Origin of the sequence: Streptomyces sp. NPDC017448, assembly GCF_044330565.1 — a bacterium.
Lineage (GTDB): Bacteria > Actinomycetota > Actinomycetes > Streptomycetales > Streptomycetaceae > Streptomyces.
The window spans coordinates 288,719-388,020 of record NZ_JBIRLM010000004.1 but is presented as its reverse complement, the minus strand read 5'-3'; the positions used below and the strand labels follow the sequence as shown (position 1 = coordinate 388,020).

The 99,302-nt window shown below is 72.5% G+C and carries 81 protein-coding genes and 1 tRNA gene; 35 read left to right on the top strand and 47 right to left on the bottom strand.

Going from position 1 to position 99,302, the window contains the following annotated elements:
* Window positions 1-112: 112 nt before the first annotated feature.
* The 5 genes from tal (at window position 113) to ACH4K1_RS10685 (ending at window position 5,029) form a co-directional block, all read left to right on the top strand.
* Window positions 113-1,231, top strand: coding sequence for a transaldolase (tal, locus tag ACH4K1_RS10705; RefSeq protein ID WP_398088400.1), 1,119 nt, complete (start codon window positions 113-115; stop codon window positions 1,229-1,231).
* 5 nt (window positions 1,232-1,236) lie between these two features.
* Window positions 1,237-2,769, top strand: a complete 1,533-nt coding sequence (gene zwf, locus ACH4K1_RS10700; protein ID WP_228993128.1) for a glucose-6-phosphate dehydrogenase — start codon at window positions 1,237-1,239, stop codon at window positions 2,767-2,769.
* Entirely contained in the window at window positions 2,766-3,806 is a 1,041-nt protein-coding gene (gene opcA, locus ACH4K1_RS10695) for a glucose-6-phosphate dehydrogenase assembly protein OpcA (protein ID WP_398088398.1), read from the top strand. The genes zwf and opcA overlap by 4 nt, the downstream gene beginning before the upstream one ends.
* Window positions 3,803-4,585 (top strand): 6-phosphogluconolactonase, encoded by a 783-nt coding sequence (gene pgl, locus ACH4K1_RS10690; protein WP_398088397.1) that lies wholly within the window; start codon window positions 3,803-3,805, stop codon window positions 4,583-4,585. The genes opcA and pgl overlap by 4 nt, the downstream gene beginning before the upstream one ends.
* A gap of 81 nt (window positions 4,586-4,666) precedes the next feature.
* Window positions 4,667-5,029, top strand: a complete 363-nt coding sequence (locus ACH4K1_RS10685) for a VOC family protein (RefSeq protein WP_398088395.1) — start codon at window positions 4,667-4,669, stop codon at window positions 5,027-5,029.
* 178 nt (window positions 5,030-5,207) lie between these two features.
* Here the strand turns inward: ACH4K1_RS10685 and ACH4K1_RS10680 are convergent, their stop codons facing one another.
* The 15 genes from ACH4K1_RS10680 to ACH4K1_RS10610 all read right to left on the bottom strand — a co-directional run bounded on the left by ACH4K1_RS10680 (window position 5,208) and on the right by ACH4K1_RS10610 (window position 20,951).
* Window positions 5,208-6,047, bottom strand: coding sequence for a poly-gamma-glutamate hydrolase family protein (locus ACH4K1_RS10680; protein ID WP_398088393.1), 840 nt, complete (start codon window positions 6,045-6,047; stop codon window positions 5,208-5,210).
* Between the two features lie 57 nt (window positions 6,048-6,104).
* Window positions 6,105-7,625: a PH domain-containing protein gene (locus ACH4K1_RS10675; protein WP_398088391.1), complete on the bottom strand. Its 1,521-nt coding sequence runs from the start codon at window positions 7,623-7,625 to the stop codon at window positions 6,105-6,107.
* Window positions 7,622-8,128, bottom strand: a complete 507-nt coding sequence (locus ACH4K1_RS10670) for a PH domain-containing protein (protein ID WP_398088390.1) — start codon at window positions 8,126-8,128, stop codon at window positions 7,622-7,624. Before ACH4K1_RS10670 ends, ACH4K1_RS10675 begins: the two co-directional genes overlap by 4 nt.
* A gap of 4 nt (window positions 8,129-8,132) precedes the next feature.
* Entirely contained in the window at window positions 8,133-9,794 is a 1,662-nt protein-coding gene (gene pgi, locus ACH4K1_RS10665; protein WP_398088389.1) for a glucose-6-phosphate isomerase, read from the bottom strand.
* A gap of 213 nt (window positions 9,795-10,007) precedes the next feature.
* Window positions 10,008-10,343 (bottom strand): RNA polymerase-binding protein RbpA, encoded by a 336-nt coding sequence (locus ACH4K1_RS10660; RefSeq protein WP_073217477.1) that lies wholly within the window; start codon window positions 10,341-10,343, stop codon window positions 10,008-10,010.
* A gap of 109 nt (window positions 10,344-10,452) precedes the next feature.
* Entirely contained in the window at window positions 10,453-10,689 is a 237-nt protein-coding gene (gene secG, locus ACH4K1_RS10655) for a preprotein translocase subunit SecG (protein ID WP_030118084.1), read from the bottom strand.
* Between the two features lie 115 nt (window positions 10,690-10,804).
* Window positions 10,805-11,581: a triose-phosphate isomerase gene (tpiA, locus tag ACH4K1_RS10650; RefSeq protein ID WP_228993136.1), complete on the bottom strand. Its 777-nt coding sequence runs from the start codon at window positions 11,579-11,581 to the stop codon at window positions 10,805-10,807.
* 6 nt (window positions 11,582-11,587) lie between these two features.
* Window positions 11,588-12,799 carry a phosphoglycerate kinase gene (locus ACH4K1_RS10645; RefSeq protein WP_398088387.1) on the bottom strand — a complete coding sequence of 404 codons (1,212 nt, stop codon included), beginning with the start codon at window positions 12,797-12,799 and terminating at the stop codon, window positions 11,588-11,590.
* 114 nt (window positions 12,800-12,913) lie between these two features.
* A complete protein-coding gene (gene gap / locus ACH4K1_RS10640) occupies window positions 12,914-13,924 on the bottom strand; it encodes a type I glyceraldehyde-3-phosphate dehydrogenase (protein WP_228993138.1) in 1,011 nt (336 codons plus the stop codon).
* A gap of 291 nt (window positions 13,925-14,215) precedes the next feature.
* Complete coding sequence (gene whiA, locus ACH4K1_RS10635) at window positions 14,216-15,205, bottom strand: DNA-binding protein WhiA (protein ID WP_073769164.1); 990 nt, start codon at window positions 15,203-15,205, stop codon at window positions 14,216-14,218.
* Window positions 15,196-16,230, bottom strand: coding sequence for a uridine diphosphate-N-acetylglucosamine-binding protein YvcK (gene yvcK, locus ACH4K1_RS10630; protein ID WP_398088384.1), 1,035 nt, complete (start codon window positions 16,228-16,230; stop codon window positions 15,196-15,198). Before yvcK ends, whiA begins: the two co-directional genes overlap by 10 nt.
* Entirely contained in the window at window positions 16,227-17,186 is a 960-nt protein-coding gene (rapZ, locus tag ACH4K1_RS10625; protein ID WP_398088383.1) for an RNase adapter RapZ, read from the bottom strand. Before rapZ ends, yvcK begins: the two co-directional genes overlap by 4 nt.
* Window positions 17,183-19,255, bottom strand: coding sequence for an excinuclease ABC subunit UvrC (gene uvrC / locus ACH4K1_RS10620; protein ID WP_398088382.1), 2,073 nt, complete (start codon window positions 19,253-19,255; stop codon window positions 17,183-17,185). Before uvrC ends, rapZ begins: the two co-directional genes overlap by 4 nt.
* Before the next feature lie 126 nt (window positions 19,256-19,381).
* Window positions 19,382-20,338 carry a hypothetical protein gene (locus ACH4K1_RS10615; protein WP_398088380.1) on the bottom strand — a complete coding sequence of 319 codons (957 nt, stop codon included), beginning with the start codon at window positions 20,336-20,338 and terminating at the stop codon, window positions 19,382-19,384.
* Window positions 20,339-20,342: 4 nt separating this feature from the next.
* Entirely contained in the window at window positions 20,343-20,951 is a 609-nt protein-coding gene (locus tag ACH4K1_RS10610) for a papain-like cysteine protease family protein (RefSeq protein WP_398088379.1), read from the bottom strand.
* A 226-nt stretch (window positions 20,952-21,177) separates the two neighbouring features.
* Between ACH4K1_RS10610 and ACH4K1_RS10605 the strand changes: the two genes are divergently transcribed.
* Window positions 21,178-22,104 carry a hypothetical protein gene (locus ACH4K1_RS10605; RefSeq protein WP_398088378.1) on the top strand — a complete coding sequence of 309 codons (927 nt, stop codon included), beginning with the start codon at window positions 21,178-21,180 and terminating at the stop codon, window positions 22,102-22,104.
* A gap of 128 nt (window positions 22,105-22,232) precedes the next feature.
* Here ACH4K1_RS10605 and ACH4K1_RS10600 read toward each other — a convergent pair whose 3' ends face one another.
* Both ACH4K1_RS10600 and uvrA read right to left on the bottom strand, forming a co-directional pair.
* The gene (locus tag ACH4K1_RS10600) at window positions 22,233-22,661 is read right to left on the bottom strand and encodes a Rieske (2Fe-2S) protein (RefSeq protein WP_398088377.1); all 429 of its coding nucleotides are present in this window, start codon (window positions 22,659-22,661) and stop codon (window positions 22,233-22,235) included.
* Window positions 22,662-22,873: 212 nt separating this feature from the next.
* Entirely contained in the window at window positions 22,874-25,885 is a 3,012-nt protein-coding gene (uvrA, locus tag ACH4K1_RS10595) for an excinuclease ABC subunit UvrA (protein WP_398088376.1), read from the bottom strand.
* Window positions 25,886-26,060: 175 nt separating this feature from the next.
* Here uvrA and ACH4K1_RS10590 point away from each other — a divergent pair, with 175 nt between their 5' ends.
* Together ACH4K1_RS10590 and ACH4K1_RS10585 are read left to right on the top strand one after the other, a co-directional pair.
* Window positions 26,061-26,750, top strand: a complete 690-nt coding sequence (locus ACH4K1_RS10590) for a maleylpyruvate isomerase family mycothiol-dependent enzyme (RefSeq protein ID WP_398088375.1) — start codon at window positions 26,061-26,063, stop codon at window positions 26,748-26,750.
* Window positions 26,751-26,760: 10 nt separating this feature from the next.
* Window positions 26,761-27,417 (top strand): MBL fold metallo-hydrolase, encoded by a 657-nt coding sequence (locus ACH4K1_RS10585; protein WP_398088373.1) that lies wholly within the window; start codon window positions 26,761-26,763, stop codon window positions 27,415-27,417.
* A gap of 176 nt (window positions 27,418-27,593) precedes the next feature.
* On the opposite strand, the gene ACH4K1_RS10580 is transcribed toward ACH4K1_RS10585, so the two are convergent.
* The 5 genes from ACH4K1_RS10580 to ACH4K1_RS10560 form a co-directional block, all read right to left on the bottom strand.
* Window positions 27,594-28,610 (bottom strand): TerC family protein, encoded by a 1,017-nt coding sequence (locus ACH4K1_RS10580; RefSeq protein ID WP_398088372.1) that lies wholly within the window; start codon window positions 28,608-28,610, stop codon window positions 27,594-27,596.
* Window positions 28,611-28,851: 241 nt separating this feature from the next.
* On the bottom strand, window positions 28,852-30,840 hold the full coding sequence (locus tag ACH4K1_RS10575) for a TerD family protein (protein WP_398088370.1): 1,989 nt from the start codon (window positions 30,838-30,840) through the stop codon (window positions 28,852-28,854).
* Between the two features lie 129 nt (window positions 30,841-30,969).
* Window positions 30,970-31,548 (bottom strand): TerD family protein, encoded by a 579-nt coding sequence (locus ACH4K1_RS10570; protein WP_015607863.1) that lies wholly within the window; start codon window positions 31,546-31,548, stop codon window positions 30,970-30,972.
* Between the two features lie 217 nt (window positions 31,549-31,765).
* Window positions 31,766-33,901, bottom strand: a complete 2,136-nt coding sequence (gene uvrB, locus ACH4K1_RS10565) for an excinuclease ABC subunit UvrB (RefSeq protein WP_398088368.1) — start codon at window positions 33,899-33,901, stop codon at window positions 31,766-31,768.
* Window positions 33,902-33,940: 39 nt separating this feature from the next.
* Window positions 33,941-34,870, bottom strand: coding sequence for an MHYT domain-containing protein (locus tag ACH4K1_RS10560; protein ID WP_398088366.1), 930 nt, complete (start codon window positions 34,868-34,870; stop codon window positions 33,941-33,943).
* 231 nt (window positions 34,871-35,101) lie between these two features.
* Between ACH4K1_RS10560 and ACH4K1_RS10555 the strand changes: the two genes are divergently transcribed.
* The 3 genes from ACH4K1_RS10555 (at window position 35,102) to ACH4K1_RS10545 (ending at window position 38,224) form a co-directional block, all read left to right on the top strand.
* Complete coding sequence (locus ACH4K1_RS10555; protein WP_398088365.1) at window positions 35,102-35,989, top strand: glycerophosphodiester phosphodiesterase; 888 nt, start codon at window positions 35,102-35,104, stop codon at window positions 35,987-35,989.
* A 69-nt stretch (window positions 35,990-36,058) separates the two neighbouring features.
* Window positions 36,059-36,616, top strand: coding sequence for a methylated-DNA--[protein]-cysteine S-methyltransferase (locus tag ACH4K1_RS10550; RefSeq protein ID WP_398088363.1), 558 nt, complete (start codon window positions 36,059-36,061; stop codon window positions 36,614-36,616).
* Window positions 36,617-36,949: 333 nt separating this feature from the next.
* Window positions 36,950-38,224, top strand: a complete 1,275-nt coding sequence (locus ACH4K1_RS10545) for an MFS transporter (RefSeq protein ID WP_398088361.1) — start codon at window positions 36,950-36,952, stop codon at window positions 38,222-38,224.
* Window positions 38,225-38,419: 195 nt separating this feature from the next.
* Here ACH4K1_RS10545 and ACH4K1_RS10540 read toward each other — a convergent pair whose 3' ends face one another.
* The gene (locus ACH4K1_RS10540; RefSeq protein ID WP_398088360.1) at window positions 38,420-38,782 is read right to left on the bottom strand and encodes a cupin domain-containing protein; all 363 of its coding nucleotides are present in this window, start codon (window positions 38,780-38,782) and stop codon (window positions 38,420-38,422) included.
* Between the two features lie 104 nt (window positions 38,783-38,886).
* Here ACH4K1_RS10540 and ACH4K1_RS10535 point away from each other — a divergent pair, with 104 nt between their 5' ends.
* Window positions 38,887-39,822, top strand: a complete 936-nt coding sequence (locus ACH4K1_RS10535) for a pseudouridine-5'-phosphate glycosidase (protein ID WP_398088359.1) — start codon at window positions 38,887-38,889, stop codon at window positions 39,820-39,822.
* 74 nt (window positions 39,823-39,896) lie between these two features.
* A complete protein-coding gene (locus ACH4K1_RS10530) occupies window positions 39,897-40,835 on the top strand; it encodes a carbohydrate kinase family protein (protein WP_398088415.1) in 939 nt (312 codons plus the stop codon).
* Between the two features lie 77 nt (window positions 40,836-40,912).
* Here the strand turns inward: ACH4K1_RS10530 and ACH4K1_RS10525 are convergent, their stop codons facing one another.
* Both ACH4K1_RS10525 and ACH4K1_RS10520 read right to left on the bottom strand, forming a co-directional pair.
* The gene (locus ACH4K1_RS10525; protein WP_398088357.1) at window positions 40,913-41,560 is read right to left on the bottom strand and encodes a uridine kinase; all 648 of its coding nucleotides are present in this window, start codon (window positions 41,558-41,560) and stop codon (window positions 40,913-40,915) included.
* Window positions 41,561-41,650: 90 nt separating this feature from the next.
* On the bottom strand, window positions 41,651-42,343 hold the full coding sequence (locus ACH4K1_RS10520) for a winged helix-turn-helix transcriptional regulator (RefSeq protein ID WP_398088355.1): 693 nt from the start codon (window positions 42,341-42,343) through the stop codon (window positions 41,651-41,653).
* 86 nt (window positions 42,344-42,429) lie between these two features.
* Here ACH4K1_RS10520 and ACH4K1_RS10515 point away from each other — a divergent pair, with 86 nt between their 5' ends.
* Window positions 42,430-43,641 (top strand): pyridoxal phosphate-dependent aminotransferase, encoded by a 1,212-nt coding sequence (locus ACH4K1_RS10515; RefSeq protein WP_398088354.1) that lies wholly within the window; start codon window positions 42,430-42,432, stop codon window positions 43,639-43,641.
* A 465-nt stretch (window positions 43,642-44,106) separates the two neighbouring features.
* Here ACH4K1_RS10515 and ACH4K1_RS10510 read toward each other — a convergent pair whose 3' ends face one another.
* Genes ACH4K1_RS10510 through ACH4K1_RS10500 form a run of 3 tightly spaced genes read right to left on the bottom strand, consistent with a single transcriptional unit; the run spans window position 44,107 to window position 49,215 of the window.
* Entirely contained in the window at window positions 44,107-44,838 is a 732-nt protein-coding gene (locus ACH4K1_RS10510; protein WP_398088352.1) for a hypothetical protein, read from the bottom strand.
* A 43-nt stretch (window positions 44,839-44,881) separates the two neighbouring features.
* The gene (locus ACH4K1_RS10505) at window positions 44,882-46,237 is read right to left on the bottom strand and encodes an SWIM zinc finger family protein (RefSeq protein WP_398088350.1); all 1,356 of its coding nucleotides are present in this window, start codon (window positions 46,235-46,237) and stop codon (window positions 44,882-44,884) included.
* Window positions 46,234-49,215: an SNF2-related protein gene (locus ACH4K1_RS10500; RefSeq protein ID WP_398088348.1), complete on the bottom strand. Its 2,982-nt coding sequence runs from the start codon at window positions 49,213-49,215 to the stop codon at window positions 46,234-46,236. The genes ACH4K1_RS10505 and ACH4K1_RS10500 overlap by 4 nt, the downstream gene beginning before the upstream one ends.
* A 344-nt stretch (window positions 49,216-49,559) precedes the next feature.
* On the opposite strand from ACH4K1_RS10500, the gene ACH4K1_RS10495 reads away from it, so the two are divergent.
* Complete coding sequence (locus ACH4K1_RS10495) at window positions 49,560-49,916, top strand: hypothetical protein (RefSeq protein WP_398088346.1); 357 nt, start codon at window positions 49,560-49,562, stop codon at window positions 49,914-49,916.
* 94 nt (window positions 49,917-50,010) lie between these two features.
* Here ACH4K1_RS10495 and ACH4K1_RS10490 read toward each other — a convergent pair whose 3' ends face one another.
* The gene (locus tag ACH4K1_RS10490; RefSeq protein ID WP_398088344.1) at window positions 50,011-50,709 is read right to left on the bottom strand and encodes a class I SAM-dependent methyltransferase; all 699 of its coding nucleotides are present in this window, start codon (window positions 50,707-50,709) and stop codon (window positions 50,011-50,013) included.
* A 153-nt stretch (window positions 50,710-50,862) separates the two neighbouring features.
* On the opposite strand from ACH4K1_RS10490, the gene ACH4K1_RS10485 reads away from it, so the two are divergent.
* Complete coding sequence (locus ACH4K1_RS10485; protein ID WP_398088342.1) at window positions 50,863-51,168, top strand: DUF6343 family protein; 306 nt, start codon at window positions 50,863-50,865, stop codon at window positions 51,166-51,168.
* A gap of 82 nt (window positions 51,169-51,250) precedes the next feature.
* On the opposite strand, the gene ACH4K1_RS10480 is transcribed toward ACH4K1_RS10485, so the two are convergent.
* From ACH4K1_RS10480 to ACH4K1_RS10470, 3 genes are all read right to left on the bottom strand, one after another.
* A complete protein-coding gene (locus tag ACH4K1_RS10480; RefSeq protein ID WP_398088340.1) occupies window positions 51,251-51,619 on the bottom strand; it encodes a tetratricopeptide repeat protein in 369 nt (122 codons plus the stop codon).
* A 210-nt stretch (window positions 51,620-51,829) separates the two neighbouring features.
* Entirely contained in the window at window positions 51,830-52,435 is a 606-nt protein-coding gene (gene coaE / locus ACH4K1_RS10475; RefSeq protein WP_398088338.1) for a dephospho-CoA kinase, read from the bottom strand.
* Window positions 52,436-52,517: 82 nt separating this feature from the next.
* The gene (locus ACH4K1_RS10470) at window positions 52,518-53,456 is read right to left on the bottom strand and encodes a PAC2 family protein (RefSeq protein ID WP_398088336.1); all 939 of its coding nucleotides are present in this window, start codon (window positions 53,454-53,456) and stop codon (window positions 52,518-52,520) included.
* Window positions 53,457-53,747: 291 nt separating this feature from the next.
* On the opposite strand from ACH4K1_RS10470, the gene ACH4K1_RS10465 reads away from it, so the two are divergent.
* Complete coding sequence (locus tag ACH4K1_RS10465; protein WP_398088335.1) at window positions 53,748-54,707, top strand: right-handed parallel beta-helix repeat-containing protein; 960 nt, start codon at window positions 53,748-53,750, stop codon at window positions 54,705-54,707.
* A gap of 97 nt (window positions 54,708-54,804) precedes the next feature.
* Here ACH4K1_RS10465 and rpsA read toward each other — a convergent pair whose 3' ends face one another.
* Window positions 54,805-56,322, bottom strand: a complete 1,518-nt coding sequence (rpsA, locus tag ACH4K1_RS10460; protein ID WP_073217562.1) for a 30S ribosomal protein S1 — start codon at window positions 56,320-56,322, stop codon at window positions 54,805-54,807.
* Window positions 56,323-56,730: 408 nt separating this feature from the next.
* Here rpsA and ACH4K1_RS10455 point away from each other — a divergent pair, with 408 nt between their 5' ends.
* Window positions 56,731-57,570 carry a class I SAM-dependent methyltransferase gene (locus ACH4K1_RS10455; RefSeq protein WP_398088334.1) on the top strand — a complete coding sequence of 280 codons (840 nt, stop codon included), beginning with the start codon at window positions 56,731-56,733 and terminating at the stop codon, window positions 57,568-57,570.
* Window positions 57,571-57,664: 94 nt separating this feature from the next.
* Window positions 57,665-60,235 carry an ATP-dependent helicase HrpB gene (gene hrpB, locus ACH4K1_RS10450; protein ID WP_398088332.1) on the top strand — a complete coding sequence of 857 codons (2,571 nt, stop codon included), beginning with the start codon at window positions 57,665-57,667 and terminating at the stop codon, window positions 60,233-60,235.
* 141 nt (window positions 60,236-60,376) lie between these two features.
* Here the strand turns inward: hrpB and ACH4K1_RS10445 are convergent, their stop codons facing one another.
* Window positions 60,377-62,164, bottom strand: coding sequence for a lytic murein transglycosylase (locus ACH4K1_RS10445; protein ID WP_398088330.1), 1,788 nt, complete (start codon window positions 62,162-62,164; stop codon window positions 60,377-60,379).
* A 188-nt stretch (window positions 62,165-62,352) separates the two neighbouring features.
* Between ACH4K1_RS10445 and ACH4K1_RS10440 the strand changes: the two genes are divergently transcribed.
* The gene (locus ACH4K1_RS10440; RefSeq protein ID WP_398088328.1) at window positions 62,353-63,315 is read left to right on the top strand and encodes a DUF4184 family protein; all 963 of its coding nucleotides are present in this window, start codon (window positions 62,353-62,355) and stop codon (window positions 63,313-63,315) included.
* A gap of 86 nt (window positions 63,316-63,401) precedes the next feature.
* Here the strand turns inward: ACH4K1_RS10440 and polA are convergent, their stop codons facing one another.
* A complete protein-coding gene (polA, locus tag ACH4K1_RS10435; protein WP_398088327.1) occupies window positions 63,402-66,113 on the bottom strand; it encodes a DNA polymerase I in 2,712 nt (903 codons plus the stop codon).
* Between the two features lie 119 nt (window positions 66,114-66,232).
* On the opposite strand from polA, the gene ACH4K1_RS10430 reads away from it, so the two are divergent.
* The 8 genes from ACH4K1_RS10430 to ACH4K1_RS10395 all read left to right on the top strand — a co-directional run bounded on the left by ACH4K1_RS10430 (window position 66,233) and on the right by ACH4K1_RS10395 (window position 75,969).
* Entirely contained in the window at window positions 66,233-68,506 is a 2,274-nt protein-coding gene (locus ACH4K1_RS10430; protein WP_398088325.1) for an FdhF/YdeP family oxidoreductase, read from the top strand.
* 1 nt (window position 68,507) lies between these two features.
* Window positions 68,508-69,038 (top strand): DinB family protein, encoded by a 531-nt coding sequence (locus ACH4K1_RS10425; RefSeq protein WP_398088324.1) that lies wholly within the window; start codon window positions 68,508-68,510, stop codon window positions 69,036-69,038.
* 127 nt (window positions 69,039-69,165) lie between these two features.
* Window positions 69,166-69,636, top strand: coding sequence for a PaaI family thioesterase (locus tag ACH4K1_RS10420; RefSeq protein WP_398088322.1), 471 nt, complete (start codon window positions 69,166-69,168; stop codon window positions 69,634-69,636).
* A 627-nt stretch (window positions 69,637-70,263) separates the two neighbouring features.
* Entirely contained in the window at window positions 70,264-71,478 is a 1,215-nt protein-coding gene (locus tag ACH4K1_RS10415; protein ID WP_398088413.1) for a branched-chain amino acid ABC transporter substrate-binding protein, read from the top strand.
* A gap of 115 nt (window positions 71,479-71,593) precedes the next feature.
* Window positions 71,594-72,523 (top strand): branched-chain amino acid ABC transporter permease, encoded by a 930-nt coding sequence (locus ACH4K1_RS10410; protein WP_398088321.1) that lies wholly within the window; start codon window positions 71,594-71,596, stop codon window positions 72,521-72,523.
* Window positions 72,523-74,316 carry a branched-chain amino acid ABC transporter permease gene (locus ACH4K1_RS10405; RefSeq protein WP_398088319.1) on the top strand — a complete coding sequence of 598 codons (1,794 nt, stop codon included), beginning with the start codon at window positions 72,523-72,525 and terminating at the stop codon, window positions 74,314-74,316. Before ACH4K1_RS10410 ends, ACH4K1_RS10405 begins: the two co-directional genes overlap by 1 nt.
* A gap of 4 nt (window positions 74,317-74,320) precedes the next feature.
* Window positions 74,321-75,256 carry an ABC transporter ATP-binding protein gene (locus ACH4K1_RS10400; protein WP_398088317.1) on the top strand — a complete coding sequence of 312 codons (936 nt, stop codon included), beginning with the start codon at window positions 74,321-74,323 and terminating at the stop codon, window positions 75,254-75,256.
* On the top strand, window positions 75,253-75,969 hold the full coding sequence (locus ACH4K1_RS10395) for an ABC transporter ATP-binding protein (protein WP_228993181.1): 717 nt from the start codon (window positions 75,253-75,255) through the stop codon (window positions 75,967-75,969). Before ACH4K1_RS10400 ends, ACH4K1_RS10395 begins: the two co-directional genes overlap by 4 nt.
* A 72-nt stretch (window positions 75,970-76,041) precedes the next feature.
* Here the strand turns inward: ACH4K1_RS10395 and ACH4K1_RS10390 are convergent, their stop codons facing one another.
* The gene (locus tag ACH4K1_RS10390; RefSeq protein ID WP_398088315.1) at window positions 76,042-76,698 is read right to left on the bottom strand and encodes an ANTAR domain-containing response regulator; all 657 of its coding nucleotides are present in this window, start codon (window positions 76,696-76,698) and stop codon (window positions 76,042-76,044) included.
* 94 nt (window positions 76,699-76,792) lie between these two features.
* Between ACH4K1_RS10390 and ACH4K1_RS10385 the strand changes: the two genes are divergently transcribed.
* Window positions 76,793-76,878 (top strand) — tRNA-Leu (locus ACH4K1_RS10385).
* Window positions 76,879-76,956: 78 nt separating this feature from the next.
* Window positions 76,957-77,742, top strand: coding sequence for a helix-turn-helix domain-containing protein (locus tag ACH4K1_RS10380; protein WP_398088314.1), 786 nt, complete (start codon window positions 76,957-76,959; stop codon window positions 77,740-77,742).
* 6 nt (window positions 77,743-77,748) lie between these two features.
* Here ACH4K1_RS10380 and pyk read toward each other — a convergent pair whose 3' ends face one another.
* Together pyk and ACH4K1_RS10370 are read right to left on the bottom strand one after the other, a co-directional pair.
* Window positions 77,749-79,188, bottom strand: a complete 1,440-nt coding sequence (gene pyk, locus ACH4K1_RS10375) for a pyruvate kinase (protein ID WP_398088313.1) — start codon at window positions 79,186-79,188, stop codon at window positions 77,749-77,751.
* A gap of 120 nt (window positions 79,189-79,308) precedes the next feature.
* On the bottom strand, window positions 79,309-80,025 hold the full coding sequence (locus ACH4K1_RS10370) for an SIMPL domain-containing protein (protein WP_398088311.1): 717 nt from the start codon (window positions 80,023-80,025) through the stop codon (window positions 79,309-79,311).
* Window positions 80,026-80,164: 139 nt separating this feature from the next.
* On the opposite strand from ACH4K1_RS10370, the gene ACH4K1_RS10365 reads away from it, so the two are divergent.
* A complete protein-coding gene (locus ACH4K1_RS10365) occupies window positions 80,165-81,985 on the top strand; it encodes a bifunctional metallophosphatase/5'-nucleotidase (protein ID WP_398088309.1) in 1,821 nt (606 codons plus the stop codon).
* A gap of 76 nt (window positions 81,986-82,061) precedes the next feature.
* On the opposite strand, the gene ACH4K1_RS10360 is transcribed toward ACH4K1_RS10365, so the two are convergent.
* From ACH4K1_RS10360 to pepN, 3 genes are all read right to left on the bottom strand, one after another.
* Window positions 82,062-83,489, bottom strand: a complete 1,428-nt coding sequence (locus ACH4K1_RS10360) for a lysine N(6)-hydroxylase/L-ornithine N(5)-oxygenase family protein (RefSeq protein ID WP_398088307.1) — start codon at window positions 83,487-83,489, stop codon at window positions 82,062-82,064.
* Window positions 83,486-84,925, bottom strand: a complete 1,440-nt coding sequence (locus ACH4K1_RS10355; protein WP_398088306.1) for a pyridoxal phosphate-dependent decarboxylase family protein — start codon at window positions 84,923-84,925, stop codon at window positions 83,486-83,488. Before ACH4K1_RS10355 ends, ACH4K1_RS10360 begins: the two co-directional genes overlap by 4 nt.
* Before the next feature lie 1,009 nt (window positions 84,926-85,934).
* Window positions 85,935-88,487, bottom strand: a complete 2,553-nt coding sequence (gene pepN, locus ACH4K1_RS10350) for an aminopeptidase N (RefSeq protein ID WP_398088304.1) — start codon at window positions 88,485-88,487, stop codon at window positions 85,935-85,937.
* A 365-nt stretch (window positions 88,488-88,852) separates the two neighbouring features.
* On the opposite strand from pepN, the gene ACH4K1_RS10345 reads away from it, so the two are divergent.
* Window positions 88,853-89,872, top strand: a complete 1,020-nt coding sequence (locus ACH4K1_RS10345; RefSeq protein WP_398088303.1) for an MHYT domain-containing protein — start codon at window positions 88,853-88,855, stop codon at window positions 89,870-89,872.
* Between the two features lie 42 nt (window positions 89,873-89,914).
* On the opposite strand, the gene ACH4K1_RS10340 is transcribed toward ACH4K1_RS10345, so the two are convergent.
* Both ACH4K1_RS10340 and ACH4K1_RS10335 read right to left on the bottom strand, forming a co-directional pair.
* Entirely contained in the window at window positions 89,915-90,241 is a 327-nt protein-coding gene (locus tag ACH4K1_RS10340; RefSeq protein WP_398088301.1) for a chorismate mutase, read from the bottom strand.
* Between the two features lie 25 nt (window positions 90,242-90,266).
* Window positions 90,267-91,145, bottom strand: a complete 879-nt coding sequence (locus ACH4K1_RS10335) for a helix-turn-helix domain-containing protein (protein ID WP_398088300.1) — start codon at window positions 91,143-91,145, stop codon at window positions 90,267-90,269.
* 197 nt (window positions 91,146-91,342) lie between these two features.
* Between ACH4K1_RS10335 and ACH4K1_RS10330 the strand changes: the two genes are divergently transcribed.
* On the top strand, window positions 91,343-93,148 hold the full coding sequence (locus tag ACH4K1_RS10330) for a beta-galactosidase family protein (RefSeq protein ID WP_398088298.1): 1,806 nt from the start codon (window positions 91,343-91,345) through the stop codon (window positions 93,146-93,148).
* 76 nt (window positions 93,149-93,224) lie between these two features.
* Here ACH4K1_RS10330 and ACH4K1_RS10325 read toward each other — a convergent pair whose 3' ends face one another.
* Entirely contained in the window at window positions 93,225-93,992 is a 768-nt protein-coding gene (locus ACH4K1_RS10325; RefSeq protein ID WP_398088297.1) for a S1 family peptidase, read from the bottom strand.
* Window positions 93,993-94,507: 515 nt separating this feature from the next.
* On the opposite strand from ACH4K1_RS10325, the gene ACH4K1_RS10320 reads away from it, so the two are divergent.
* Both ACH4K1_RS10320 and ACH4K1_RS10315 read left to right on the top strand, forming a co-directional pair.
* Window positions 94,508-95,410, top strand: coding sequence for a hypothetical protein (locus tag ACH4K1_RS10320; RefSeq protein WP_398088295.1), 903 nt, complete (start codon window positions 94,508-94,510; stop codon window positions 95,408-95,410).
* 38 nt (window positions 95,411-95,448) lie between these two features.
* Window positions 95,449-96,306: an ankyrin repeat domain-containing protein gene (locus ACH4K1_RS10315; RefSeq protein WP_398088294.1), complete on the top strand. Its 858-nt coding sequence runs from the start codon at window positions 95,449-95,451 to the stop codon at window positions 96,304-96,306.
* Here ACH4K1_RS10315 and ACH4K1_RS10310 read toward each other — a convergent pair.
* From ACH4K1_RS10310 to ACH4K1_RS10300, 3 genes are all read right to left on the bottom strand, one after another.
* Window positions 96,263-96,835, bottom strand: coding sequence for a GNAT family N-acetyltransferase (locus ACH4K1_RS10310; protein ID WP_398088293.1), 573 nt, complete (start codon window positions 96,833-96,835; stop codon window positions 96,263-96,265). The two genes, ACH4K1_RS10315 and ACH4K1_RS10310, sit on opposite strands and share 44 nt — an antisense overlap.
* Before the next feature lie 236 nt (window positions 96,836-97,071).
* Window positions 97,072-98,724: a DEAD/DEAH box helicase gene (locus ACH4K1_RS10305; RefSeq protein WP_398088291.1), complete on the bottom strand. Its 1,653-nt coding sequence runs from the start codon at window positions 98,722-98,724 to the stop codon at window positions 97,072-97,074.
* A gap of 200 nt (window positions 98,725-98,924) precedes the next feature.
* Window positions 98,925-99,128, bottom strand: coding sequence for a cold-shock protein (locus tag ACH4K1_RS10300; protein ID WP_228993197.1), 204 nt, complete (start codon window positions 99,126-99,128; stop codon window positions 98,925-98,927).
* Window positions 99,129-99,302 lie beyond the last annotated feature (174 nt).

Sequence of the window (99,302 nt, the reverse complement as noted above, 5' to 3'; positions counted from 1 at the left end):
CTGTTCCGCGAGTTCGGCTTCACCCCCGAGCACGTGGCCACCGCCGCCCGGGAATCTCTCGAAGCCGCCGCACGCTGACGCCGGTAGACACCACTAGTAGGAGATGCAACTCATGACAGACGCACTCAAGCGCCTCTCCGACGAGGGCGTGGCGATCTGGCTCGACGACCTGTCGCGCAAGCGGATCACCTCCGGCAACCTGGCCGAGCTGATCGACCAGAGCCACGTCGTCGGCGTCACCACCAACCCGTCGATCTTCCAGAAGGCGATCTCCTCGGGCGACGGTTACGAGCAGCAGCTCACCGACCTCGCCGCCCGCAAGGTCACCGTCGAGGAAGCCCTGCGCATGATCACGACGGCGGACGTCCGCGACGCCGCCGACATCCTGCGCCCGGTCTTCGACGCCACCGACGGCCAGGACGGCCGGGTCTCCATCGAGGTGGACCCGCGCCTGGCCCACAACACCCTGGCCACCGTGGCCGAGGCCAAGCAGCTGGCCTGGCTGGTCGACCGGCCGAACACGCTCATCAAGATCCCGGCGACGAAGGCGGGCCTCCCGGCGATCACGGAGACGATCGGCCGGGGCATCAGCGTCAACGTGACGCTGATCTTCTCGCTGGAGCGCTACCGCGCGGTCATGGACGCCTACCTGGCGGGCCTGGAGAAGGCGAAGGCCGCGGGCCTGGACCTCTCCAAGATCCACTCGGTGGCCTCGTTCTTCGTGTCCCGTGTGGACACCGAGATCGACAAGCGTCTCGACGCGATCGGCTCGGACGAGGCGAAGGCCGCCAAGGGCAAGTCCGCCCTGGCCAACGCCCGCCTCGCCTACGAGGCGTACGAGGAGGTCTTCTCCTCCGACCGCTGGGCGGCCCTGGACAAGGCGCACGCCAACAAGCAGCGTCCGCTCTGGGCCTCGACCGGCGTCAAGGACCCGTCGCTGAAGGACACCCTGTACGTCGACGACCTGGTGGCGCCGAACACGGTCAACACCATGCCGGAGGCGACGCTGGAAGCGGTGGCCGACCACGGCGAGATCACCGGCAACACCGTCGCCGGCGGTTACGACCGGGCACGCGCCGACCTCGACGCCATCAAGAAGCTCGGCGTCTCGTACGACGAGGTCGTACAGCTGCTGGAGGACGAGGGCGTCGAGAAGTTCGAGGCGGCCTGGAACGACCTGCTCAAGTCGACCGAGGCGGAGCTTTCGCGCCTCGCCCCCTCGGAGGGCTGACCACTTTGTCTGCTGTTCCCGGAGCCAACCCGCTCCGTGACGCACAGGACCGACGGCTCCCGCGCATCGCGGGGCCGTCGGGCCTGGTCATCTTTGGCGTCACGGGCGATTTGTCCCGTAAAAAGCTGATGCCTGCCGTCTACGATCTGGCCAATCGCGGCCTGCTGCCGCCGGGCTTCTCGCTCATCGGTTTCGCGCGCCGCGACTGGGAGGACGAGGACTTCGCCCAGGTCGTCCACGACGCCGTCAAGGAGCACGCCCGCACCCCGTTCCGCGAGGAGGTCTGGCAGCAGCTCATCCAGGGGATGCGCTTCGTCCAGGGCAACTTCGACGACGACGAGGCGTTCGAGACGCTCAAGGACACCATCCAGGAGCTGGACCAGGCGCAGGGCACCGGAGGCAACTACGCCTTCTACCTGTCGGTGCCGCCGAAGTTCTTCCCCAAGGTCGTCCAGCAGCTCAAGAAGCACGGCCTGGCGGACCAGAAGGAGGGCTCCTGGCGGCGTGCCGTCATCGAGAAGCCCTTCGGCCACGACCTGGCCAGCGCGCAGGAGCTCAACCAGCTCGTGCACGACGTCTTCCCGCCCCACGAGGTCTTCCGGATCGACCACTACCTGGGCAAGGAGACGGTCCAGAACATCCTGGCGCTGCGGTTCGCCAACACGATGTTCGAGCCGGTCTGGAACCGGTCCTACGTCGACCACGTACAGATCACGATGGCCGAGGACATCGGCATCGGCGGCCGGGCCGGCTACTACGACGGCATCGGCGCCGCCCGCGACGTCATCCAGAACCACCTGCTCCAGCTGCTGGCGCTGACCGCGATGGAGGAGCCCGGCTCCTTCCACCCGAAGGCCCTGGTCGCGGAGAAGCTCAAGGTGCTCACCGCCGTCGAGCTGCCCGAGGACCTGGGGCTGCACACCGTGCGCGCCCAGTACGAGCACGCCTGGCAGGGCGGCCAGGAGGTCCTCGGCTACTGCGAGGAGGAGGGCATCGACCCCAAGTCGACGACCGACACCTACGCGGCGATCAAGCTGACGATCAACAACCGCCGCTGGGCGGGCGTGCCGTTCTACCTGCGTACCGGCAAGCGGCTCGGCCGCCGGGTCACGGAGATCGCGGTCGTCTTCAAGCGCGCCCCCTACCTGCCCTTCGAGTCGGGCGCGACCGAGGAGCTGGGCGGCAACGCCCTGGTCATCCGGGTCCAGCCGGACGAGGGCGTCACCGTGCGCTTCGGCTCCAAGGTGCCCGGCACCTCGATGGAGGTCCGGGACGTCACGATGGACTTCGCGTACGGCGAGTCGTTCACGGAGTCCAGCCCCGAGGCGTACGAGCGGCTCCTCCTGGACGTCCTGCTCGGGGACGCCAACCTCTTCCCGCGCCACCAGGAGGTCGAACTCTCCTGGACCATCCTCGACCCGATCGAGGAGTACTGGGCCAAACACGGCAAGCCGGCGAAGTACCCGGCCGGCACCTGGGGCCCGGCCGAGGCCGACGAGATGCTCGCACGTGACGGACGGAGCTGGAGGCGGCCATGAAGATCGATCTCACGGAAACCACGTCCAGCAAGATCAATCAGGCGCTGGTCTCGGCCCGCCGCGCGATCGGCACCCCGGCCATCGGCATGGTGCTCACGCTGGTCGTCGTCACCGACGAGGAGAACGCGTACGACGCGCTCAAGTCGGCCGGTGACGCCTCCCGCGAGCACCCTTCCCGGATCATCGCGGTGATCAAGCGGGTCAGCCGCTCGCCGCGGGCCCGCCGGGACGCCCGGCTCGACGCCGAGGTCCGGGTCGGTTCCGACGCAGGCACCGGGGAGACCGTGGTGCTGCGGCTCCACGGCGAGCTGGCCAACCACGCCCAGTCGGTGGTCCTGCCGCTGCTGCTGCCGGACGCCCCGGTCGTGGTGTGGTGGCCCGAGGGCGCCCCCGCCGACCCGGCGAAGGACCCGCTCGGGGCGCTGGCCCAGCGCCGGATCACCGACACCTACTCGGCCGAGCGTCCGCTCGACGAGCTGGCGGTGCGGGCCGCGACCTACAGCCCCGGCGACACGGATCTGGCCTGGACCCGGATCACCCCGTGGCGCTCGATGCTGGCCGCCGCGCTGGACCAGCAGCCGGCCGAGGTGATCGGCGCGACCGTCGAGGGCGAGAGCGACAACCCGAGCTGTGAGCTGCTCGCGATGTGGCTCGCCGACCGGCTCGACGTGCCGGTGGAGCGTACGCTCTCCGAGGGCCCCGGGCTGACGGCGGTCCGGATGGAGACGAAGAACGGCGTCATCGTCCTGGACCGGGCCGACGGTTCGCTGGCCACGCTCTCCATGCAGAACCAGCCGGACCGCGCGGTGGCGCTCAAGCGCCGGGAGACCGCCGAACTGCTGGCGGAGGAGCTGCGCCGGCTCGACCCGGACAACACCTACGCTTCGGCGGTGAAGTTCGGTGTGGACCGGCTGCACGCGGGCGGCGAGGTCAAGGCCACGCCGGTCGAGGGGCCGGTGGAGAAGGCGGACAAGGCCGCCGACGCCAAGGCTCCGGCCGCGAAGAAGGCCCCGGCCAAGAAGGCGGCGTCGAAGTGACCCCGCCCCAACTGGTCGTCCACCGCGACAAGGAGCTGATGGCGCAGGCCGCGGCGGCCCGGCTGATCACGAAGGTCGTGGACGCCCAGGCGTCCCGGGGCCACGCCTCGGTGGTGCTCACCGGCGGGCGCAACGGCAACGGCCTGCTGGCCGCGCTCGCCGCCGCGCCCGCCCGGGACGCGATCGACTGGGCGCGCCTGGACCTGTGGTGGGGCGACGAGCGGTTCCTGCCCGAGGGCGACCCGGAGCGCAACGCCACCCAGGCCCGGAAGGCGCTGCTCGACGCGGTGGGACTGGACCCGGCCCGGGTGCACGCGATGCCCGCGTCCGACGGCCCGTACGGCGACGACGTGGACGCCGCGGCGGCCGGTTACGCCGACGAGCTGGCCGCGGCGGCGAGTCCCGAGGACCACGGTCCGGTGCCCGCGTTCGACGTGCTGATGCTGGGCGTCGGCCCGGACACGCACGTGGCCTCGCTCTTCCCGGAGTCGCCCGCGGTACGGGAGACCGAGCGCACCGTCGTCGGTGTGCGCGGGGCCCCCAAGCCGCCGCCGGTCCGCGTCTCGCTCACCCTGCCCGCGATCCGCGCGGCGCGTGAGGTGTGGCTGCTGGCGGCGGGCGAGGACAAGGCGGAGGCCGCGGCGATCGCGCTGTCCGGGGCCGGGGAGATCCAGGCTCCGGCGGCGGGCGCGTACGGCCGCAGCCGTACCCTGTGGCTGCTGGACGCGGCGGCGGCCTCGCGGCTGCCGCGCGCGCTCTACCCCCCGGCGTCCGCCTGAGCGCTGACGCCTCGTGAGGCCCGGCCCGCCTTTCCCGGCGGTCCGGGCCTCACGCGCGTCCCGGCGTGAAAGGCTCGCCCCATGGTGCATATCGGAACCGTGGTGATGGGTGCGGCCGACGTGGCGCGGGCCGCCGCCTTCTGGAAGGCGGCGCTCACCTACACCGAGCGCGAGCCGGGAACGGACGACTGGGTGGTGCTGGTCCCGGCCGAAGGGCCCGGCGTCGGCGTGGCGCTCGGGCGCTCCGCCTCCCCCGTGCAGGAGGTCCCCCGCGTCCACCTCGACCTCTACTCCGACACCCAGGAGGCCGAGGTCGAGCGGCTGATCGGGCTCGGTGCGACGAGGGTCGCGTGGGACCTGTACCCGCCGGACCCGGACTTCGTGGTGCTCGCCGACCCCGAGGGCAACCGCTTCTGCGTCATCGACACGACGCACGGCGGCTGAGCGGTCCGGTCCCGCGGCGGGAAGGCTCGCCGCTCGGAGCCGCCCTCGGCGAGGAGGTCGGGGGCGGCGACCGGTGGTCGTCGCCCCGGCCCGGGTACAGGCACTCGGACAGACCCGGACGTGATGCTCCCGAGCGGCCCGGGGCCGGGGTCCCGGACGCGGTGATCACGCCCCGGGATCAGAGGATGATCTGGTCCGTCCCCTGTTCCAGCTTGGTGATCGCGGCCCGGCAGGCGCCGACGAAGCGGTCGAAGACCGGGGTCGTGCTGCCGGCCCGCCCCGCACGGGTGTTGACGGTGAACATGGCGGCGCGCAGCTCCGTGGTCAGCTCCAGCTGACCGCCCTTGGCGAGCATGGTGCGGTTGACCGGGTTGGCGGGGTTGACCCCGGCCAGGTCGGGCACCTCGTTGCCGTCGCGCCAGGCGACGCCGACCGCGTCGAACTCGGCCTTGAGCAGGGTCTTGAAGCGGGTGTTCAGCCCTCCGACGACCACGGCCTGCGGGACGGTGCCCGCCTGCGCCGCCGTACAGCCGTGCAGGCTGAGGACGTTGAGGCTGCTCGCCGCCATGGAGACGGCGACGTGGTCGTCGCAGTTCTTCGCCGTGACGTGCAGGTCGCGGTTGCCGGAGGAGCGCAGCCCCTCGAACATCCAGTAGTCGAACACCCCGTGGCCGTCCGTCAGCGGGGCGAGCGTGGCCGGGTGGTAGCCGGCGATGGCGAGGCACAGTTCGGAGGTGCCGGTCTCGATGCCGCCGCCGTGCAGGGCCATGACCGTGGTCCGGTTGTACGGGTATCCCTGCGGGAGGGAGTGGTCGGCGTACTCGTGTCTCCGGTAGCGACGGGCGAACTCGACGCCCTCCTGCCCGGCGAGTTTCCTGTAGAGGTCCGTGTTGGAGGTGTAGATGTCCAGATCACCGGTGGCGTGGGCGTCGGTCGCGGTGAGCGAGCCCAGCAGCGGACCACTGACGGCTGCGGTGGCGAGAGCGGTGAGGACCGTACGACGGCTGGTGGGAGTCATGATCGGCATCGTCGTCGACAACGGTCCGGTTGCCCAGGGCGCCTTCTGTGTCATCGGTCACGGGCTGAGGGGCCCTGGGCGCTCCAGGAAGGGTTCCAGCAGCCCCGGTACGGCCTCGGCCGCGAAGGCGAGACCCTCGCCCGCGTCGGCGTCGTACACCGTGTACGCGCCTCCCCCGGCGGCCGTGGTGGCCGTGACGTCCAGCAGCCCGGCCCGGCGCTGGAACACCGACTGCCTGACCGTCCAGCCGATCACCCCGGCCCGCTCCAGGGCGGCCGTCGAGCGGCGTACCGTCCCGGAGCGGGTGACCAGGTAGCGCCCGGTGAGCGCGTGTCCGAGCCCCCGGTACGCGTCCAGGGCGAGCGCCACCGCCAGGGGGAGGGCCACCACCGCGCAGCCGAGCGCGATCCACAGCAGCACCGGCGTGAGCAGCGCCCCGAGGACGGTCAGGACGAGGACCGGGCCGAGGGCCGCGGCGAGCGACCGGCGCAGTCGGCGCCCCCGGGCGGCGGGGGGATGGGGGGTGAGCGCCGCACCGGTCGGGGCGGCCGCCTCGCGCAGGACGTCGGCGGCGGCGGCGTCGGCGCGGGCCCGGGGCGCGACGGGGAGCAGGGTGTGGTGGTCGGCGTTCCGGGTCTCGGGGTCCTTGGCCAGGCCGGTGGTGATGGCGTCCAGGCGGGCCGCGCCGAACAGCCGTACGCCCAGCGGTTCGACCAGGTCGACGCCGCGCAGCCGGGCCTCCTCGACGGAGAGGGACCGGGAGGTGAACAGACCGCGCCGCACCCGCAGCGTGCCGCCCGGCTCGCGCTCCAGGCGGTAGTTCCACCACATCTCGATCCAGAGGCCGAGCGCTCCGACGACGCCGGCGACCAGGGTGGCGAGGGCCAGGACGGCGATCGTCCAGAGCAAGGGGACCTCCCGGAGGAGGCCGCCGACCCACGCGATGACCTCGCCCTGGGCCCCGACCCAGTCGCTGACCTGCAGCACCGCCCCGGCGGCGGCCCCGCCGAGCATGGGAGCGACGAAGGAGACCGGGGCGTAGCGGATCCAGCGGGGGTCGAGGACGGCCAGTTCGCCCTCGCGGTGGACTCCCTCGTGCGGGGCGGTGACGGCACGCTCCAGGAGGAGGAGGCGCAGCCGTTCGCCCTCGGCGCGGGAGACGGGGTCCAGTTCGAGGGTGGACTCGGAGCCCTGTTCGCCGGTGCCGATCCTGACCGTGACCAGGCCGAGGAGGCGCAGCAGCAGGTTGGCGGTGAGGTCGACCGTGCGGATGCGGCCCCGGGCCAGGGAGCGGCGCTTGACGGTCAGGAGGCCGGTGTGGAGGTCGACGCGCTCCGCACCGATCCGGTAGCGGGTGCGGTGCCAGCGGACCCGGTCGGCCCCCGCCGCGCCCCCGATGACCAGGACGGCGGCGGCGAGCACCCAGAGCACGGCGGCCGGGAGGCCGAGCCGGGAGGCGAGGCCGAGCGTCGCGGGGACGGCCGCGCCCGCGACGACCCCGGCCACGACGAGGGCGGTGACCAGGACCGTACGGGGGTCGAGGCGGCGCCAGTCGGCGGGCGGGGCGGCGGTGCTCATGTGGCGTCGCCGGGGGTCTCGCGGGTGATGCGGGTGAGCTGCCGGGCGAGGCCGGCGGCGACCTCGTGGTCCAGCCCCGCGATCCGTACCGCGCCCTTGGCGGAGGCGGTGGTGACGGTGACCGTGGCCAGCCGGAAGATCTGCTCCAGCGGGCCCCGTACGGTGTCCACGGTCTGGATCCGGGACATGGGGGCGATCCGCCACTCCTGCCGGAAGAACCCGGTGCGGACGTACACCGCGTCCTCGGTGATCTCCCAGCGGTGCGTACGGAACCACCACAGGGGGAGGAGGGCGGCGGCCGCCGTGCCCGCCGCGGCCAGGACCGCGGCGGGCAGCAGCAGCCAGAAGCGGGCCGGCTCGATCAGCGTGCCCAGCACCGCGAGCGGCACGACGGGCGCGGCCGTCAGCAGCAGCCACTGGGCCCGCCACCAGCCGACGGCGCGCTCGTCCAGCGTGTTGCGCGGCGGCCGCAACCGTACCGCCGCCCCCTCCCCCCGGACCATCGGGTCAGCGCCCGCGCAACGTGCGGTAGGCGTCGACCAGGGCCGCGGTGGAGCTGTCGAGCTGTTCGGCGTCGGCCGCGGCGCCCTCCTCCGTCAGCAGCGGTTCGATCCTCTTGGCGAGGACCTTGCCGAGTTCGACGCCCCACTGGTCGAAGGAGTCGATGTTCCAGATCGCGCCCTGGACGAAGACCTTGTGCTCGTACAGCGCGATGAGCTGGCCGAGGACCGAGGGGGTCAGCTTGTCGGCGAGGACCGTCGTCGTGGGGTGGTTGCCCCGGAACGTCTTGTGCGGGACCAGCTCCTCGGGCACGCCTTCCGCGCGGACCTCGTCGGGCGTCTTGCCGAAGGCGAGGGCCTGGGTCTGCGCGAAGAAGTTGGCCATGAGCAGGTCGTGCTGGGCGATCAGACCGGGCAGCAGGTCGTGGACGGGTGCGGCGAAGCCGATGAAGTCCGCCGGGACCAGCTTGGTGCCCTGGTGGATCAACTGGTAGTACGCGTGCTGCCCGTTGGTGCCGGGGGTGCCCCAGACGACCGGTCCGGTCTGCCACTCCACCGGGTCGCCCTCGCGGTCGACGGACTTGCCGTTGGACTCCATGTCGAGCTGCTGGAGGTAGGCGGTGAACTTGGACAGGTAGTGGCTGTACGGCAGCACGGCGTGCGACTGGGCGTCGAAGAAGTTGCCGTACCAGACGCCGAGGAGGCCCATCAGGAGCGGGGCGTTCTCCTCGGCGGGGGCGGTGCGGAAGTGCTCGTCGACGAGGTGGAAGCCGTCGAGCATCTCGCGGAAGCGCTTCGGGCCGATGGCGACCATCAGCGAGAGGCCGATCGCGGAGTCGTAGCTGTAGCGTCCGCCGACCCAGTCCCAGAACTCGAACATGTTGGCCGTGTCGATGCCGAACTCCTCGACCTTCTCGGCGTTGGTCGACAGGGCCACGAAGTGGCGGGCGACGGCGTCCTGACCGGCCCTCAGCTCGGTCAGCAGCCAGTCCCGGGCGGAGGTGGCGTTGGTGATGGTCTCGATCGTCGTGAACGTCTTCGAGGCGATGACGAACAGCGTCTCGGCCGGGTCGAGGTCGCGGACGGCCTCGTGGAGGTCGGCGCCGTCGACGTTGGAGACGAAGCGGAGGGTGAGATCGCGGTCGGTGAAGGAGCGCAGCACCTCGTACGCCATGGCGGGGCCGAGGTCGGAGCCGCCGATGCCGATGTTGACGATGTTCTTGACCGGCTTGCCGGTGTGGCCGGTCCACTGCCCGGAGCGGACCTTGTCGGCGAAGGCGGCCATCTTGTCCAGGACGGCGTGCACGGCCGGGACGACGTTCTCGCCGTCGACCTCGACGACGGCGGAGCGCGGGGCGCGGAGCGCGGTGTGCAGGACCGCCCGGTCCTCGGTGGTGTTGATCTTCTCGCCGCGGAACATGGCGTCCCGCAGCTCCGCGACCCCGGTGGCGGCGGCGAGGTCGCGCAGCAGGCGCAGCGTCTCGTCGGTGACCAGGTGCTTGGAGTAGTCGAGGTGGAGGTCGCCGACCCGCAGGGAGTAGGCGGTGCCCCGGTCCGGCTGCCGCGCGAACAGCTCGCGCAGCTGGGGCGCGCCGAGCTCCTCACGGTGCTGGGCGAGAGCCGTCCACTCGGGCGTCTGGTTGAGCTTGGTTCGGCTTGCTGCGTTCATCCCGGATATCAGCCCGTTTCTTCTCGTTGCTCGGCATCCCCGCCGCCCTTCCAACCTAATTGATCGAGGCGGCGGGCGGCGGAGGCGGAGGGCCGGTGGCGCGGGAAGACGACACGGCCGGACACCCGTGGGGTGTCCGGCCGGTGAAGGGCTGGAGGGGCGGTGGCGGAGGGGCGGGCGTCGTGGGACCGGTGGGGGTCCGCCGGGCGCGTCCTAGATCTCGCCGCGGAGCTTGGCCAGGGCCTCGGCGAGGATCGCCTCGCCGTCCTCGTCGCTGCGCCGCTCCCGTACGTACGCCAGGTGCGTCTTGTACGGCTCGGTGCGGGGCGGGTCGGGCGGGCTGTCCTTGTCCTGTCCGGCCGGGAAGCCGCAGCGTGGGCAGTCCCAGGTGTCCGGCACCTGCGCGTCATGGGCGAAGCTCGGCTGCGTCTCGTGCCCGTTCGAGCACCAGAAGGAGATGCGGAGGCGCGGTGCGGACTCGCCCCGCTCGGCCTCCCCCATCGGCCCCGCTCCGACCCGGCTTCCCCGGATCGCGTTGCCACTTGCCACGGTCGTAACTCCCTGCGTGATGGTGCTCGAGCGATGCCCCAGTCTACGTAAGGCCCAACGCGCGTCCAGTGAAAGGAGTTACATGCTCACCGGATGCGCCGGCGTGGCGTCAGCCGTCCAGCTTGATGAGCAGGCCGAGGACCACGATGCACGCGAACCAGATCAGGCCGACCACGACGGTGATCCGGTCGAGGTTGCGCTCGGCGACCGAGGAGCCGCCGACGGAGGACTGCATTCCGCCGCCGAACATGTCGGAGAGGCCGCCGCCCTTGCCCTTGTGCATGAGCACCAGCAGCATCAGCAGCAGGCTGAAGACGATCAGAGCGATCTGGAACGCCAAAACCACGGCTGGTCCCTACTTTCCGGAATTCTCGACTACTGCGTGTACGTACACCGGGGGCCGAAGGGCATTGGCCCCTTCGGCCCCCGCAAGGGTACGACGGATCCGCGCTACCGCATACTCACTGGTCGCGGAAGCGGACGATCTTGACGAACTCGTCGGCGTCCAGCGCCGCGCCGCCGACCAGGGCGCCGTCCACGTCGGGCTGCGCCATGATGGCCGCGACGTTGCCGGACTTCACCGAACCGCCGTACTGGATGCGGACGGCGTCGGCCAGCTCCTGCGAGTACAGCTCGGCCAGCCGGCGGCGGATCGCACCGCAGACCTCCTGGGCGTCCTCGGGGGTGGCGACCTCGCCGGTCCCGATGGCCCAGACCGGCTCGTAGGCGATGACGATCGTCTCGGCCTGCTCGGCGGGGACGTCCTTCAGACCGCCGTCGAGCTGCGCGAGGGTGTACGCGACCTGGTTCCCGGCCTTGCGGACGTCCAGGCCCTCGCCGACGCAGAGGATCGGGGTCAGGCCGTGCTGGTAGGCGGCCTTCACCTTGGCGTTGCAGATCTCGTCGGTCTCGCCGTGGTACTGGCGGCGCTCGCTGTGGCCGACGGCCACGTAGGCGCAGCGCAGCTTGGCGAGCATGGAGCCGGAGATCTCACCGGTGTAGGCGCCGGACTCGTGCGCGGAGACGTCCTGGGCCCCGTACTTGATCCTCAGCTTGTCGCCGTCGACCAGGGTCTGCACGGAGCGCAGGTCGGTGAAGGGCGGGAGGACGGCGACCTCGACGTCCTCGTAGTCCTTCTCGGTCAGCGCGAAGGCGAGCTTCTGGACGTGGGCGATGGCCTCCAGGTGGTTGAGGTTCATCTTCCAGTTGCCCGCCATCAGCGGGGTGCGGGTGGTCATGAAAGGTCAGTCCTCCAGTGCGGCGAGCCCGGGAAGCGTCTTGCCCTCGAGGTATTCGAGGCTCGCGCCGCCACCGGTCGAAATGTGTCCGAAAGCATTCTCGTCGAAGCCCAGGATGCGGACGGCCGCGGCGGAGTCGCCGCCGCCAACGACGCTGAAGGCCGGGGAGTCGACGAGCGCCTGGGCGACCGCGCGGGTGCCGTCGGCGAAGTCGGGGTGCTCGAAGACGCCCATCGGGCCGTTCCAGAAGACGGTGGCCGCGTCGGCGAGCTTCGATGCGTAGAGCTTGTTGGTCTCGGGTCCGTTGTCCAGCCCCATCTGGCCGGCCGGCATGGCGTCGGCGGCGACGGTGGTGGGATGGGCCGGGGCCTTGGTCTTCAAGTCCGGGAAGGAGGGGGCGACCACGACGTCGACAGGGAGGACGAACTCCACGCCCTTCTCCTCGGCGCGCCGCAGGTACTCCTGGACGGCCGGGATCTGGTCCTCCTGGAGCAGCGAACTGCCGACCTCGTACCCCTGGGCCTTGAGGAAGGTGTACGCCATGCCGCCGCCGATGAGGATGCGGTCGGCCCGCTCCAGCAGGTGGTCGATCACGCCGAGCTTGTCGGAGACCTTGGCGCCGCCGAGTACGACGGCGTAGGGCCGCTCGACGTCGGTGGTGAGCTTCTTGAGGACGCCGACCTCGGTGGCGATCAGGTAGCCCGCGTAGTGCGGGAGCCGGGCCGGGAGGTCGTAGACCGAGGCGTGCTTGCGGTGCACCGCGCCGAAGCCGTCGCCCACGTAGACGTCGGCGAGCTCGGCCAGCCGGGCGGCGAAGGCGCCGCGCTCGGCGTCGTCCTTGGACGTCTCACCGGGGTTGAAGCGGAGGTTCTCGACGAGCGCGACCTGGCCGTCCGCGAGGCCGGCGACCGCGGCGCGGGCGGACTCGCCGACCGTGTCGGTGGCGAAGGCGACGTCGGCGCCGAGGAGTTCGCCCAGACGGGCGGCGACGGGCGCCAGCGAGAAGGCCGGGTCCGGGGCGCCCTTGGGGCGGCCGAGGTGGGAGGCGACGACGACGCGCGCGCCGGCCTCGGCGAGCTTGGCGATCGTCGGGACGACGGCGCGGATACGGCCGTCGTCGGTGATCCTGGTGCCGTCCAACGGCACATTGAGGTCGGCGCGGACGAATACCCGCTTGCCCGCGACCCCTTCGGCGAGAAGTTCGTCGATCGTCTTCATCTGGTCTTCCGTTACTCCTTGCAAGGACGGATGAACATGCTAAGAGGCTCGACCGGCGCGTCGTTGCGCCGGTCGAGCCCCTTACTCACATCGTGGTGCCGCCGACCCCGAGGATCAGAGCTGCTCGCCGACGAAGACCGTGAGGTCGACGAGGCGGTTGGAGTAGCCCCACTCGTTGTCGTACCAGCCGAGGATCTTCACCGACGTCCCCTCCTGGACCATGGTCATGGCGGAGTCGAAGGTGCAGGACGACGGGTCTCCGACGATGTCCGAGGAGACGATCGGGTCCTCGGTGTACGTCAGGAAGCCCTTGAGCGCGCCGTCGTCGGCCGCCTTCTTGAACGCGGCGTTGACCTCGTCCTTGGTGACCTCGCGCGACAGGGTCACGACGAGGTCGGTGGCGGAGCCGGTCGGGACCGGGACGCGCATCGCCATGCCGTCGAGCTTGCCCTTGAGCTGCGGGAGGACCAGGGCGGTGGCCTTCGCGGCGCCGGTGGTGGTCGGGATGATGTTCTCGGCCGCGGCGCGGGCGCGACGCAGGTCCTTGTGCGGGAAGTCCAGGATGCGCTGGTCGTTCGTGTACGCGTGGACCGTCGTCATCAGACCCTTGACGATCCCGAAGTTCTCGTCGAGGACCTTGGCCATCGGCGCCACGCAGTTGGTGGTGCAGGAGGCGTTGGAGATGACGTTGTGCTGGGCCGCGTCGTACTCGTCCTGGTTGACGCCCATGACGATGGTGATGTCCTCGTCCTTGGCCGGAGCCGAGATGAGGACCTTCTTGGCGCCGCCCGCGATGTGCTTCTCGGCGTCGGCCTTCTTGGTGAAGATGCCGGTCGACTCGATGACGATGTCGACGCCCAGCTCACCCCAGGGGATGTCGGCCGGGTTGCGCTCGGAGAGCACCTTGATGGTGTGACCATCGACGGTGATGGTGTCGGCGGTGTGGCTGACCTCTGCCTTGAGACGACCCAGGATGGTGTCGTACTTCAGCAGGTGGGCCGTGGTCGCAGTGTCACCCAGGTCGTTGACAGCCACGATCTCGATGTCCGCACCCTGCTCGAGCAGCGCGCGGAAGTAGTTGCGACCGATGCGGCCGAAGCCGTTGATGCCTACGCGGATCGTCACGAACCGATCTCCTCGTTAGGTACGCCGGTTTTCGACGCCGGCGAGTTGTATAGGGATGTCCCCGACCGCTTCCGACCCTACCTCTCCAGGGGCCGGGAGGTGACATCGAGAGGGCCCCTCCGCGCCACCGGATACGGCCGGAGGTCCGTACTCGCCGGTAGGATCACGCGCCTCCGTTTCACCGGGCGGGGGTCCGGGTCGCGCCGGGTCCGGGACCTCGGTCACGACCGGCCGGGACCGACGTCCCCCGCCCGCCCCGGAGTCGGCGGACGGCCGCCGGGGGACGTCCGCTCAGCCGACCAGCCCGTCGGCCATCTCCTCGCTGAGGGTCGACTCGGTCCCCGGGATGCCGAGGTCCTGGGCCCGCTTGTCGGCCATCGCCAGCAGCCGGCGGATCCGGCCGGCCACGGCGTCCTTGGTCAGCGGCGGGTCGGCGAGGGCGCCCAGCTCCTCCAGGGACGCCTGCTTGTGCTCCATGCGCAGCCGTCCCGCGGCGGCGAGGTGCTCGGGCACTTCCTCGCCGAGGATCTCCAGCGCACGGCCCACCCGGGCCCCGGCGGCGACCGCGGCGCGGGCCGAGCGGCGCAGGTTGGCGTCGTCGAAGTTGGCGAGCCGGTTGGCCGTGGCGCGGACCTCGCGCCGCATCCGCCGCTCCTCCCAGGCGAGCACCGCGTCGTGTGCGCCCAGCCGGGTCAGCAGGGCGCCGATCGCGTCGCCGTCGCGGACCACGACGCGGTCCACGCCGCGCACCTCGCGCGCCTTGGCGGCGATGGAGAGCCGGCGGGCCGCTCCGACCAGGGCGAGGGCCGCCTCGGGCCCCGGGCAGGTGACCTCCAGGGAGGAGGAACGGCCGGGCTCGGTGAGCGAGCCGTGGGCGAGGAACGCGCCGCGCCAGGCCGCCTCGGCATCGCAGGTGGCCCCCGAGACCACCTGCGGGGGCAGACCCCGGATCGGGCGGCCGCGGCCGTCGACCAGTCCGGTCTGGCGGGCCAGCTGGTCGCCGCCCGCCACCACCCGTACGACGTACCGCGAGCCGCGCCGCAGGCCGCCGGGGGCCATCACGATCAGCTCCGAGCTGTGCCCGAAGATCTCCAGGATGTCGCGCTTGAGGCGGCGGGCGGCGTTGCCGGTGTCCAGCTCCGCCTCGATCACAATCCGGCCGCTCACCAGGTGCAGCCCGCCCGCGAACCGAAGAATCGCCGAGACCTCCGCCTTCCTGCAGCAGGTCCGGGTGACGGGAAGATGAGAGATTTCGTTCTTCACCGCTGGCGTCATCGCCATGGGCCGATCCTTCCATGCATCCGAAAAATACGGTCGTACGCGGCGGCCAACAGCTCCTGATCATGGACCGGAACGCCGTCGGGCGATGCCACCGGCGCCAGCTCGACCGCGGCGCCGAGCCGCTGGGCGGCGTCCGCCAGGGAGCCGCGATCGGGCACGGCGGCCTCGTCGGCCAGCACCACGTCCAAGGCGAGTTTAGGGGCGTGTCGCCCCAAAACCTCCACATGACGCTGCGGTGAGAAGCCTTCTGTTTCACCGGGCTGGGGGGCGAGGTTCAGCGAGAGGACCTTGCGGGCCTTGGTGGTCACCAGGGCGTCGAGCAGTTCGGGCACGAGGAGGTGCGGGATCACGGAGGAGAACCAGGAGCCGGGGCCGAGCACCACCCAGTCGGCGTCCAGGACCGCTTCCACCGCCTCCGGGACGGCCGGCGGGTCGGGCGGGACCACGTGCACGGACTGCACCTCGCCGGGGGTGAGCGCCACGGTCGCCTGGCCCCGCACGGTGACGATCGCGTCGGGCAGCTCCGGGTCGTGGCCCTTGACCAGCGCCTGGAGCTCCAGCGGGACCGCCGACATCGGCAGCACCCGGCCGTGCGCGCCGAGCAGCCTGCCCACCAGGTCGAGCGCCTGGACGGGATCCCCGAGCTGCTCCCAGAGGGCGACGATCAGCAGGTTGCCGACGGCGTGCCCGTGCAGTTCGCCCTGGGACTCGAAGCGGTGCTGGACGACCCGGGACCAGGTGCGGCCCCAGTCGTCGTCGCCGCACAGCGCCGCCAGCGCCTTGCGCAGGTCGCCGGGGGGCAGCACCCCCAGCTCCTCGCGCAGCCGGCCGCTGGAGCCGCCGTCGTCGGCGACGGTGACCACGGCCGTGAGATCGCCGGTGATCCGGCGCAGCGCCGTCAGGGACGCCGAGAGGCCCATGCCGCCGCCGAGCGCGACGACCTTGGGCTGAGCACCGCGTTTGCGGCCGGAGAGCGCCGAACCGGCGCGGCTCAGGCGCCGCATCCGCAGATTGCGTCCGGTCACTCTCGCCCCATGTCACGGTGGACGAGGACGGTCTCGATGCCTTCGGCGGCCAGCCGGGCGGAGAGCTTCTCCGACATGGCGACGGAGCGGTGCTTGCCACCGGTGCAGCCGACCGCGATGGTCACGTACCGCTTGCCCTCGCGGCGGTAGCCCGCGGCGATCAGCTGGAGCAGCTCCGTGTACTGGTTGAGGAACTCCTTGGCGCCCGGCTGGTCGAAGACGTAGTCCGACACCTCCGCGTTGACCCCGGTGAAGGGGCGCAGCTCGGGAACCCAGTGCGGGTTGGGCAGGAAACGGCAGTCGACGACGAGGTCGGCGTCGACGGGCAGGCCGTACTTGTAGCCGAAGGACATCACCGTGGCCCGCAGCTCCGGCTCCGACTCGCCCGCGAACTGGGCGTCCATCTTGGCCCGCAGCTCGTGCACGTTGAGGCTGGAGGTGTCGATGACCAGGTCGGCGTCGCCGCGCAGCTCGCGCAGGAGGTCGCGTTCGGCCGCGATGCCGTCGACGATGCGCCCGTCGCCCTGGAGGGGGTGCGGGCGGCGGACGGACTCGAAGCGGCGGACCAGGGCGTCGTCGGAGGACTCCAGGAAGACGATCCGCCGGGTGACGTGCTTGGCCTCCAGGTCCGCGAGCGATTCGCGGAGGTTGTCGAAGAAGCGGCGGCCGCGCACGTCGACGACGACGGCGATCCGGGCCACGTTGCCCTGCGAGCGGGCGCCGAGCTCCACCATGGTGGGGATCAGGGCGGGCGGCAGGTTGTCGACGACGAACCAGCCGAGGTCCTCCAGGCACTTGGCGGCGGTGCTGCGGCCGGCGCCCGACATCCCGGAGATGATCACCAGCTCGGGGATGGCCGCCTCGCCGGTCTCGTTCGGGATGTTCGTACTCACGTCTGGTGCTCCGTCTGCTCGTTCTGCGGCGTTCTGGGCGGTCGTGCGGCTGTTCTCGGTCATGAGCTGCCCCCGTCGTCCTCTTCGATGATCTCTCCTGTGGCCGTGTTCACGGCAGGCCCCGCGGGCGCGGTGGCGGCGAGGGCGACGGCCACCGATTCCGCCGTCCTGCGCCCTACCCCGGGGACCTCGCAGATCTCGTCGATTGTCGCCTGCCGGAGCTTCTTCACCGAGCCGAAATGCTTGATCAGCGCCTGCTTCCGGGTCTCGCCGAGGCCGGCCACGTCGTCGAGGGGGCTGGAGCGGATGCGCTTGGCGCGCTTGGCGCGCTGGTAGGTGATGGCGAAGCGGTGGGCCTCGTCCCGGATGCGCTGGAGGAGGTAGAGGCCCTCGCTGGAGCGGGGCAGGACGACGGGATCGTCGTCGTCGGGGAGCCAGACCTCTTCGAGCCGCTTGGCGAGGCCGCAGACGGCGATGTCGTCGATGCCCAGCTCGTCCAGGGCGCGCTGGGCGGCGGCGACCTGGGGCTGCCCGCCGTCGACGACGACGAGCTGCGGCGGGTAGGCGAACCGCCTGGGCCGGCCGTCGTCCTCCCGGGGCTCGGTCGCGTCGTCCGGGGCGGGGACGGGGCCGCTCGGCGCGGGGCCGGAACCGGCGGGTCCGGTGGCAGCGGGTCCGGTGGCGGCCGGGCCGGAGCCGGACGGGGGCTGCTCCTCCCACTCCCCCGTGCGCTCCTTCTCCTGGAGGTAGCGCTTGAAGCGGCGGCCGATCACCTCGTGCATCGAGCGGACGTCGTCCTGGCCCTCGAAGCCCTTGATCTGGAAGCGGCGGTACTCGCTCTTGCGGGCGAGCCCGTCCTCGAAGACCACCATGGAGGCCACCACGTCGTCGCCCTGGAGGTGGGAGACGTCGTAGCACTCGATGCGCAGCGGGGCGGCGTCCAGGCCCAGCGCCTCGGCGATCTCCTCCAGGGCGCGGGAGCGGGTGGTCAGGTCGGAGGCGCGCTTGGTCTTGTGCAGTCCGAGCGCCTGCTGGGCGTTGCGCTGGACCGTGGCCATCAGGTCCTTCTTGTCGCCGCGCTGCGGGATGCGCAGGCTGACCTGGGAGCCCCGGCGCTCGGCGAGCCACTGGGAGACCGCTTCGGGGTCCTCCGGCAGGGCGGGGACCAGGACCTCCTTGGGGACGGCGTCGCCGCGCTCCTCCCCGTACAACTGCTGGAGGGCGTGTTCGACGAGGCCGGAGGTGTCGACCGCCTCGACCTTGTCGGTGACCCAGCCGCGCTGGCCGCGCACCCGGCCGCCGCGCACGTGGAAGATCTGGAGGGCGGCCTCCAGCTCGTCCTCGGCGACGGCGATCAGGTCGGCGTCGGTGGCGTCGGCGAGGACGACGGCGCTCTTCTCCATGGCCCGCTTGAGCGCCCCGACGTCGTCGCGGAGGCGGGCGGCCCGCTCGTACTCCATCTCCTCGGCCGCCCGCGTCATCTCCTTCTCCAGGCGGCGGATGTAGGCGCCGGTGCGGCCCGCCATGAAGTCGCAGAAGTCCTCGGCCAGCTCGCGGTGCTCCTCGGGGGTCACCCGGCCGACGCAGGGGGCCGAGCACTTGCCGATATAGCCCAGCAGGCAGGGGCGGCCGGTGCGCTCGGCGTTCTTGAAGACCCCGGCGGAGCAGGTGCGGACGGGGAAGACCCGCAGCATCAGGTCGACCGTCTCGCGGATGGCCCAGGCGTGGCCGTAGGGGCCGAAGTAGCGCACCCCCTTCTTCTTCGCGCCGCGCATGACCTGGACGCGGGGGAACTCCTCGTCGAGCGTGACCGCGAGGTACGGATAGCTCTTGTCGTCCCGGTACTTGACGTTGAACCGCGGGTCGAACTCCTTGATCCAGGAGTACTCCAGCTGGAGCGCCTCGACCTCGGTGGAGACGACCGTCCACTCGACGGAGGCGGCGGTGGTCACCATCGTGCGCGTACGCGGATGGAGGTTGGCCAGGTCCTGGAAGTAGTTGGCCACGCGCTGGCGCAGGTTCTTGGCCTTCCCGACGTAGATCACCCGGCGGTGCTCGTCGCGGAATTTGTAGACCCCCGGGGAGTCGGGGATCTGTCCCGGCTTGGGGCGGTAGCTGGAGGGGTCTGCCATGTCTCACACCCTACTTGCGGGCGGTGACAGCGCCTCGTCCTCATGTGTCGCCGGGGGCGGTGCCGCGCTCCGGGGCGCCGGGGAGGGGTGTGCGCACCCCGGAGCGCGGTCCTGCGGGGCCTCGGCTCAGCCGTCCGCGGCCGGGGACCGCCCGGTACGGCGGCGCCGGCGGAGCGCGGCGGCCCCGGTCAGCGCCAGGGCGAGCGCCGCCCCGGCCCCGGCGGTGGCCGAGACGGCGGTGAGGGCCGTGTCCGGGGAGCCGGCGGCCGTACCGGCGCGCACGGGGCGCGCGGCGTGGTCGGCGGTGTCCGGGGCGGCCGGGGCGGTGTCCGGGGCCGGGGCGGGGGCCCGGTCCTCGGCGGCGGCCCGGTCCGGCGAGGCGGGCGCTTCGGGACCGTAGCCGCCCGCCTTGCCGGACCGGGCGTAGCCGGAGCCGGGCAGCTTGTCGCCGTACGCCTTCCCGACCCGGTCCCGGTAGGCGTCGAGCGTGGCACCCTCCACCCCCACGGCGGTCTTCGCGTCCTCGTCCAGCGGCAGGACCCGGGAGCCGTCGTGGACGTACCAGGCGTCGATCTGCGGTTCACGGAAGACGGTGCCGCCGGGCAGCACGCGGGCCCCCTGGGCGACGTAGCGTGCCTCGTCGTCGCCGGTGGCGATGTTCACCACCTGCCAGTCGCCGCCGTCCGCCCCGGGGACCGTCCACAGGGACGCCTTCCGGCCGTCCGCGGAGACGGCGGTGCTGGCGAGGTGGTCCAGGGTGCTCGGGGCCGCCCCGGGCCTGCCGGCCACGAAGGCGGCGGAGAGGGTGCGGACGGGGACGGCCTTCCCCTCGATCCGGGGGGTGCTCGCCTTCGCGCTCGCGGCGCCCTCGCGGGCGAAGAACCGGGAGAGGGTGTGGAGGACCGCGGGCGTGGTGGCCGCGTCGTGGGCGGCTTCGAGGGTGGTGGCGGTCAGCTTCACCGGGGCGGGGCGGCCGTCGTCGGCGAGGGCGGGAGCGGCGGCGGCGAGCAGGGCCGCGCCGGTCAGCGCGGTGGCGGCGGCAACGCGGCGCGTGGTGCCGGTGCGGCGGGTGGTGGAGTTCATGTCCTCACGCCCCGATCCGGTAGAGCGAGTGGGTCCAGGAGAACTCGTTGTTGTTCACGTACCAGGCGTGCGAGGCCCAGTTGTAGCGGTTGCTGGAGGGCCACGGGTCGCCCCAGTGGACCCAGCTGCCGGCGTCGTCGTACCCGTGGACGACGTGCATGTGGCCGCCGCCGGACGACCACTGGATACGGGTCTCGATCGGCCGCCGGGCGGAGATCTCGGTCTGCACGGTCGGGTAGCGCAGCCAGCCGGTGACGTAGCTGCCGGGCCTGACTCCGGCCCAGGACAGACCGGTCTGGACGTTGCCGAGGGTGGCCTGCGCGTTGGGGCACTGCGTGTTCTGGCTCCGGTTGAAGGCGGCGTTGCAGAACTGGTTCTGGCTGTGGGCGCGGCCGAACCAGGCGGCGATGGTGTTGCCGCCGGCCGCCCAGCACCAGTTGGTCTGCTGCTGCGCCTGCATGGTGATGTCGAGCCGCTGGGCGGCGGCGACGGTGGACTCCGCTGCGTCCGGGGACTGGGCCGCGGTGGCGGTGCCCGCGGGGACGGCGAGCAGGACGGCGGCCAGGAGGGCGGTGAACGAGGACCTTCCGGGCTTGACTCTTCGGGTGCGCATGGCGTTCCTCCCAATGCGGGGGTGGGGATCGGAGGAGCGCGTCCGGACGCTGACGATGAGCATCCGGCGTTGTCCGGAGCAGGTCAACACGCTTCAATGCGAGGTGACATCACGGTGTGAACGGCGCGGCGTCCGTGTGAACGGCCCGGTCCCGGTCACCTGCTCCCCCGCGTCCCCGGCGGGCGGTGTCGCCGCTCCCCACGTGAACGTTCACCGGAGGCCCGCCGTGCGGCAGACCGAGACCGAACTGGCGCAAGTGCTGCGGACGGGCCCGTTCCACCTGGCGTTGCGCACGGCTCTGTCGGTGCGCGGGCTCCCGCTCCAGCGGGTGCAGCACCATCTGGCGCACCGGGGCGTCAAGCTCGGGGTGACCAGTCTCAGCTACTGGCAGCAGGGTGCGCGGCGCCCCCGGCGGCCCGAGTCGCTGCGGGCCGTGCGGGCGCTGGAGGAAGTGCTGTCGCTGCCGGCCGACTCGCTGCTGCGGCTGCTGCGCGACGGCGGCGTTCCGGCGGAGGGGGACCGCCCGGCGGGGCGTTCGTACCGGTCGCTGGTGGAGGCGTCCGGGTCGGTGGAGCGGCTTCTCGCGGCCATGGAGTCACCGGTGGACGGCGGTCTGCACACGGTGGGGCACCAGGAACGGGTACGGATCGGGGCCCGCCGGGAGCTGGCGGGCCGCACCTCCCGGCACGTGGTGCGCGCGCACCGCGACGGCGTGGACCGCTATCTCGCCGTGCACCGGGGCGACCCGGGGTGCGAGCCGTCGCGGGTCGTGGTGCGGGCCCTGGAGAACTGCCGGACGGGGCGGGTCCGCTGGGACCGGGAGGCGGGGGTGGTGGTGGCGGAGCTGTTGTTCGACACCCGGCTGCGGTCGGGCGAGACGTACCTCTTCGGCTACGGCTTCGAGGACGGCACGGGCGGGGCCGGCGACGAGTACGTGCGCGGCTTCACCTTCGGGGGCGGCCAGTACGTGCTCCAGGTCGGCTTCGACGAGGCGGCGCTCCCGGTACGGTGCCGCCGCTTCGCCCAGGCGTCGGCGGGGTCGGCGCGCGGCTCGCGCGAGGACCTCACCCTGACCGGCCGGCACCGGACCGTGCACCTGGTGGAGGAGGGCGTACGGCCGGGGCTGATCGGGATCGACTGGGACTGGGAGTGAGGGGCCGGGGCGCGGCCCCTCACCGCTCGGACACGCGCGGACACCGTCGGGCCGGCCGCCGGGTGCGGCGGGGTCGGGCCGGACCGGGTGGGGCGGGACCGGGGCTCTCGGGGTCCGATGAGCCCTGGTCAGGCGCCGGGGCCCGCGACGAGCTTTCCGCCCTCGGCGGTGACCGGCACGGCGGGCAGCGGCACGGTGGCCGGGCCCTTCACCGGCTTGCCGGTGGTCATGTCGAAGCGGCTGCCGTGGCAGGGGCAGTGGCCCTCGGTGCCTTCGACCTTGTCCAGGACACAGCCGCCGTGGGTGCACTGGGCGCTGAACGCCTTGTACTCGCCCTTGGCCGGGCAGACGACGACGAGGCGCTGCTCGCGGTAGAGCCTGGCCCCGCCGACGGGCACCTCGGAGGCCGCCCCGAGCTCCACGGGGGCGGTGGGGGTGGGGTTCTCGGCGTGGCCGAGCTTGGAATCGGTGGAGCAGGCGGCCGCTCCCAGCCCGGCGGCGCCGGCGAGCGCGGCGCCCTTCAGCACGGTACGGCGGGCGGCGGGCAGACCGGGCATGGGGACTCCACGGGTCGTTGTTCGGGGTGGATCACGAGAGATCGCGACCGGGGCGGGCCGGCCGCCGGACGGCAGGGGCGGCGGGGGCGAACCCGTGGCCCGGTGACGGAACCGACGATACCGGCGGGGCTCGGCGGCCCCGCGACCGGGCCGCCCCGCCCGCCCCGCCGGCGTATGCGATCCGGGGAGGGGCGGGCGGGGCGGCGCCGCGCTCAGGACGTGCGGGCGCGGGTGGTCTTCTTCGCGGCGGCCGCCTTGCCGGTCGCCGCCTTGGACGTCGCGGTCTTCTTCGCGGCCGCCTTCTTCGCCGGGGCGGTCTTGCGGGCGGCCGCCTTGCGGGGCGCCGCGCGGCCCGAGGGCACCGCGGCCTCCGCGATCCGGTCCGGGTCCAGGATGGACTGGAGGAACTTCCCGGTGTGGCTGGCGGGAACCGAGGCGACCTGCTCCGGCGTCCCCTCCGCGACCACCAGGCCGCCGCCGCTGCCGCCCTCGGGGCCCATGTCGACGACCCAGTCGGCGGTCTTGACGACGTCGAGGTTGTGCTCGATGACGATCACCGTGTTGCCCTTGTCCACCAGGCCGGAGAGCACGGTGATCAGCTTGCTGATGTCCTCGAAGTGCAGACCGGTGGTCGGCTCGTCCAGGACGTAGACCGTGCGGCCGGTGGAGCGCTTCTGGAGCTCGCTCGCCAGCTTGACGCGCTGCGCCTCGCCGCCGGAGAGGGTCGGCGCGGACTGGCCCAGCCGGACGTAGCCGAGGCCGACGTCGTTGAGGGTGCGCAGATGGCGGGCGATGGCCGGGACGGCCTCGAAGAACTCCAGGCCCTCCTCGATCGGCATGTCCAGCACCTCGGCGATGGACTTGCCCTTGTAGTGCACCTCCAGCGTCTCCCGGTTGTAGCGCGCTCCGTGGCAGACCTCGCACGGGACGTACACGTCGGGCAGGAAGTTCATCTCGATCTTGATCGTGCCGTCGCCGGAGCAGTTCTCGCAGCGGCCTCCCTTGACGTTGAAGGAGAAGCGGCCCGGCAGATAGCCGCGTACCTTCGCCTCCATCGTCTCCGCGAACAGCTTGCGGACGTGGTCGAAGACCCCGGTGTACGTCGCCGGGTTGGACCGGGGGGTCCGGCCGATCGGGGACTGGTCGACGTGCACCACCTTGTCGACCAGGTCGTCGCCGTCGACCCGCGTGTGGCGGCCGGGGACCGACTTGGCGCCGTTCAGCTCGCGGGCCAGGTGGGTGTAGAGGATGTCGTTGACCAGGGTCGACTTCCCGGACCCGGAGACGCCCGTGACGGCGGTGAGGACGCCGAGCGGGAAGGAGACGTCGATGTCCCGGAGGTTGTTCTCCCGGGCGCCGTGCACCGTGAGGCTGCGGGCCGGATCGACCGGGCGGCGGACGTCCGGCATCGGGATCGACCGCTTGCCGGACAGGTACTGGCCGGTGACCGACTGCTTGTTGGCCAGCAGCTCCTTGAGCGAGCCCGAGTGGACGACCTCGCCGCCGTGCTCGCCCGCGCCGGGGCCGATGTCGACGACCCAGTCGGCGACCTTGATGGTGTCCTCGTCGTGCTCGACGACGATGAGCGTGTTGCCCATGTCGCGGAGACGGACCAGGGTCTCGATGAGCCGGTGGTTGTCGCGCTGGTGCAGGCCGATGGAGGGCTCGTCCAGGACGTACAGCACGCCGACCAGGCCGGAGCCGATCTGGGTGGCCAGCCGGATGCGCTGGGCCTCGCCGCCGGACAGGGTGCCGGCCGCGCGGTTCAGCGAGAGGTAGTCCAGGCCGACGTCGACGAGGAACTTCAGCCGTTCGTTGACCTCCTTGAGCACCCGCTCGGCGATCTTCTTGTCGCGGGCGTTCAGCTTGAGGCGGCCGAGGAACTCGGCGCACTCGCTGATCGACATCGCGGAGACCTCGGCGATGGACTTCTCCATCACCGTCACCGCGAGCACGATCGGCTTGAGGCGGGTGCCCTCACAGGTGGGGCAGGGCACCTCGCGCATGTAGCCCTCGAACCGCTCCCGGCTGGAGTCGCTCTCGGCCTCGGTGTGGCGCCGCTTGACGAACTGCACCGCGCCTTCGAAGGCGGGGGTGGTGTAGGCGCGCTCGCGCCCGTACCGGTTGCGGTAGCGGACCTCGGTCTGGATCTTGTGGCCGTACAGCAGGGCCTTCTTGGCGCGCTGCGGCAGCCCGGCCCAGGGGATGTCCGTACGGAAGCCGAGCGCTTCGGAGAGGGCGCCGATCAGGCGGCCGAAGTACTCCTTGGTGTGGCCGTGGGACCAGGGGTGGATCGCGCCCTCGTCGAGGGACTTCTCCTCGTCCGGGACGATCAGCTCCGGGTCGACCTCCATGCGGGTGCCGATGCCGGTGCAGTCCGGGCAGGCGCCGAAGGGCGAGTTGAAGGAGAAGGAGCGCGGCTCCAGCTCCTCGAAGGAGAGGTCGTCGTACGGGCAGTAGAGGTGCTCGGAGTACATCCGCTCGCGCTCGGGGTCGTCCTCGGGGAGGTCGACGAAGTCGAGCACCACCATGCCGCCGGAGAGGCCGAGCGCGGTCTCGACCGAGTCGGTCAGCCGGCGCTTGGCGCTCTCCTTGACGGTGAGGCGGTCGACGACCACCTCGATGGTGTGCTTCTCCTGCTTCTTCAGCGTGGGCGGCTCGGCGAGCTGGATGGTGGCGCCGTCGACCCGGGCCCGGCTGTAGCCCTTGGTCTGGAGGTCGGCGAAGAGGTCCACGAACTCGCCCTTGCGCTCGCGCACCAGCGGCGAGAGGACCTGGAAGCGGCTGCCCTCGGGCAGGCCGAGGACCTTGTCGACGATGGCCTGCGGCGACTGCCGCGAGATCGGGCGGTGGCACTGGGGGCAGTGCGGCTTGCCGATCCGGGCGAAGAGGAGCCGGAGGTAGTCGTAGACCTCGGTGATCGTGCCGACCGTCGAGCGCGGATTGCGCGAGGTCGACTTCTGGTCGATGGAGACGGCCGGGGAGAGGCCTTCGATGAAGTCCACGTCCGGCTTGTCCATCTGCCCGAGGAACTGCCGGGCGTACGAGGAGAGCGACTCGACGTAGCGGCGCTGCCCCTCGGCGAAGATCGTGTCGAACGCGAGGGAGGACTTGCCCGACCCGGAGAGCCCGGTGAAGACGATGAGGGAGTCGCGGGGCAGGTCGAGCGAGACGTTCTTCAGGTTGTGCTCGCGCGCGCCACGGACGATGAGACGGTCGGCCACGCCGGTCCGCACCTTTCTAGAGAGAAGCGGGGGAACTGAGCCCCTCTCCCAGGGTATGGGGGGCGCCACAGCGGTGTCAGAGGCTTTCGACTCCGAGCGTATAGCACGCACATTCGATTTACGGCTACCCTCGGGCTCCTTCACCCGAACGGGTGGCGGAGCTAGGCTCGGCCGCATGACGGATCATGCGCATGACCTGGGAGCTGTACGCGGGGCGACCGAACGGCTGCTCGTCGCAGCCGGTCGTCTGGACAACGCCTCGATCGGTGAGGCGTCACGGTTGCCCGGATGGAGTCGGGGCCATGTCCTGACCCACCTCTCCCGTAACGCCGACGCGCTCGGAAATGTTCTCCGGGGCCTCCCGATGTACGCGAGCAGCGAAACCCGCGACGCCGACATCGCCGCCGGCGCCGGCCGTCCGGCGGCCGAGCAGCTGAAGGACCTGCGGGAGAGTGCGGAGGGCTTCCTCGCCGTCGCGGCCGAACCCGCCGACTGGACCCGTACCGTCACCCTGCGCAACGGGGTCACGGACTCCGCGGCCCGGGTGCCCTTCCGGCGCTGGATCGAGGTGGAGCTGCACCACGTCGACCTCGGCGTCGGCTACGAGCTGGAGGACCTGCCCGCCGCGTTCGTGGAGCGGGAGATCGCCTTTCTGGCCGACCGGTTCCTCGGCGACGAGAATGTGCCCGCCACCGCCCTCACCGACCGGGACGGCCGCACCTGGAGCACGGGCGGCGGCCCCCCGAGCGCGCTGGTGACCGTGCAGGGGCCCGCCGTCGAGCTGCTGGGCTGGCTCAGCGGGCGCCGTGACGGCTCCGCCCTGACCGCCGCCGGGGGCCCGCTGCCCTCGCTGCCCCCGCTATAGGCTGAGCCGCATGACGTACAGCGGAGCGGTGAAGGTCGGCGGACCGGCGAGCGTGCACGAACTGACGGACCTGATGATCTCCAAGGTCGCCGTCGGCGCGATGGACAACAACGCGTACCTGCTGCGCTGCCGGGCCACCGGCGAGCAGCTGCTGATCGACGCGGCCGCCGAGCCGGAGACCCTGCTCACGCTGATCGGTGACGACGGCATCGCGTCCGTCGTCACCACCCACCGGCACGGGGACCACTGGCAGGCGCTGGCCGAGGTGGTCGGGGCGACCGGCGCCCGGACGTACGCGGGCCGCCACGACGCCGAGGGCATCCCCGTGCCGACCGACGTCCTGGTCGAGGACGGCGACACGATCAGCGTCGGCCGGGTCGAGCTGACCGCCCGCCACCTGGTCGGGCACACCCCGGGCTCCATCGCCCTGGTCTACGACGACCCCTACGGCGCCCCGCACCTGTTCACCGGGGACTGCCTCTTCCCCGGCGGGATCGGGAACACGCACGAGGACCCCGAGGCGTTCGCGAGCCTGCTGGACGACGTGGAGACGAAGCTGTTCGACCGGCTGCCCGACGAGACGTGGGTCTACCCCGGCCACGGCGACGACACGACGCTCGGCGACGAGCGCCCGCACCTTCCGGAGTGGCGCGCCCGCGGCTGGTAGCCCGCGCCCCACGGCCTTCCGCGCGCGTCCGCCGCGTACGGGCTCGCGGCGCACGCGCTTCTCCCGCACACCTCCGGAACGCCGCGCACACGAAAGCGGCCGGGGCGGGAACGGCTTCGCCGTCACCGCCCCGGCCGCTGCCGGTGCGTCCCTGTGCCGCCCGGGGCGGCCCCGGGTCAGCTGAGGGTCTTGCTCTCCTCGTCGGCCGGACCGGCGGTCTCCGCCTTCCGGCCCTCCTCCGCCTCCGCCGCCGCCTGCTTCTTGCTGGCGATGAGGCTGGTGATCGTGGTGATCACCAGGACACCGCAGATGACGGCGAGCGAGAACGGGATGGAGATCTCGGGCACGTGCACCCCGGACTCGTGCAGGGCGTGCAGCACCAGCTTGACGCCGATGAAGCCGAGGATCACCGACAGGCCGTAGCTGAGGTGGACCAGCTTCTTCAGCAGACCGCCGATGAGGAAGTACAGCTGGCGCAGGCCCATCAGCGCGAACGCGTTGGCCGTGAAGACGATGTACGGGTCCTGGGTCAGACCGAAGATCGCCGGGATCGAGTCCAGCGCGAACAGCACGTCGGTCATCCCGATGGCGAGCATGACCACCATCAGCGGGGTCAGGACGCGCTTGCCGTTCTCGCGGATGAAGAGCTTGGTGCCGTGGTACCGGTCGGCGACGCCGAAGCGGTGCTCGATCGACTTCAGGAGGCGGTTCTCCTCGAACTCCTCGTCCTCCTCGTCGGCCCGCGCCTCCTGGATGAGCTTCCAGGCGGTGTAGATCAGGAACGCGCCGAAGATGTAGAACACCCACGAGAAGTTCGCGATCACGGCGGCGCCGGCGGCGATGAAGATCGCGCGGAGCACCAGGGCGATCAGCACACCGATCAGCAGCACCCGCTGCTGGAGGTGGGAGGGTACCGAGAACTTCGCCATGATCAGCACGAAGACGAAGAGGTTGTCGACGCTCAGCGACTTCTCGGTGATGAACCCGGCGAAGAACTCGCCGGACGCCTTGCTCTCGCCGAACACCATGAGGCCGAGTCCGAAGAGGATGGCCAGAGCGATCCAGACGACCGTCCAGATCCCGGCTTCCTTGGTCGACACGTCATGGGGCTTGCGCCCGATGAAGAAGTCGACGGCGATGAGGGCCGACAGACCAAAGATGGTCAGGGCCCATACGGTCCATGAAACGTCCACTGCGCCTCCGGCAGTTCGCTACGGCTACTTGATCAGCGTCGTCGCTGCCGGAGGTCTCTTCCACCCCCGCACACGATGTGTACGGGGACCGGCGCCCCGGGACCGAATAACGGGCCGTATTGACGGGACGTCGCGTAAGGAGTACTCCCCTCCGTTCGTCGAAGAGTACAGGCATCACCAAGGGTTGGTAAAGAAAAGAGTAAAGAGCTCACCAAAACCGCAGGTGAGGGTTGGTGGTGCGTCAGCGCCCAGCGGCTCGGCGGGCGGCCGCGACCGCCGCTAGGACCTCTTCCAGGACACGGCTGCCCGGCGGGACCGCCGGGGGTTCGTAGGTCCAGGCGTGCCCGACCCAGGGATCGGCGAGGTGGCTGTCGGCGACCGGGGTGATCCTCAGCAGCGACCGCCACAGCGGGTCGAGCACCGGCCCGTACGCGCTCGCCTCCTCCCGGTCCGCGACCATCATGAGGTGCACGCCGACCGAGGGGCCCTCGTCCGCGAGGTAGCGGAGCTGGGTGACGGCCCGGTCGTCGAAGCCGTGCGGGAAGTCGTTGACCACCAGGAGCTGCTCGCCGGTGTCCAGGTCGGGCGGGAGCGAGTCGGCCGCGCGGGCCCGCACCGCCATCTGCACCAGGTCCACCCGCCGGGTGAGACGGGCGAGCACCTCGGCCACCCCCCGGGCCCCGGAGGCGGGCGGGCCGGCGAGGACGCCCGCCTCGACCAGCGGCGCCAGCGGACCGGCCGCCGAACCCGCCGGGTCGATGACGTGCACCGAGAACTCCCCGGCGGGGTGGACCGCCAGCAGCCGCGCCGCGTGGGCTACGGCGGCCTCCATGGCGAGCCGGCGCAGGCGGGCGGCGTCCACCGACGCCGCCGCCTCGGACGCCGTCCGGCCGCTGTCCACCCAGATCCCGCGCTCCAGCGGCAGCCGGACCAGCAGGGGGATGCGCAGGTCGGTGCGCTCGGGAAGGTGGAGATCGCCGATACGCAGGGCCATCGGTATCTCCATGGGCACGCGGTGGGCGTGCCAGACGGGGTTGCCCCACCCGGCGTACGCGGCCGGGAGCGCGGGCTCGACGACGGCCGCCTCGGCGGCCAGCTGGGCCAGGTCGCGGTCGAGGGCCTCCCGGGCCCGTGAGGCCAGCTCGTCACGGTTGGCACGGGCCTGTTCGCGGGCGCGGTCGCCGGCGCCGCCGATCCGGTTGCGGGGGTCGGACAGGGCGCGGTCGAGCTCCTGGTCCATCCGGGACTCGGCGAAGTCCACGGCGCTGCGGTAGGCGGCGACGGCACGGGCCAGGTCCTCGAACATGCCCCAGACCTGGTTGTAGAGGCGCTCGTCCATCGACCAGCCGCCGGCGTCGCCCGCGACCGGCTGGGCGGGCTGCCCGGGCGGGGCGGGCGGCGCGGTGGGGGCGGGCGGCGGGGGCGCGGCGGGCTGCCGTCGCGGGTGCGCGTAGGTGATGGGGCCGCCGGTGGCGGACCCCGGGCCGTCCTGCCCCGGCGCGGTGCGCGGCGGCGGGGTGTGCGGCTGGGCCGTGGTGGCGGTCGGCGGCTCGGGGGCCTCCGGGGCCGGGGCGGCCGGGGCGGCGGGGAGGGGGCCGGGGACCTCCGGGGCCGGGGCGGCCGTGTGCCGTACGCGGTCGCCGTCCGTGGTCCGGGGCGGCGGGGCCACGGAGCGGGCCAGGCCCCGGACCACGGCTTCCTGGATGGAGCCGGCCAGCCCTGCGGCGTCGCTCACGCCCTGGTCGGCGAGCATCTCCGCGAGCCCGCCGGCATACCCCTGCCCCACCGCGCGGACCTTCCAGACGTCCTGGCGGCGGTAGAGCTCCAGGGCGCTGACGGCGGACTCGGCGTCCAGGCCGGTGAGCGTGAAGGTGGCGATCTCCTCGCCGTCGAGGCCGGTGACGGCGACGAAGGGGGCGGGGACGGCGCCGAACCGCGTCGGGCCCCCCGCCACCGCGGGCAGTGCGAGGAGCACGGTGACGCGGTGGACGTCCGCGGGCAGGGCCTCCAGGTCGACGGCGAGCCGGTGGTCGGCCGCCGCCTGCCGGGAGGCTTCGAGGCCGGGGAGGTGGGGTGAGCCGGGGTGGGCGATCCGCTCGGCGCCGCCCACCGTGCCCCGCGCGTCGCCGAGGGTGGCCCCGGCCACGACGGGCGTGCCGGCCGATACCCGGATCTCCAGACGGGTCCGGGGCAGGGGGTGGTTCTGCCCCCGGACCAGTTCGGCCGTCATTGCGCTGTCCCCCTCGACGATGGCCCGCGCGGGTGGCCGCGGTGCCGTGCTGGTGCTGTGCCGTGCGCGGGCGGCCCCGGGGGCCGTGCCCCCGGGAACCGGCCCGCCCGTCCGTCCCGGCGCCGGGACCTACAGGTGCGGCAGGATCGACGGCATCAGGTCCTGGAAGGTGCGGCCGTTGGCCGGGTTCCCGAGGGCCGTCATCTGCCAGCCGCTGCCCGCGCGGTGCACCTTCGCCATGATCTGGGCGGTGTACTGGCCGCCGCCGTCGAGCGTGTACCGGGCGAGCTCCTGGCCGTTGGTCTCGTCGACGATGCGGCAGAAGGCGTGTCGCACCTCCTGGAACGTCTGCCCGGTGAAGGAGTTCACCGTGAAGACGATCTGGTCGATGTGGACCGGCACGCGCTGGAGGTCGACGAGGATCGCCTCGTCGTCGCCGCCGGAGCCCGCACCGCCGACCAGGTTGTCGCCGGTGTGCTTGACCGAGCCGTCGTCGCTGACGAGATGCCGGAAGAAGACGACGTCGACCGGCTGCTTGTCGGCGAAGAGCACCGCCGAGGCGTCCAGGTCGATCTCACGGGTGCGCGAACCGAACAGGCCGCGGCGCGGAGCCGCCTGCCAGCCGAGCCCCATCCGCACCGCGGTCAGGGTTCCCCCGTCGCTCTTCTGCAGGCTGATGGCCTGACCCTTGGTCATGTTGACCGTCACGCGCTGTCCCCTCTCGGCGTTGCCCCGCAACCATCCGTGTGCGGTTTCCCGAACCCTACGCATTCCACCCCGGGCGGCAGCAGGTTCGGTCTGTTTTCGTGTCGGTCTTGCAACACATCCGGCATGTGTTCCGGGCGGGGCGGAAGCGGGGCCGCCCACCGGCGCCGGGAGCGGCGCGGCGCCGGTGGACGGCCCCTGCGGACCGGACCGGACCGGATCAGGCCAGGCCCGCTTCCTTCATCTGACGCAGTTCCTTCTTCAGTTCACCGACCTCGTCGCGGAGCCGGGCGGCCACCTCGAACTGCAGGTCGGCGGCGGCGGCCCGCATCCGGTCGGTCATCTCCTCGATGATCCCGGCCAGCTCGGTCGCGGGCCGGTCGCCGCGCACCTCGCCGGTCTTGGCCGCCCTGCCCTTCGCCGCGCCCTTGGCGGCCTTGCCGCCGAGAGCGGGAACCGGGGCCTTGGCCTCGGCCTCCTTGCCCTGCCGGTAGCCGGTGCCGAGCAGTTGCTCGGTGTCGATCTCCTCGCGGGCGATGGTCGCGACGATGTCGTTGATCTTCTTGCGCAGCGGCTGCGGGTCGATGCCCCGCTCGGTGTTGTAGGCGATCTGCTTCTCGCGGCGGCGGTTCGTCTCGTCGATCGCCTGCTCCATGGCCGGGGTGACCTTGTCCGCGTACATGTGGACCTGGCCGGAGACGTTGCGGGCGGCGCGGCCGATGGTCTGGATGAGCGAGGTGCCGGAGCGCAGGAAGCCCTGCTTGTCCGCGTCGAGGATGGCCACGAGGGACACCTCGGGAAGGTCCAGGCCCTCGCGCAGGAGGTTGATGCCGACGAGCACGTCGTACTCGCCGGACCGCAGCTCGCGCAGGAGCTCGATGCGGCGCAGGGTGTCGACGTCGCTGTGCAGGTAGCGGACCTGGATGCCGAGTTCCAGGAAGTAGTCGGTGAGGTCCTCCGCCATCTTCTTGGTGAGCGTGGTGACCAGGACCCTCTCGTCCCGCTCGGTGCGCTTGCGGATCTCGTGGACCAGGTCGTCGATCTGGCCCTCGGTGGGCTTGACCACGACCTCGGGGTCGACGAGGCCCGTGGGGCGGATGATCTGCTCGACGAACCCGTCGCCGCGCGAGAGCTCGTACTTCCCCGGGGTGGCGGAGAGGTACACCGTCTGGTCGATCCGCTTCAGGAACTCCTCCCACTTCAGCGGCCGGTTGTCCATGGCGGACGGCAGCCGGAAGCCGTGGTCGACGAGGGTCCGCTTGCGGGAGGCGTCCCCCTCGTACATGGCGCCGATCTGCGGGACCGTGACGTGGGACTCGTCCAGGACGAGCATGAAGTCGTCCGGGAAGTAGTCGAGGAGGGTGTTGGGCGCGGTGCCGGGGGCGCGGTCGTCGAAGTGCATCGAATAGTTCTCCACGCCGGAGCAGGTGCCGATCTGGCGGAGCATCTCGATGTCGTACGTGGTGCGCATGCGCAGCCGCTGGGCCTCCAGCATCTTGCCCTGCTTCTCCAGCTCGGCCAGACGCTGCTCCAGCTCCCGTTCGATGCCGCCGACGGCCTTCTCCAGGCGTTCGGGACCGGCGACGTAGTGGCTGGCGGGGAAGACGTGGACCATGGGGTCCTCGCTGATGATCTCTCCCGTCAGCGGGTGGAGCGTGGACAGGGCCTCGATCTCGTCGCCGAACATCTCGATGCGGACGGCGAGCTCCTCGTAGACCGGGAAGATCTCGATGGTGTCGCCGCGGACCCGGAAGGTGCCGCGGGTGAACGCCAGGTCGTTGCGGGTGTACTGCATCTCGACGAAGCGGCGCAGCAGCCGGTCCCGGTCGATCTCCTCGCCGACGTCGAGCCGGACCATGCGGTCCACGTACTCCTGGGGCGTGCCGAGGCCGTAGATGCAGGAGACGGAGGCGACCACGACGACGTCGCGCCGGGTGAGCAGGGAGTTCGTCGCGGAGTGGCGCAGCCGCTCGACCTCCTCGTTGATGGAGGAGTCCTTCTCGATGTAGGTGTCCGACTGCGGGACGTACGCCTCGGGCTGGTAGTAGTCGTAGTACGAGACGAAATACTCCACCGCGTTGTTCGGAAGGAGCTCGCGGAACTCGTTGGCGAGCTGGGCGGCGAGGGTCTTGTTCGGCGCCATCACCAGGGTGGGGCGCTGCAGCTTCTCGATCATCCAGGCGGTGGTCGCCGACTTGCCGGTGCCGGTCGCGCCGAGCAGGACGACGTCCTTCTCGCCCGCGCGGATGCGCCGCTCCAGGTCGGCGATGGCCGCGGGCTGGTCGCCGCTGGGCTGGTAGGGACTGACGACCTCGAAAGGCCGCACCGAACGTTCGATCTTGGAAACGGGCCGCATGCAACCACCGTACGGCGCGCCACTGACAACGGCCTCGGATCAGCGGTAGCGGGGGCCGCCGGTCTCCTCCCGGAGGGCGCGCCCCGCCTTCTCCCGGGCAGGGCTCCGTACGGCCTTCCACGCCCCGGGGGCCGGGCGGCGCGCCGGGCGGCGTCCTTCCGAGGGGGCCGGGACAGGGTCCGGGTACCGGCCCGTCCGCGGGCCCGGGCCGCTCGGTCCGCCCGTCACGGCCCCGGGGTCGAACAGGAGCGCCACGGCCGCCAGGAGCAGGAAGCAGCCGGGGCCGACCAGCATCGGGCCGATCATCTCGACCGGCCGGTCGCCGGGCAGGACGTCGGCCAGGTCGGACGGCAGGGTCGGCGGCAGGTGGAGGTGCACGTCGAGTGCGGCCATCCCGGTGTAGTGCATCCCGGTCACCGCGACGGCCATCAGGATGCTCGCGCCGAGGCCGGAGAGGGCCCCCCGGAGGGTGACGGCCGCCCACAGCGCGCCCGTGGCGGCGCACCCGGCGATCAGCACCGACAGGGCGACGAGCGGGGTGTCGTAAGCGAGGCGGGCGGCCATGCGCATGCCCGCCATGCCGAGGTAGTGCATCGAGGCGATGCCGAGGCCCGTGATGGTGCCCCCGGTGATCAACGCCATGCGGGTCGCGCCCCGGTACCCGACAATGAAGATGCCGATGCCGATCATCACCACGGCCAGGGCCAGGCCGGCGAAGGTGAGGGGCTTGTCGTAGGAGATCGGGGCCTCCCGCACGGTGAAGCCCGTCATCGCCACGAAGTGCATGGTCCAGACGCCGGAACCGATGGACAGCGAGCCCAACGCCAGCCATCCGGCCCGGCAGCTACGTGTCGTACGGAGGGACCGGGTGGTGCAGCGGAGCCCGAGGGCGGCTCCCAGGGCGGCCATGAGGAACGCCGCGACCGGGGTCACCAGGCCGTAGGTGAATCCGTCGACCGTTCCTTGCATGCGCGTGCGCCCTTCGAGAAAGCCCGGGGTCGAGGAGGATCCCCAAGGGGCGAGTCCCGGCAGACAGACAAAGAACCCCCCACTTTACCGGTACGCCTCCGTGCCGGGCTCCACGGTGGTCCCCCGGGACCGAAGGTTCCGTTCATGTCGCGGCCACCACCGCCCCGCCGGGTGTTGGCGGGCCGCTGTCACTCTCTGCGTGTCCGCACACTCCCGACGTGAGGAGTCCCCGTGTTCGTCCGCACCGCAACCGCCTCCGCCACGGCCGCCGCCCTGTTCGGCGCCGGCGCCCTGCTGCTCCCCGCCGACCGGCCCCAGGCGCCGGCCCAGCTCTCCGCGCAGCGGGCGGACCCGGTCGTCGTGGCCCACCGGGGAGCGTCCGGTTACGCGCCGGAGAACACCCTCGCCGCCGTCGACGCCGCCGAAGCGCTCGGCATCGACTGGGTCGAGAACGACGTCCACCGCACCCGCGACGGCGTGCTCGTCGTGCTGCACGACACCGGCCTGAAGCGCACGACCGACGTGGAGCAGGTCTTCCCCGACCGGGCTCCCTGGGCGGTCAAGGACTTCACCGCGGCGGAGCTGGCGAAACTCGACGCGGGCAGCTGGTTCGGCACGCAGTTCACCGGGGCGCGGATCCCGACGCTCACCCAGTTCCTGCACCGTCTGGAGCGCAATCGGCAGAAGCTCCTGCTGGAGATCAAGAGCCCGGCGACCTACCCGGGCATCGAAAGCGACATCATCCAGACGCTGGGCCGTACGGGGTGGCTGGACCGCTCCCACGTCCGGAGCCGGCTGGTCGTCCAGAGCTTCGGCGCGGACAGCATCAAGAAGGTCCACAGCCTGCGCCCGGACGTCACGACCGGCTTCCTGGGCACCCCGGCGGTGGCCGACCTGCCCTCGTACGCCGCGTTCACCGATCAGATCAACCCCTCGTACGCGACGATCGACGCCGACTACGTGGCAGCCGTGCAGCGGCTCAAGGGCGCGCACGGCAAGCGGCTGCGGGTGAACACGTGGACGGTCAACAAGGCGGCGGACGCGGTGCGCGCCCGGGACCTGGGCGTCGACGGGATCATCACCAACTTCCCCGACGTGGTGCGCGACGCGACGAGCTGAACGGCGGGGCCGTCGCGGTCGGCCGGCGTACGGCCCGCTGCTGTCGGTGGCGGGTCGTACGGTGGCGGCATGAACAGCTACGGGACCGGCGGGGGTCCGACCGTCGAGTGGGCCGTCGTGGACAGCGTGATCGGTCCGCTGCTGCTCGCGGCGACCGGGGCCGGGCTGGTGAACGTGTCCTTCCACGCCCACCCCGCCGTACGCGCCGCGGTCCTCGACCGGTTGCGGACCCGGTTCGGCACGGAGCCGGTGGAGGCCCCCGGTTCGGCGCGGCTCATGGAGCCCGTACGCGAGTTCGCGGCGTACTTCGCGGGCGGCCGGCGGGACTTCGACCTCGCCCTGGACTGGTCGTTGACCAGCGGGTTCCACCGCGAGGTGCTCCGCGAGCTGGCGTCCGGGGTGCCCTACGGAACGGTCGTCGGGTACGGGGAGCTGGCCGCCCGGGTCGGCCGGCCGGAGGGGGCGCAGGCGGTGGGCGCGGCCATGGGGGCCAATCCGCTGCCGGTGGTGGTGCCCTGCCACCGGGTCGTGGAGAGCGGCGGGGGCCTCGGCGGGTTCGGCGGCGGGCTGGAGACCAAGCGGCAGCTGCTGGCGCTGGAGGGGGTCCTGCCGCAGCCGCTGTTCTGAGCCGTTCCCCGCTGCGGGGACGGCTGAGGGGCGCGCGCGGCGGGAAGCCCCGGACGGCTTCCTCGGACCGTTTCCCGGGGGTCATGGGGTTCCCGGAGTTCATCGGGTTCCCGGGATTCATCGGGTTCCCGGGGTTCATGGGATTTCAGAATGCTTCCCTTTTTTTTCGGCGCATTTATAAGCAATTCGGTACGTTTCCTTGCGTCCGGGTCGGGCGTAGAGCCGCGTCGTAGGCGCCCGGCCCTGCGGAGGGGGTGCTGAAAGTCGGCCTCGCGGGCATTTGTTCACCCGGCCGGGTGAACGGCGGTGGTCGAGTGGTGGCACACTGCGCCGGTGACGCGACCCCTTCCCCTCCCCCCGGCCACCGCCGCCGGGCTGCCCGCTCTCCAGCGCCGGACCTCGGCCGTGCTCGTCGTCAGCCAGATACTCGGCGGCCTCGGCGTCGCCATCGGCATCGCCCTGGCCCCGATGCTGGCCGCCGAGGTGAGCGGATCGGAGGCGCTGTCCGGGCTTGCGCCGACCGCGTCCGTGGTCGGCACCGCCCTGCTCTCGCTGCCGCTGGCCGCGCTGATGACCTCCCGGGGCCGCCGGGCCGGCCTGGTCCTCGCCTATCTGATCGGCGCGCTCGGCGGGGGGCTGGTGGTCCTCGCCACGATGCTGCCCAGCTTCCCGCTGCTGCTGCTGGGCATGGCCGCGTTCGGCGCGGGGTCGCTGGCCGGTCTCCAGGCCCGCTTCGCGGCAGCCGATCTGGTGGGGCCGGAGCGGCGGGGACGGGCGATCTCCACCGTCGTCTGGGCCACCACGATCGGCTCGGTGCTGGGCCCCAACATCTCGGCCCCGGCCAGTCGGCTGTTCCGCGGCACGCCGGTGCCGGAGGCCGCGGGACCGTATCTGTGCTCGGGCGCCGTGTTCCTCGTCGCCGCGCTCGTCGTGGCGCTGGCGATGCGCCCGGACCCGCTGCTCACCGCCCGCGCCCTGGCCCAGGAGGGGCCGTCGGATCCGCCGAAGCGCTCCCTGGCCGCGGGGGTCGCGGCGGTCAGGGAGTCGCCGATGGCGCGCCTCGCCCTGGTGACGGTCGCCGTGTCGCACACCGCCATGGTGTCGATCATGGTCATGACCCCGGTCGACCTCGGCCGGCACGGAGCCGGCCTCCAGTTGATCGGCCTGGTCATCAGCGGGCACATCGCGGGCATGTACGCGTTCTCGCCGGTGATGGGGTGGCTGGCCGACCGGTTCGGCCGACTGGCCGTGATCGGGCTGGCCGTAGGACTGCTGAGCTGCGCGGCGCTCCTCGCCGGTACCGCCGGGCCCCGGCACGGGCAGACCGCCGCGGGCCTGTTCGTCCTGGGACTCGGCTGGTCGGCGGGCATGATCGCCGGTTCGGCGCTGCTCACCGACGCCGTGCCCCGGTCCGCCCAGGCGGCGGTGCAGGGGCTGTCGGACCTGACCATGAACGCGGCGGCGGGCATCGGCGGAGCGACGGCCGGGGTGATCGTCGCCCAGTGGGGGTACGGCCCCCTCAACGCGATCGGCGCCGCCCTGCTCCTGCCGGTCGCCGCGCTCACCTTGCGCCGGAGCCTGCGGCGGCCGGACGCGGCCATCGGCTGACGCGCGGCCGGACGCGGCCGACGCGCCACCGGCCCGCGTCCCCTCACCCGGCCCCGGCCGCGCCCGCCGCCCCGGTCCCCGCTCCCCGGCGAAGCCCCCGCACCGCGCACCGCCCGAACCGCACGCCGTCAGCCGCCAGTGGGCAGTCGCCAGTGGTCAGCCGTCAGGCGCCAGTAGTCAGCCGCATCAGAGCCCTCAGAGGCTGATGTGGTACGCCTTGCGCAGCGTCTCGTGCACGGTCCAGGTCGTCCGGTCGCCCTCGCGCAGGACGCAGGCGTCCCCCGGGCCGATCTCCAGCGTCGCCCCGCCCTCGACCGCGACGGTCGCCCGTCCGCTCACGACCACGAACAGCTCGTTCGCCTCGGTGTCGGTGACCACGCCGGGCGTGATCTGCCAGATGCCCCGGATCTGCTTGCCGTCGGGCGATTCCCCCAGCACCTTGCCGGTCACCACGGGATCGCCCGAGACGATCTGCGACGGATCGAGCGGTTCCGGAACGAGTTCGGCATCCGCGATGTGCACGGCGAAGGAGGCGGGGGCCTGGTCGTATGGCGTCATGGCCGGTCACCTTAGCGACCACTTCCGGCCACCCCGCGACCAGGACCCGCCGCAAGGCGTCCGCCCGTGGTTTGCACCCCCTCCGTCCGCGACAGGGATGGGGCATGCCTCAGAACTCACCCGAACCCTACGAGCCGGTGCTCTCGGCGGAGGTGCGCGCCGCTCTGAGCGCGGGGCTGCCCGTCGTGGCACTGGAGTCGACGATCATCGCGCACGGTCTGCCGCGCCCCCGCAACCTGTCCGTGGCGCTGGAGCTGGAAGGGCTCGTCCGGTCCGCCGGCGCCGCCCCCGCCACCGTGGCCGTACTGGACGGGCGGGCCCATGTCGGTCTGGGCACGGACCAGTTGGAGCGGGTCGCCGGCGACCCGACGGTACGCAAGCTGGGGCACCGCGATCTCGCACCGGCACTGGCCTCCGGGGCGAGCGGGGCGACGACGGTGTCCGCGACGGCGTTCCTGGCGGCGCGGGCGGGCATCGGTGTCTTCGCCACGGGCGGCCTCGGCGGCGTGCACCGGGAATGGGCCGTGGACCAGGACGAGTCGGCCGATCTGCGGCTCCTCGCCCGCACCGGCATCACCGTGGTCTGCGCGGGGGTGAAGTCGATCCTCGACGTCCCGGCGACCCTCCAGCGCCTGGAGACCCTCGGGGTCGGCGTCGTCGGGTACGGCACCGGGCACTTCCCCGGCTTCTACCTGAGCAGTTCCGGCGAACCCGTCGACTGGACGGCGCACAGCCCCGAGGAGGTGGTGGAGATCATGCGGGCGAAGGAGGCGCTGGGCGGGCCGGACGCCGCGCTGATCGTCGCCAACCCGGTGCCGGAGGCTGAGCAGTTGGACCCGGCGCTGCACGACCGGGTGCTGGCGGAGGCGCTGGCCGCGTGCCGGGAGCGGTCCGTCTCGGGGCAGGGCGTCACGCCGTTCCTGCTGGACCAGCTGGCGCGGCGGACCGAAGGCGCGTCGCTGGAGGCGAACCTCGCGGCCGTGCGGGGGAACGTGACGCTCGCGGCGCGGATCGCGGTGGCGGCGGCGGAACGGCGGTGACCCGGCCGACGGCGGACGGCGGACGCCCGGAGCCCCGGCCGGCGGCGGGCAGCGGGCCGCCGCCGGACCGGGCCGTGGGGCACCGCGGAGGACCGCCGCCCCGATCAGCGGCTCGCGGTGGGCTGCTGGTGGTGGGGGAGGTGGTGACGGACGTCGTGGCGCGGCCGGCGTCCCCCCTCGCGCACGGTACGGACACGAAGGCCCTCATCCGCACGCTGCCGGGCGGCGCGGGGGCCAACGTCGCCTGCTGGGCCGTGCGTTCGGGCTGTGCGGAGGTCCGGCTGCTCGCCCGGGCGGGGGCGGAATCCGCCGCCTGGCACCGGGAGGCGCTGGAGCGGGCGGGGGTGCGGGCGTCCCTCGCCGTGGACCGGGAGGCGGTGACGGCGACCGTCATCGCCCTGGTCGACGCGGGCGCCGAGCGCACGTTCCTGACCGACGGCGGGGCGGCGCTGCGGCTCGCCGCCGAGGACTTCACCCCCTCGATGCTGGACGGCGTCGGGCGGTTGCACCTCTCGGGCTACCTGCTGTTCGCCCCCGTGAGCAGGGGCGCGGCGCTGCTCGCCCTGCGGACCGCCGCGGAACGGGGTGTCGCGGTGAGCGTGGACCCGGCGTCGGCCGGGTTCCTCGGCGAGCTGGGCCCGCAGCGGTTCCTGGAGTACGCGGAGGGGGCGGAACTGCTCCTGCCGAACGCGGACGAGGCGCGGCTGCTCACCGGGACGCCCGAACCGGCGGACGCGGCGGCCGAGTTGAGCCGACGGTTCCCGCGGGTCGTGGTCACCCTGGGCGCGGGCGGGGCCGTGGTGGCGGCCGGGGGCGAGGTCGTCTGCCGCGTTCCCGCCCCGCGCGTGCGGGAGCCGGTCGACTCCACGGGGGCGGGCGACGCGTTCACCGGCGGGTTCCTCGCGGCCCTGCTGGCCGGTGCGGACGACCTGGCGGCGGCGGCCGAGGGGTGCCGGGCGGGGGCGGCGGCCGTCGCCACGGTCGGCGGCCGTCCGCCCCCGGCGGCCCGCTGAGGGAGACGGGCGGCCCGCTGAGGGAGGCCAGCGGCCCGCTGAGGGAGGCCGGCGGCCCGGCGGCCGGGACGCCGGGTTCACCCCCCTCCGGGCAGCCCCGACCAGGCCGGGTGCGACGGGTCGTCCGCGCGCACCACCACGTCCGCACGCTCCGTGGGCGCGGTCTCGTCCTCGTACCGGGCGAAGGCGGGCAGGGTCCAGTGGTCCGACTCCGGTGTGCGCCGTCGCAACGCGCCCGGGGACAGCCGCAGATGGACGGTGAGCGCGAACGGGAACCAGTGCCCCAGCAGGAACGGGCCGTGCACGATCACGACCCCGCCCTCGGGCACCTCCCGGTACGGGGTGCGGGTGGCCCGGTCCGTCGCGGGATCCCACAGGTCGGGCAGGACCCGCCCGGAGCCGCCCGCCTCCAGCGGCCCGAACACCTCGCGCCACAGCGCCCCGGTGTCGTACCAGCCGTCGAGGTACGCGTCCGGATCCCGCTTCCCGTACTCGTAGCGCAGGCTCGCCGGGCGCAGGAACCCCTCGGTGGAGACCACGAGGACCGAGCGGCCGAGCAGCCGCATCTCCTCCGCCAGGCGTTCGGCCGTCCCACCGGTGCGGGCGGCCGGCGCGCCGTCGACGCCGAACGCGAGCCGGGTCCCGCCGTCGGCGGCGGACAGCCCGTCGCCGTACCGGGCCAGTTGGCGGGCCAGCCGTTCCCAGGTGATCGCTTCGAGTCGCACGCCACCATCATCGCCGCACCGGCGCGCGGGCGCCCGGTCCGGGAGCCCCCGGCTCAGTCCCCGGACGGCCCGGCAGGCAGGAGCGGCGGGTCACTCCCCGCGCAGTTCCGCGGCGAGCGGGCCCTCCCCGGCCACCTCCACGCGCCCGTCCTTCACCGCCTCGGCGAAGGTCCTCGTGCCCTGTGCCAGCTCCCGGCAGACCTCCGTGTCCAGGGCGATCCGGGCGTCGGGGCGGTCGGCGGGGCCGTACCCGTACACCGTTCCGGGCGCCTCCGCCCCCGGGGACGCGGCCTCCTCTCCCCCGCCCACCCGGAGGTGGAACTCGCCCTCGTCGAGCCGGACCTCCAGGACGCCCTGCCGGGTGAGTCCGGCGAGGGCGCCGAGCAGGGGCAGGGCGAACCAGTGGGCGCGCACCGCGTCGGTGGGGCGGCGCTCGTCGAGGGCGGGGGCGCCCCACGCGGCGAGGGCGGTGAGGACGGGCAGCAGGCCGTGGCCGCGCCCGGTCAGCTCGTAGACCGACGCGCCCGACGGGGGCGGCAGCTTGCGGCGCACGGCCAGTCCGCCCTGCTCCAGGTCCTTGAGCCGGGAGGCCAGGACGTCCGTGCTGACGCCGGGCAGATCGGCGTGCAGGTCGGTGTACCTGCGGGGTCCGCCCAGCAGTTCACGGACGATCAGCAGCGTCCACCGGTCGCCCACGGAGTCGAGGGCGCGGGCGGCGGCGCAGAACTGGTCGTAGCTCCGGCGGCGGGCGGGGCGTGCTGGCGGCTGCTGCTGACGTGGCATGCGACGCAGTCTAGACATGTTGTTGGACTTTCCAAGCTCAAGCTTGGTAAAACCAAGTACCGCACATTCGGCTCGGGAGGCAGCGCATGGAGTTCCGGCAGTCCAGCAAGCTCAACGAGGTCTGCTACGAGATCCGGGGCCCGGTCATCGAGCACGCCAACGCCCTGGAGGAGGCGGGTCACAGCGTGCTGAGGCTCAACACGGGCAACCCCGCGCTCTTCGGTTTCGAGGCGCCCGAGGAGATCGTCCAGGACATGATCCGGATGCTGCCGCAGGCGCACGGCTACACCGACTCGCGCGGCGTCCTGTCGGCCCGGCGGGCGGTGGTCCAGCGCTACCAGGCGATGGGGCTGACCGAGGTCGGCGTGGACGACGTGTTCCTCGGCAACGGGGTCTCCGAGCTGATCTCCATGGCCGTGCAGGCGTTGCTGGAGGACGGCGACGAGGTGCTGATCCCGGCCCCGGACTTCCCGTTGTGGACGGCGGTGACCACGCTCGCGGGCGGCAAGGCGGTGCACTACGTCTGCGACGAGGAGTCCGACTGGAACCCGGACCTCGCCGACATGGCCGCCAAGATCACCGATCGGACCAGGGCCGTCGTGATCATCAACCCGAACAACCCCACCGGCGCGGTCTATCCCCGCGAGATCCTGGAGGGCATCCTCGATCTGGCCAGGCGCCACGGGCTGATGGTGTTCGCGGACGAGATCTACGACCAGATCCTGTACGACGGGGCCGAGCACCACAGCGCGGCGGTCCTCGCCCCGGACCTGGTCTGCCTCACCTTCAGCGGGCTGTCGAAGACGTACCGGGTGGCGGGCTTCCGGTCCGGCTGGCTGGTGGTGTCCGGTCCCCGGCAGCACGCCCGCGACTACCTGGAGGGGCTGACCATGCTGGCCTCCATGCGGCTGTGCCCCAACGCCCCGGCGCAGTACGCCATTCAGGCCGCGCTCGGGGGCCGGCAGTCCATCCGGGAGCTGGTCGCGCCGGGCGGCAGGCTGCACGAGCAGCGCGACCGGGCCTGGGAGCGGCTGAACGAGATCCCCGGCGTCTCCTGCGTCAAGCCGAAGGGCGCCCTGTACGCCTTCCCGCGCATCGACCCGAAGGTGCACCCCATCGTCGACGACGAGAAGTTCGTGCTGGACCTGCTGCTGCGGGAGAAGATCCAGGTGGTCCAGGGCACCGGCTTCAGCTGGCCGCGCCCGGACCACTTCCGCATCCTGACCCTCCCGTACGCCGACGACCTCGACGCGGCGATCAGCCGCATCGGCCGCTTCCTGAGCGGATACCGCCAGTAGCCCGTCCCCACCCCGGCACGGGGCCGGCAGCCCGTCCCGCCCGGCACGCGGGCCCGCCCCGGAGACGGGAGCGGGCCCGGAGGCGTAGCCGGCCTCCGGGCCCTGTGGTTGCCGCCCATCTCGCACGCCGGCACGTTTAAGGGTTCGGGTCAGTCATGATGTCGTCGCGTCCTGCCTTTGGACCACCGCAGATCGGAGCTCTGCGGGCCGGACTTGAACCGGCATCTCGACGCGCGCGGGCCCGAGCCCGTTCGATCCGGCGATCGGCGGCGCATGCTGAGTCTGGAGCAAGAGTCTGAGATTGACGGCGGTCTGCCTCTGCCTGACTTGGGCTACCCCGGCCCGTGCCGGAGGGAGGATTCGAACCTCCACGGGAACCGCGCCTTCACGACAAGCCTCAGTTTCAGCTTGCGCTCCTCGCGCACCCCGGCCCCCGCAGAAGGCGGCCGGGGAATCCATGGTCGGTCACCCGAAGAGGTAACCGAACACCGCATCACCCACCCGCTGGTCGGTGACCTCCGCGCCGTTGGCCTCCTCGCGGGCGAACTTCACGGCCTGCTGGAGCTTCTCGATCCGGTCCAGCAGTTCGTTGACGCGCCGCGCGGGCAGCGCCCCGGAGAACTTCACGGTCGTCCAGTACCCGACCGGGACGTCCTCGTAGTACACCTCGACCTGCGCCGGGTGCTTCTCGGTGGCCTCCGCCTTCACGTGGTTGCGGGGCACCTTCCTGGTACGGAGCGTACGGACCGGCTCGGTCTTCCAGGAGTCGGTCGACGGGTCCTGCACCCACGCCTCGGCCGCGTCCAGCACCGGCAGCTTGCGGACGAAGGTGTTGAGGTCGGTCAACTGCTTCTCCAGGAAGAGCAGGTAGGACACCGGCACCTGGCTCACCAGCACCCGGCCGTCCACCGTCACATCGGCGCGGGCCGCGCAGTTCGCCCAGTCCTTGGTGGCGGTCACATCGAAGAGGCGGGTCAGCGTGGCCGCGGTCTGCCGCAGCACGTCCTCCGCCTTGACCTGGACCAGCGTCGACTCGGGCGGAAGCTGCTCGCCCTCCTCGTCCTTGGGCTGGTAGGTACGGGAGATCCCGGCCAGCAGCGCGGCCTTCTGGAGACCGTGGTGCGCTGCCGTCAGCTCCTGGTGCGCCTTGGTCTTGACGCCCTTCTCCACTGCGATGATCTGATTGAGTTTCGCCACGTCGAGGACGCTAACAGGATCAACTTCCCGACGGCCAAGGGTTTTACCGCACGTAGTGGGGGTCGTCGTCCCCGGCGGCCTCCGGGACGGAGTCACCGGCCAGCAGGGCCTCCAGGACGGTCACCGGGTCGGCGCCCGGTGCGGCGCGCGGCCACCAGTCCTCGGCGCCGGGGTCGGACTCGTAGCCGTACCAGCGCATGTCCCGGCCGAACCGGAGCTGGAGCGAACCGGCCGGGTGGGTCAGGTGGTTGCACCGGGGCGTGAAGCGTGGGTGGCCGGCGGCGGCGAGCGCGGGCCTGGCCCGGTCGAAGGGGCCGGCCGGCGGATCCCAGGGCGTCTCCAGGACCGCCAGGCCCTCCGCCTCGCCCTGCCGCCAGGCGGCGACCGCGCGGGCCAGGTCGGTGGTGGTGCGGCCGGTGGCGTACGCCAGCTCCCGGTAGAGGGCGCGGGTGGTGGCGGTGAGCCCGGCGGTCGGGCGGGACGCGGCGAGGCGGACGGCGTCCTGCCACGCGGTGAGCCCCGCCAGCGGATCGCGCCCGGTGGCCAGCAGGGCGTGCGCGCGGGCGGCGGCGTCGGCGGCGAGGTGGTCCAGGCCCAGCGGATCCCGGGCCCCGGGCAGGTCCGGGTACGACGGCGGCTGGCCGGGGTGCGGCGGCACGGGCAGGGGTGCGGGGAGCGGGGGCAGAAAGCGGACGGCGAAGGCGTCCCGCGCGTCGACCGACGGGACCTCCGGGGCGGCGGGGCGCTCACGGGCGGAGTGCTCGGCGTTGCGTCGCCCCAGCTCGTCCAGCAGCTCGCGCTCGCCCCGCCCCCGCATCAGCAGCAGGACGAACGGGTCGCTGTCGAGCAGCAGGGCCGTCTGGAAGCAGAGGGCGGCGACGTGCTTGCAGGGCCGCCCGTGGTCGGGGCAGGTGCAGCTGGGGTCGAGGTCGTCGGCGGCGGGCAGCAGCCGGACCCCGGCCTCCTCGGCCGTACGGGCGAGGGAGTGCGGCATCTCCTTGGCCAGCAGCGCCGACAGGTGGCCGGGGCGTGCGGCGACCGCGTCGAGCAGGGCCTCCCAGCCGGGGTCGGCGAAGGTGCGCAGCCGCAGTTCGGCACGGTAGGGGCGGGCCCGGCTGCCGTGCACGTAGGCGACGACCCGGCCGGGGGTGACGGTGATCGCCGCGACCTGCCCGTCGTCGGCGTACGCACGGCCCCGGGCGAGGCGGGCCTCGTCCATCGACAGGGACTCCAGGGCCTCCAGCCAGGCCCGGCCCCACCAGCTGTCCGCGAAGGGCTCGCCCTCGGCGGAGGTGCGGGCGGGCACCGCCTCGAAGGTGCGCCGCAGATCGTCCGGGCCGATCCTCGCGCGGGGCGCGGACCTGCGAGCGGCCGGGCCGCTGGTCGGGCGGGGGCTCACGCGGGCCTCCGCAGGGCCACGAGGTCCGCGAGGTCGCGGTCGCTCAGCTCGGTCAGGGCGCTCTCCCCGGCGCCCAGCACCGCGTCCGCCAGGGCCCGCTTGGACTCCAGCAGCTCACCGATCCGGTCCTCCACCGTGCCTTCGGCGATGATCCGGTGGACCTGGACGGGCTGGGTCTGGCCGATGCGGTAGGCCCGGTCGGTGGCCTGCTCCTCGACGGCGGGGTTCCACCAGCGGTCGAAATGGACGACGTGGGCGGCGCGGGTGAGGTTCAGCCCGGTGCCGGCCGCCTTGAGGGAGAGCAGGAAGACGGGGACCTCGGCGGACTGGAAGCGGTCCACCATCCGCTCCCGCTCGGCCACCGGCGTACCACCGTGCAGGAGCTGGGAGGGGATCGCACGGGAGGCCAGGTGCGCCGAGAGGAGCCGCGCCATCGACACGTACTGGGTGAAGATCAGGACCGAACCGTCCTCGGCCAGGATCGTGTCGAGCAGTTCGTCCAGGAGGGCCAGCTTGCCGGAGCGGCCGACGAGGCGGGTGGGCTCCTCCTTCAGATACTGCGCGGGGTGGTTGCAGATCTGCTTGAGCGAGGTCAGCAGCTTCATGACCAGGCCCCGGCGGGCGATGCCCTCCGCCGCCTCGATCCGCCCCATCGTCTCGCGGACGGCCGCCTCGTAGAGCGTGGCCTGCTCACGGGTGAGGGAGACGGGGTGGTCGGTCTCGGTCTTGGGCGGCAGCTCGGGCGCGATGCCCGGGTCGGACTTCCGGCGCCGCAGGAGGAAGGGGCGCACCAGCCGGGACAACCGCTCCACGGCCTCCTCGTTGCCGAGGCCGGCGGCGGTGCCCGTGTTCTCCACGATCCGGGCGTGCCGGGCGCGGAACGCCTTGAGCGGGCCGAGCAGCCCCGGGGTGGTCCAGTCGAGGAGCGCCCACAGCTCGGAGAGGTTGTTCTCGACGGGGGTGCCGGTGAGGGCGACCCGGGCCGGGGCGGGGATGGTCCGCAGCGCCTTGGCCGTGGAGGAGTGCGGGTTCTTGACGTGCTGCGCCTCGTCCGCGACGACCAGGCCCCAGCTCTGCCGGGCCAGCTCGGCGGCGCTGGAGCGCATGGTGCCGTAGGTGGTGAGGACGAAGCCGCCGTCCGGGTCGCTCAGGGTCCGGTCCGTGCCGTGGAAGCGGCGCACCGGGACGCCGGGGGCGAAGCGGTTGATCTCGCGGTGCCAGTTGCCGAGGAGGGAGGCGGGGCAGACCACCAGGGTCGGCGAGGGATGCGCCCGGCGCAGGTGGAGGGCGATGAGGGTGATCGTCTTGCCGAGGCCCATGTCGTCGGCGAGGCAGCCGCCGAGCCCGAGCGAGGTCATCCGGTCCAGCCAGGCCAGACCGCGCAGCTGGTAGTCGCGCAGGGTCGCGTCGAGGCCGGGCGGCGGTTCGACGGCCGTGTCCTGGTCGAGGATGCGCGTGCGGAGGGCGGCCAGCGCCCCGGCGGGGACGGCGTCCACCCGCTCGCCGTCCACCTCGGCGCTGCCGGTGAGGGCGACGGCCAGCGCCTCCACCGGGTCCAGCAGCCCCAGCTCCCGCTTGCGCGCCTTGCGCACGAGGGCGGGGTCGACGACCACCCACTGGTCGCGGAGGCGCACCACCGGGCGGTGCGCCTCGGCCAGAGCGTCCATCTCGGCCTCGGTCAGCCGCTCCTCCCCCAGGGAGAGCTGCCAGTCGAAGGCGAAGAGGTGCTCGGCGTCGAAGAAGGACGTGCCGTCGGTGGCCGACCCGGGCGCGGGCCGCACCACGGCGGTGGCGGTGAGCGACCGGGCCAGCTCGCGCGGCCAGTGCACCGCGACCCCGGCGGCGGCCAGCCGGGATCCGGCGTCGCTCAGCAGCTCGTACAGCTCGTCCTCGGTGAGCGCGAGAACGTCGGGGACCGGCTGCCCCAGGAGCCGTTCCAGCGGGGCCCAGAGGCGGGCGGCGCGGCGGATCGCCAGCACCGCGTCGACCTGGGCGCGCGGCCCGAACGGCTCGCCCGCGACGCCGCCCCACAGGGCCGCCGCGTCCACCACGTAGGTCGGGTCGGCGAGGCTGTGGACCTGCACGACGGCCGCCGCGGCACGGCGGGCCCCCGCGTCCTCGCCGGCGTCGGTGGACGCGTGGGCGTCGCCGGTGTCGAACAGCTCGTACGCGGAGAGGTCCAGGCGCAGCGAGACGCGCACGCCCGCGTCCAGCCCCGAGGCCACTTCGACGGCCCAGGCGGCGGCGTGCGGCAGGTGCTGGGCCTCACGGGCGGCGAACGGGGCGCCCATCGCGAACGCGGCGGCGGGCGTACGCGGCAGCGTGTCCGCGACCGCGTCCAGGAACGCCCCGACGAGCGCCTCGGGGTCGGGCAGCCGGGGCGGGCCGGCCCCGGGGACCGGGACCGCGTGCCCCTCGGGCGGCAGGGCGGCGGCGACCGCCCGCAGCCGCGCGACGTCCTCGGCCTCCCTCGGGCCCGCCCGCCAGGCGTCGTGGCCGTCCGCGGTGAGTCCGGGCAGGAGCCTGCCGCGGGCGACGAGGTGCAGGGCGTGCTGCGCGGCCGCGCCCCAGCAGCGGGTGGCGGGGTGGGCGGCCGCCTGGCCCGGGGCCCGTACGAGCAGGGGCAGCGCCGCCTCCACGGTCAGCAGCGCCACGGCCGACTCGGCGGCGCGCACACCCCCGGGGCCCGCCGCCGGATCCGGCCGGACGACCGTGAGCCGGCCGGGGGTGTACGGAACGGGGTCGAGGCGCGCCGTGGCGTCGGCGGGCCCGATGGGCGTCCCGGCCGCTGTCCGCGCCCCCTCGTCCGGCCACGGCTCGGCGTCCTCCGCTTCCGGGTTCCAGAAGGCGACCCGTCCGTCCCGGGGCACCGCGCCGGGCAGGAAGACCGCCGCGCGGCGCAGCAGACGGGCGGCGTCGGCGGTCCGGGACACGCCCTCGCCACCCTCCGCCACGCCCTCATGGGGCCGTGCCGTCATCTCCGCCCCCCTTCCGCCCGCTCCCAGGTCGTTCCCCGGTCGTCTCCAGCACGGAATGTGCTGATGCCGCGAGTCTAGGCGGGAGGTCTGACACCGTGGACTCCCCCCTCATCGCCCCAGGTCAGCGACGGAGGAGAGCGGGCAGCAACCGGCCCGTCCCCGCCGAGGGCCCGGCCACGCTCGGTGACGGCGGGGAGGGCTCTCCGCCGCGCCCCGGCTCGCCCGGTCGGCCGCGCACGGGATGCCGGTCCCGCCCCGGGCGGGCAGGGTGGCCAGCGCCAGCACGTCTTCCCGACGTACCGATTCGCCGGACGAGCACCGGACGAGCAGACGAGGACCCGCCCATGTCCGTGACCGCTACCGCTCCCCGCCGCCGACGCCGGATCGGCGTCGCCGCCGGGGTCTCGCTCCTCGCCCTCGCCGCCACCGGCTGCTCCGGACTCGGCCGCACCGCCGTGGGGCCGGTGACGTACACGACGGAGCACGAAGCGGTGGTGCAGGTGAACAGCCCCTCGGTACGCGGCTGCCACCGGATCACCCCGGCCGGGGCCCACGAGGTGGAGAACGGGACGCTGGTCGACGTGATCCTCTACCCCACCCGTGACTGCACGGGGGACGGGACGACGTACGTGCCGACCCGGGCCGGCGATGTGACCGCGCCGGGCAGCGGCCCGTGGCGCAGCTACAGCTTCGTGCACTGACACGCGGCGGGCCGGGGAGCGCCGACGACGGCCGGAGCCCGGGGAGCGGCCCCGGCGGGGCCCGGGCCCGGGGGCGGCCGGGCGCCGTCGCCCGTCAGAGGACGGGGCGCGCGAGCAGCCAGGTGCCGTCGTCGGTGAGCGTGCGCTCCACCGCGAGCCCGGCCGCCGCGAGATGCCCGGCCAGCTCCTCGTCGGACAGCTCGCGCGAGAGGAAGGTCTGCGTCCACCGCGCGTCGTCGAAACGGTATTCCGCGCGCACCGAGCGCACGCCGTCGCCCACCGGGTCGGCGGAGACGATCCGGATCAGGCAGCCCGACGCGTCGGTCCGCTCCCACGGCAGCGCCGAGCGGTGCGCCACCCCTTCGCGCTGGACGAGGACGATCCCGTCGTCCCGTACATGGGTGCGGCAGACGCGCAGCATCCCGTCGCGCACGCGGTGCTCCCCGGCGTGGACCAGGAAGGAGCCGAGCAGCACCACGTCGAACCGCTCGTCGCCCAGGTCCAGCGACTCGATGGGGCTCCGCACCGTGCGCGCCCCGGTGATCTGCTCCAGCATCTCCGGCGACTCGTCCACCGCCGTCACCCGGAAACCGCGCTCCACCAGCGGATGCGTCACCCGGCCCGCGCCGCAGCCCAGTTCGAGCAGGTCGGCCCCGGCCGGGGCCACGCCCGCGATCACGTCCGGCTCGTCGCCCACGGCCAGCCGGCGGTACAGCTCGACCGCGCACCCGTCCGGAGTGATGGCTCCGGGACCGGTCCCCGCGTACCCCTCGCGTACCAGTGATCGGCTCATGGGGAAGGAACGCACCGCCGGCGGGCACGGTTCCCCCCCCACTGGCCGCCCGTTCCCCCTCCGTCCGTCACACCGCGTCGTCGCGGCCGTTCGCAGCGCAGCGGACCCGGCCCCGGGCGCCGTTCCGTCCCGCGTCCGCCGCCGGGCGGGTCCATGCTGGGAAGTGAGGTGATCGCCATGCGTACCGGAAATGAGCCCACGACCGCCCGCAGCCCGCTGCGGATGCGGCTCTGGCTGAGCCTGTGGGGGACGGCCTGGGCCCTCTTCGGCCTGGTGGCCTTCGCGCTGAACGGACGACCGGGATGGGCCGCGGTCTGCGGCGCGGTGCTGCTGCTCGCGGTGGTGGACCTCTGCCTGGTCATGTACCGGATGCGCCAGGGCGCGCGCTACCAGCCGGGCCGCGACGTCCCGCCGTACGAGCCGGACCGCGGCGGCCGGCCGCCCAGGCCCCCCGGCTGACCGGCCGGGAACGGCCCCGAGGGAGCGCCCGCACGGGGGCCGCCCGCACGGGAGGGCGGTCCGGCACGGGAGGGCGGTCCGATCAGGGCCGCTCGTCGAAGTTCGCGGCGCGCAGGTACTCCGGCTTCGGGTCCAGCGCCGCCGCCAGACGGAAGTGCCGGGTCGCCCGCTCCGGGTTGCCGGACCGTTCGAAGGTGCGGGCCAGCGCGAAGTGGGCGAACGCGTTGTCCGGCTCGCGCTCCAGCACCAGCTCGAACTCCAGCTCCGCAGGGCGGAGTTGGGCGGCGGCGAAGAAGGCGCGGGCCCGCAGCAGCCGGGCGGCGGTGTTCTCCGGGTGCGCGGCGATCACCGAGTCGAGGAGCTTGACGGCGCCCCGGGGGTCCCGGGCGTCGAGCAGACGCTCGGCCGCGCGGAAGTCGATGACGTCGGTCTCCGGGTTCCTCTCGGGCACGATCGCGTCCTTCCCTCTCCTGGTCCTCGCGAACCTTGCACGTCTTCGCCTGCGCGTCCGACGGCATCCGTGTCCGCACCCCGCGCCGACCGCGTACGCACCCTTCGCGCACACGTCCTCGCCGCACGCGGGCCCTCGCGCGCTGTCAACGCCCGGACCTCCTCCGGTATTCCCGGTCCGGCCACGGGGCGAGCCGTTCCGTGGCCGGACTCAGCGGGCGGCGGCCGCCCTGCGGACCAGTTCGTCCCAGACCGCGTCGACCCGGGACACCAGCGCCTCGTGCGACCCGTCGTTGTCCACGAGCAGGTCGGCGACGGCGCGACGCTCCTCGCGGGTCGCCTGGGCGGCCATCCTGGCGCGGGCGTCGGACTCCGTCATTCCGCGCAGCCGTACGAGCCGGTCGAGCTGGGTCTCGGCGGAGGCGTCGACGACCACGACGAGGTCGTAGAAGGGGGCGAGCCCGTTCTCGGTGAGGAGCGGCACGTCGTGGACGACGACGGCGTCCTCGGGAGCCGCCCGTTCCAGCTCGGCCGCGCGGGCGCCGACCAGGGGGTGGACGATCGCGTTCAGCGCGGCCCGCCGCTCGGCGTCGGCGAAGACGAGCGCGCCGAGCGCCGGCCGGTCCAGGGCGCCTTCGGGGGTCAGGACGCCCGGCCCGAACTCCTCGACGACGGCGGCGAGTCCGGGCGTCCCGGGCTCGACGACCTCGCGGGAGATCCGGTCGGAGTCGATCAGCACGGCACCGTGCTCGACGAGCAGTCGCGACACTTCGCTCTTGCCGGCGCCGATGCCACCGGTCAGGCCCACTTTCAGCATGGGCCGCAGCCTACGTGCTCCGTCCCGGCCCCGGTCCACGGGTTCGGCGCCGGCCGTGCGCCCGCGGTCCGGGCGGGGGCGCTCAGCCCTCGCCCTCCCGTTCGGCGAGGAAACGCTCGAACTCCCTGCCGAGCTCGTCGGCGGACGGCAGGTCGGCCGGCTCGGCGACGAGGTTGCCACGGGTCTCGGAACCGGCGACGGCGTCGTACTGGTGCTCCAGCCCCTCGACCAGGGAGACCAGCTCCTCGTCGCCCTGACGGATCTGCCGGTCGATCTCGGTCTGGGTGCGGTGCGCCTCGGTGCGCAGGCTGTGCGCGAGGGCGGGCAGCACCAGGCCGGTCGCGGCGGTGATCGCCTCCAGCACGGTGAGCGCCGCGTCCGGGTAGGCGGAGCGGGCCACGTAGTGAGGGACGTGGGCGGCGACCCCGAGGACGTCGTGGCCCGCCTCCATCAGCCGGTACTCCACGAGCGCCTCGGCCGAGCCGGGCACCTGGGCCTCGTCGAAGGGGCTGCGGTGGCCCGGCATCAGGTCGGTGCGGTTGCCGTGCGGGGTGACGCCGACGGGGCGGGTGTGCGGGACGCCCATCGGGATGCCGTGGAAGTTCACCGCGAGCCGGACGCCGAGGCGCTCGACGATCTCCTCGACGGCGGCGGCGAACCGCTCCCACTCCACGTCCGGCTCCGGGCCCGACAGCAGCAGGAAGGGCGCCCCGGTGGCGTCCTGGACCACCCGGACCTCCAGGGTCGGGGCCTCGAAGGACGTCCAGCGGTCGCGCCGGAAGGTGAGCAGGGGGCGCCGTGCGCGGTAGTCGACGAGCCGGTCGTGGTCGAAGCGGGCGACGACCTGGTGCGGCAGCGTCTCCAGCAGGCCGTCGACGATCTGCTCGCCGGTCTCGCCCGCGTCGATGTAGCCGTCGAAGTGGTAGAGCATGACCAGGCCGGCCGACTCCTGCGCCAGCGCCATGTCGACGACGGCCAGGCCCTCCGGCTCCCATTCGTACAAACTCTGCGGATCAGGCACGGTTACCGCTCCTCCTCGTGTTCCTAGGGGAGAACGCGGACGGCCGCACGAGCATTCCCCGCGGCGGGCCTTTCCCCGGCGGAGGCGGGTTCACATCCTGTCAGTCGCCCTCCCCGGACGGATGTTTCGCCCGGACCGGCCCTCCGCCCCCGATCCTGGTCCAGACCTTGACGGGTCCATGGTCCGTCCCTACCGTCACGGGGCATCTCCTGCGGAACCACTCCGCCTGCAGGTACGCGAAGACCCGCACCCCCATGTTCCGGACGCGATTCCCCGACGGGAAGGCCCCCCATGCGCACCCGCTCCCCCCTCACCCTCCTGCTCGCCGCCGCCCTGGCCGCCGGGCCCCTCACCCTGGCCGGCGCCGGGCCCGCCAACGCCGCCGTCATCGACGTGAGCACCGCGGCCCAGCTCAAGGCGGCGCTCACCGCCGCCTCCCCCGGCTCCACGATCCGGCTCGCCGACGGCGCCTACACCGGGAACTTCAAGGCCACCCGGCCCGGCTCCGCCGACGCGCGGATCACTCTCACCGGCTCCAGCAGGGCGGTCCTGACCGCGGGCGGGGGGTACGGGCTGCATCTGAACGGCGCCTCGTACTGGACCGTGCGAGGGGTCACGGTCAAGGGCGGCCAGAAGGGCATCATGGCCGACGCGGCGGACGGGGTCGTGATCGACTCGGTGACCGTGCACGACCTGGACATGGAGGGCGTCCACTTCCGCAGCTCCAGCAGGAACGGCGTCCTGAAGAACTCGCGGATCTACGACACCGGGCAGAACGGGCGCGGCATGGGCGAGGGCGTCTACGTCGGTTCGGCGGGCGACCTCACCGACCGCAGCGACAACGCGCAGATCCTGAACAACACCATCGGGCCCCGCGTCGGTGGCGAGTCCGTCGACATCAAGGAGGGCACGACCGGGGCGCGGATCATCGGCAACACCTTCGACGGCGACGGGCTGACCGGCGCCAACTACGACGACTCCTGGGTCGACGTGAAGGGCAACAACGTCCTGGTCGAGGGCAACAGGGGCTCCCGCACCACCAACAACGGCTACGAGACCCACACGCAGCAGAGCGGCTGGGGCTGCGGCACCGTCTTCCGGAACAACTCCTCGGACCTCTCCGGGGCCACCGGAGACAAGCGGCTCGCCATCAACGTCACCAACCACGGTTCCGGCTGCCGGACCACCGTGTACGCGAGCAACACCGTCACGGGCGGCAGGGGCCTGACCAACATCGCCGTCACCCCGTAGCCCCCCGAGACGCGAGTGAGGCCCGCCCCCCGAGGGGAGCGGGCCTCACTTACCGCTGTACAGCTACCGCAGCCGATCGGCCGCCGGGGTCAGAGCGTCAGCTCTGGCCGCCCGCGAGCTTCTCGCGCAGCGCGGCAAGGGCCTCGTCCGACGCCAGGGCGCCGGAGTTGTCCGCCGACTCCGAGGAGTAGGAGCCGCCGCCGCCACCGCTGCCGCCGGAGGCGGCCGGAGCAGCGCCGGCCGGGGCGGCAGCGCCCTCGGCCGCAGCAGCCTCGTCGGCCTCGCGGGACTTGATGACCTGGGCCTGGTGCTGCTCGAAGCGCTGCTGCGCCTCGGCGTACTGGGTCTCCCAGATCTCGCGCTGCGCCTCGAAGCCCTCGAGCCAGTCGTTGGTCTCGGGGTCGAAGCCCTCGGGGTAGATGTAGTTGCCCTGGTCGTCGTAGGACGCCGCCATGCCGTACAGCGTCGGGTCGAACTCGACCGAGGCCGGGTCGCCACCGAAGGACTCGTTGGCCTGCTTCAGCGAGAGGCTGATGCGACGGCGCTCGAGGTCGATGTCGATGACCTTGACGAAGATCTCGTCGTTGACCTGGACGACCTGCTCCGGGATCTCCACGTGGCGCTCGGCCAGCTCGGAGATGTGGACCAGGCCCTCGATGCCCTCGTCGACGCGGACGAACGCACCGAACGGAACGAGCTTGGTGACCTTACCCGGGACGACCTGACCGATCTGGTGCGTCCGGGCGAACTGCTGCCACGGGTCTTCCTGCGTCGCCTTGAGCGACAGGGAGACGCGCTCGCGGTCCATGTCGACGTCGAGGACCTCGACGGTGACTTCCTGACCGACCTCGACGACCTCGGAGGGGTGGTCGATGTGCTTCCAGGACAGCTCGGAGACGTGCACGAGACCGTCGACGCCGCCCAGGTCCACGAAGGCACCGAAGTTGACGATCGAGGAGACGACGCCGGAGCGGACCTGACCCTTCTGCAGGGTGGTGAGGAACGTCTGGCGCACCTCGGACTGGGTCTGCTCGAGCCAGGCGCGGCGGGACAGGACCACGTTGTTGCGGTTCTTGTCCAGCTCGATGATCTTCGCCTCGAGCTCCTTGCCCACGTAGGGCTGGAGGTCGCGGACACGACGCATCTCGACGAGCGACGCCGGCAGGAAGCCACGGAGGCCGATGTCGAGGATGAGACCACCCTTGACGACCTCGATGACGGTACCGGTGACGATGCCGTCCTCTTCCTTGATCTTCTCGATGGTGCCCCAGGCACGCTCGTACTGAGCGCGCTTCTTCGAGAGGATCAGGCGGCCTTCCTTGTCCTCCTTCTGGAGGACCAGGGCCTCGATCTCGTCGCCGACCTTGACGACCTCGTTCGGGTCGACGTCGTGCTTGATCGAGAGCTCGCGGCTCGGGATGACGCCTTCGGTCTTGTAACCGATGTCGAGGAGAACCTCGTCCCGGTCAACCTTGACGATGACACCGTCAACGATGTCGCCGTCGTTGAAGTACTTGATCGTCTCGTCGATCGCCGCGAGGAACGCGTCCGCGTCGCCGATGTCGTTGACCGCAACCTGCGGAGTGGTGGCGGTGGTCTCGGTGCTGCTCGTCATGTGGGAAAGGGCTCCGGTACGGACAGAGAGTCGTAGGTACTGCTACGCCGAAAGCCCGTATCGCCTCTGCAGAAGCCGGACAGCCTGGAAAGCGCGCAATCCGTTTCCGGAGAGACGCCTCGACAACCGAGGGGACATGCAACAGACGCGAGCGCGGCCTGCTAGGTCTGAAGCGCGCAGGCTCGCAGCGCAACTTGTAGCATACGGGGGCAGCCGGACAGGGTCAATGCGCGAAGGCGCACACCCGGGGCGGAACGCCCCATTTCCCGGTACAACTCGTGTTCTCCGAGGCCGCATCGGCCCGAGAACATTACGGCACGGCGTCGCGGACGCGGATCCGTACCCGGGGGCGCACCCCTGGTACGTACCGCGCGCGGCGGGTGAAGGCAAACTACAACGACGGGCACGATGAGCCAAGAGATCCACGGGACCTCCTCCGCACAAGCGGCGGAATCCGCCGAACCGGAGGCCACCCGCCGCCCCGCCGACGAGGCGGAGAGCAGCCGGGCCAGCCGGGGCTGGTGGGACCGGAACGCCGACGAGTACCAGAGCGATCACGGCGGGTTCCTGGGGGACGACCGCTTCGTCTGGGGGCCCGAGGGGCTGGACGAGGAGGAGGCCGGCCTGCTGGGGCCCGCCGACGCGCTCGTGGGCCTCGACGTCCTGGAGATCGGGGCCGGGGCCGCCCAGTGCTCGCGCTGGCTGGCGGGCCGGGGCGCCCGGCCGGTCGCCCTCGACCTCTCGCACCGCCAGCTCCAGCACGCCCTGCGGATCGGCGGGGACGTCCCCCTGGTCGAGGCGGACGCGGGGCGGCTCCCCTTCCGCGACGGCTCCTTCGACCTGGCCTGCTCCGCGTACGGGGCGGTCCCGTTCGTCGCCGACCCCGTCCAGGTCTTCCGCGAGGTGCGCCGGGTGCTGCGGCCCGGCGGGCGCTGGGTGTTCTCGGTGACGCACCCGATCCGCTGGGCGTTCCCGGACGAGCCCGGGCCCGAGGGCCTGTCCGTCGCCGCCTCCTACTTCGACCGCGTCCCCTACGTCGAGCAGGACGAGAGCGGGACGGCCGTCTACGTGGAACACCACCGCACGCTCGGCGACCGGGTCCGGGACGTGGTGGCGGGCGGTTTCCGCCTGGTCGACCTGGTCGAACCGGAATGGCCCGCGTGGAACGACCGGGAGTGGGGCGGCTGGTCCCCGCTGCGCGGCAACCTGATCCCGGGCACGGCGATCTTCGTCTGCGAACGGGACTGACCGGCAGGCCGCCCGGGCCGGCCGGGCGGCGGGAGCGCCCCTGCGGCGCCGGGCGGGTGGAGCCCGGGCGGTGCTTCCGTACGAGACTGGGGGCGTGATCCGCACCGAAGCCCTGGACCGTCTGCCCGTCCGCACCGCCGTGCCCGCCCTGGAGCGCGCACTCGACGACCGGGGCGTCGCCGTCCTGTGCGCCCCGCCCGGCACCGGCAAGACGACGCTCGTCCCGCTGGTGCTGGCCGGTCTGACCGGGGGCGGCCCGGTGCGCCGGGTGCTGGTGGCCGAGCCGCGCCGGATCGCCGCGCGGGCGGCGGCGCGGCGGATGGCGTGGCTGCTGGGCGAGCGGCCGGGCGAGCGGGTCGGCTTCACGGTCCGCGGGGAGCGCGTGGTGGGGCGCGGGACGGTGGTGGAGGTCGTGACCACCGGGGTGCTGCTCCAGCGGCTCCAGCGGGACCAGGAGCTGGCCGGGGTGGACGTGGTGATCGTCGACGAGTGCCACGAGCGCCATCTGGACGCGGACACGGCCGCCGCCTTCCTGCTGGACGTACGGGAGGCGATCCGGCCCGATCTGCGGCTGGTGGCGGCCTCCGCGACGACCGACGCGGAGGGCTGGGCCCGGCTGCTGGGCGACGCCCCGGTCGTCGAGGCCGAGGGCGTGTCGTACCCGGTGGAGGTCGTCTGGGCGCCGCCCGCCCGGCCGGTGAAGCCTCCGCACGGGATGCGGGTCGATCCGGCGCTGCTGGCGCACGTGGCGGCGACCGTGCGGCGGGCGCTGGCGGAGCGGGAGGGGGACGTGCTCTGCTTCCTGCCCGGCGTCGGCGAGATCGGCCGGGTGGCCGGGCAGCTCGCCGGGGTGGAGGCGGAGGTCCTCCAGGTGCACGGGCGGGCCCCGGCGGCCGTGCAGGACGCGGTGCTGGCCGGGTCCGCCGGGCGGCGGCGGGTGGTCCTGGCGACCTCGGTGGCGGAGTCGTCCCTGACGGTGCCGGGCGTCCGGGTCGTCGTCGACTCGGGCCTGGCCCGGGAGCCCCGCACCGACCACGCCCGGGGGCTGAGCGCCCTGACGACGCTGCGGGCCTCGCAGGCGGCGGGGCGGCAGCGCGCGGGGCGGGCGGGGCGGGAGGCCCCGGGGGCGGTGTACCGGTGCTGGGACCAGGCCGAGGACGGGCGGCTCGCGCGCTTCCCCGCCCCGGAGATCAAGGTCGCCGACCTCGCCGCGTTCGCGCTCCAGGCGGCGTGCTGGGGCGACCCGGACGCCTCCTCGCTCGCGCTGCTGGACCCGCCCCCGGCCGGGGCGATGGGCGCGGCCCGGGAGGTGCTGGCGGCGGTCGGCGCGGTGGACGCGGAGGGCCGGGCCACCGGGCGCGGCGTACGGATGTCACGGCTCGGCCTGCACCCCCGGCTGGCGCGGGCCCTGCTGGACGGCGCGGCGGAGGTGGGGGCGCGGCGGGCGGCGGAGGCGGTGGCGCTGCTGAGCGAGGAGCCGCCGAAGGAGTACGGGGACGATCTCGCGGCGGCGCTGCGGACGGCCCGCCGGGGCCAGGACGGGTACGCGGGCCGCTGGAAGCAGGAAGTGCGCCGGCTGTCGTCGTCGCTGGGCGCGGAGCCGGGGAGCGGTTCGGGTGCGGGGCGGGAAGGCGGTTCCGGCGGGGGCGCGGGCCCCGGTCCGGGGAACGGGGCGGCGGGGCTCTCCGACGACGCGGCCGTGGGGCTCGTGGCCGCACTGGCGTTTCCGGAGCGGGTGGCCCGGGCCCGGGGCGACGGGGCGTTCCTGATGGTGTCGGGCACCGGCGCGGAGCTGCGGGCGGAGTCGCGGCTGCGCAGCGCCCCCTGGCTGGCCGTGGCGGTCGCGGACCGGCCCTCCCACGCGGCGTCGGCGCGGGTGCGGCTGGCGGCGGTGATCGGCGAGGAGACCGCGCTGGCGGCGGCCGGGCGGCTGCGGGCGGGGGGCGAGGAGGTCCGCTGGGCGGACGGCGACGTGGTGGCCCGGTCGGTGGACCGGCTGGGCGCGGTGGAGCTGGCGGTACGGCCGCTGCGGCAGGCCCCCGCGGAGCTGGTGCGCGAGGCCCTGCTGGAGGGGGTGCGGCGGGACGGGCTCGGGCTGCTGCGCTGGAACCGGGAGGCCGAGCAGCTGCGGTCGCGCCTGGCGTTCCTGCACCGGGTGCTGGGCCCGCCGTGGCCGGACGTGTCGGACGGGGCGCTGCTGGCGGCCCCGGAGGCGTGGCTGGAGCCCGAGCTGTCGCGGGCGCGTCACCGGGCGGACCTGGGCCGGATCGACGCGGGCCAGGCGCTGCGGCGGCTGCTGCCGTGGGCGACGGGCGAGGCGGCCCGGCTGGACGAGCTGGCGCCGGAGCGGATCGAGGTGCCGAGCGGATCGCGGATCAGGGTGGAGTACGGCGGGGAGCAGCCCGTCCTGGCGGTGAAGCTCCAGGAGGTGTTCGGGCTGGCCCGGACGCCCCGGGTGGCCGGGGTGCCGGTCCTGGTGCATCTGCTCTCCCCCGCCGGGCGGCCCGCGGCGGTCACGGCGGACCTGGCGTCGTTCTGGCGGGACGGCTACCGGGCGGTCCGGGCGGAGCTGCGCGGCCGCTACCCGAAGCACCCGTGGCCGGAGGACCCCGCGACCGTGCCGGCGACGCGGTTCACCACGGCCCGCCTCAAGCGGCAGGGTTAGGGCCCGGCACCTCGGCTGACGGCTCGTCAGGGCTGGGTGCCGTAGCGGCCGGGGGGCGGCGGGGCGAGGACACGGCGGACAGCCCCTCGGCCCGGAGGCGAAGGGGCTGTGCGACCGCTGTGCGGGGAAGGGGCGCCGGGGTCAGGGCTTGGCGGCCTCGGAGGGCTCCGCCGCCGGGGGTGCCTCCGTCCCGCCGGGGGCCGTCCCGCCGGGGGCCGGCTCCTGCGGCGCCTTGACGGTGAGCTCGATGACGACCGAGGCGCCGCCCTCGGCGGTGAGGCGCAGCAGGTACGTGCCCTCCTCGCCGTCCGCGTAGATCTCCGGCAGGCGCAGCTTCCCCTCGGCGTCCGTGGTCAGGCCGGCGAGGGTGCGGACCGGCTTGCCCGCCGCGTCCTTGAAGTACGGGCCCTTGTCGTTGTCGACGGCGCCCGCGCGGTCCTTGACCATCGTGGCGGTGACGGCCACTCCGGCCGCGGCGGCGTCCTTGTAGGCGGCCTGGACCGTGACGGAGTCCGCGAACTTCTCGCCGGGGGCGGCGACGAGCGCCTTGTCGTCGGTGCGGGCGAGGACGTCGGCCTGGCGGGCGGTGACGGTCGCCGCGTAGGCCAGGGTGCGCGGACGGCCGGTGCCCGCGACGGCGGTCACGGTGAACTCCCCGGCCTTCTCACCGGCGTGGAGCTGCGGTGCGGTGGCGGTGCCGTCCGCCCCGGTCCGTACCGTGACGGTCTTCCTGCCGCCGGCGAAGAGCGTGCCGGTGTCACCGGTGACGGTGAAGGCGACGGGCACCTTGGCGAGCGGGGCGCCGAGCGCGTTGCGGGCACGGACGGAGACCCGCTCGTCGAACACCTGGCCCGCGGTGGCGCGCAGCGGGCCGGTGCCCGCGTTCTCCAGGGAGCCGAAGGTCTCGGTGGGCGGTGTCGGCTTGGGGGCGGGCGGCTTCGGGGCCGGGCTGGGGGATTCTCCGCCGCCACCGGGCTTCGTGGGGGCCGGGCTCGGCTTGCCGCCCGGCTTGGAGGGGGAGGGCTTCGGGCTCGGCTTCGCGCTCGGCGTCGCACTCGGGCCGGCGCCGAAGCCCGCACGCGGGCCCGGGGTGGGGAGAGGGGTGCTCGGGGTGGTGGGCAGCGTGCCGGTGCCGTCGGGGATCTCGTGCGTACCGCGCTGGTAGTAGGAGAACCAGGAGCGGACCGTGTTCAGGTACTCCCTCGACCGGTTGTAACTCAGCACGGCCTGGTCGAGGTCGGCGGAGAGGGCCAGGTCGCGGTCGTTGGCGCAGAGGTAGCGGCCGGCGGCGAGCGCCGCGTCGTGGATGTTGTTGGGGTCCTTGCGGCCGTCGCCGTTGGCGTCCTGCCCCCAGGAGGCCCAGGTGGAGGGGATGAACTGCATCGGGCCGACCGCGCGGTCGTGGACCGCGTCCCCGTCGTAGGCCCCGCCGTCGGTGTCCTTGATCAGGGCGAAGCCCTGGCCGTTGAGGGCCGGGCCGAGGATGCGGGGGGTGGCGGTGCCGTTGGCGTCGACGCGCCCGCCGCGGGCCTGGCCGGACTCGACCTTGCCGATCGCCGCGAGGAGTTGCCAGGGCAGCCGGCAGGCGGGGTCGGTGGTCGCGACGGTCTGCTCGGCCTGCTTGTACGCGGCGAGGATCGTCGCCGGAATGCCCGCCTCCGCGCGGCCGGCCGCCGGGAGGCTGCTGGACGAGCCGGGCTTGCCGGGCGTGACCAGGGGCGGAAGGTCGGTGTAGTAGGGCGAGTTGCCGGTCGCCGCGCCGTCGTTCCCGGCGCTCGCGGTGTCCTCGCCGGCGGCCTGCGGGTCGCCGCCGCCGACGGCCCCTTCGGCCGCGGGCGCCTGCGAGGCCGCGAGCGCCGCCACGGCGGCCGCCGCCACCGCGGTGGTGGTGGCCCCCTTGCGCAGACGTCGGCGAATGTGCGCTGCCATACGTTCCGGTCCCTCCCCCTCGAAGGCTGCTCGCGCTCCCCAGCGCAAGGACTCCAGCGACCCTACGGCAACTTGTGTCGCCGCGGCACCGAGCCCTGACCGCTTCTTACTGTTTTTTCACGTGGACGGGCGCACCTTGACCGCCGGGCGGCGGAAGGGCGTCCGGACGGTCCCGCATACTTGCCGCCATGCCGTTCACGCTCAGCCACGCCGCCGCCGTGCTCCCGGCGATCCGCCGGAACGGGACCGCCCGGTGGCCCCTGTTCCCCTCGGCGCTCGTCGCCGGCTCGTTGGCGCCGGACGTCACCTACTTCGCGGACACGGTGGTCCCCGGGGCGATGGAGTTCGGTGCGTTCACCCACACCTTCACCGGGGTCGTCACGGTGAACGTGGCGATCGCCGCGGCGCTGGTCGCCGTGTGGGCGCTGCTGCGGGAGCCGCTGGTGGCGCTGTTGCCGGTACGCGTACGGGGCCGTGTCCACGCCTTCGTCCGGGGGCAGCGGTGGACCCGGGCCTCGTTCGGGCCGTCCGCCTGGCTGTGGTTCGCGCTCTCCGGGGCGCTGGGCGCGGCCACGCATGTGGTGTGGGACGCGTTCACCCACCACAGCCGGTGGGGCACGGAACTGGTGCCGGTGCTCGGCCGCACCTTCGGCGGCTTCCCGGGGTACCAGTTCGCCCAGTACGGCAGTTCGGCTCTCGCCCTCGTGGCCATCGGCTGGTTCGCCGCCACCGGGCTGCGGCGGACCGCGCCGGCCCCCGCGCCCGAGGAGGTCCCGGTGCTCGGCCGCCGGGAGCGGTGGGGCGCGCTCGGTCTGCTGGCCGTGTGCGTGGCGGCCGGCGTCGCCCACCGGTGCCTGCGCTGGTACGCCTCCTTCGGCCGGGTGGAGAACCCGCTCGACATCGTCCCCACGGCCTGCTTCGGCGCGGGGGCGGGGCTGGCGGCAGGACTGCTGCTGTACGGGGCGGGGGTGCGGCTGCGGCGGGGGCGTGGACGACGGCCGGGCACGGATGCCGGACGGCCCGAGGCGCCCGTACCGCAGGAGCCCGGAACGGACGGGCCCTGTACCGAGGAGTCCCGTACCGAGAATTCCCGCGCGGAGGAGTCCCGTACGGGTGGGTCGCGTACCGGGGCGGCGGCCGGCCGGAGGTAGGAGCGGCACCACGGGGCGGGGGGGGGGGGGCGGCCCCGGGCGCCCCCCCCCCCCCCCCGCCCCGTGGTGCACGGGTCGCCGCTCGCTCAGTGCGCGGCGGACTCCCAGTCCGTGCCGACGCCGACCGACACGTCGAGCGGGGCGCGCAGATCGACCGCGTGGGCCATCTCGTGGCGCACGATCTCCTCCACCCGCTTCCGCTCCCCCTTCGCGATCTCCAGGACGATTTCGTCGTGGACCTGGAGCAGCATGCGCGAGGTCAGTCCGGCCTCCCGCAGCGCCTTGTCCACCCGCAGCATCGCCACCTTCACGATGTCGGCGGCCGTGCCCTGGATCGGGGCGTTGAGCGCCATCCGCTCGGCGGCCTCGCGGCGCTGGCGGTTGTCGCTGTTCAGGTCGGGGAGGTAGCGGCGGCGGCCGAGGATCGTCTCCGTGTAACCGGTGGCCCTGGCCTCCTCGACGACCCGGTGGAGGTAGTCCCGTACCCCGCCGAACCGCTCGAAGTAGGTGTCCATCAGCACCCGGGCCTCGGCGGGGTCGATGTTCAGCTGCTGGGAGAGGCCGAAGGCGGAAAGGCCGTAGGCCAGGCCGTAGGACATGGCCTTGATCTTGCGGCGCATCTCCGCGTCGACCGCGTCCTTCCCGACGCCGAAGACCTGGGAGGCGACCGTGGTGTGCAGGTCCTCCCCGGAGGTGAACGCCTCGATCAGCCCGGCGTCCTCGGAGAGGTGCGCCATCACCCGCAGTTCGATCTGGCTGTAGTCCGCCGTCATCAGCGTCTCGAAGCCCTCGCCGACGACGAAGCCCCGGCGGATCGCCCGTCCCTCGTCGGTGCGGACGGGGATGTTCTGCAGGTTGGGCTCGGTGGAGGAGAGCCGGCCGGTCGCCGCCACCGTCTGGTTGAACGTGGTGTGGATGCGGCCGTCCGGGGCGATCGTCTTGACCAGCCCTTCGACGGTGACCCGCAGCTTCGCCTGCTCGCGGTGGCGCAGCATCAGGACCGGCAGCTCGTGCTCGGTCTGCGCGGCCAGCCAGGCCAGCGCGTCCGCGTCCGTCGTGTACCCCGTCTTGGTCTTCTTCGTCTTCGGCAGGCCCAGCTCGCCGAAGAGGATCTCCTGGAGCTGCTTGGGCGATCCGAGGTTGAACTCGCGGCCGACCGCCGCGTGCGCCTCCTTCACCGCCTGCTGCACGGTCCCGGCGAACTGCTGCTCCATCGACTCCAGATGGGCCCGGTCCGCGGCGATCCCGTGCCGCTCCAGACGGGCCAGGAGGATCGAGGTCGGCAGCTCCATGTCGTGCAGCAGCTCCGCCGCGCCCACCTCCTTGAGCCGGACGGTGAACGCGTCGCCCAGGTCGAGCACGGCGCGGGCCTGTGCCATCAGGGCGTCCTGCTCGGCCCGGTCGTCCGCGCCGAAGGCCAGCTGCCCGTCGGAGGCGGCGGCCGGGGCCAGCTCGCGGCCCAGGTACTCCACGGCCAGCGCGTCCAGGGCGAAGGAACGGCGGCCCGGCTTCACCAGGTAGGCGGCGAGCGCGGTGTCCATCGCGACGCCTTCCAGCTGCCACCCCATCTCCGGGAGGACCCGCATCACGTTCTTCGCGTTGTGCAGCACCTTCGGACGGGCCGGGTCGGCGACCCAGGCGGCGAACGCCCGCTCGTCGGCCTCGTCCAACTGCGTCGGGTCCAGCCAGGCGGCGGCCCCGTCGGCGGCGGCGAGCGCGACCTCGGTGACCGTGCCGGCCCCCAGCGACCAGGTGTCGACCGTCATGACGCCGAGCGGCTGCGCCCCGTGCTCCTCCAGCCACGGGCCGACCTCGCCGGAGCCGAGCACGGCCCCGTCCAGCTCGATCCCGGCGGCGGGCGCGGGCGGCGCGGCCTCCGCCGCCCCCGGGTCGACGGAGAGCAGACGCTCGCGCAGGCTCGGGTTGCGGATCTCCAGCAGGTCGAGGATGCCGGTGACCGCCGTGCGGTCGTAGGGGGCGCGCTCCAGCTCGGCCGGGGTCTTCGGCAGCTCCACGTCCCGGACCATCTCGGTCAGCACGCGGTTCAACTTCACCGCGTCCAGGTGGTCCCGGAGATTCTGTCCGGCCACGCCCTTGACCTCGTCGGCCCGCGCGATCAGCTCGTCGAAGGAGCCGAACTGGTTGATCCACTTCGCGGCGGTCTTCTCCCCCACCTTGGGGATGCTCGGGAGGTTGTCCGACGGGTCGCCGCGCAGGGCGGCGAAGTCCGGGTACTGCCGCGGGGTGAGCCCGTACTTCTCCACGACCTTCTCCGGGGTGAACCGGGTCAGCTCGGAGACCCCCTTGGTGGGGTACAGCACGGTCACGTTCTCCGTGATCAGCTGGAAGGAGTCCCGGTCGCCGGTGACGATCAGCACCTCGAACCCGGCCTCCTCGGCCTGGGTCGCCAGCGTCGCGATGACGTCGTCCGCCTCGAACCCGTCCACCGCGAACCGGTCCGCGCGCATCGCGTCCAGCAGCTCCCCGATCAGCTCGACCTGCCCCTTGAACTCGTCGGGGGTCTTGGAGCGGTTCGCCTTGTACTCCGGGAACTCCTGGGACCGCCACGTCTTGCGGGACACGTCGAACGCGACCGCGAAGTGCGTGGGCGCCTCGTCACGCAAGGTGTTCGCCAGCATCGACATGAAGCCGTACACGGCGTTCGTCGGCTGCCCCACCGCCGTCGTGAAATTCTCCGCGGGCAGGGCGAAGAACGCCCGGTACGCCAGGGAGTGCCCGTCCATGAGGAGCAGGCGCGGTCGGTTGTCTGCCGTCTTCTTCGATGCCGTCTCAGCCACGCCCCCGATCCTGCCACGGTCCACTGACAATCCGGGCCTCCCCGGCCCTGCGGGGCCGTGACAGGATCGACGGAGAGGAGACAGACCCGTGGAAGAAGCGCTCGAAGGGGAGCAGCATCATGGCCACCAAGCCGCCGACCGGTGACCCGGTCCAGGACGCCCCGACGGTCGAGCCGGCCCCGCACGCCGCCGCCGGGCTGCCCGCCGTCGCCCACTCCCTGCGCATCGCGAGCCGGCAGATGGGCGTGGGCCGCACCGCCCGCACCCTCCTCAAGGTCAACCAGAAGGACGGTTTCGACTGCCCCGGCTGCGCCTGGCCCGAGGGCGAGGAGCGGCACACCGCCGAGTTCTGCGAGAACGGCGCCAAGGCCGTCGCCGAGGAGGCGACGCTGCGCCGCGTCACCCCCGCCTTCTTCGCCGCCCACCCGTTGGCGGACCTCGCGGAGCGCAGCGGCTACTGGCTCGGCCAGCAGGGCAGGATCACCCAGCCGGTGTACCTCCCCGAGGGCGGCGACCGGTACGAGCCGGTCACCTGGGAACGGGCGTTCGCGATCATCGCCGAGGAGCTGACGGCCCTCGGCTCCCCCGACGAGGCGATCTTCTACACCTCCGGCCGCACCAGCAACGAGGCCGCGTTCCTCCTCCAGCTCTTCGCCCGCGAATTCGGCACCAACAACCTGCCGGACTGCTCCAACATGTGCCACGAGTCCTCCGGGTCGGCGCTCACGGAGACCATCGGCATCGGCAAGGGCAGCGTCTCACTGGAGGACATCCACCAGGCCGACCTGATCATCGTCGCCGGGCAGAACCCCGGCACCAACCACCCCCGCATGCTGTCCGCCCTGGAGAAGGCCAAGAAGGCCGGTGCGAAGATCATCTCGGTCAACCCGCTGCCCGAGGCCGGCATGGAGCGGTTCAAGAACCCCCAGACCCCGCACGGCATGCTCAAGGGAACCCCCCTCAACGACCTCTTCCTCCAGATCCGCATCGGCGGCGACCAAGCCCTCTTCCGCCTCCTCAACAAGCTGATCCTGGCCGCCGAAGGGGCCGTCGACACCGCGTTCGTCGCCGAACACACCCACGGCTACGAGGAGTTCGCCCGGGCAGCCGAGGCGGCCGACTGGGAGGGGACGCTGCGGGCCACCGGCCTCACCCGCGCCGAGATCGAGCAGGCCCTCGCCCTCGTCCTCGCCTCGGAGCGCACCATCGTCTGCTGGGCCATGGGCCTCACCCAGCACAAGCACTCCGTGCCCACCATCCGCGAGGTCGTCAACTTCCTCCTCCTGCGCGGGAACATCGGCCGCCCCGGCGCCGGGGTCTGCCCGGTACGAGGCCACTCCAACGTCCAGGGCGACCGCACCATGGGCATCTTCGAACGCCCCGCACCGGCCTTCCTCGATGCCCTCGACAAGGAGTTCGGCATCGCCTCGCCCCGCCACCACGGCCACGACGTGGTGCGCGCCATCCAGGCCCTGCGCGACGGCGAGGCGAAGGTCTTCTTCGCCATGGGCGGCAACTTCGTCGCCGCCACCCCCGACACCGCCGTCACCGAGGCCGCGATGCGCCGCGCCCGCCTCACCGTCCACGTCTCCACCAAGCTCAACCGCTCGCACGCCGTGACCGGGGCCCGCGCCCTCATCCTCCCGACGCTCGGCCGCACCGACAAGGACGTCCAGGCGAGCGGCAAGCAGTTCGTCACCGTCGAGGACTCCATGGGCCTGGTCCACGCCTCCCGCGGCAACCTCGCCCCCGCGAGCCCCCACCTGCTCTCCGAACCCGCCATCGTCGCCCGCCTCGCCCGCGCGGTCCTCGGCGCCCGGACCCGTACCCCCTGGGAGGAGTTCGAGCGGGACTACGCCGCCGTCCGCGACCGCATCTCCCGCGTCGTCCCCGGGTTCGAGGACTTCAACGCCCGCATCGCCCGCCCCGGAGGCTTCGCCCTCCCCCACGCCCCCCGCGACGAACGCCGCTTCCCCACCGCCACCGGTCGCGCCAACTTCACTGCGGCCCCCGTCGAGTACCCCGAACTCCCGGACGGCAGGCTCCTGTTGCAGACCCTGCGCTCCCACGACCAGTACAACACCACCATCTACGGCCTCGACGACCGCTACCGGGGCATCAAGGGCGGCCGCCGCATCGTCCTGGTCAACCCCGAGGACGCCGCCGCCCTCGGCCTCCCCGACGGCTCCTACACCGACCTCGTCAGCGAGTGGAAGGACGGCGTCGAGCGCCGCGCCGAGGGCTTCCGCGTCGTCCACTACCCCACCGCCCGGGGCTGCGCCGCCGCCTACTACCCCGAGACCAACGTCCTGGTCCCCCTCGGCTCCACGGCCGACACCAGCAACACCCCGGCCAGCAAGTCCGTCGTCGTCCGCTTCGAGAGGACCCCCTGACATGACCTGGACGGCCCCCGAGCCGCACCGGTCCGTACAGCTGACCGACCTCGCCACGATCGGCGAACGCCCCACCCTCCAGGGCTGGTTGACCTGGCACCGGGAGACCCTGCTGGCCAAGTGCGCCGGTCTGGACGGAGAGCAGCTGGCCCGGACCACCGCCGAGCCCTCCACGCTCACCCTCCTCGGGCTCGTCCGCCACCTGGCCGAGGTCGAGCGCTCGTGGTTCCGGCGCATGCTGGACGGCGAGAGCGTCGGCGAGGTGCACGACGGCCCGGCGGACGGCGACGAAGGGCTCGAAGGCGTCGAACCGGCCCACGCCGAACGGGACTTCGCGCGCTACCACGCCGAGATCGCGGCCTGCGACGCGGCGGCCTCCCGGTACGGCCTCGACGACACCTTCCAGCCGCCGGGCGTCGCCGTCCCGCTCTCGCTGCGCTGGCTGTACGTGCTGATGATCCAGGAGTACGCCCGCCACAACGGCCACGCCGACCTCCTGCGGGAACGGACGGACGGCGCCACCGGCGACTGACGGGCCGCGGCTCCCGACCCGGCCCCGGAGGAGAACCGGGGCCGGGCGTCCCTAAGCGTCCGCTCAGCCGTCTGATAGGAACAGTGCGGACAGCAACGAACCAGCGCACCCGAACGGAGCCGGACCCATGGGCGAGCACACCGCACCCCTCTTCCCCCAGGAAGTCATCGACGAGTACGCGGCACTCGGCGTCGACCTGCCCGCCCTCTTCTCCGCCGGCCACCTCGGCGAACGCATGGGCGTCACCGTCGTCGAGGCCGCCGCCGACCGCGTCGTCGGCACCATGCCCGTCGAAGGCAACACCCAGCCCTACGGACTCCTCCACGGCGGCGCGTCCGCCGTCCTCGCCGAGACCCTCGGCTCGATCGGCTCGATGCTCCACGGCGGCGCGTCCAAGGTCGCCGTCGGCGTCGACCTCAACTGCACCCACCACCGGGGCGTCCGCGGCGGCCTCGTCACCGGCGTCGCCACCCCCGTGCACCGGGGCCGCTCCACCGCCACGTACGAGATCGTCATCACCGACGAACAGGACAAGCGGGTCTGCACCGCCCGCCTCACCTGCCTCCTGCGCGACGCGCCCCGGCCCGACGCCGGCTGACCCCTCCCAGCACACGGCACCACCCCGCCCGCCCGGCCGGAAGCGCACCCAGCGCAATCCGGCCGGGCAGTGTCATTTCCCCACCAAAAAAAGGCAGTTGACCAACACACTCGGTCAACTCCCTTGACGTCGCCACGCGTTCCATGAGCCACTCAGCAGCCACATCAGCCCCCACGACACCGGCACCCCACCGCCCGATGTAACACAGAGTAACAATCGGGCCCCGCGGAAACCGGCCTCCCCCGCCGCCGCCACCCCCCGGGGCCGCCTCGCCGCGCCCGCCGGCCCCGCCCCGGGCGGCCCGCCCGTGACAGCACCAAGATCACCTCAAGCCCCTTAGCAGAGCTGCGTGTTCTCACCATGTGGTCCTTTCGCAGTCCAGGCGAAACCGGCACATGTCCTCACAGGAAGCTCAAGCCTTGCTCAAGGGCATAACAAGAGAGTCACATCCGCAGCCGACCCATCCCGATGGCCCCCGGCTGCGCTTAGAGTCACGGCCAGTCACCGCGCCGCCGGGCGCGTCTGCTGCACGGCCCTGTACCACCCCAGTACGGCCCGGCGACCGACACGGCACCTCACGCAGAGGAGGCCGCGCCAGGGAAAGGACCTTTCGTGCGACACCGTTCTTTGCTCATACTCACCTCAGTACTCACCACCGGAGCACTGACCCTCACCGCCTGCGGGTCGCGCGACGACAGCAAGAGCGGCGGCGGCGACGGCGGCGGCAACCAGACGGTCGTCATCGGCCTCGACGCCCCCCTGACCGGCGACCTCTCCGCCCTGGGCCTCGGCATCAAGAACTCCGCCGAGCTCGCCGTGAACACGGCCAACAAGGAGAAGACCGTCCCCGGCGTCACCTTCAAGCTCCAGGCCCTCGACGACCAGGCCCAGCCCTCCGTCGGCCAGCAGAACGCCGTCAAGCTCATCGGCACCAAAGAGGTCCTCGGCGTCGTCGGCCCGCTGAACTCCGGCGTCGCCCAGTCGATGCAGAAGCCGCTCAACGACGCCAAGCTCACCCAGGTCTCCCCCGCCAACACCGGCACCGAGCTGACCCAGGGCGACAACTGGAAGACCGGCGACAAGAAGCGCCCCTACGCGTCCTACTTCCGCACCGCCACCACCGACCAGATCCAGGGCGCCTTCGCGGCCAAGTACCTCTTCGAGACCGCGAAGATCAAGGACGTCTACCTCATCGACGACCAGAAGCCCTACGGCGCCGGCCTCGCCGCCTCCTTCAAGGCGACGTTCACCGAGCTCGGCGGCAAGATCGTCGGCACCGACCACGTCAACCCCGAGGACCGCGACTTCAACTCCGTCGCCACCAAGGTCAAGAGCTCCGGCGCCAAGGCCGTCTACTACGGCGGCGAGTACCCCGCCGGCGCCCCCCTGAGCCAGCAGATCAAGGACAGCATCAAGATCCCGCTCATGGGCGGCGACGGCATGTACAGCGCCGACTTCATCAAGCTCAACAAGAAGGCCGAAGGCGACATCGCCACCTCCGTCGGCAAGCCCGTCGAGGAGCTCGAGTCCGCCAAGAAGTTCATCGCGGACTACAAGGCCGCCGGCTACAAGGACGCCTACGAGGCCTACGGCGGCGGCACCTACGACGCCACCTGGTCCATCATCGAGGCCGTCAAGATCGTCGCCGCCGAGAACGACGGCAAGATCCCGGCCGACGACGGCCGCGCCAAGGTCCTCGAAGCCATGGACAAGGTCAAGTTCGAAGGCGTCACCGGCCCCGTCTCCTTCGACGAGTTCGGCGACACCACCAACACCCTGATGACCGCCTACCAGGTCACCGGCGGCAAGTGGGTCTCCAAGCTCAGCAGCACCGTCGAGTAACCACCGGCACGGCCCCGGCCCCGCCACCCGTCACACACAGCAACCAGACCGCGCGGGAGCGCTACCAGCCCTCCCGCGCGGTGCCATATCCGAACCACTCCACGGAGGCCCTGCGGTGAACGAACTGCCGCAACAGCTGGCCAACGGACTCATCCTCGGCGCGATGTACGGTCTCATCGCGATCGGTTACACGATGGTCTACGGAATCATCCAGCTCATCAACTTCGCACACGGCGAGATCTTCATGATCGGGGGCTTCGGAGCCCTCACGGTCTACCTCGGGCTTCCGTCCGGATTCTCCCTCGTCGCCGCGATACCCCTCATGATCGTCGGCGGCGTCATAGCCGCCGTCGCCATCAGCATGGCCGCCGAACGCTTCGCCTACCGGCCCCTGCGCGGCGGACCACGCCTGGCCCCCCTCATCACCGCCATCGGGCTCTCCCTCGCCCTCCAGCAAGCCGTATGGATGTGGTACCCCAACGCCACGAAGGACCGCTCCTTCCCCCAGTTCGAAGGCGAAGCCTTCGACATCCTCGGCGCCACCATCCAGCGCGGCGACATCTTCGTCCTCGTCGTCGCCCCCCTCTGCATGCTCGCCCTCGGCTTCTTCGTCTCCAAGACCCGCGCCGGCCGCGGCATGCAGGCCACCTCGCAGGACCCCGACACCGCCAAGCTCATGGGCATCAACACCGACCGCATCATCGTCATGGCCTTCGCCATCGGCGCCGCGTTCGCCGCCGTCGCCGCCGTCGCCTACGGGCTCAAGAACGGCCAGATCGGCTTCCGCATGGGCTTCATCATGGGCCTCAAGGCCTTCACCGCCGCCGTCCTCGGCGGCATCGGCAACATCTACGGCGCCATGCTCGGCGGCATCGTCCTCGGCATCGCCGAAGCCCTCGCCACCGGCTACATGAGCGAAGTCCCCGGCATGGAACTCTTCGGCGGCGGCGCCTGGAAGGACGTATGGGCCTTCGCCCTCCTCATCATCGTCCTCCTCGTACGCCCCCAGGGCCTGCTCGGCGAACGCGTCTCGGATCGGGCGTGATGACCATGACGATCAACACCACGCCCACCACCAGCACCTTCATCAAGGTGCCCGCAGCCCGCCACCTCACCACCGCCGGCGCGGCCATCGCCCTCATCGGCACCTTCCTCGCCTGGACCTGGACCGCGGAATTCCCCGGCGACCTCACCGTCACCGGCTACCCCGGCGGCCTTCAGGTCCTCACCCTCGTCGGCACCGTCCTCACCCTCCTCTTCGCCCTCTCCGGCTACGGGATCAAGGGACTGCGCTGGCTCACCCCCGGGGGCGCCAACAGCCCCGTCCGACTCGCCGCCATCGGCGTCCTCGGCACCACCGGCTACGCCGTCGGCGCCATCTCCGTCAAGCTCGGCGGCGTCGTCAACCTGGAACCCGGCGCCTGGGTCGCCCTCGCCGGCGCCCTCATCGCCTTCGTCGCCTCCCTCGGCCTCCCGGCCGACCAGCAACTCGACGGCACCATCAAGCACAACACCCTCGACCGCTTCCTCAACACCCTGCGGGCCCCCGCACCCGAACGCCCCAAGGAACTCCCCAACTGGGCCGAGATCCTCATCATCGCCGGGGCCTTCGGCGTCGCCCTCCACGTCTTCACCTACGGAATCGACACCGAGTACGCCGAACTCTTCATCGGCTACATCATCAGCGTCGCCTTCGGCTTCACCGCGCTCAACCGGGCCGGGCTCATCTCCCGCATCACCCGGCTCACCACCAAGCACCGCAACGTCACCCTGGCCGCCGCCCTCATCGCGGCGTTCTGCTTCCCCTTCACCCAGCAGAACGAGCAGTACGCCCTCATCGGCGCGAACATCCTCATCTTCGCGACCGTCGCACTCGGCCTCAACGTCGTCGTCGGCCTCGCCGGCCTCCTTGACCTCGGATACGTCGCCTTCCTCGGCGTCGGCGCCTACGCCGCCGCCCTGGTCTCCGGCTCCCCGCTCTCCCCGGTCGGCGTCCAGTTCCCCTTCTGGGCCGCCGTCCTCACCGGCGCCGCCGCATCACTCGTCTTCGGCGTCGTCATCGGCGCCCCGACCCTGCGGCTCCGCGGCGACTACCTCGCCATCGTCACCCTCGGCTTCGGAGAGATCTTCCGGCTCACCGTCAACGCCCTCAACGGCGTCAGCGGCCCCGACCTCACCAACGGCTCCCAGGGCATCCCCAGCATCCCCGACCTCAACCTCTTCGGCTTCGACTTCGGCATCAGCCACGACATCGCCGGATTCACCCTCGGCAGGTCGGCCAACTACTACCTGCTGATGCTCGTCTTCACCGCCGTCGTCGTCCTGGTCTTCCGACGCTCCGGAGAATCCCGCATCGGCCGCGCCTGGGTCGCCATCCGCGAGGACGAGACCGCGGCCACCGCCATGGGCATCAACGCCTTCCGGCTCAAGCTCCTCGCCTTCGCCCTCGGCGCCACCCTCGCCGGACTCGCCGGTACCGTCCAGGCCCACGTCTCCTACACCGTGACGCCCGAGCAGTACCAGTTCGCCGGCTCCGTACCCCCGAACTCCGCCTTCCTCCTCGCCGCCGTCATCCTCGGCGGCATGGGAACCCTCAGCGGACCCCTCGTCGGCGCGGCCCTGCTCTACCTCATCCCGGCCAAGCTCCAGTTCATGCAGGACTACCAGCTCTTCCTCTTCGGCATCGCGCTGATCCTCCTCATGCGCTTCCGCCCCGAAGGCCTCGTCGCCGACCGCAGGAAGCAGCTCGAATTCCACGAGACCGGCCAACTCGACGTCCCGTCCGAGGACGCACCACTCACCCAGACGACCGCCGGCACCACGAAGGCGGGGGCGTGATCACATGACCACCGAAACCACCACCCCGACCACCACCACGGTCCTCGACGCCAGCGGCGTCACCATGCGCTTCGGCGGACTCACCGCCGTACGCGACGTCGACCTCACCGTCAACAGCGGCGAGATCGTCGGTCTCATCGGCCCCAACGGCGCCGGCAAGACCACCTTCTTCAACTGCCTCACCGGCCTCTACATACCCACCGAAGGCAAGGTCAGCTACAAGGGCACCGTCCTGCCCCCCAAGCCCCACCTCGTCACCAAGGCCGGCATCGCCCGCACCTTCCAGAACATCCGGCTCTTCGCCAACATGACCGTCCTGGAGAACGTCCTCGTCGGACGCCACACCCGGACCAAGGAGGGCCTCTGGTCGGCCCTCCTGCGCCTCCCCGGCTACCACAAGGCAGAAAACGCCAGCCGCGAACGCGCCATGGAACTCCTGGAGTTCATCGGACTCCAGGACAAGGCCGACCACCTCGCGCGCAACCTCCCCTACGGAGACCAGCGCAAGCTGGAAATCGCCCGCGCACTCGCCAGCGACCCCGGACTCCTCCTCCTGGACGAGCCCACCGCAGGCATGAACCCCCAGGAAACCCGCGTCACCGAAGAGCTCATCTTCGCCATCCGGGACCAGGGCATCGCCGTCCTCGTCATCGAGCACGACATGCGGTTCATCTTCAACCTCTGCGACCGGGTCGCCTGCCTCGTCCAGGGCGAGAAACTCGTCGAAGGCACCCCCGGCGACGTCCAGGCCGACGAACGCGTCGTCGCCGCCTACCTCGGCACCCCCTTCGAAGGCGCCCCCGGCGCCGAGGAGGCCGCCGAAGTGGAAGCCGCCGAAGCCCACGCCGGAACGGCCGCCCCGGCCAAGACCGCCCCCGCGAAGACGACCGGCACCACACCGGCCGACCCCACCGGCACCGATGAGGAGGGCACCCGATGACCGCACTGCTAGAGGTCGAGGACCTCCGGGTCGCCTACGGCAAGATCGAAGCGGTCAAGGGCATCTCCTTCACCGTCGACGCCGGCCAGGTCGTCACCCTCATCGGCACCAACGGCGCGGGCAAGACCACCACCCTGCGCACCCTCTCCGGACTGCTCAAGCCGCTCGGCGGCCGCATCCTCTTCGAGGGCAAGCCGCTGACCAACATCCCCGCCCACAAGATCGTCTCCCTGGGCATCGCCCACTCCCCCGAGGGACGCCACATCTTCCCCCGGCTGACGATCACCGAGAACCTCCTCCTCGGCGCCTACCTCCGCAACGACAAGGCAGGCATCGAGAAGGACGTCCAGCGCGCCTACGACCTCTTCCCCATCCTCGGGGAACGCCGAAAGCAGGCCGCCGGCACCCTCTCCGGCGGCGAGCAGCAGATGCTCGCCATGGGACGCGCCCTGATGTCCCAGCCCAAACTGCTCATGCTCGACGAGCCCTCCATGGGCCTCTCCCCGATCATGATGCAGAAGATCATGGAGACCATCGTCGAGCTCAAGGCGGCGGGCACCACGATCCTGCTCGTCGAGCAGAACGCCCAGGCCGCCCTCTCCCTCGCGGACCAGGGCCACGTCATGGAGGTCGGCAAGATCGTCCTCTCCGGCGCGGGCTCCGACCTGCTCCACGACGAGTCGGTCCGCAAGGCGTACCTCGGCGAGGACTGACACCCCCGCCGTACGCGAGAGGCCCGCACCCGGTTCGCCCGGGTGCGGGCCTCTCGCCTTGTCCGTACGCGGCTACTCGGCCGTCTTCTTCTTCTCCTCGGCGTCCGCGATCAGCGCCTCCGCCAGCTGCTGCATCGACATCCGCCGGTCCATCGACGTCTTCTGGATCCACCGGAACGCGGCCGGCTCGGAGAGCCCGTAATCCGTCTGCAGGATGCTCTTCGCCCGGTCCACCAGCTTCCGGGTCTCCAGCCGCTGCGAGAGGTCCGCGATCTCGCTCTCCAGCGCCTTCAGCTCCGCGAACCGGGAGACGGCCATCTCGATGGCCGGCACCACGTCGCTCTTGCTGAACGGCTTCACGAGGTACGCCATGGCCCCGGCGTCCCGGGCCCGCTCGACCAGCTCGCGCTGCGAGAACGCGGTGAGCATGAGGACGGGGGCGATGGACTCGCCCGCGATCTTCTCGGCGGCGGAGATGCCGTCGAGGACGGGCATCTTCACGTCCAGGATGACCAGGTCCGGGCGGTGCTCGCGAGCCAGCTCGACGGCCCGCTGCCCGTCGCCCGCCTCCCCGACGACGGAGTAGCCCTCCTCCTCCAGCATCTCCTTGAGGTCGAGGCGGATGAGCGCCTCGTCCTCGGCGATGACGACGCGGGTCGTCAGCGGCGGGACGTGCGACTGGTCGTCGTCGGCGGCGTCAACGGGCTGGGGCGACTCGGGGGTGGTCACGGGGGCTCCTTGTTCCAGGGCAGAACTGCTGCCGCAGAGCCTACCTAGCTGTAGCGACGGGTACGGACCCGGTACACTCTGACCAGCGTGACCTGCCCGGTTGGAGGAACTGGTCATACTCGCGGTGCTCAAACCACCGTGCCTTCGGGCATGTGGGTTCGAATCCCACACCGGGCACCACCAAAGCGGATGTTCACCTTCGTGTGAACATCCGCTTTTTGTTGCACGGAGTCGCACCGAGTGACCCATCGTGATCGCATGAGCTTGCACGAACCTGCCGTGAAGCAACGAGCCCTCACCATGCTCCGGAGCGGCACCAGAAACGCGGATGTGGCACGGAAGCTGAACGTACCCGTAGGCACAATCAGCTACTGGAAGCACACGGATCGCGCGAAGCGCGGCGAATGCCCGGGAGCCCATCGATCCTTCTGCTCGCGATGCGAAGGAGATCTGAACGGTCCTGCTTACGCCTACCTTCTCGGCCTCTACCTGGGTGACGGGCACATAGTCCAGAACCAGGCTATGCACACACCCAGCCTCTCTGTCGCGTGTGCAGACTCGTGGCCCGGCATCATGGACCTGTGCGAAAGCGCCATGCGTGCCGTGTTTCCCGAGAACTCTGTATGCAGGGTTCGCAGGAAGGGGTGCCACCAGGTGAAGATCCACTCGAAACACCTTGCGTGCCTCTTCCCTCAGCACGGCCCCGGCAAGAAGCACGACCGCCGGATCGCCCTCGAACCCTGGCAGCAGCAGATCGTGGACGCCCACCCCTGGGAGTTCATCCGCGGCCTCATCCACTCCGACGGCTGCCGCATCATCAACTGGACCACGCGCATGGTCGGCGGTGAACTCAAGCGCTACGAATACCCCCGGTACTTCTTCGCCAACAAGTCCGACGACATCCGCAAGCTCTTCGGCGACACGCTCACCGCTGTAGGAGTGGAGTGGACCACCTTGGCCCGTGGCAGCGATCCGTTCAACATCTCCGTAGCCCGACGGGCATCCGTCGCCCTCATGGATGCGCACGTCGGGCCGAAATACTGAGCCGTCCTACTTCGGGCTGTCGTCCTCGCCGATGTGGTGGACGCGGACCAGGTTGGTGGAGCCCGCGACGCCGGGCGGGGAGCCGGCGGTGATGACCACGACGTCGCCCTTCTCGCAGCGGCCGATGCGCAGCAGCTCCTCGTCGACCTGGGCGACCATCGCGTCCGTGGAGTCGACCTTGGGGCCGAGGAAGGTCTCGACGCCCCAGGTGAGGTTGAGCTGGGCGCGGGTGGCCTCGTCGGGGGTGAAGGCGAGGAGCGGGATGGGTGAGCGGTAGCGGGAGAGGCGTTTGACGGTGTCGCCGCTCTGGGTGAAGGCGACGAGGAACTTCGCGCCGAGGAAGTCCCCCATTTCGGCTGCCGCCCGCGCTACCGCGCCGCCCTGGGTGCGGGGCTTGTTGCGTTCGGTGAGGGGCGGGAGGCCCTTGGCGAGGAGGTCTTCCTCGGCGGCCTCGACGATGCGGGACATGGTGCGGACGGTTTCGACGGGGTATTTGCCGACGCTGGTCTCGCCGGAGAGCATGACGGCGTCGGTGCCGTCGATGATGGCGTTGGCGACGTCGGAGGCTTCGGCGCGGGTGGGGCGGGAGTTGTCGATCATCGAGTCGAGCATCTGGGTGGCGACGATGACCGGTTTGGCGTTGCGCTTGGCGAGTTTGACGGCGCGTTTCTGGACGATCGGCACCTGTTCCAGGGGCATTTCGACGCCGAGGTCGCCGCGGGCGACCATGATGCCGTCGAAGGCGGCGACAATGTCGTCGATGTTGTCGACAGCCTGGGGTTTTTCGACTTTGGCGATGACGGGGAGGCGGCGGCCTTCTTCGTCCATGATGCGGTGGACGTCGTCGATGTCGCGTCCGGTGCGGACGAAGCTGAGGGCGATGAGGTCGGCGCCGGTGCGCAGGGCCCAGCGGAGGTCGTCGATGTCCTTTTCGGAGAGGGCGGGGACGGAGACGGCGACGCCGGGGAGGTTGAGGCCCTTGTTGTCGGAGACCATGCCGCCTTCGATGACGGTGGTGTGGACGCGGGGGCCGTCGACGCCGGTGACTTCGAGGGTGACGCGGCCGTCGTCGACGAGGATGCGTTCGCCGGTGGTGACGTCGGCGGCGAGGCCGTCGTAGGTGGTGGAGCAGATGTCGCCGGTGCCGTCGCCTTCGAGGGGTTCGACGGTGATGGTGAAGGTGTCGCCGCGTTCAAGGAGTACGGGGCCTTCGCGGAAGCGTCCGAGGCGGATCTTCGGGCCTTGAAGGTCGGCGAGGATGCCGACGCTGCGGCCGGCCTCCTCGGAGGCTCTGCGGACGTGGTCGTAGCGCTCTTGGTGTTCGGCGTAGCTGCCGTGGCTGAGGTTGAGGCGGGCGATGTCCATTCCCGCTTCGACCAGGGCTTTGATCTGGTCGTATGTGTCGGTTGCGGGTCCTAGGGTGCAGACGATTTTGGCTCGGCGCATGGTTCGAGCCTAATCCTTACCTACGGGTAGGCGGATGGCTCGGCGTGACACCTCAACGACCTTTGCATGAAGGGTTATTGACAAGTGTTGAATTGTGCGGCGGGGTGCTCCGATGAGCGTTCATCCGAGGTTCGGGGGGATGAGGGTGAAGGAGGCTTCGACCTGGGCGTCGACGGTCTGGCGTACGGGTTCGAGGTCGATGGGGGCGGTGTCGGTGGCGGTTTCGGCGGCGGCTCCGAAGGGCATGGCGGGGGCGGCGAAGGCGGCGCGGGTCGTGTGGAGGCCGTGCTGGGTGCCGACGTCGTTGAGTTCGAGGAGGGCGTCGAGGCGGGTGTCGAGGGCGTCGGCGTAGGCGCGGGCGCGTTGGAGGGCTTCGTGGACGGCTTGGCGGCGGGCGTCGGCGTGGACGGGTGAGGTGGGGCGCAGGGCCCACCAGGGGCCGTCGATGCGGGTGAGGTCGCGGTCGGCGAGGCGGGTGAGGAGTTCGCCGAGGGCGGTGAAGTCGTTGAGGGTGGCGTTGAGTTGGACGCTGCCGTGGTAGGCGCGGATGCGTTCGGTGCGACCGTGGCGGGTGAGTTGGGGGTGGATGGCGAGGGTGCCGGTTTCGAGTTTTTCGATGGCGTCGCCGTAGGTCTTGATGAGGTCGAGGGTGGTGGTGTTGCGGTGGGTGAGGTCGTCGAGGGTGGTGCGGCGGTCGGTGTTGCGGGCGGTGAGGGTGATGGTGATGTGGGCGATTTCGGGGTCGGTTTCGAGGTGGGCTTCGCCGCGGACGGTGAGGTGGGGGGCGGTGGGGGTTCCGTAGGGGTGGTGGGGGGTGGTTGCGGGGTTTTCGGTCATGCGTTCACTGTGGCACGGGGGTGGCGTGTCGGGGTGGGTGTCGGGTGGTCATCGGATCGAAACCTGTTCGGGGTGTTGTGGGGGGTGGCTGCCGGGCCATGATCTACGCGCGTTGCCCTACTGAACGAGGAGTGAAGACATGCCGTTGGACCGTAGGAACTTTCTGGGCCGTTCGGCCGCCGTCGGTGCGGGTGTGGCGATGGCGGGCGGGGCCGTCGCGGCTCCGGCGGGTGCGGTGGAGGCGGAGGGGTCCGGTCAGGGCCGTGGGCGTCCGCCGAAGCGGTACTCGTTCACGGTGATGGGGACGACCGATCTGCACGGGAACGTCTTCAACTGGGACTACTTCACGGACAAGGAGTACGACGACTCGGCGCACAACGATGTGGGTCTGGCGAAGATCTCGACGTTGGTGGACGAGGTGCGGCGGGAGAAGGGCCGGGGGAACACGCTGCTGATCGACGCGGGTGACACGATTCAGGGCACCCAGTTGTCGTATTACTACGCGAAGGTCGATCCGATCACGGCGCGGCGCGGTCCGGTGCATCCGATGGCGCGGGCGATGAACGCGATCGGTTATGACGCGGCGGCGCTCGGGAATCATGAGTTCAATTACGGCATTCCGGTGCTGCGGAAGTTCGAGGAGCAGTGTGATTTCCCGCTGCTGGGGGCGAACGTCTTGGACGCGAAGACGTTGCGGCCGGCTTTCGCGCCGTATGTGATCAAGCGGATGCGTACGCCGTGCGGGCGTGATGTGCGGGTGGCGGTGCTGGGGCTGACGAATCCCGGTGTCGCGATCTGGGACAAGGCGAACGTGGGCGGGAAGATGGTGTTCCCGGGTCTGGAGGAGCAGGCGGCGAAGTGGGTGCCGAAGCTGCGGTCGATGGGTGCGGACGTGGTGGTCGTGTCGGCGCATTCGGGTTCTTCGGGGACGTCGTCGTGGGGTGATCAGTTGCCGTACGTGGAGAACGCGGCGGCGCTGGTGGCGGAGCAGGTGCCGGGGATCGACGCGATTCTGGTGGGGCACGCGCATGTGGAGATCGCCGAGCGTTTCGTGACGAACCGGGAGACCGGGAAGCGGGTGGTGCTCTCGGAGCCGGCGAAGTGGGGGCAGCGGCTGACGTTGTTCGAGTTCGATCTGGTGTGGGAGAGGGGCCGCTGGGTGGTGGAGAAGGCGGGCTCGCGGGTGTTGAACTCCAATACGGTGGTGGAGGACCGGAAGGTGACGTCGCTGTTGCGTCGGGAGCACCGGAAGGTGGTGGAGTACGTCAATCAGGTGATCGGTACGTCGGTGGTGGCGATGTCGACGGCGGACGCGCCGTGGAAGGACGAGCCGATCATCGATCTGATCAACCAGGTGCAGACGGAGACGGTGAGGGCGGGGCTGGCGGGCGGGGAGTTCGCCGCTCTGCCGGTGCTGTCGCAGGCGTCGTGCTTCTCGCGTACGGCGGGGATTCCGGCCGGTGATGTGACGATCAGGGATGCGGCGGGGCTGTATCCGTTCGAGAACACGCTGGAGGCGCGGTTGATCACGGGCGCCCAGTTGAAGGATTACCTGGAGTATTCGGCGCGGTATTACGTGCGGACGCCGGCGGGGGGTCCGGTGGACACCGGGAAGCTGACGAATGCGGACGGGGTTCCGGACTACAACTACGACGCGGTGTCGGGGGTGACGTACGACGTCGATATCGCTCAGCCGGTGGGGGCGCGGATCGTGGGGTTGTCGTTCGAGGGGAAGCCGGTCGATCCGGCGGCGCGGTTCGTGCTGGCGGTGAACAACTACCGGGCGTCGGGCGGGGGGAATTTCCCGCATGTGCCGGGTGCGCGGCAGGTGTGGGCGGATTCGGACGAGATCCGGAACACGATCATCGGTTGGGTGCGGGAGAAGAGGACGGTGGATCCGGCGGCGTTCGCGTCGGTGGGGTGGCGGTTGACGCGTGAGGGGGCGCCGGTCTTCCCGTAGCGCTGCTTGCCGCACTGTCCGTTCGTTCGGCCCGGGTCTCCTTGGGGGGCCCGGGCCGTTCGTCGTCCGGGGCCTTCTAGTGGGTCCGGGTCAGGTGGTGGGGGGCCTGGGCCTGGGTGGGGATGGTGGGGGGTTGGGGGGTGAGGCCGAAGGTGGTGAAGGCGGTGCGTTCGGGGAGGGGGTAGGGGTTGGCGCCGGTGAGGTTGTTGAGGATGGTGGCGCTGCGCCAGGCGGCGAGGCCGAGGTCGGGGGCGCCGACGCCGTGGGTGTGGCGTTCGGCGTTCTGTACGTAGACGTGTCCGGTGACGGCGGGGTCGAGGACGAGTCGGTACTGGTCGTCGATGCGGGGGCGGTGGGAGGCGTCGCGGCTGAGGTAGGGGGCGAGGCCGCCGAGGAGGGCGTCGAGGGGGCGTTCGCGGTAGCCGGTGGCGAGGATGACGGCGTCGGTGGCGAGGCGGGTGCGGATGCCTTGCTGGGTGTGTTCGAGGTGGAGTTCGACGCGGGTGTCGGCGAGTCGGCCGGCGGTGCGGACGTGGACGCCGGGGGTGAGGGTGGCGTCGGGCCAGCCGCCGTGGAGGGTGCGGCGGTAGAGCTCGTCGTGGATGGCGGCGATGGTGTCGGCGTCGATGCCTTTGTGGAGTTGCCACTGGCGGGGGACGAGTTCGTCGCGGGCGGTTTCGGGGAGGGCGTGGAAGTAGCGGCTGTAGTCGGGGGTGAAGTGTTCGAGGCCGAGTTTGGAGTACTCCATGGGGGCGAATGCCTGGGTGCGGGCGAGCCAGTGGAGGTTTTCGGCGCCTTCGGGGCGGGCGCGCAGGAGGTCGAGGAAGATCTCCGCGCCGGACTGGCCGGAGCCGATGACGGTGATGTGGTCGGCGGCGAGGAGGCGGTCGCGGTGGCGGAGGTAGTCGGCGGAGTGGAGTACGGGGACGCCTTCGGCTTCGGCGAGGGGTTTGAGGGGGTCGGGGACGAAGGGTTCGGTGCCGATGCCGAGGGCGATGTGGCGGGCGTAGGCGCGGCCGAGGGCTTCGGCTTCGCCGTCGCGGTCGAGTTGGGTGAAGTCGACTTCGAAGAGGGCGCGGTCGGTGTTCCAGCGGACGGCGTCCACCTGGTGGCCGAAGTGGAGTCCGGGGAGTTGTTCGGTGACCCAGCGGCAGTAGGCGTCGTATTCGGCGCGTTGGATGTGGAAGCGCTCGGCGAAGTAGAAGGGGAAGAGGCGGTCGCGGGTGCGGAGGTAGTTGAGGAAGCTCCAGGGGCTGGTGGGGTCGGCGAGGGTGACGAGGTCGGCGAGGAAGGGGACTTGGAGGCTGGCGCCGTCGAGGAGGAGGCCGGGGTGCCAGTGGAAGGCGGGGCGTTGTTCGTAGAAGGTGGCGGCGAGGGGGCGTCGGGTGCCGGGGGCGGCGGGGATGGCGTGGGCGAGGGCGGCGAGGGAGAGGTTGAAGGGTCCGATGCCGATGCCGACGAGGTCGTGTGGCTGGTCGGGTTCGGGGGCGGGCCGGTCGGTCATCGCGGGGTGTCGCTTTCCGTGGGGTGGGGTGCGCCGGTGGTGGCGGTGGGGTGGGTGAGGAGTTCGGTGGTGGCGTGGGTGACGAGGTCGAGGAGGGCGCGGAGGTCCTGGGGGGTGGTGTGGGGGTTGAGGAGGGTGGCTTTGAACCAGAGGCGGTCCGCGGTGCGGGCGCGGCCGAGGACGGCGTGGCCGCGGTGGAGGAGGGTGCGGCGGATGGTGGCGACGGTGTGGTCGTCGGCTCCGGTGGGGCGGAAGAGGACGGTGCTGATGGTGGGGCGGTCGTAGAGGTCGAGGCCGGGGGTGGTGGTGACGAGGTCGGCGAGGTGGTGGGCGGTGGCGAGGGTGCGGTCGACGAGGTCGGCGAGTCCGTCGCGGCCCAGTGCGCGGAGGGTGACGGCGATTTTGAGGGCGTCGGGGCGGCGGGTGGTGCGCAGGGAGCGGCCGAGGAGGTCGGGGAGGCCGGCTTCGGTGTCGTCGTCGGCGTTGAGGTAGGGGGCGTGGTGGTGGAGGGGGGCGAGGTGGTGGTGGTCGGGTACGGCGAGGAGTCCGGCGGAGGCGGGCTGCCAGCCGAGTTTGTGGAGGTCGAGGGTGACGCTGTGGGCGCGGTGGAGGCCGTGGAGGAGGGTGCGGTGGGTGGGGCTGAGGAGGAGGGGGCCTCCGTAGGCGGCGTCGATGTGGAGTTCGGCGCCGTGGGCGGTGCAGAGGTCGGCGATGGTGTCGAGGGGGTCGATGGCGCCGGTGTCGGTGGTTCCGGCGGTGGCGACGACGAGGTGGGGGCGGTGGAGTTCGGTGAGGGCGGCGTCGAGGGCGGCGGGGTCGAGGGTGCCGTGGGGGGCGGGGACGGTGACGGGTTCGGGGAGGCCGAGGAGCCAGGCGGCGCGGGCGATGCTGTGGTGGGCGTTGGCGCCGCAGATGGTCTGGACGGGGCCGTGGCGTTCGCGGGCGAGGAGGAGGGCGAGTTGGTTGGCCTCGGTGCCGCCGGTGGTGATGAGGGCGTCGGGTGAGGGGGTGTGGGGGTAGATCTCGGCGGCGAGTGCGGCGGTGAGGTCGGCTTCGAGGGTGGAGGCGGCGGGGGCCTGGTCCCAGGAGTCCATGGAGGGGTTGAGGGCGCTGGCGGCGAGGTCGGCGGCGGCGGCCAGGGCGAGGGGCGGGGTGTGGAGGTGGGCGGTGCAGTGGGGGTGGGCGGGGTCGGCGGCGCCCGCCGCGAGTGCGGTGACGAGGGTGGTGAGGGCGTGGTGGGGGCCGGTGCCGTGGTCGGGGAGGAGGGGGTGGGTGGCGGCGCGGGTGCGGGGGGCGACGGTCTCGGGTCCGCCGGCGGGGAGGGGGCCGTCGCGGAGGGTGGCGCCGTCGTGGAGGGCGGCGAGGACGGTGTCGAGGAGGGGGCGCAGGGCGGCGGGGCCCGTGGCGCCTCCGGCGAGGGGCGGGGTGGTGGGCATGGGCGGAACGGTCCTTCACGTGCGGGTGGGGTGGCATGCCGGCTGTTCCCGGGTTTCGGGTGGTGCGGCCGAAGAGCCCAACGATCTGGGCTCGAAAGGGGTACTGGTGGGTGGTGTGGCCCGTTCGGGGCGGGTTGGGGTGGTATCGGCGTGCGATTGCTGGACGGGTGTGCGGGGGCGGGTGCGCGGAGTGCGGGGTTGCGGGGTCCGGTCGCAGAGGGCGGGGCGGACGACGGCTCCCGGGCTCGGCCTCGGCGTGCGGAGCCGCGGGGTGAGCCCGGCCGGAAGAGTTCGGGTCGACAGGGGTGCGGCGGGCTCCCGTCGTACGGGGCGGGGCCCGGCCGGTGAGCAGGCCGCTGTACCGGGCGGAGGCGGAGTTCTTCGAGGCGGCAGGGGCGGCCGGGGCGGCCGGTCGGGATCAGGGCGCTCGATCCGCTCGGTGAACGCGATCACGCGGTCGCGGAGACGCCGGCCGCGGTGGGGGTCGGGGCCGACCGTCGCTCGCAGCAGCCGGTGGTGATGGTGGTGGTGGTGCGCCGTGGGGGGCTCGTGACGGCCCGGCGGGCGGGGGCGGTTCTCTACGCATCGGCCGACCCGGGGGCGGCGGGGCTGCTGCGGGGGCGCGGACGGTCCTGACCGGAGTGTCGGCAGGCCGGGCGGTGCTGGTGGCCGGTCTGCGCGCGGCGGGGGGTGCGGCGGCGGACGCCCGGAGCGATGCGCCGGGGGCCCGGGGGCGGCCGAGGACGACGCCCGGGGCGATGCGCCGGAGGCCGGGGGCAGCGCGGTCGGCTGGTCCCGTCCGCGTACGGCCGGGTGTGCTCGTCGAGCGGGTGCGTTCCCCGGCCCGGGGGGCGGGCCCGGCGCCCTGCCCCGGGTGCGCTCCCCCGTACCGCGTGCGCGCCCGGCCGCGGGGCGGGAGCCGGCGTGCCGGTCGTCGATGCCGTGGCATCGTGTGTGCGCACGGCCGCGGGGTGGGGCCGGCCCTCTCCCCGCGGCCGTGCGCGTCGGATCAGCCGTTGGCGGTGGTCGTCCGTACGGCGAAGGCGCGGCGGAGGTCGTCGAGCTGGTCGACGAGCTTGCGGCGCAGGGCGGGGATGAGGTCGGGGTCCTCCAGGGCTCGGGCGCCGGTGGCGAGGCTGTCGGCGTCGATGGCGTAGGCGGGGAAGGCGTAGCGTCCGGCGGCCTCGGCGATGGCGGGGCCCCGGCGGGCGGCCAGCGCGATCGCGTCCGGGTAGAAGCGGGGCACGTACGGGGCGAGCAGCTCTTCCTGGCCGGGCTGCCAGAAGCCCTGGGCGGTGGCGGTGAAGAGGTAGTTGGACAGGGTGTCGTCGGTGAACAGCGCGTCCCAGGCGGCGGCCTTGGCCTCGGCGGTGGGCAGCGCGGCGCGGCAGCGGGCGGCGCCTTCCCGACCGGAGGCGCTGGGGTCGGCTTCGAGGGCGGCGGCGATGGCCTTCTCGTCGGTGGCGCCGAGGGCGGCGAGCCGGGTGAGGATGCGCCAGCGCAGCTCGGGGTCGAGCTCGGGTCCGCCGTGGACGGTGTCTTCGTCGAGCCAGGTCCGGAGCGTGTCGGGCTGGGTGGCGGCGTCGATGAAGTGGCGTACGGCGATGAGGCGGAGGCCGGGCTGTGATCCGTCCTCGGTGCGGCGGATGAGGTCGCGGCAGAGGTCGGTGAGCGTGGCGAGGGCGGCGGGCCGGTCCTGGGGGGCGACGTAGCGGTCGGCGATATGTCCGGCGGCGAAGGTGAGGACGCCCTGGACGAGGGCGAGGTCGCTCTCGTAGGGGAGGTGGGTGCGGGCGGTCGCGAGGTAGGCGGCGGGGGCCAGCTCCCCGTCGCGGACCATGTCGCGGGCGGTGTTCCACAGGACGGCCCGGGTGAGGGCGTCGGGGATGCCGGAGAGGCCGGCGAGGACGGTGTCCCAGGAGGCGGCGTCCGGGCGGATCTTGGCGTAGGTGAGGTCGCCGTCGTTGAGGACGACGAGGGCGGGGCGGTGGCCGGGGCGGACCGTGGGGGCGCCGTCGCCGGGTACGTCGATCTCGAAGCGGTCGCGCAGGGCGAGGTGGCCGGGGCCCGCCTGGGTGTTCAGGGCGTGGTCGTAGGCGCCGACGGCGATGCGGTGGGGGCGGGAGCCGTCGCGGGTGACGGTGAGGGTCCAGGACTGGCCGGTGCCGCTCGGGGCGGGGGCGGCGGACTCGGAGGGGCCGGGGGCGCCGACCTCGGCGGTGAGGGTGTCGATGCCGGTGGTGCGCAGCCACTGCTCGGCCCAGGCGTGGACGTCGCGGTCGGTGGCGGAGGCCAGGTTGTCGATGAAGTCGGCGAGGGTGGCGTTGGCGAACCGGTGGCGGGCGAAGTGGGCGTTGATGCCGGCCAGGAAGTCCTTCTCGCCGAGCCAGGCGACGAGTTGGCGCAGGGCGGAGGCGCCCTTGGCGTAGCTGATGCCGTCGAAGTTGAGGAGGGCGGAGGCGGTGTCGGGGACGGCCTCGGGGTCGGGGGCGACGGGGTGGGTGGAGGGGCGCTGGTCGGCGTCGTAGCCCCAGCCCTTGCGGGCGACGCCGAAGTCGACCCAGCTGTCGGTGAAGCGGGTCGCCTCGGTGAGGGTCTGGTAGCCCATGTACTCGGCGAAGGACTCGTTGAGCCAGATGTCGTCCCACCACGTCAGGGTGACGAGGTCGCCGAACCACATGTGGGCCATCTCGTGGGCGATGACCATGGCGCGGGTCTGGCGTTCGGTGTCGGTGACGGCGGAGCGGTAGACGAACTCGTCGCGGAAGGTGACGAGTCCGGGGTTCTCCATGGCGCCCGCGTTGAACTCGGGGACGAAGGCCTGGTCGTAGGAGTCGAACGGGTAGGGCTCGTCGAACTTCTCGTGGTAGCGGTCGTAGCAGGCGCGGGTGATGTCGAGGATCTCGTCGGCGTCGGCGTCCAGGTACGGGGCGAGGGAGCGGCGGCAGTGGATGCCGAAGGGCAGTCCGGCGTGTTCGGTGGTGATCGAGTGCCAGGGGCCTGCGGCGACCGCGACGAGGTAGGTGGAGACGAGCGGGGTGGGGGCGATGGTCCAGTGGCCTCCGCCGGTGTGTTCGGCGACGCCGTTGCCGAGGACGGTCCACCCTTCGGGGGCGGTGACGTCGATGGCGAAGACGGACTTGAGGTCGGGCTGGTCGAAGGCGGCGAAGACGCGCTGGACGTCCTCCATGAAGAGCTGGGTGTAGAGGTAGGTCTCACCGTCGGTGGGGTCGGTGAAGCGGTGCATGCCCTCGCCGGTGCGGGAGTAGTGCATCGCGGCGTCGACGCGCAGTTCGTGGGGGCCGGCGGCGAGGCCGGTGAGGGGGTAGCGGTTGCCGTCGAGGAGGGCGGGGTCCAGCGGCTGTCCGTCGAGGCTGATCGAGCGCAGGGCGGCGGGCTTGACCTCGACGAAGGTGTCTCCGGCCGCGCGGGCGGTGAACCGGATGGCGGTGCGGGAGTCGAAGGTCTCCTCGCCGGTGGTGAGGTCGAGGGCGATCGTGTACCGCTCCACGTCGAGGAATCGGGCTCGGGTCTGCGCTTCGTCGCGCGTCAGTACGGACATGGCCCCATGCTGCCGTACGGGGGGCGGGGGGCGCAGCGGGGTTCTCGCAGGGCTGACCGGGGCCAAGGGCTCCGCTTCCGGGCCGCACCCCGGGCCGCTCCCCGGGAGGGGGGAGCCCTGTTCCGGATGCCATGGGAGCGGGGTGTTACGGAGCGTGTCGATCACGGAAGCCGATACATGTCTCAGCCGTCTTGATCACAGGGGTTGTCGACCCGTTTTACCCTTAATTAACCGCCAGTTAAAGTGTTTTAGCCCCTTTTGGTCACATCCATTCCGATCGGATTTGGCCAAGGGAAAAGTCGACTCTATGGTCACACCGCGTCCCCTTCCTCCCTCTTTTCCTTATGCCAAGGAGCGGCCTGCCCATGCACGGCACCATCGACGGCTTCAACTACGGCGCCGTGACCCCCTTGGCGGCCTACGTGATGGCCTGCCTGGGCAGCGCGCTGGGGCTGCGGTGCACCATCCGCTCCCTGCGCAACGACTCCTCCTGGAAGCCCGGTTGGCTCGCGCTGGGCGCGGCCGCCATCGGCTCGGGCATCTGGACGATGCACTTCGTCGCCATGATGGGCTTCCACGTGGCGGAGACGCCGATCTCCTACGACCTCCGGCAGACGGTCCTGAGCCTCGTGGTCGCGATCGCGGTGGTCGGCGTGGGCGTCTTCATCGTCGGTTACCGGGGCGCGACCCGGGCGGCGCTGCTGACGGCGGGGCTGACCACCGGGTTCGGGGTGGCGGGCATGCACTACATCGGCATGGCGGGCATGCGGATGAACGGGCGGTTGGAGTACAGCCCGGTGGCCGTCACGCTCTCCGTCCTGATCGCGGTCGCCGCCGCGACCGCGGCCCTGTGGGCCGCCGTGTCGGTCAAGGGGTTCCTGCCGAGCCTCGGCGCGTCCCTGGTGATGGGCGTCGCCGTCACCGGCATGCACTACACGGGGATGAGCGGCCTCTCGGTGCGGCTGCACGAGTACCACGGCGCCCAGCCGCCCGCCGGCGACACCGCGTTCTCGATCATGCTGCCGATGATGGCCGGGCCCCTCTCGTTCCTGCTCCTGGCGGCCGTCGTGGTGATGTTCGACCCGGTCCTCGTGCTCGGCGAGGGCGAGTGGACGGCCACCGCGGCCACCGCGGCCCCGGAGGCCCCCCGGCCCCCGGCCGTCGCCCGGCCCGAGGGCCACGGGGCCGCGTATCCGGGAGCGGCCCCGCCCGCGGGGGCTGCCGCGTACCGGGGAACGACCGCGTACCCGGCGGGAACGGCCCCCTCCCCGGGGGCGTACGACCGGGCCGCCTCCCCGGGGGCGTACGACCGGCTCGACGGGCGGGGGCGGGCGCTGCCGCAGCCGTCGCGGCGCCCCGCGGGCCCCTCGCACCCGTCGTCCTGACGGACGGGGCCGGGGCCCGGGAGAACGGGCCCCGGCGCCTTCTCAGGCCCCGGCGCCGTTCTCCGTCTCCTCGGCGATGCGCTCGTGGTGGCGGATCACCTCGGCGATGATGAAGTTCAGCAGCTTCTCGGCGAACGCCGGGTCCAGGTTCGCGCTCTGCGCCAACTGCCGGAGCCGGGCGATCTGGCGGGTCTCGCGGGCGGGGTCGGCGGGCGGCAGCTTGTGGTCCGCCTTGAGGCGGCCGACCTGCTGGGTGGCCTTGAACCGCTCGGCCAGCATGTGGACGACGGCGGCGTCGATGTTGTCGATGCTCTCGCGCAAGCGGTTCAGCTCGGTCTGGACGGAGGCGTCGATCTCGCTCGTACTCATGGTCAGCGAGCTTAGACCGCCGCCTTCAGGCGGTGATCGTCGGCGGATCGTCGGGATCGGGCACCCGGTCGCTCCAGCCGCCGGGCACGGTGCGGCCCTGTTGTTCGCGGAAGCGGACGGGGGCGGCGCCGACCCGGCGGGCGAAGAGGCGGGAGAAGTAGGCCGGATCGTCGTAGCCGACGCGGCGGGCCACGGCGGCGACCGGCAGGTCGGTGGCGGCGAGGAGTTCCTTGGCCCGGCCCAGCCGGATGCCGAGCAGGTAGTCCTTGGGGCTGCAGCCGGCCCCGCGCCGTACGGCGGTGCGCAGCTCGGCGGCCGTCATGCCGTGCCGGGCGGCGTGCTCGGCGACGGTGAGCGGCAGGTAGGCGTCGCGGGCCAGCGCCCGGAGCACCGGGTCACCGTCCGGACCGATGTCCGCGCGGGCGCGGCGCAGGGAGACGAGGAGTTCGTGGACGGCGGCGCCGGTCTCCACCTCCAGCAGCGGGTTGCCGCGCCGGGCGGCGCGCACCATGCGTCCGACGGCGGCGCGCGGCGCGGCGGTGTCGGAGAGCGGGACGAGGGGGCGGTCGGGCTCGATGTAGCCGAGTTCGGTGTATGTGGTGGTGGCGGGCCCGGTGAAGTCGACGAAACTCTCGTCCCATCCGGTGCCCGGGTCGGCGCCGTAGTGGTGGGGGGTGCCGGGGGTCAGCCAGATGAGGCTGGGGCCGGTGACCGGGGTGCGGCGGCCGTCGGGGCCCTTGAACCAGCCGGTGCCGGAGTGGACGATCACGGCGACGTGGTGGTCGAGGGTGCGGGGGCCCACGGTGGGCAGCGCCCCGTGCTGGAGGCCGACGCCGAGGCAGACGAGGCCGAGGCGGTGGTGGAGCGGGCTCGGGGTGAAGAAGCGCATCCAGGTGTGGTACATCGCGTTCCCTGCCCCTTCCTTCCTGCGGACCACGCCCGGCCTTGTCTCCTGCGGCCCGGACCCGGCCGGTCCGCTGCGTCCAATCAACTGCGATCTTTGTCCATGGACCCGGTGCGCGCCAGGGGCGACAGTGATCGGACCACTACCACTGGACCGAGGGCCGCGGGTGCGGCCGAGCACAGGAGCGTACGAGCACCATGACCGACTTCACCGTGGGCGACGACTGCTTCCGGTTCGACGGGAAGCCCGTACGGCTGCTGTCGGGCGCCCTGCACTACTTCCGGGTGCACGAGGAGCAGTGGGAGCACCGGCTCGCGATGCTCGCCGCGATGGGGCTGAACTGCGTCGAGACGTACGTCCCGTGGAATCTGCACGAGCCCCGGGAGGGCGAGGTCCGGAACGTGGGGGCGCTCGGCCGGTTCCTGGACGCGGTGGCGCGGGCGGGGCTGTGGGCGATCGTGCGGCCGGGTCCGTACATCTGCGCCGAGTGGGAGAACGGCGGCCTCCCGGCGTGGGTGACGGGCCGGTTCGGGCGGCGGGTGCGCACCCGGGACGCGGCCTACCGGGCGGTGGTGGAGCGGTGGTTCCGCGAGCTGCTGCCGCAGGTGGTGCAGCGGCAGGTGTCCCGGGGCGGGCCGGTGGTCCTGGTCCAGGCGGAGAACGAGTACGGCAGTTACGGCAGCGACACGGTGTATCTGGAGTGGCTGGCAGGGTTGTTGCGGCAGTGCGGGGTGACGGTTCCCCTGTTCACGTCGGACGGCCCGGAGGACCACATGCTGACCGGTGGTTCGGTGCCGGGGCTCCTGGCGACGGCGAACTTCGGGTCCGGGGCGCGGGAGGGGTTCGAGGTGCTGCGCCGGCACCAGCCGAAGGGCCCGTTGATGTGCATGGAGTTCTGGTGCGGCTGGTTCGACCACTGGGGGGCCGAGCCGGTGCGCCGGGATCCGGAGCAGGCGGCGGGGGCGCTGCGGGAGATCCTGGAGTGCGGGGCGTCGGTGAACGTCTACATGGCGCACGGGGGGACGAACTTCGGGGGGTGGGCGGGGGCGAACCGTTCCGGCCCGTTGCAGGACGGGGCGTTCCAGCCGACGGTGACGTCGTACGACTACGACGCGCCGGTGGACGAGTACGGGCGGGCGACGGAGAAGTTCCGGCTCTTCCGGAAGGTGCTGCAGGAGTACGCCGAGGGGCCGTTGCCCGCGCTGCCGCCGGAGCCGGTGGGGCTGCCCGGTCCGGTGCGGGTGGAGTTGGCGGAGTGGGCCGGGCTCGGGGAGGTGCTGGAGGCGCTGGGCGATCCGGAGACGGAGTCGGGGGTGCCGCCGACCTTCGAGGAGCTGGGCGTGGACCGGGGCCTGGTGCGCTACCGGGTGGCGGTGCCGGGGCCGCGGCAGGCGTACCCGCTGGGGGTCTCGGGGCTGCGGGACCGGGCGGTGGTCTCGGTGGACGGGGTCCGGGCCGGGGTGCTGACCGAGGAGTGCGGGACGCTGCCGGAGCCGGTGGCGGGCCCGGCGGAGGTCGAGCTGTGGGTGGAGTCGCTGGGCCGGGTCAACTACGGACCGCGCCTGGGCGAGCCGAAGGGTCTCACCGGCGGGGTGCTGCACGAGCGTCAGTATCTGCACGGGGTGCGGGCCCGGGGGTTGCGGCTCGACGCGTTCGAGGCGGCGGACGCGGTGGCGGCGGTGCCGTTCGGGCCGGTACCGGAGGGCCCGGGGGCGACGGGGCTGTTCCGGGGGGTGTTCACGGTCGGGGGTGCGGCGGACGTCGATCACGCGGGGCTCGAACTGCCGGGCTGGACGCGTGGGTTCGTCTGGGTGAACGGCTTCTGCCTGGGCCGCTACTGGTCGGTGGGCCCGCAGCGGACCCTGTACGTACCGGGGCCGGTGCTCCGCGAGGGCGCCAACGAGGTGTGGGTGCTGGAGCTGGAGGAGGCGGGCGAGCCGCGGGTGGAACTGGGGCCGGGGACGCCCGTGGTCGCGGGCGCCCCCGGGGCTGTTCACAGCTGACCGGCCTCGGCCGGACGGGCCGGGGGCGGGGCCGGCCGGCCGCCCCGCGTGGGGCGGGGCGGGCGGTCCGAGCGGGTCAGAGGGAGTCGGCCGCGGCGGCGATGTCCGCCGCGAAGTGCGAGACCTCGGTGTAGACGCCCGGGTAGCCGGGGCGGGCGCAGCCCTGGCCCCAGCTGACGATGCCGACCTGGATCCACTCGTCGGAGTCGTCCTTGCGGAACATCGGGCCGCCGGAGTCGCCCTGGCAGCTGTCGACGCCACCGGTGTCGAGGAGGCCGGCGCACAGCTCCTCGCCGGGGACGAGGTTGCTGTAGGCGCTCCGGCAGTCGGCGTCGGAGACGAAGGGGACCTCGGCCTTCAGCAGGTGGCGCTGCTGGCTGCCGCCCTCGCGGTCGGCGCCCCAGCCCGCGACGGTGAAGGTGCCCTGGTCGTAGGTGTCGTCGGTGGCGATCTTCAGGGTGGGCTGGTCGATGGGCCGGGCGAGCTTGACCAGCGCCCAGTCCTTGCCGGTGCCGTTGTAGCCGGGGGCCTGGAGGACCTTGGTGGAGCGGACCTCGACGGCGTCGGGCGACTCGAGGTCGGCGACGCCGCCGGTGGCGGTGATCGAGGTGTCGTCGCCCGAACCGTCCAGGCAGTGGGCGGCGGTGAGGACGGTGTCCTGGGTGTAGAGGGCGCCGCCGCAGCCCATGGAGAGCCGGACCATGAAGGGGAACTCGCCCTGTTCGGCACGTTCTCCGCCGACGATCGGCTGAGGGGCCGCGGAGGCGGGCTGGAGGCCGACGGTCGCGAGGGCGACGGCGGCTACGGCGACGGAGCACCTTTTCAGCACGCTCGGAAGCTTCACGGATGCCTTCTTTCGTGGGGGGTCGTGGGGGGATGTGGTGTGGGGGGTCGTCGTGGGGGTTGCCGCGCCGCGCCGCCGTGCAGGGAACCCCGTACGGGGCTGTGGGCGGGGACGCCCGTCCGGAGCCCCGTACGGAGGGACGAGCGTCGCACGTCGGAGCGGGAGTACGGAGCGTGCGCGTGCGTGGCGGAGTGCTGTGGGTGGCGTGGTCCGGCACGCGTGTCCCGGTCCGGTGACGCCCTCCGGCACAGCACCGGACAAGTCATGCACCTGACAAGAACACTCCGATTATCGGTACCGCGTGACCGCTGCTACAAGAGGCACTTTCCGGCCACACCTTTCAGCCAGGGGTGTCGGGCCGCTCCCCGCCCGCCTCCGGCGCCGCCCCGGCCCGCTCCCCCGCCGCCGCACCGCCCCGCTCATCCCACCGCCGCACCGCCCCGGCATACAGTGGAGGTCCGTCGGCCGCCAGGAGGCCGACGTCACGGAGTCGACCGTCGCCGAGGGGGCCCGACGTGGCGAACCGCCCTCCGGGCGCACCCGTCGTCCACGGCTTTCCGCACCTGGCCACGGTCCGCTCCGCCATCACCGCGCTCTACCGGCGGCTCTCCGCGGACGGCGTCCACGCCTACGCCACCAGCCTCGCGCCCGCCGACGCGGCCTTCGCCGACCAGGACGACCTGCATCTGGGAGCCCAGCGGGTGGCGCGCGCCCTGGTCCAGCACTTCCGCCTGCCCGACGCCCGCCCGATCGTCGCCTTCCGGGCGATGGAGCACGCGGCGAGCGTGGAACTCACCGCGGGCCCCGAGTACTTCATCGAGCTGAACGACCGCTTCCGCACCCACCGCCGGGACGTCGGGGCGGCGCTCGCGCACGAGGTCGCCCATGTGCTGCTGCACCGGCTCGGCCTGGAGTTCCCCGGCACCCGCGCCAACGAGATCCTGACCGACACCACCACCGCCTACCTCGGGGCCGGGTGGCTGCTGCTGGACGCGTTCCGGGAGGACGCCGCCTCCCGCCAGAAGCTCGGCTACCTGACCCCGGAGGAGTTCGGGTACGTCCTGGCCAAACGGGCGTTCGCCTTCGGCGAGGACCCCTCCCCCTGGTTCACCAGCCCGCAGGCGTACACCGCGTACGCCGAGGGGCGGGAGCGGGCGGTGCGCGATCTGCGCCGGCCGCCGCTGTCCGCCGCCGGCTGGGCGGGCCGCCGCCGCTACGCCAAGGACCGGCGGTACGCCCGGGAGCACCCCGGGGCCGTTCCCGATCCGAGCGTTCCCTACGCCTTCGAGACCGGCGGCCCGGAGTTGCGGGTCTCCTTCCCCTGCCCCACCTGCCACCAGCGCATCCGGGTGCCCGTCCGGGGCCGGTTCGGCGCGCGGTGCGGCCTGTGCCGCACACGCCTGGAGTGCGACACCTGACCAGGGGCGTCGTCGGCGGCCCGCCGTAGGGTCGAAGCATGACGAACGAGCCGATCAGGGATGAACCAAGCCTGTTCGACGCGCTGTACGAGGGTGAGGACGCGGTCGTACGGGCACTGCGGGCGGGCGTGTCCGCCGAGGCGAGCGACGAGGAGGGCACGACCGCGCTCTACCTGGCCTCGGTCCAGGACCTCCCCGGCACGGTGCGGCTGCTGCTCGCGGCGGGGGCCGACCCCGACCGGGCGAGCGGCCACGAGGCGGGCGACCTCCCGCTGTGCGGGGCGGCGTGCGGCGGGCACACGGAGGTGGTGCGGGCCCTGCTGTCCGCCGGGGCGCGGCCGGACCTGCGCGAGGAGTTCGGTTTCACGGCGCTGCGGTGGGCGGTCGGCCTGGGGCACGCCTCCACGGTCGAGGCGCTCCTGGCCGGGGGCGCGGACCCGCTGCTGCCGGGCCCGCAGGGCGAGGCGATGCTGGTGCTGGGCGCGCAGCGGGGGTCCGCCCGCACGGTGAGGGCGCTGCTCGCGCACGGCGCGGGGGGCCAGGAGGCCGTGGTGGCCCTGGCGTTGGCCGAGGCCCGGCGCATCGCCGCGCTCGACGCGGAGCGGGAGTTGCGGCGGCGGCTGGAGGAGGGCTACGGCTCCGGCATCGAGACGGTGACGCGGCGGGAGCGGCGGGACGGCGAGGAGACGATCGCCGTGGAGGTGCTCCGGGACGGGGCGCCGATGGCGGGCGTGGACCAGCACACGGGGCACGGCGAGGTCGCGGCCCTGCTGGAGGAGGCGGCAGGCCCGCCCGCCGCCGACCGCGCCCCGCGGCCCGCGCACCCGCCGCCCTCCTCGCCGCCCCGGCCTCTCACGCCTCCCGTGCCGCCCGCCCCTCCCATGCCTCCCGGGTGAGTTCGTACTCGACCTCGCCGTGCTCGGAGCCCTCGATGACCTCCGGCCACTCGTCGGTGTAGGCGCGCAGGAAGGTCAGCCCCGTCTTCTCCATCACGCGGCGCGACCCCGTGTTGACCGCCATGGTGTTCGCGGTGACCCGCCGGACGCCGAGGTCGGTGAACCCCTTGTCCACCAGGGCCCGCGCGCCTTCGGTGGCGTATCCGCGACCCCAGGCGGCGCGGTTCAGCCGGTAGCCCAGTTCGACGACGGCGGGGTCGTGGTCGTCCAGCGGCCGGAGTTCCCACCACCCCAGGAACGCGCCGGTGTCCTGGCGCTGAGCGGCCCAGTAGCCGCGGGTTCCGGTGCACGGGTAGGTGTGGAGGAGCCGCGGCAGGGTCCGGTCCCGGATGTCCTCGCGGCTCGTCGGCCGCCCGCCGTTGATGTACCGCATGACCTCGGGGTCGTTGTCGAGGGCGAAGAGGTCGGGGGCGTCGTCGGGCGTGACCGGGCGCAGGAGGAGCCGGTCGGTCGTCAGGAAGGGGTGCATGGGGCGATCCTCGCCGCGGCCGCCCGGGCCGTGCCACCGGATATACGCGGGGCGTCGGCGGGGGCCGCCGGTCGCCCCGGACCCGGTCGGCGGGCGGGGACGAGCGCCCCTCGCCCGGCGGCCGATGCGCCCCTCCCGGGGCGCGGGGCTCTGCCCCCTGCCCCGGCCCTCACCCGTCGGACGGTCGGTGCGGTGGCCCGGCGGGGGGGGCGCCGGGCGGCGGTGCGTGGGGGCCGTCAGGCCGCCCGGCGCCCCCGCGGCGCCGCACCCGAACGCGCGGTGCCGGCGGAGCGCCCCGCGCCCCCGGCCGCACGGCCCGTGCCACCGGCCGTACGCCCACCGGCGGCCGCCCCGCCGCCGGCGCCCGCGCCCGATCCCCGTCGTCCCCGTCCCCGGCTGCCGGAGCGTGCCGCTCCGCCGCCCGAGGAGCCGGCCGGGCCGCCCGTCCGCGTCCGCTGCTTCGGCGGAGTCGGCTGCGGCACCTCGATCACGATCGCGACGCCCGAGGGCTCGCGGGCCCCGGTGATCCGGCTCAGCTCCGCGTCGCTCGACGTGACCCGCGTGGTGCGGGGCGCGATGCCCGCGTCCTGCATCAGCCGGGTCATCTCGCGCTTCTCCTCCGGCAGCACCAGCGTGACGACGCTGCCGGACTCCCCGGCGCGCGCCGTGCGCCCACCGCGGTGGAGGTAATCCTTGTGGTCGGTCGGCGGGTCCACGTTGACGACCAGGTCGAGGTCGTCGACGTGGATGCCGCGGGCCGCGACGTTGGTCGCGACGAGCGCGGTGACCTGCCCGTTCTTGAACTGGTCCAGCGTCCGGTTGCGCTGCGGCTGCGAGCGCCCGCCGTGCAGGGCGGCCGCCCGCACACCGCTGGCGAGCAGCCGCTTGGCGAAGCGGTCGGCGGCGCGCTTGGTGTCGACGAACATGATCACCCGGCCCTCGCGGGCGGCGATCTTCGTGGCGACGGCCTTCTTGTCGGTCTCGTCGAGCACGTGGAGCACGTGGTGCTCCATGGTGGTGACCGCGCCGGCGGACGGGTCGACGGAGTGCACGACCGGGTCGGTGAGGAACATCTTCACGAGCCGGTCGATGTTCTTGTCCAGGGTCGCGGAGAACAGCATCCGCTGGCCGTCCGGCTCGACCTGCTTGAGCAGGGCGACGACCTGCGGCATGAAGCCCATGTCGGCCATCTGGTCGGCCTCGTCGAGGACGGTGATGGAGACCTCGTCCAGGCGGCAGTCGCCGCGCTCGATGAGGTCCTTGAGCCGGCCCGGGGTGGCGACGAGGACTTCGGCGCCGCGCCGCAGGGTGGCGGACTGCTTGGTGATCGACATGCCGCCGACGACGGTGGCGAGCCGCAGGTTCACTGCGGTCGCGTACGGGGTCAGCGCGTCGGTGACCTGCTGGGCCAGTTCACGGGTGGGGACGAGGACCATGGCGAGCGGGGCGCGCGGCTCGGCGCGGCGGCCGGCGGTGCGGGCCAGCAGCGCGAGGCCGAAGGCGAGCGTCTTGCCGGAACCGGTGCGGCCCCGCCCGAGGATGTCCCGGCCGGCCAGCGAGTTCGGCAGGGTCGCGCCCTGGATGGGGAACGGCTCGGTGACGCCCTGCGCGGCGAGGGTCTTCAGCAGCGCGGCGGGCATGTCGAGGTCGGCGAAGGCGTCGACGGCGGGCAGCGCGGGGGTCACGGTCTCCGGCAGGGCGAATTCGCCCTGCGGCGGCGTGGCGCGACGACGGGCCGGGGCCTTGGAGCCGCCCTGGTTCCGGGAACCGCCCTGGGCGCGGGAGCGGGGGGCGCCGCCCCGGCCGTTCGGCGGGGTCTGGGTGCTCTGGCCGCGGCCACGGGCCGGGCGCGAGCGGGGGGTGCGGTCCTGGCGTTCGGAGCTGGTCATGCGGAATTGCCCTCCTGGGGAGATTCCTGGGCAACTGCCGAATGGGTTGACTGCGGGGTGTGCTGGTCCGGCCGTCGTGTGCGCCCCCAGGATGTGCGCACAGAAACGGATGGGTGCAACGGGATCGTTGCTCGGACAGCACAAACCGGGGCCCGCACCGTGAGGTGCGGGCCCCGGTCAGCGAGGTACGCGTCCGGTGATCAGACCGGGACGATGTTCTCGGCCTGCGGGCCCTTCTGGCCCTGCGTGACGTCGAAGGAGACCTTCTGGCCCTCCTGCAGCTCGCGGAAGCCGGAGGCGTTGATGTTGGAGTAGTGGGCGAAGACGTCGGCGCCGCCGCCGTCCTGCTCGATGAAGCCGAAGCCCTTTTCCGCGTTGAACCACTTCACGGTGCCGGTGGCCATATCATTCTCCTAAAACAGGTGCAGTGCCGGAAATCCGCACTTTACGAATTCCAAGTCGCCGCATTGAGCCCCATCCGGAGAAAGCCGGAAAACAATAAAGCGCCTGAGGAAGCATTCCCGTCAGGCGCACATAAAGTTCATGGGTACCAAAACTGCAACGCGGACAACAGTAGC

Excerpts from the sequence above, each read along its gene's own strand:
- tal (WP_398088400.1), top strand. The coding sequence starts at position 113 with ATGACAGACGCACTCAAGCGCCTCTCCGACGAGGGCGTGGCGATCTGG.
- opcA (WP_398088398.1), top strand. The coding sequence starts at position 2,766 with ATGAAGATCGATCTCACGGAAACCACGTCCAGCAAGATCAATCAGGCG.
- ACH4K1_RS10685 (WP_398088395.1), top strand. The coding sequence starts at position 4,667 with ATGGTGCATATCGGAACCGTGGTGATGGGTGCGGCCGACGTGGCGCGG.
- ACH4K1_RS10680 (WP_398088393.1), bottom strand. The coding sequence starts at position 6,047 with ATGACTCCCACCAGCCGTCGTACGGTCCTCACCGCTCTCGCCACCGCA.
- ACH4K1_RS10675 (WP_398088391.1), bottom strand. The coding sequence starts at position 7,625 with ATGAGCACCGCCGCCCCGCCCGCCGACTGGCGCCGCCTCGACCCCCGT.
- ACH4K1_RS10670 (WP_398088390.1), bottom strand. The coding sequence starts at position 8,128 with ATGGTCCGGGGGGAGGGGGCGGCGGTACGGTTGCGGCCGCCGCGCAAC.
- pgi (WP_398088389.1), bottom strand. The coding sequence starts at position 9,794 with ATGAACGCAGCAAGCCGAACCAAGCTCAACCAGACGCCCGAGTGGACG.
- tpiA (WP_228993136.1), bottom strand. The coding sequence starts at position 11,581 with ATGACCACCCGCACCCCGCTGATGGCGGGCAACTGGAAGATGAACCTC.
- ACH4K1_RS10645 (WP_398088387.1), bottom strand. The coding sequence starts at position 12,799 with ATGAAGACGATCGACGAACTTCTCGCCGAAGGGGTCGCGGGCAAGCGG.
- whiA (WP_073769164.1), bottom strand. The coding sequence starts at position 15,205 with ATGGCGATGACGCCAGCGGTGAAGAACGAAATCTCTCATCTTCCCGTC.
- rapZ (WP_398088383.1), bottom strand. The coding sequence starts at position 17,186 with ATGACCGAGAACAGCCGCACGACCGCCCAGAACGCCGCAGAACGAGCA.
- uvrC (WP_398088382.1), bottom strand. The coding sequence starts at position 19,255 with ATGGCAGACCCCTCCAGCTACCGCCCCAAGCCGGGACAGATCCCCGAC.
- ACH4K1_RS10615 (WP_398088380.1), bottom strand. The coding sequence starts at position 20,338 with ATGAACTCCACCACCCGCCGCACCGGCACCACGCGCCGCGTTGCCGCC.
- ACH4K1_RS10610 (WP_398088379.1), bottom strand. The coding sequence starts at position 20,951 with ATGCGCACCCGAAGAGTCAAGCCCGGAAGGTCCTCGTTCACCGCCCTC.
- ACH4K1_RS10600 (WP_398088377.1), bottom strand. The coding sequence starts at position 22,661 with ATGCCCGGTCTGCCCGCCGCCCGCCGTACCGTGCTGAAGGGCGCCGCG.
- ACH4K1_RS10590 (WP_398088375.1), top strand. The coding sequence starts at position 26,061 with ATGACGGATCATGCGCATGACCTGGGAGCTGTACGCGGGGCGACCGAA.
- ACH4K1_RS10585 (WP_398088373.1), top strand. The coding sequence starts at position 26,761 with ATGACGTACAGCGGAGCGGTGAAGGTCGGCGGACCGGCGAGCGTGCAC.
- ACH4K1_RS10575 (WP_398088370.1), bottom strand. The coding sequence starts at position 30,840 with ATGACGGCCGAACTGGTCCGGGGGCAGAACCACCCCCTGCCCCGGACC.
- uvrB (WP_398088368.1), bottom strand. The coding sequence starts at position 33,901 with ATGCGGCCCGTTTCCAAGATCGAACGTTCGGTGCGGCCTTTCGAGGTC.
- ACH4K1_RS10560 (WP_398088366.1), bottom strand. The coding sequence starts at position 34,870 with ATGCAAGGAACGGTCGACGGATTCACCTACGGCCTGGTGACCCCGGTC.
- ACH4K1_RS10550 (WP_398088363.1), top strand. The coding sequence starts at position 36,059 with ATGAACAGCTACGGGACCGGCGGGGGTCCGACCGTCGAGTGGGCCGTC.
- ACH4K1_RS10540 (WP_398088360.1), bottom strand. The coding sequence starts at position 38,782 with ATGACGCCATACGACCAGGCCCCCGCCTCCTTCGCCGTGCACATCGCG.
- ACH4K1_RS10535 (WP_398088359.1), top strand. The coding sequence starts at position 38,887 with ATGCCTCAGAACTCACCCGAACCCTACGAGCCGGTGCTCTCGGCGGAG.
- ACH4K1_RS10520 (WP_398088355.1), bottom strand. The coding sequence starts at position 42,343 with ATGCCACGTCAGCAGCAGCCGCCAGCACGCCCCGCCCGCCGCCGGAGC.
- ACH4K1_RS10515 (WP_398088354.1), top strand. The coding sequence starts at position 42,430 with ATGGAGTTCCGGCAGTCCAGCAAGCTCAACGAGGTCTGCTACGAGATC.
- ACH4K1_RS10500 (WP_398088348.1), bottom strand. The coding sequence starts at position 49,215 with ATGACGGCACGGCCCCATGAGGGCGTGGCGGAGGGTGGCGAGGGCGTG.
- ACH4K1_RS10495 (WP_398088346.1), top strand. The coding sequence starts at position 49,560 with ATGTCCGTGACCGCTACCGCTCCCCGCCGCCGACGCCGGATCGGCGTC.
- ACH4K1_RS10490 (WP_398088344.1), bottom strand. The coding sequence starts at position 50,709 with ATGAGCCGATCACTGGTACGCGAGGGGTACGCGGGGACCGGTCCCGGA.
- ACH4K1_RS10485 (WP_398088342.1), top strand. The coding sequence starts at position 50,863 with ATGCTGGGAAGTGAGGTGATCGCCATGCGTACCGGAAATGAGCCCACG.
- coaE (WP_398088338.1), bottom strand. The coding sequence starts at position 52,435 with ATGCTGAAAGTGGGCCTGACCGGTGGCATCGGCGCCGGCAAGAGCGAA.
- ACH4K1_RS10465 (WP_398088335.1), top strand. The coding sequence starts at position 53,748 with ATGCGCACCCGCTCCCCCCTCACCCTCCTGCTCGCCGCCGCCCTGGCC.
- rpsA (WP_073217562.1), bottom strand. The coding sequence starts at position 56,322 with ATGACGAGCAGCACCGAGACCACCGCCACCACTCCGCAGGTTGCGGTC.
- ACH4K1_RS10455 (WP_398088334.1), top strand. The coding sequence starts at position 56,731 with ATGAGCCAAGAGATCCACGGGACCTCCTCCGCACAAGCGGCGGAATCC.
- ACH4K1_RS10445 (WP_398088330.1), bottom strand. The coding sequence starts at position 62,164 with ATGGCAGCGCACATTCGCCGACGTCTGCGCAAGGGGGCCACCACCACC.
- ACH4K1_RS10440 (WP_398088328.1), top strand. The coding sequence starts at position 62,353 with ATGCCGTTCACGCTCAGCCACGCCGCCGCCGTGCTCCCGGCGATCCGC.
- ACH4K1_RS10430 (WP_398088325.1), top strand. The coding sequence starts at position 66,233 with ATGGCCACCAAGCCGCCGACCGGTGACCCGGTCCAGGACGCCCCGACG.
- ACH4K1_RS10425 (WP_398088324.1), top strand. The coding sequence starts at position 68,508 with ATGACCTGGACGGCCCCCGAGCCGCACCGGTCCGTACAGCTGACCGAC.
- ACH4K1_RS10420 (WP_398088322.1), top strand. The coding sequence starts at position 69,166 with ATGGGCGAGCACACCGCACCCCTCTTCCCCCAGGAAGTCATCGACGAG.
- ACH4K1_RS10405 (WP_398088319.1), top strand. The coding sequence starts at position 72,523 with ATGACCATGACGATCAACACCACGCCCACCACCAGCACCTTCATCAAG.
- ACH4K1_RS10400 (WP_398088317.1), top strand. The coding sequence starts at position 74,321 with ATGACCACCGAAACCACCACCCCGACCACCACCACGGTCCTCGACGCC.
- ACH4K1_RS10395 (WP_228993181.1), top strand. The coding sequence starts at position 75,253 with ATGACCGCACTGCTAGAGGTCGAGGACCTCCGGGTCGCCTACGGCAAG.
- ACH4K1_RS10380 (WP_398088314.1), top strand. The coding sequence starts at position 76,957 with ATGAGCTTGCACGAACCTGCCGTGAAGCAACGAGCCCTCACCATGCTC.
- pyk (WP_398088313.1), bottom strand. The coding sequence starts at position 79,188 with ATGCGCCGAGCCAAAATCGTCTGCACCCTAGGACCCGCAACCGACACA.
- ACH4K1_RS10370 (WP_398088311.1), bottom strand. The coding sequence starts at position 80,025 with ATGACCGAAAACCCCGCAACCACCCCCCACCACCCCTACGGAACCCCC.
- ACH4K1_RS10365 (WP_398088309.1), top strand. The coding sequence starts at position 80,165 with ATGCCGTTGGACCGTAGGAACTTTCTGGGCCGTTCGGCCGCCGTCGGT.
- ACH4K1_RS10360 (WP_398088307.1), bottom strand. The coding sequence starts at position 83,489 with ATGACCGACCGGCCCGCCCCCGAACCCGACCAGCCACACGACCTCGTC.
- ACH4K1_RS10355 (WP_398088306.1), bottom strand. The coding sequence starts at position 84,925 with ATGCCCACCACCCCGCCCCTCGCCGGAGGCGCCACGGGCCCCGCCGCC.
- pepN (WP_398088304.1), bottom strand. The coding sequence starts at position 88,487 with ATGTCCGTACTGACGCGCGACGAAGCGCAGACCCGAGCCCGATTCCTC.
- ACH4K1_RS10345 (WP_398088303.1), top strand. The coding sequence starts at position 88,853 with ATGCACGGCACCATCGACGGCTTCAACTACGGCGCCGTGACCCCCTTG.
- ACH4K1_RS10340 (WP_398088301.1), bottom strand. The coding sequence starts at position 90,241 with ATGAGTACGAGCGAGATCGACGCCTCCGTCCAGACCGAGCTGAACCGC.
- ACH4K1_RS10335 (WP_398088300.1), bottom strand. The coding sequence starts at position 91,145 with ATGTACCACACCTGGATGCGCTTCTTCACCCCGAGCCCGCTCCACCAC.
- ACH4K1_RS10330 (WP_398088298.1), top strand. The coding sequence starts at position 91,343 with ATGACCGACTTCACCGTGGGCGACGACTGCTTCCGGTTCGACGGGAAG.
- ACH4K1_RS10315 (WP_398088294.1), top strand. The coding sequence starts at position 95,449 with ATGACGAACGAGCCGATCAGGGATGAACCAAGCCTGTTCGACGCGCTG.
- ACH4K1_RS10310 (WP_398088293.1), bottom strand. The coding sequence starts at position 96,835 with ATGCACCCCTTCCTGACGACCGACCGGCTCCTCCTGCGCCCGGTCACG.
- ACH4K1_RS10305 (WP_398088291.1), bottom strand. The coding sequence starts at position 98,724 with ATGACCAGCTCCGAACGCCAGGACCGCACCCCCCGCTCGCGCCCGGCC.
- ACH4K1_RS10300 (WP_228993197.1), bottom strand. The coding sequence starts at position 99,128 with ATGGCCACCGGCACCGTGAAGTGGTTCAACGCGGAAAAGGGCTTCGGC.